Origin of the sequence: Rhodococcus sp. 06-156-4, assembly GCF_002259345.1 — a bacterium.
Classification (GTDB): domain Bacteria; phylum Actinomycetota; class Actinomycetes; order Mycobacteriales; family Mycobacteriaceae; genus Rhodococcoides; species Rhodococcoides fascians_E.
In genome coordinates this window covers 1-112,639 of record NZ_NPGB01000008.1, presented here as the reverse complement: position 1 = coordinate 112,639, position 112,639 = coordinate 1, and the positions used below count along the sequence as shown (strand labels likewise).

117 protein-coding genes and 2 pseudogenes (1 of these 119 cut by a window edge) are annotated in these 112,639 nt (G+C 64.2%); 73 read left to right on the top strand and 46 right to left on the bottom strand.

The genetic code is table 11. From position 1 onward, the window contains the following. The 4 genes from CH290_RS03705 to CH290_RS03690 all read left to right on the top strand — a co-directional run. Window positions 1-315 carry the 3' portion of an MFS transporter gene (locus CH290_RS03705; RefSeq protein WP_019663070.1) on the top strand. It extends 1,257 nt beyond the left edge of the window, so only the last 315 of its 1,572 coding nucleotides appear in the window; the start codon falls outside the window, past its left edge; the stop codon is at window positions 313-315. 66 nt (window positions 316-381) lie between these two features. Beyond that, window positions 382-819, top strand: a complete 438-nt coding sequence (locus CH290_RS03700; protein WP_019663071.1) for an OsmC family peroxiredoxin — start codon at window positions 382-384, stop codon at window positions 817-819. 219 nt (window positions 820-1,038) lie between these two features. Continuing rightward, window positions 1,039-3,381, top strand: coding sequence for a putative bifunctional diguanylate cyclase/phosphodiesterase (locus CH290_RS03695; RefSeq protein ID WP_230621056.1), 2,343 nt, complete (start codon window positions 1,039-1,041; stop codon window positions 3,379-3,381). Between the two features lie 29 nt (window positions 3,382-3,410). Then, a complete protein-coding gene (locus CH290_RS03690) occupies window positions 3,411-4,829 on the top strand; it encodes a sensor domain-containing diguanylate cyclase (RefSeq protein ID WP_019663073.1) in 1,419 nt (472 codons plus the stop codon). On the opposite strand, the gene mhuD is transcribed toward CH290_RS03690, so the two are convergent. After that, window positions 4,782-5,090, bottom strand: a complete 309-nt coding sequence (mhuD, locus tag CH290_RS03685; protein WP_019663074.1) for a mycobilin-forming heme oxygenase MhuD — start codon at window positions 5,088-5,090, stop codon at window positions 4,782-4,784. The two genes, CH290_RS03690 and mhuD, sit on opposite strands and share 48 nt — an antisense overlap. A 36-nt stretch (window positions 5,091-5,126) precedes the next feature. On the opposite strand from mhuD, the gene CH290_RS03680 reads away from it, so the two are divergent. Then, window positions 5,127-5,864, top strand: coding sequence for an alpha/beta fold hydrolase (locus CH290_RS03680; RefSeq protein ID WP_020110912.1), 738 nt, complete (start codon window positions 5,127-5,129; stop codon window positions 5,862-5,864). 5 nt (window positions 5,865-5,869) lie between these two features. Beyond that, window positions 5,870-6,676, top strand: a complete 807-nt coding sequence (locus tag CH290_RS03675; protein WP_019663076.1) for an alpha/beta fold hydrolase — start codon at window positions 5,870-5,872, stop codon at window positions 6,674-6,676. Here the strand turns inward: CH290_RS03675 and CH290_RS03670 are convergent, their stop codons facing one another. After that, window positions 6,677-7,552, bottom strand: coding sequence for an HhH-GPD family protein (locus CH290_RS03670; RefSeq protein WP_033190151.1), 876 nt, complete (start codon window positions 7,550-7,552; stop codon window positions 6,677-6,679). Window positions 7,553-7,656: 104 nt separating this feature from the next. Here CH290_RS03670 and CH290_RS03665 point away from each other — a divergent pair, with 104 nt between their 5' ends. Then, a complete protein-coding gene (locus CH290_RS03665) occupies window positions 7,657-8,280 on the top strand; it encodes a carbonic anhydrase (protein ID WP_019663078.1) in 624 nt (207 codons plus the stop codon). 77 nt (window positions 8,281-8,357) lie between these two features. After that, a complete protein-coding gene (locus CH290_RS03660; protein ID WP_020110910.1) occupies window positions 8,358-9,098 on the top strand; it encodes a hypothetical protein in 741 nt (246 codons plus the stop codon). A gap of 3 nt (window positions 9,099-9,101) precedes the next feature. Here CH290_RS03660 and disA read toward each other — a convergent pair whose 3' ends face one another. From disA to CH290_RS03645, 3 genes are all read right to left on the bottom strand, one after another. Continuing rightward, window positions 9,102-10,199 (bottom strand): DNA integrity scanning diadenylate cyclase DisA, encoded by a 1,098-nt coding sequence (gene disA, locus CH290_RS03655; protein WP_019663080.1) that lies wholly within the window; start codon window positions 10,197-10,199, stop codon window positions 9,102-9,104. A gap of 149 nt (window positions 10,200-10,348) precedes the next feature. Continuing rightward, on the bottom strand, window positions 10,349-11,758 hold the full coding sequence (gene radA / locus CH290_RS03650) for a DNA repair protein RadA (RefSeq protein ID WP_020110908.1): 1,410 nt from the start codon (window positions 11,756-11,758) through the stop codon (window positions 10,349-10,351). 44 nt (window positions 11,759-11,802) lie between these two features. Then, the gene (locus tag CH290_RS03645; protein ID WP_371828088.1) at window positions 11,803-12,465 is read right to left on the bottom strand and encodes a copper chaperone PCu(A)C domain-containing protein; all 663 of its coding nucleotides are present in this window, start codon (window positions 12,463-12,465) and stop codon (window positions 11,803-11,805) included. Between the two features lie 447 nt (window positions 12,466-12,912). Between CH290_RS03645 and carD the strand changes: the two genes are divergently transcribed. The 6 genes from carD to CH290_RS03615 are packed head-to-tail and all read left to right on the top strand — an operon-like array spanning window position 12,913 to window position 18,046. Beyond that, window positions 12,913-13,401: an RNA polymerase-binding transcription factor CarD gene (carD, locus tag CH290_RS03640; protein WP_019663083.1), complete on the top strand. Its 489-nt coding sequence runs from the start codon at window positions 12,913-12,915 to the stop codon at window positions 13,399-13,401. Between the two features lie 17 nt (window positions 13,402-13,418). After that, the gene (gene ispD, locus CH290_RS03635; RefSeq protein ID WP_019663084.1) at window positions 13,419-14,099 is read left to right on the top strand and encodes a 2-C-methyl-D-erythritol 4-phosphate cytidylyltransferase; all 681 of its coding nucleotides are present in this window, start codon (window positions 13,419-13,421) and stop codon (window positions 14,097-14,099) included. Further along, window positions 14,096-14,560: a 2-C-methyl-D-erythritol 2,4-cyclodiphosphate synthase gene (gene ispF / locus CH290_RS03630; protein ID WP_019663085.1), complete on the top strand. Its 465-nt coding sequence runs from the start codon at window positions 14,096-14,098 to the stop codon at window positions 14,558-14,560. The genes ispD and ispF overlap by 4 nt, the downstream gene beginning before the upstream one ends. Before the next feature lie 23 nt (window positions 14,561-14,583). Further along, window positions 14,584-15,999, top strand: coding sequence for a cysteine--tRNA ligase (gene cysS / locus CH290_RS03625; protein WP_026347424.1), 1,416 nt, complete (start codon window positions 14,584-14,586; stop codon window positions 15,997-15,999). Continuing rightward, window positions 15,999-16,988 carry a 23S rRNA (guanosine(2251)-2'-O)-methyltransferase RlmB gene (gene rlmB, locus CH290_RS03620; RefSeq protein ID WP_019663087.1) on the top strand — a complete coding sequence of 330 codons (990 nt, stop codon included), beginning with the start codon at window positions 15,999-16,001 and terminating at the stop codon, window positions 16,986-16,988. The genes cysS and rlmB overlap by 1 nt, the downstream gene beginning before the upstream one ends. 56 nt (window positions 16,989-17,044) lie before the next feature. After that, window positions 17,045-18,046 (top strand): iron-siderophore ABC transporter substrate-binding protein, encoded by a 1,002-nt coding sequence (locus CH290_RS03615; protein WP_026347425.1) that lies wholly within the window; start codon window positions 17,045-17,047, stop codon window positions 18,044-18,046. Window positions 18,047-18,063: 17 nt separating this feature from the next. On the opposite strand, the gene CH290_RS03610 is transcribed toward CH290_RS03615, so the two are convergent. From CH290_RS03610 to CH290_RS03585, 6 genes are all read right to left on the bottom strand, one after another. After that, on the bottom strand, window positions 18,064-18,909 hold the full coding sequence (locus CH290_RS03610) for a 5-oxoprolinase subunit C family protein (protein WP_019663089.1): 846 nt from the start codon (window positions 18,907-18,909) through the stop codon (window positions 18,064-18,066). Further along, window positions 18,906-19,508, bottom strand: a complete 603-nt coding sequence (locus tag CH290_RS03605) for a 5-oxoprolinase subunit B family protein (RefSeq protein ID WP_033190152.1) — start codon at window positions 19,506-19,508, stop codon at window positions 18,906-18,908. Before CH290_RS03605 ends, CH290_RS03610 begins: the two co-directional genes overlap by 4 nt. Next, window positions 19,508-20,266 carry a LamB/YcsF family protein gene (locus CH290_RS03600; RefSeq protein WP_019663091.1) on the bottom strand — a complete coding sequence of 253 codons (759 nt, stop codon included), beginning with the start codon at window positions 20,264-20,266 and terminating at the stop codon, window positions 19,508-19,510. Before CH290_RS03600 ends, CH290_RS03605 begins: the two co-directional genes overlap by 1 nt. A 148-nt stretch (window positions 20,267-20,414) precedes the next feature. Continuing rightward, complete coding sequence (locus CH290_RS03595; RefSeq protein ID WP_020110905.1) at window positions 20,415-21,290, bottom strand: metal ABC transporter permease; 876 nt, start codon at window positions 21,288-21,290, stop codon at window positions 20,415-20,417. Continuing rightward, complete coding sequence (locus CH290_RS03590) at window positions 21,287-22,108, bottom strand: metal ABC transporter ATP-binding protein (protein ID WP_019663093.1); 822 nt, start codon at window positions 22,106-22,108, stop codon at window positions 21,287-21,289. Before CH290_RS03590 ends, CH290_RS03595 begins: the two co-directional genes overlap by 4 nt. A gap of 38 nt (window positions 22,109-22,146) precedes the next feature. After that, the gene (locus tag CH290_RS03585) at window positions 22,147-23,154 is read right to left on the bottom strand and encodes a metal ABC transporter solute-binding protein, Zn/Mn family (protein ID WP_019663094.1); all 1,008 of its coding nucleotides are present in this window, start codon (window positions 23,152-23,154) and stop codon (window positions 22,147-22,149) included. A gap of 141 nt (window positions 23,155-23,295) precedes the next feature. Between CH290_RS03585 and CH290_RS03580 the strand changes: the two genes are divergently transcribed. Further along, window positions 23,296-24,387, top strand: a complete 1,092-nt coding sequence (locus tag CH290_RS03580; RefSeq protein WP_026347426.1) for a LacI family DNA-binding transcriptional regulator — start codon at window positions 23,296-23,298, stop codon at window positions 24,385-24,387. 13 nt (window positions 24,388-24,400) lie between these two features. On the opposite strand, the gene otsB is transcribed toward CH290_RS03580, so the two are convergent. The 3 genes from otsB to CH290_RS03565 are packed head-to-tail and all read right to left on the bottom strand — an operon-like array spanning window position 24,401 to window position 28,358. Next, a complete protein-coding gene (gene otsB, locus CH290_RS03575) occupies window positions 24,401-26,947 on the bottom strand; it encodes a trehalose-phosphatase (protein WP_019663096.1) in 2,547 nt (848 codons plus the stop codon). 51 nt (window positions 26,948-26,998) lie between these two features. Continuing rightward, window positions 26,999-27,646 carry a cholesterol catabolism transcriptional regulator KstR gene (kstR, locus tag CH290_RS03570; protein ID WP_026347427.1) on the bottom strand — a complete coding sequence of 216 codons (648 nt, stop codon included), beginning with the start codon at window positions 27,644-27,646 and terminating at the stop codon, window positions 26,999-27,001. 4 nt (window positions 27,647-27,650) lie between these two features. Next, window positions 27,651-28,358: a FadR/GntR family transcriptional regulator gene (locus CH290_RS03565; RefSeq protein WP_019663098.1), complete on the bottom strand. Its 708-nt coding sequence runs from the start codon at window positions 28,356-28,358 to the stop codon at window positions 27,651-27,653. A gap of 67 nt (window positions 28,359-28,425) precedes the next feature. Between CH290_RS03565 and CH290_RS03560 the strand changes: the two genes are divergently transcribed. The 7 genes from CH290_RS03560 to CH290_RS03530 all read left to right on the top strand — a co-directional run bounded on the left by CH290_RS03560 (window position 28,426) and on the right by CH290_RS03530 (window position 33,608). Further along, entirely contained in the window at window positions 28,426-29,298 is an 873-nt protein-coding gene (locus tag CH290_RS03560) for an alpha/beta hydrolase (RefSeq protein ID WP_020110903.1), read from the top strand. A gap of 114 nt (window positions 29,299-29,412) precedes the next feature. Continuing rightward, window positions 29,413-30,789 carry a GntP family permease gene (locus CH290_RS03555; protein WP_019663100.1) on the top strand — a complete coding sequence of 459 codons (1,377 nt, stop codon included), beginning with the start codon at window positions 29,413-29,415 and terminating at the stop codon, window positions 30,787-30,789. 1 nt (window position 30,790) lies between these two features. Then, a complete protein-coding gene (locus tag CH290_RS03550) occupies window positions 30,791-31,315 on the top strand; it encodes a gluconokinase (RefSeq protein ID WP_020110902.1) in 525 nt (174 codons plus the stop codon). Window positions 31,316-31,555: 240 nt separating this feature from the next. Further along, window positions 31,556-31,858, top strand: a complete 303-nt coding sequence (locus CH290_RS03545) for a WhiB family transcriptional regulator (RefSeq protein WP_033190153.1) — start codon at window positions 31,556-31,558, stop codon at window positions 31,856-31,858. 143 nt (window positions 31,859-32,001) lie between these two features. Further along, window positions 32,002-32,325: a hypothetical protein gene (locus CH290_RS03540; RefSeq protein WP_020110901.1), complete on the top strand. Its 324-nt coding sequence runs from the start codon at window positions 32,002-32,004 to the stop codon at window positions 32,323-32,325. Window positions 32,326-32,368: 43 nt separating this feature from the next. Beyond that, complete coding sequence (locus CH290_RS03535) at window positions 32,369-33,052, top strand: DUF2637 domain-containing protein (protein WP_094695942.1); 684 nt, start codon at window positions 32,369-32,371, stop codon at window positions 33,050-33,052. Next, window positions 33,042-33,608 (top strand): DUF427 domain-containing protein, encoded by a 567-nt coding sequence (locus CH290_RS03530; protein WP_033190154.1) that lies wholly within the window; start codon window positions 33,042-33,044, stop codon window positions 33,606-33,608. Before CH290_RS03535 ends, CH290_RS03530 begins: the two co-directional genes overlap by 11 nt. A 1-nt stretch (window position 33,609) precedes the next feature. On the opposite strand, the gene bluB is transcribed toward CH290_RS03530, so the two are convergent. After that, the gene (bluB, locus tag CH290_RS03525) at window positions 33,610-34,263 is read right to left on the bottom strand and encodes a 5,6-dimethylbenzimidazole synthase (RefSeq protein WP_033190155.1); all 654 of its coding nucleotides are present in this window, start codon (window positions 34,261-34,263) and stop codon (window positions 33,610-33,612) included. Continuing rightward, on the bottom strand, window positions 34,260-36,527 hold the full coding sequence (locus tag CH290_RS03520) for a putative bifunctional diguanylate cyclase/phosphodiesterase (protein WP_020110897.1): 2,268 nt from the start codon (window positions 36,525-36,527) through the stop codon (window positions 34,260-34,262). Before CH290_RS03520 ends, bluB begins: the two co-directional genes overlap by 4 nt. A 146-nt stretch (window positions 36,528-36,673) precedes the next feature. On the opposite strand from CH290_RS03520, the gene CH290_RS03515 reads away from it, so the two are divergent. From CH290_RS03515 to dinB, 4 genes are read left to right on the top strand one after another with little or no spacing between them, the layout of a single operon-like run. Then, entirely contained in the window at window positions 36,674-37,627 is a 954-nt protein-coding gene (locus CH290_RS03515; protein WP_230621058.1) for an ABC transporter substrate-binding protein, read from the top strand. Between the two features lie 57 nt (window positions 37,628-37,684). Further along, the gene (locus CH290_RS03510) at window positions 37,685-38,218 is read left to right on the top strand and encodes a GNAT family N-acetyltransferase (RefSeq protein ID WP_019663109.1); all 534 of its coding nucleotides are present in this window, start codon (window positions 37,685-37,687) and stop codon (window positions 38,216-38,218) included. Window positions 38,219-38,249: 31 nt separating this feature from the next. After that, window positions 38,250-40,115, top strand: coding sequence for a Na+/H+ antiporter (locus CH290_RS03505; protein ID WP_020110895.1), 1,866 nt, complete (start codon window positions 38,250-38,252; stop codon window positions 40,113-40,115). A 35-nt stretch (window positions 40,116-40,150) separates the two neighbouring features. Beyond that, on the top strand, window positions 40,151-41,359 hold the full coding sequence (gene dinB / locus CH290_RS03500; RefSeq protein WP_019663111.1) for a DNA polymerase IV: 1,209 nt from the start codon (window positions 40,151-40,153) through the stop codon (window positions 41,357-41,359). On the opposite strand, the gene CH290_RS03495 is transcribed toward dinB, so the two are convergent. Then, a complete protein-coding gene (locus CH290_RS03495) occupies window positions 41,345-42,739 on the bottom strand; it encodes a cytochrome P450 (protein ID WP_094695943.1) in 1,395 nt (464 codons plus the stop codon). The genes dinB and CH290_RS03495 overlap by 15 nt on opposite strands. 85 nt (window positions 42,740-42,824) lie before the next feature. On the opposite strand from CH290_RS03495, the gene CH290_RS03490 reads away from it, so the two are divergent. Then, complete coding sequence (locus CH290_RS03490; RefSeq protein WP_019663113.1) at window positions 42,825-43,400, top strand: TetR/AcrR family transcriptional regulator; 576 nt, start codon at window positions 42,825-42,827, stop codon at window positions 43,398-43,400. Window positions 43,401-43,430: 30 nt separating this feature from the next. After that, window positions 43,431-43,706 (top strand): DUF2277 domain-containing protein, encoded by a 276-nt coding sequence (locus CH290_RS03485; protein WP_019663114.1) that lies wholly within the window; start codon window positions 43,431-43,433, stop codon window positions 43,704-43,706. A gap of 6 nt (window positions 43,707-43,712) precedes the next feature. Here the strand turns inward: CH290_RS03485 and mraY are convergent, their stop codons facing one another. The 3 genes from mraY to CH290_RS03470 all read right to left on the bottom strand — a co-directional run bounded on the left by mraY (window position 43,713) and on the right by CH290_RS03470 (window position 46,676). Continuing rightward, entirely contained in the window at window positions 43,713-44,789 is a 1,077-nt protein-coding gene (gene mraY, locus CH290_RS03480) for a phospho-N-acetylmuramoyl-pentapeptide-transferase (RefSeq protein WP_019663115.1), read from the bottom strand. Window positions 44,790-44,844: 55 nt separating this feature from the next. Further along, window positions 44,845-45,264 carry a helix-turn-helix domain-containing protein gene (locus tag CH290_RS03475; RefSeq protein WP_019663116.1) on the bottom strand — a complete coding sequence of 140 codons (420 nt, stop codon included), beginning with the start codon at window positions 45,262-45,264 and terminating at the stop codon, window positions 44,845-44,847. A gap of 248 nt (window positions 45,265-45,512) precedes the next feature. Continuing rightward, window positions 45,513-46,676: a globin domain-containing protein gene (locus tag CH290_RS03470; protein WP_019663117.1), complete on the bottom strand. Its 1,164-nt coding sequence runs from the start codon at window positions 46,674-46,676 to the stop codon at window positions 45,513-45,515. 178 nt (window positions 46,677-46,854) lie between these two features. Here CH290_RS03470 and clpB point away from each other — a divergent pair, with 178 nt between their 5' ends. From clpB to pyrE, 6 genes are all read left to right on the top strand, one after another. After that, window positions 46,855-49,401, top strand: coding sequence for an ATP-dependent chaperone ClpB (clpB, locus tag CH290_RS03465; protein WP_020110893.1), 2,547 nt, complete (start codon window positions 46,855-46,857; stop codon window positions 49,399-49,401). Between the two features lie 124 nt (window positions 49,402-49,525). Continuing rightward, entirely contained in the window at window positions 49,526-50,422 is an 897-nt protein-coding gene (locus CH290_RS03460; RefSeq protein WP_230621059.1) for a DUF5666 domain-containing protein, read from the top strand. 53 nt (window positions 50,423-50,475) lie between these two features. Beyond that, window positions 50,476-51,411, top strand: a complete 936-nt coding sequence (locus CH290_RS03455) for a TtfA family protein (RefSeq protein ID WP_020110891.1) — start codon at window positions 50,476-50,478, stop codon at window positions 51,409-51,411. A gap of 69 nt (window positions 51,412-51,480) precedes the next feature. Beyond that, window positions 51,481-52,293, top strand: a complete 813-nt coding sequence (locus CH290_RS03450) for an SDR family NAD(P)-dependent oxidoreductase (protein WP_019663121.1) — start codon at window positions 51,481-51,483, stop codon at window positions 52,291-52,293. Between the two features lie 66 nt (window positions 52,294-52,359). Continuing rightward, window positions 52,360-52,929 carry a LemA family protein gene (locus tag CH290_RS03445; RefSeq protein ID WP_020110890.1) on the top strand — a complete coding sequence of 190 codons (570 nt, stop codon included), beginning with the start codon at window positions 52,360-52,362 and terminating at the stop codon, window positions 52,927-52,929. Between the two features lie 57 nt (window positions 52,930-52,986). Then, entirely contained in the window at window positions 52,987-53,526 is a 540-nt protein-coding gene (pyrE, locus tag CH290_RS03440) for an orotate phosphoribosyltransferase (RefSeq protein WP_019663123.1), read from the top strand. Window positions 53,527-53,597: 71 nt separating this feature from the next. Here the strand turns inward: pyrE and CH290_RS03435 are convergent, their stop codons facing one another. From CH290_RS03435 to CH290_RS03425, 3 genes are read right to left on the bottom strand one after another with little or no spacing between them, the layout of a single operon-like run. Then, window positions 53,598-53,903 carry an EthD family reductase gene (locus CH290_RS03435; protein ID WP_019663124.1) on the bottom strand — a complete coding sequence of 102 codons (306 nt, stop codon included), beginning with the start codon at window positions 53,901-53,903 and terminating at the stop codon, window positions 53,598-53,600. An 11-nt stretch (window positions 53,904-53,914) separates the two neighbouring features. Then, window positions 53,915-55,516 carry a flavin-containing monooxygenase gene (locus tag CH290_RS03430; RefSeq protein ID WP_019663125.1) on the bottom strand — a complete coding sequence of 534 codons (1,602 nt, stop codon included), beginning with the start codon at window positions 55,514-55,516 and terminating at the stop codon, window positions 53,915-53,917. Window positions 55,517-55,528: 12 nt separating this feature from the next. Then, window positions 55,529-56,458, bottom strand: a complete 930-nt coding sequence (locus CH290_RS03425) for an alpha/beta hydrolase (RefSeq protein WP_019663126.1) — start codon at window positions 56,456-56,458, stop codon at window positions 55,529-55,531. A gap of 219 nt (window positions 56,459-56,677) precedes the next feature. Between CH290_RS03425 and CH290_RS03420 the strand changes: the two genes are divergently transcribed. From CH290_RS03420 to CH290_RS03395, 6 genes and pseudogenes are all read left to right on the top strand, one after another. Further along, window positions 56,678-57,841, top strand: a complete 1,164-nt coding sequence (locus tag CH290_RS03420; RefSeq protein WP_019663127.1) for an ABC transporter substrate-binding protein — start codon at window positions 56,678-56,680, stop codon at window positions 57,839-57,841. Between the two features lie 38 nt (window positions 57,842-57,879). Next, window positions 57,880-58,770: a branched-chain amino acid ABC transporter permease gene (locus CH290_RS03415; RefSeq protein ID WP_019663128.1), complete on the top strand. Its 891-nt coding sequence runs from the start codon at window positions 57,880-57,882 to the stop codon at window positions 58,768-58,770. Then, window positions 58,767-59,699 (top strand): branched-chain amino acid ABC transporter permease, encoded by a 933-nt coding sequence (locus tag CH290_RS03410; protein WP_019663129.1) that lies wholly within the window; start codon window positions 58,767-58,769, stop codon window positions 59,697-59,699. Before CH290_RS03415 ends, CH290_RS03410 begins: the two co-directional genes overlap by 4 nt. Further along, window positions 59,696-60,523 (top strand): ABC transporter ATP-binding protein, encoded by an 828-nt coding sequence (locus tag CH290_RS03405; RefSeq protein ID WP_019663130.1) that lies wholly within the window; start codon window positions 59,696-59,698, stop codon window positions 60,521-60,523. The genes CH290_RS03410 and CH290_RS03405 overlap by 4 nt, the downstream gene beginning before the upstream one ends. Further along, a complete protein-coding gene (locus CH290_RS03400) occupies window positions 60,507-61,223 on the top strand; it encodes an ABC transporter ATP-binding protein (RefSeq protein WP_020110889.1) in 717 nt (238 codons plus the stop codon). Before CH290_RS03405 ends, CH290_RS03400 begins: the two co-directional genes overlap by 17 nt. Next, window positions 61,220-62,051, top strand: a pseudogene (locus CH290_RS03395) (mycofactocin-coupled SDR family oxidoreductase). The gene CH290_RS03400 and the pseudogene CH290_RS03395 overlap by 4 nt, the downstream one beginning before the upstream one ends. Before the next feature lie 8 nt (window positions 62,052-62,059). On the opposite strand, the gene CH290_RS30135 reads toward CH290_RS03395, so the two are convergent. From CH290_RS30135 to CH290_RS03345, 11 genes are all read right to left on the bottom strand, one after another. Next, window positions 62,060-62,224 carry a hypothetical protein gene (locus CH290_RS30135; protein WP_019663133.1) on the bottom strand — a complete coding sequence of 55 codons (165 nt, stop codon included), beginning with the start codon at window positions 62,222-62,224 and terminating at the stop codon, window positions 62,060-62,062. Beyond that, the gene (locus tag CH290_RS03390; RefSeq protein WP_033190156.1) at window positions 62,221-63,516 is read right to left on the bottom strand and encodes a phenylacetate--CoA ligase family protein; all 1,296 of its coding nucleotides are present in this window, start codon (window positions 63,514-63,516) and stop codon (window positions 62,221-62,223) included. The genes CH290_RS30135 and CH290_RS03390 overlap by 4 nt, the downstream gene beginning before the upstream one ends. Next, window positions 63,513-63,902 carry a MaoC/PaaZ C-terminal domain-containing protein gene (locus tag CH290_RS03385; RefSeq protein ID WP_019663135.1) on the bottom strand — a complete coding sequence of 130 codons (390 nt, stop codon included), beginning with the start codon at window positions 63,900-63,902 and terminating at the stop codon, window positions 63,513-63,515. Before CH290_RS03385 ends, CH290_RS03390 begins: the two co-directional genes overlap by 4 nt. Next, on the bottom strand, window positions 63,899-64,363 hold the full coding sequence (locus tag CH290_RS03380) for an FAS1-like dehydratase domain-containing protein (protein ID WP_019663136.1): 465 nt from the start codon (window positions 64,361-64,363) through the stop codon (window positions 63,899-63,901). Before CH290_RS03380 ends, CH290_RS03385 begins: the two co-directional genes overlap by 4 nt. Then, window positions 64,360-65,640 carry a TRAP transporter substrate-binding protein DctP gene (dctP, locus tag CH290_RS03375; protein WP_230621060.1) on the bottom strand — a complete coding sequence of 427 codons (1,281 nt, stop codon included), beginning with the start codon at window positions 65,638-65,640 and terminating at the stop codon, window positions 64,360-64,362. Before dctP ends, CH290_RS03380 begins: the two co-directional genes overlap by 4 nt. A 9-nt stretch (window positions 65,641-65,649) precedes the next feature. Then, entirely contained in the window at window positions 65,650-67,095 is a 1,446-nt protein-coding gene (locus CH290_RS03370; protein ID WP_020110888.1) for a TRAP transporter large permease, read from the bottom strand. Between the two features lie 32 nt (window positions 67,096-67,127). Beyond that, complete coding sequence (locus CH290_RS03365) at window positions 67,128-67,679, bottom strand: TRAP transporter small permease (RefSeq protein ID WP_019663139.1); 552 nt, start codon at window positions 67,677-67,679, stop codon at window positions 67,128-67,130. A gap of 78 nt (window positions 67,680-67,757) precedes the next feature. Next, the gene (locus tag CH290_RS03360; RefSeq protein WP_019663140.1) at window positions 67,758-68,495 is read right to left on the bottom strand and encodes an SDR family NAD(P)-dependent oxidoreductase; all 738 of its coding nucleotides are present in this window, start codon (window positions 68,493-68,495) and stop codon (window positions 67,758-67,760) included. 1 nt (window position 68,496) lies between these two features. Beyond that, complete coding sequence (locus CH290_RS03355; protein ID WP_019663141.1) at window positions 68,497-69,261, bottom strand: crotonase/enoyl-CoA hydratase family protein; 765 nt, start codon at window positions 69,259-69,261, stop codon at window positions 68,497-68,499. Next, a complete protein-coding gene (locus CH290_RS03350; RefSeq protein WP_019663142.1) occupies window positions 69,258-70,022 on the bottom strand; it encodes an SDR family NAD(P)-dependent oxidoreductase in 765 nt (254 codons plus the stop codon). Before CH290_RS03350 ends, CH290_RS03355 begins: the two co-directional genes overlap by 4 nt. A gap of 11 nt (window positions 70,023-70,033) precedes the next feature. After that, entirely contained in the window at window positions 70,034-71,188 is a 1,155-nt protein-coding gene (locus CH290_RS03345; RefSeq protein WP_027498652.1) for a thiolase family protein, read from the bottom strand. Between the two features lie 121 nt (window positions 71,189-71,309). Here CH290_RS03345 and CH290_RS03340 point away from each other — a divergent pair, with 121 nt between their 5' ends. Genes CH290_RS03340 through CH290_RS03300 form a run of 9 tightly spaced genes read left to right on the top strand, consistent with a single transcriptional unit; the run spans window position 71,310 to window position 81,229 of the window. Beyond that, complete coding sequence (locus tag CH290_RS03340; RefSeq protein WP_019663144.1) at window positions 71,310-72,500, top strand: acyl-CoA dehydrogenase family protein; 1,191 nt, start codon at window positions 71,310-71,312, stop codon at window positions 72,498-72,500. Between the two features lie 32 nt (window positions 72,501-72,532). After that, window positions 72,533-73,303 (top strand): SDR family NAD(P)-dependent oxidoreductase, encoded by a 771-nt coding sequence (locus tag CH290_RS03335; protein WP_019663145.1) that lies wholly within the window; start codon window positions 72,533-72,535, stop codon window positions 73,301-73,303. A gap of 25 nt (window positions 73,304-73,328) precedes the next feature. Then, window positions 73,329-74,354: an LLM class flavin-dependent oxidoreductase gene (locus CH290_RS03330; RefSeq protein WP_019663146.1), complete on the top strand. Its 1,026-nt coding sequence runs from the start codon at window positions 73,329-73,331 to the stop codon at window positions 74,352-74,354. Then, complete coding sequence (locus tag CH290_RS03325) at window positions 74,351-75,994, top strand: AMP-binding protein (protein WP_019663147.1); 1,644 nt, start codon at window positions 74,351-74,353, stop codon at window positions 75,992-75,994. Before CH290_RS03330 ends, CH290_RS03325 begins: the two co-directional genes overlap by 4 nt. Window positions 75,995-76,008: 14 nt before the next feature. After that, window positions 76,009-77,175 (top strand): acyl-CoA dehydrogenase family protein, encoded by a 1,167-nt coding sequence (locus tag CH290_RS03320; RefSeq protein WP_019663148.1) that lies wholly within the window; start codon window positions 76,009-76,011, stop codon window positions 77,173-77,175. A gap of 13 nt (window positions 77,176-77,188) precedes the next feature. Beyond that, complete coding sequence (locus CH290_RS03315; RefSeq protein WP_019663149.1) at window positions 77,189-78,079, top strand: HpcH/HpaI aldolase/citrate lyase family protein; 891 nt, start codon at window positions 77,189-77,191, stop codon at window positions 78,077-78,079. Further along, complete coding sequence (locus CH290_RS03310) at window positions 78,080-78,553, top strand: MaoC family dehydratase (protein ID WP_019663150.1); 474 nt, start codon at window positions 78,080-78,082, stop codon at window positions 78,551-78,553. A 1-nt stretch (window position 78,554) separates the two neighbouring features. Then, entirely contained in the window at window positions 78,555-80,027 is a 1,473-nt protein-coding gene (locus CH290_RS03305; protein ID WP_026347434.1) for an aldehyde dehydrogenase family protein, read from the top strand. Then, window positions 80,027-81,229 carry a CaiB/BaiF CoA transferase family protein gene (locus tag CH290_RS03300; protein ID WP_027498651.1) on the top strand — a complete coding sequence of 401 codons (1,203 nt, stop codon included), beginning with the start codon at window positions 80,027-80,029 and terminating at the stop codon, window positions 81,227-81,229. The genes CH290_RS03305 and CH290_RS03300 overlap by 1 nt, the downstream gene beginning before the upstream one ends. Here CH290_RS03300 and CH290_RS03295 read toward each other — a convergent pair. Continuing rightward, complete coding sequence (locus CH290_RS03295; RefSeq protein ID WP_020110884.1) at window positions 81,219-81,812, bottom strand: TetR/AcrR family transcriptional regulator; 594 nt, start codon at window positions 81,810-81,812, stop codon at window positions 81,219-81,221. The genes CH290_RS03300 and CH290_RS03295 overlap by 11 nt on opposite strands. Window positions 81,813-81,979: 167 nt before the next feature. Between CH290_RS03295 and CH290_RS03290 the strand changes: the two genes are divergently transcribed. From CH290_RS03290 to CH290_RS03255, 8 genes are read left to right on the top strand one after another with little or no spacing between them, the layout of a single operon-like run. Further along, the gene (locus tag CH290_RS03290; RefSeq protein ID WP_020110883.1) at window positions 81,980-83,212 is read left to right on the top strand and encodes a CaiB/BaiF CoA transferase family protein; all 1,233 of its coding nucleotides are present in this window, start codon (window positions 81,980-81,982) and stop codon (window positions 83,210-83,212) included. Continuing rightward, window positions 83,209-84,411: a CaiB/BaiF CoA transferase family protein gene (locus tag CH290_RS03285; RefSeq protein WP_020110882.1), complete on the top strand. Its 1,203-nt coding sequence runs from the start codon at window positions 83,209-83,211 to the stop codon at window positions 84,409-84,411. The genes CH290_RS03290 and CH290_RS03285 overlap by 4 nt, the downstream gene beginning before the upstream one ends. Then, window positions 84,408-85,007, top strand: a complete 600-nt coding sequence (locus CH290_RS03280) for an FAS1-like dehydratase domain-containing protein (protein ID WP_033190157.1) — start codon at window positions 84,408-84,410, stop codon at window positions 85,005-85,007. The genes CH290_RS03285 and CH290_RS03280 overlap by 4 nt, the downstream gene beginning before the upstream one ends. Next, entirely contained in the window at window positions 85,004-85,438 is a 435-nt protein-coding gene (locus CH290_RS03275; protein WP_020110880.1) for a hotdog family protein, read from the top strand. Before CH290_RS03280 ends, CH290_RS03275 begins: the two co-directional genes overlap by 4 nt. After that, window positions 85,435-86,589 (top strand): thiolase family protein, encoded by a 1,155-nt coding sequence (locus CH290_RS03270; protein ID WP_020110879.1) that lies wholly within the window; start codon window positions 85,435-85,437, stop codon window positions 86,587-86,589. The genes CH290_RS03275 and CH290_RS03270 overlap by 4 nt, the downstream gene beginning before the upstream one ends. Further along, window positions 86,586-86,996, top strand: coding sequence for a Zn-ribbon domain-containing OB-fold protein (locus CH290_RS03265; RefSeq protein ID WP_033190158.1), 411 nt, complete (start codon window positions 86,586-86,588; stop codon window positions 86,994-86,996). Before CH290_RS03270 ends, CH290_RS03265 begins: the two co-directional genes overlap by 4 nt. A gap of 29 nt (window positions 86,997-87,025) precedes the next feature. Beyond that, complete coding sequence (locus CH290_RS03260; protein WP_020110877.1) at window positions 87,026-88,399, top strand: MFS transporter; 1,374 nt, start codon at window positions 87,026-87,028, stop codon at window positions 88,397-88,399. Between the two features lie 3 nt (window positions 88,400-88,402). Next, a complete protein-coding gene (locus CH290_RS03255; RefSeq protein WP_020110876.1) occupies window positions 88,403-89,194 on the top strand; it encodes an SDR family NAD(P)-dependent oxidoreductase in 792 nt (263 codons plus the stop codon). A gap of 49 nt (window positions 89,195-89,243) precedes the next feature. Here CH290_RS03255 and CH290_RS03250 read toward each other — a convergent pair whose 3' ends face one another. Beyond that, a complete protein-coding gene (locus CH290_RS03250; RefSeq protein ID WP_027498649.1) occupies window positions 89,244-90,008 on the bottom strand; it encodes an SDR family NAD(P)-dependent oxidoreductase in 765 nt (254 codons plus the stop codon). A gap of 71 nt (window positions 90,009-90,079) precedes the next feature. Between CH290_RS03250 and CH290_RS03245 the strand changes: the two genes are divergently transcribed. The 8 genes from CH290_RS03245 to CH290_RS03210 all read left to right on the top strand — a co-directional run bounded on the left by CH290_RS03245 (window position 90,080) and on the right by CH290_RS03210 (window position 96,022). Continuing rightward, entirely contained in the window at window positions 90,080-91,231 is a 1,152-nt protein-coding gene (locus tag CH290_RS03245) for an acyl-CoA dehydrogenase family protein (RefSeq protein WP_080748779.1), read from the top strand. Window positions 91,232-91,392: 161 nt separating this feature from the next. After that, window positions 91,393-91,800, top strand: coding sequence for a nuclear transport factor 2 family protein (locus tag CH290_RS03240; protein WP_020110873.1), 408 nt, complete (start codon window positions 91,393-91,395; stop codon window positions 91,798-91,800). 10 nt (window positions 91,801-91,810) lie between these two features. Beyond that, the gene (locus CH290_RS03235) at window positions 91,811-93,367 is read left to right on the top strand and encodes a class I adenylate-forming enzyme family protein (protein WP_020110872.1); all 1,557 of its coding nucleotides are present in this window, start codon (window positions 91,811-91,813) and stop codon (window positions 93,365-93,367) included. After that, complete coding sequence (locus CH290_RS03230; RefSeq protein ID WP_019663166.1) at window positions 93,364-93,804, top strand: hypothetical protein; 441 nt, start codon at window positions 93,364-93,366, stop codon at window positions 93,802-93,804. The genes CH290_RS03235 and CH290_RS03230 overlap by 4 nt, the downstream gene beginning before the upstream one ends. Then, window positions 93,801-94,220, top strand: a complete 420-nt coding sequence (locus CH290_RS03225) for a MaoC family dehydratase (protein ID WP_020110871.1) — start codon at window positions 93,801-93,803, stop codon at window positions 94,218-94,220. The genes CH290_RS03230 and CH290_RS03225 overlap by 4 nt, the downstream gene beginning before the upstream one ends. Next, window positions 94,217-95,056: a mycofactocin-coupled SDR family oxidoreductase gene (locus CH290_RS03220; RefSeq protein WP_033190159.1), complete on the top strand. Its 840-nt coding sequence runs from the start codon at window positions 94,217-94,219 to the stop codon at window positions 95,054-95,056. The genes CH290_RS03225 and CH290_RS03220 overlap by 4 nt, the downstream gene beginning before the upstream one ends. A gap of 10 nt (window positions 95,057-95,066) precedes the next feature. Continuing rightward, window positions 95,067-95,522, top strand: coding sequence for a nuclear transport factor 2 family protein (locus tag CH290_RS03215; RefSeq protein WP_019663169.1), 456 nt, complete (start codon window positions 95,067-95,069; stop codon window positions 95,520-95,522). Next, a complete protein-coding gene (locus CH290_RS03210; RefSeq protein ID WP_019663170.1) occupies window positions 95,519-96,022 on the top strand; it encodes a pyridoxamine 5'-phosphate oxidase family protein in 504 nt (167 codons plus the stop codon). The genes CH290_RS03215 and CH290_RS03210 overlap by 4 nt, the downstream gene beginning before the upstream one ends. Here CH290_RS03210 and CH290_RS03205 read toward each other — a convergent pair whose 3' ends face one another. The 3 genes from CH290_RS03205 to CH290_RS03195 all read right to left on the bottom strand — a co-directional run bounded on the left by CH290_RS03205 (window position 96,023) and on the right by CH290_RS03195 (window position 98,155). Beyond that, window positions 96,023-96,538, bottom strand: a complete 516-nt coding sequence (locus CH290_RS03205; RefSeq protein WP_033190160.1) for a nuclear transport factor 2 family protein — start codon at window positions 96,536-96,538, stop codon at window positions 96,023-96,025. Window positions 96,539-96,610: 72 nt separating this feature from the next. After that, window positions 96,611-97,024 (bottom strand): nuclear transport factor 2 family protein, encoded by a 414-nt coding sequence (locus CH290_RS03200; RefSeq protein ID WP_020110868.1) that lies wholly within the window; start codon window positions 97,022-97,024, stop codon window positions 96,611-96,613. A 9-nt stretch (window positions 97,025-97,033) separates the two neighbouring features. Beyond that, window positions 97,034-98,155: an NDMA-dependent alcohol dehydrogenase gene (locus tag CH290_RS03195; RefSeq protein WP_020110867.1), complete on the bottom strand. Its 1,122-nt coding sequence runs from the start codon at window positions 98,153-98,155 to the stop codon at window positions 97,034-97,036. Between the two features lie 153 nt (window positions 98,156-98,308). On the opposite strand from CH290_RS03195, the gene CH290_RS03190 reads away from it, so the two are divergent. After that, entirely contained in the window at window positions 98,309-98,722 is a 414-nt protein-coding gene (locus tag CH290_RS03190) for an acyl-CoA thioesterase (protein WP_020110866.1), read from the top strand. Next, a complete protein-coding gene (locus CH290_RS03185; RefSeq protein ID WP_230621061.1) occupies window positions 98,719-99,987 on the top strand; it encodes an MFS transporter in 1,269 nt (422 codons plus the stop codon). Before CH290_RS03190 ends, CH290_RS03185 begins: the two co-directional genes overlap by 4 nt. Here CH290_RS03185 and CH290_RS03180 read toward each other — a convergent pair. Beyond that, complete coding sequence (locus CH290_RS03180) at window positions 99,940-100,500, bottom strand: nuclear transport factor 2 family protein (RefSeq protein ID WP_033190161.1); 561 nt, start codon at window positions 100,498-100,500, stop codon at window positions 99,940-99,942. The two genes, CH290_RS03185 and CH290_RS03180, sit on opposite strands and share 48 nt — an antisense overlap. Before the next feature lie 109 nt (window positions 100,501-100,609). Between CH290_RS03180 and CH290_RS03175 the strand changes: the two genes are divergently transcribed. Continuing rightward, complete coding sequence (locus tag CH290_RS03175) at window positions 100,610-101,761, top strand: ABC transporter substrate-binding protein (RefSeq protein ID WP_027498647.1); 1,152 nt, start codon at window positions 100,610-100,612, stop codon at window positions 101,759-101,761. A 4-nt stretch (window positions 101,762-101,765) separates the two neighbouring features. On the opposite strand, the gene CH290_RS03170 is transcribed toward CH290_RS03175, so the two are convergent. Beyond that, a complete protein-coding gene (locus tag CH290_RS03170; RefSeq protein WP_020110862.1) occupies window positions 101,766-102,530 on the bottom strand; it encodes an enoyl-CoA hydratase/isomerase family protein in 765 nt (254 codons plus the stop codon). 166 nt (window positions 102,531-102,696) lie between these two features. Here CH290_RS03170 and CH290_RS03165 point away from each other — a divergent pair, with 166 nt between their 5' ends. After that, the gene (locus tag CH290_RS03165; protein ID WP_019663179.1) at window positions 102,697-103,434 is read left to right on the top strand and encodes a FadR/GntR family transcriptional regulator; all 738 of its coding nucleotides are present in this window, start codon (window positions 102,697-102,699) and stop codon (window positions 103,432-103,434) included. Between the two features lie 78 nt (window positions 103,435-103,512). On the opposite strand, the gene CH290_RS03160 is transcribed toward CH290_RS03165, so the two are convergent. After that, window positions 103,513-103,704 (bottom strand): ferredoxin, encoded by a 192-nt coding sequence (locus tag CH290_RS03160; protein WP_019663180.1) that lies wholly within the window; start codon window positions 103,702-103,704, stop codon window positions 103,513-103,515. Window positions 103,705-103,866: 162 nt separating this feature from the next. On the opposite strand from CH290_RS03160, the gene CH290_RS03155 reads away from it, so the two are divergent. From CH290_RS03155 to CH290_RS03145, 3 genes are read left to right on the top strand one after another with little or no spacing between them, the layout of a single operon-like run. Then, window positions 103,867-105,144 (top strand): cytochrome P450, encoded by a 1,278-nt coding sequence (locus CH290_RS03155; protein ID WP_020110861.1) that lies wholly within the window; start codon window positions 103,867-103,869, stop codon window positions 105,142-105,144. Beyond that, window positions 105,144-106,298, top strand: coding sequence for an NAD(P)/FAD-dependent oxidoreductase (locus CH290_RS03150; protein WP_020110860.1), 1,155 nt, complete (start codon window positions 105,144-105,146; stop codon window positions 106,296-106,298). The genes CH290_RS03155 and CH290_RS03150 overlap by 1 nt, the downstream gene beginning before the upstream one ends. Window positions 106,299-106,330: 32 nt before the next feature. Then, entirely contained in the window at window positions 106,331-107,794 is a 1,464-nt protein-coding gene (locus CH290_RS03145) for an aldehyde dehydrogenase (RefSeq protein ID WP_019663183.1), read from the top strand. Between the two features lie 50 nt (window positions 107,795-107,844). Here CH290_RS03145 and CH290_RS03140 read toward each other — a convergent pair whose 3' ends face one another. Genes CH290_RS03140 through CH290_RS03130 form a run of 3 tightly spaced genes read right to left on the bottom strand, consistent with a single transcriptional unit; the run spans window position 107,845 to window position 110,746 of the window. After that, window positions 107,845-108,729: an SMP-30/gluconolactonase/LRE family protein gene (locus tag CH290_RS03140; RefSeq protein WP_019663184.1), complete on the bottom strand. Its 885-nt coding sequence runs from the start codon at window positions 108,727-108,729 to the stop codon at window positions 107,845-107,847. 26 nt (window positions 108,730-108,755) lie between these two features. Beyond that, complete coding sequence (locus tag CH290_RS03135; RefSeq protein ID WP_020110859.1) at window positions 108,756-109,511, bottom strand: SDR family NAD(P)-dependent oxidoreductase; 756 nt, start codon at window positions 109,509-109,511, stop codon at window positions 108,756-108,758. Continuing rightward, window positions 109,508-110,746, bottom strand: a complete 1,239-nt coding sequence (locus CH290_RS03130) for a cytochrome P450 (protein ID WP_020110858.1) — start codon at window positions 110,744-110,746, stop codon at window positions 109,508-109,510. The genes CH290_RS03135 and CH290_RS03130 overlap by 4 nt, the downstream gene beginning before the upstream one ends. A gap of 64 nt (window positions 110,747-110,810) precedes the next feature. On the opposite strand from CH290_RS03130, the gene CH290_RS03125 reads away from it, so the two are divergent. Next, the gene (locus CH290_RS03125) at window positions 110,811-112,412 is read left to right on the top strand and encodes a flavin-containing monooxygenase (protein WP_027498646.1); all 1,602 of its coding nucleotides are present in this window, start codon (window positions 110,811-110,813) and stop codon (window positions 112,410-112,412) included. Between the two features lie 61 nt (window positions 112,413-112,473). On the opposite strand, the pseudogene CH290_RS30635 reads toward CH290_RS03125, so the two are convergent. Then, window positions 112,474-112,639, bottom strand: a pseudogene (locus CH290_RS30635) (pyridine nucleotide-disulfide oxidoreductase); the annotation flags it as partial.

Sequence of the window (112,639 nt, the reverse complement as noted above, 5' to 3'; positions counted from 1 at the left end):
TATGCAGCGTCGTTGACGTCCGCGATCGCGAATTCGCCGCAGGCGAGCCAGGTCGGTACCGAGACTCAGTCGATCCTGACGAAGTCCTTTTCGTCCGCGGCCGACATGGCCGAGCGGTATCCGCAGTACGGCGATCAGATCATCGACGCCGCGAGGCAGGCGTTTCTCGACGGTGATCAACGGTCGTATGCGGCCGCGATCGCGGTGGTGGTCGTCGGAGCAGTCCTCGTGTTCTTCGCATTCCCTCGTCATGACGAGGAGAAAAGGCTTCTGGCGCACTATCATTCCCAGGACAGCAGGAGTCTGCCGGATTGAATCGCTAGCCTTCGAGTATGCGGCCCTGTCGTCCGGCCGGGCGCATGTCGAGAGGAGTCAGACGCTATGCCCACACGTACATCGCGCACTGCATGGAACGGAACTCTGGAAGCCGGTTCGGGTCAGGTGGAACTCACCAGTTCCGGCGCAGCAACGTTCGACGTCTCGTTTCCCAAGCGTGCTGCCGAGAACGCCGACGGCACCACCAGTCCGGAAGAGCTGATCGCTGCGGCGCACTCGTCGTGCTACGCGATGCAGCTGTCCGCCCTCATCGCGGAGGCAGGTGGCACGCCGCAGAGTCTCGAGGTCAAGGCCGAGGTCTCTCTCGGACCGGACGACCCAGGGTTCAAGCTGACGGGGATCGCGCTGACCGTTCGCGGTGAGGTCGACGGCCTCGACGCCGAGGGCTTCGCGAAGGCAGCGCAGGCCGCGAAGGAGACATGCCCGGTCAGCAAGGCTCTCACCGGTGTGGAGATCACCCTCGACGCAGCGCTCGAGTCCTGACGGCCGACCATCGAAGAAAACGGGCTGATCGCCCGAAATTGTGACCTGTCACTGAAGAAGTGAGGGAGGCTAGATAACCTTCCAACCGTCGTGTCTGAGATCCTGGACAAGTCGAGCAATCCGAACGGCAAACGGCATCGAATGCAGTTCGTACGCCTGACGCGATTCGAACAAACGGACACGACGGTGGTTGGGACCCGGAAAGGACTCACTCGGGGCATGAGGTGGTCGAGCTTCCTGTCGGTAGGGCTGGTGGGTACCGGCGTCTACTTGTGGCTGCCGAGCGGATTGCCCAGGATCTCGGTGTACGCGCTGATCACCGCCGCCTGCGTCGTGACGTTCGCCTGCGTCAGCAAGCACCGGAGCCTCGCCAACCGACCCACGTGGTTCTTCCTGCTGATGGGCCTCGTGGCGTGGGGCCTCGGCGATCTGATCACCGCGGTGTATCTACTGGGCGACACAACCGTGCCGATGGTCTCGCCGGCCGACGCCGCCTACCTTCTCGGGCACGCTGCGTTCATCGTCGGTGTGCTCCTGATCCACGACGACAACGGCCATCGCGTTCTCCGGTTGGAGGACGCACTGGAGGGCTCGATCGTTGCCACCGGCGTCGGGCTGGCTGCGTGGATCTTCGTCGTCGGCAGCCGCCCGGACATCTCCCTCGGGTTCGATGCGTTCTCCGAGTACTGGCCTGTGGTGGTCTACACCACCGCAGACGGCTTCGTCGTCTCGTTGCTCGTCATCCTCCTGTTGTCCAAGCGTGCACGAACATTGCCGTTCACGATGACGGCGGCGGGTTTCGTGACGTTCGCGGTGTCGGCGTGGATCAATTTCCTCGCCGTCGAGCGGTTCGAATTCCGCGACACGAGCGTGGTCAGCGCGGGATGGCTCATCGGCTACATCCTTCTGACGGCGGCGACCCTGTATCCGCCACAAAAACTCTGGACCGTGCCCGACGAGAAGCCGAGACGGGTCGTCGAACGCACTCGGCTCGCTGGGCTCAGTGCAGGCATTCTGCTGTCTCCCGTCGTGATGGGCATCGAACTCGTACGCGGCGTGCCGGTCTCCGAATGGGGCTGGGTCGTGTTCGGGTCGTCGGTTCTTGCCGTCGTACTGGTCGCGGCGCGGATGGCATGTTTCCTGGCGGCGCTGCGCCGACAGGCCGAAGCGTTGTCCATCGCCGCGGTGTCGGACCCGGTGACGGGGCTGGCCAACCGACGCCACCTCGAAGAACTTCTCGACCGCTCCCTCGCCGACGCCGGTGCCTGTGGTGTCGTCGTGTTCGTCGTCGACGTCGACCGCTTCGCGCAGATCAACGAGACCTTCGGCTATCCGGTCGGGGATCGCGTGCTCCGTGAGATCGGGCAGAGGTTGTCGGCGGCAGCGGCGAGCGATTCCGTCGTCGGGCGTCTCGGCGGTGACCAGTTCGTGGTGTCCCTGGCCGCGGACCGGTTGGTCGTCTCCACGTCGGTAGCTGCGGATCATTTTCGCAGCGCAGTCAGCGAGACCATGTTCGTCCGCGACATCAATGTGGCTCTGGACGCGACGGTCGGCGTCGTGGAGTCCTCGAAGCTTGCCGTCGTCGACGCCGAGGCCCTCCTGCAGCACGCCCACGTCGCGCTCACCTTCGCCAAGCACGGCCACGAACGCTCGTCGCTGTACAGCCCGGCTATGGACTCCGACCGCCACGATCAGATGCGACTGCTCGGGGAACTCGAAACCGCCATCCGCGAACGGCAACTGCGGGTGTTCTTCCAGCCGTGCATGGATCTGAAGACGGGCCGGATCTCGGGAGTCGAAGCACTGTTGCGGTGGCAGCATCCACGCGAGGGCCTCATTTCGCCCTGGTCGTTCCTCCCCGACGCGGAACGCTCGGGTCTGCTCCCTTCGATCACCGCCTACGTCCTCGACGATGCGCTGGAATGCTGCAGCACCCTCCGCCGAAATCGGTCGGACTTCCGCGTGTCCGTCAACCTCTCGGTCCGCAACCTGCTGGACGCCACCTTGGTGGAGAACGTGGCCACCGCCCTGCAATCCCACCGTGTCCCTGCATCGGCGGTGCAGTTCGAGGTCACCGAGACCACGGCCATGACCGACCCCCGTCGTTCCGTCGATTCGCTCGTCGCGCTCCGGGATCTGGGCGTCTCGCTCGCCATCGACGATTACGGCACCGGCTACAGCTCGTTGGCCTACCTGAGATCCTTGCCGGTCCAGACCCTGAAGATCGACAAGTCGTTCGTCACGGCCATGAACAGTCAACCGACCAATGCGTCGATCGTGCGGTCGACCATCGATCTCGGCCGGAGCCTGGGCATGACCGTCGTCGCGGAGGGCGTCGAGGACGCCAAGACTCTCGAACGCCTGCGCGCACTCGGGTGTGACGGTGCACAAGGGTTCCACATCGGTCATCCGGTCCCCGAGGAAGAACTGGAGACCTCGATCGATCGAATCGAGAGCCTCGTCGGGGCCGGCCGACCGAGCCCCGAATCGCACCCGTCACTGCCCTCGTCATCGGCTTCTCATGGTGCGAAAGCCGTCGGATCGGCAGCGAATCGAAACTGAACATCGAGGAGCCACAGGTCGCGGACTGGGTGGCAGAATTCGCCGCGATTGCCGAACGTTCGCCCGACGCGATGTACCTGCGGGGCGCGGACGGTCATGTGGCGTACGCCAATTCGGCCGCCCAGGGGCTCGTCGGGGCCGGGGCGGCCGGCATCGAGTTCAGGGAATCGCTGCGTGTCGCAGGAGATGTCGACCCAGTCCTGCGGGCACTCGGTGCAGGTGGCGTCTGGACCGGAGACAGTGTCCTGCGGCACGTGCGTTCGGGCGCCGACATCCCTGTCTGGGTATCGGCGTTCGTCGTCACGGGACGACATGCTCGCACGCCTGTCGTGGCCGTCGTCGCACGCGACCTTCGCGGACGGTTCGACGTCGAGTGCCGCCTGCGCGAAGCCGTCGCGGACGCCGCTGCCCACGCGCGTGAGCAGCGGACGGTCGCCGACCTGAGTCGAACTGCGTTGACTGCCGGTCGGTCTCGTATTCTCGCCGAGGCGACCGACGCTGCTGCGGCGCTCGCCGGGATGGACTGTGCCGTCGTCTTCGAGCCGAGCGCTCCGGATCGCTCCGAACTGTTGGCCGTGTCCTACTCCGGTCCCAGCGCCCCGCCGTCCGCAATTCCGTTGTCGCGCTTGTCGCATGCTGGACTCGCGTTGCGCTCCGACGCTCCGGTCACGTGCGCGGACCGGGACACCGAAACGAGATTCCCGACGGATTTCATGGTGGCACGAGGCGTGCGCAGCGGCGCCGCCGTGGTCATCGAAGGATCGGATGAGCCGTGGGGAGTGCTCGCGGTGTACAGCGCGGAGTCAGGGGAATTCAGCGACGGAGAGCTGGCCTACCTGCAGACGGTCGCAGGTGTGGTGTCCGCGGCGATGCGCAGGCAGGACCTGGAGACGGAACTGCGTCGTCGGATAGCGCACGATCCGTTGACCGGTCTGGCCAACAGGGTGCTGGTGCGTCAGCGCATCGCAGACGTGAGGGTCCACGGGAACCCTTGTCCGATAGCGGTTCTGGTGGTCGATCTGGACAACTTCAAGATGATCAACGACACCCTCGGTCACGCGGTGGGTGACCGGGCGCTCCAGTTCGTGGCGACTCTCCTGGCAGATGCCGTCGACCAGGGCGACATCGTGTCGCGGTTCGGCGGCGACGAGTTCGTCGTCCTGCACCTTGGACCCGATCCTGTGGGTGTGGCGATGCGCATTCTCGAGGGACTCGCAGTGTCGTTCGGAATCGACGGCTTCGACATCACCGTCGCGGCCAGCATCGGCATCGCGGTGGACGAGAACTACACCGCCGATGCCGACGACCTGTTCCGGCGCGCCGACTCGGCGATGTACACCGCGAAGAAATCACGAACGACGGGGTACGCGGTGCACGGACACTCGGACCCGCGGCACGGGTCAGCGCCCCGGAGTCACATCCAGCACGACCTCGAATTCGAGCAGTGACGCCCCCGAGGCGACCGGCTTCGCGCGTTCACCGGAATGAGCGGCCCTGGCAGGTCCCGACGCCCACTGCTGGAAGGCCTCTTCGGTCTCCCACTGCGTGACGACGAAGTAGCGGTCCTCGCCTTTGGTGGGGCGGAGAAGTTGGAAACCGAGGAAGCCGGGTGAACCCTCGACGGCACCTGCTCGTGCAGCGAAGCGCTTCTCCAGCTCGGGGCCAGCGCCCTCGGGAACCTCGATTGCGTTGATCTTGACGACAGCCATGACGCCAGATTACCTGCGCGGCTACCATCGTCCTCGATGCTGCACGACGAGGGTGGAGACGGCCCGCCGATCCTGCTGCTGCACGGGCTCATGGGCAGCTCCGGGACGTGGCGGCGCGCCCTTCCCTGGCTGCGCACCCTCGGCCACGTCCATACGTACGACGCTCCGGGCCACCGGCGTCCGCCGCCCTCGACATTGACCACCGAAGCCTTCGTCGAGGATCTGGCGGCGCATGCCGAGACGCTGGGCGGGGCGGCGGTGATCGGCCACTCGATGGGCTCCCTGCACGGATGGTGCCTGGCCGCTGCCCGTCCGGAACTGGTGACGGCCCTCGTCGTCGAGGACATCGCGCCGGACTTCCGTGGCAGGACGGCCGACGCCTGGGCCGCGATGATCAGGAACTGGCCGCAGCCGTTTCCGACGGAGGCCGCCGTCCTCGACTACTTCGGGGAGGTGGCGGGCCGATACTTCCTGGATTCGTTCACCCGACGGGAGGACGGGTGGTACCTGCACGGTGAGGTTTCGACGTTCGAGGCCATCTCGTCGGAATGGGGAAGGCGGGACTTCTGGGCGGAATGGGAAGCCGTCGACGTGCCGTCGTTGCTTCTCGAAGGTGAGTTCGGGATCACACCCGACGGGCAGATGGCGGAGATGCACGCGCGGAACCCGAAGTCCGAGTACGTGTTCGTGCCCGGCGCGGCCCATCTGATCCACGACGAGTCCCCGCAGATCTACCAGGAGGCGGTGACGAGCTTCCTGACCGCACTACGATGACGCGAATGTCGTCGGCGAAGCTCAACGGAATCGAAATCGACTACGAGGTCACGGGCTCCGGCCCCCTCGTGGTCCTGGTGATGGGAACCGGCAGCCCGGGACGAGTGTGGAAGGCGCATCAGGTGCCCGCGCTGGTGACGGCCGGTTTTCGGGTCGTCACGTTCGACAACCGGGGTGTTTCGCCGTCGTTCGAGGCCGGCCGGTCCATGATGCTCGACGACCTCGTCGCCGACACGGCCGCGCTGATCGAGCATCTCGGTGGCATGCGAGCACGCGTCGTCGGTACGTCGATGGGGGCGCGCGTCACGCAGGAACTCGCGCTCGCCCGACCCGACCTCGTCTCCCACGCCGTGATGATGGCGACGTACGGGCGGTCGTCGACGATGCAGAAGGCGTGGTCGCAGGCCGAACGCGATCTGTACGACGCCGGGATCACGCTCCCCGCGTCCTACCGTGCGGCGATGACCGCGATGAACAACTTCTCGCCCGCAACGCTGCGGAACGAGCAAGCGATCGCGGATTGGCTTGCCGTGCTGGAATTCTCGGGTGGGCAGCCGACTGCGGGCCGACGCGCACAGATCGGTCTGGAGATGCGCGCGGGCACCGAGCGGCTGACGGCGTATCGCAAGATCACCGCGAAGTCGCTGGTCATCGGATTCGCCGACGACCGATTGATCCCGGCGCACCTCAGCCGTGAAGTCGCCCAGGCAATTCCGGGAGCACGCTACGAGGAGATCCCGGACACCGGGCATTTCGGCTACCTCGAACGACCCGACGTCGTCAACAAGGTTCTGGCGGACTTCCTGCGCTGATCAGCCCTCGCCCGCCAGACAGAACAGACCGGACTCGGTCTGCTCGACCAGACCGTCGAGCAGCAGCGAATCCAGCGCCCTGTCGCGCTGACCGGGATCGGTGAGCCACACGATGTCCAACTGCGCCCGTTCCACCGGGCCGGGACTCTCCCGCAGCACGGACATCAGCTTTCCGCGCACCTGTCGATCGGTGCCGGCGAACTTCTGCACCTTCTTGGCCGGACCTGTGTACGCCGGTCTCCCCGCGTCGATCCACGAGCACTTCGGCAGCGGACACAGCAGGCAGGCCGGGTTCTTCGCCGTGCAGATCAACGCGCCGAGTTCCATCAGAGCCGCCGAGTACCGCGCCGCGCGAGCCTTCGGGCGGGGGAGCAGGGCGTCCACGTCCGCGAGATCACGCGTCGTCGACGGATTACCCGGCTCCGCCTCGCCGTGCACAGCACGGGCGACGACACGACGAACATTGGTGTCGACGACCGGAACTCGCCGACCGTAGGCGAAGCAGGCCACCGCACGCGCGGTGTACGCGCCGATACCGGGCAATCCCAGGAGAGTGTCGACGTCGTCGGGCACCACGTCACCGTGCTCGGACGCCAGGACCGACGCGCATTCGTGTAACCGCAGAGCCCGACGCGGATAGCCGAGCTTGCCCCAGGCCCGCAGAACCTCGGCCTGCGACGACGCCGCCATCTTCGACGGAACGGGCCACTTCCGAACCCACTCCTCCCAGATCGGAGCCACGCGAGAGACCGGTGTCTGCTGGAGCATGATCTCGCTCATCAGTATCTGCCAGGCAGTCACTCCGGGCCGACGCCACGGCAGATCCCGCTCCTCGGCATCGAACCAGCTCAGCAACGCTGCCGTATCGATGGGCACGTGTCCTCAACAGCCTTTCGTCCGCGCGACGGTCCGGTGGCCGTCCGGGACCGGCGAGGGAACCTGACTCGCCGGTAATCGTCGACCCATGCACAATGACTTACATGCCTGCCTCCAACCCAGCATCAGCATGGAAGTCTCTCAAAGAGGGTAACCAGCGTTTCGTCGCCGGCGCCCCCCTGCATCCCAGTCAGGGTATCGAGGACCGCACCAGACTCGCCGACGGCCAGAGCCCCCGCGCAATTCTGTTCGGTTGCGCGGACTCTCGCGTCGCCGCCGAGATCATCTTCGATCAGGGCCTCGGGGACATGTTCGTCGTGCGCACCGCCGGCCACACCGTCGACTCGTCCGTGCTCGGCTCGATCGAATACGGCGTAGCCGTGCTCGGTGCGCACCTCATCGTCGTCCTCGGACACGACAAGTGCGGCGCCGTCAGGGCCACCACGGACGCACTCGATTCCGGCGACATCCCCGGCGGCTACATCCGCGACGTCGTCGAACGCGTCACCCCGTCGGTCCTGTCGGCCAGGCGCGACGGCTACACCGACGTCGACGATTTCATGGCCCGCCACGTCGAGGAAACGGGCAACCTGCTCATGCAGCGCTCCCGAATCATCGCGGAGAAAGTCGAATCGGGTGATGCCGCCATCGTCGGATTGACCTACAAGTTGTCCGAGGGAAGTGCGCGATTGCGAGAGGTCATCGGCGACATCGGCGAGAAGCCCTGACGTAAATACCCAGGTCCGACGCGACACGCCGTATGTGCTTGCGGGATGGCTGAGCTACCGCCAATTACGGTAGTTCTGTGTTGCAACCAACCGGGCCGCTGCCTCCCGAAATCTATTGGCGTCGTCGCGCACTCGCCATCGGTGCTGCCGTCGTCGTGCTCGGTTTGATCGTGTGGTTCATCAGCTCGCTCGGTGGCGGTGAGGACGATCAGCAGACCCAACCGGCGGGCGTCGTGTCGAGCGCAAGCCCCTCGACCACGGCCCCGTCGTCGACGAGTTCTCAGCAGCAGGCGTCCGCATCGGACGGCGGCTCGGGTGGGTCCGGCGGTTCGGGAGGATCCGGTGGCTCCGGCGGCGGCGCTCCCGCGTCGTCGGGAGCCTCGGGAACCTCCGCTGCTCCCGCTGCGGATCTCCCGGTGGCCTCCAACCAGTGCGCGGATCAGAGTCTCGCGATCAAGGCGACGCCGGACAAGGCGACGTACCGAGTCGGCGAAGAGCCAGGATTCACCGTCGTCATCACCAACATCAGCTCGACGGAATGCCAACGTGACGTCGGTGCCGGTCTGCAGCAGGCTCTGGTGTTCACCCTCGACGATCAGCGAATCTGGTCCAACACCGACTGCTTCCCGGACGCCCAGTCGGACCTGCGGTCCTTCAAGCCGGGTGAGCAGGCAGGGTTCACGGTCAAGTGGTCGGGAACCAACTCGGTTCCCGGTTGCGGTGAAGAACGCGTCCCCGTCGGCGCCGGTTCCTACAAGGTGATCGCCCAGCTCGGTGAACTGCGCAGCTCGCCGGAACCGTTCAACATCACCACCTAGACGTCAGTCGAACGGCCCCGCGATGGACGATTCGGCCAGGCGCGACAGGCCTTCTCGGATGTGCCGGGCCCAGAGGCCGCCGATGCCCTCGACCGATTGCAGGTCGGCGGCGGTGGCCGCGAGAAGCCCCTGCAGAGTGCCGAAGGATGCGACCAGACGGTGGATCTGGCTGAACTGCAGACGCGGTACCCGCGTCAGTACCCGGTAGCCGCGCGGGCTCATCGGAGTGTCGAGGGCCTCGATCGTCGCGGGATAGCCGAACGCACGCGCCAACGTCGTCAGGTCGAGAAGGTCGACGTCGGTCAGCTTGTCCAGAGCGCCGAGCGCACGCTCGACCGCTGCCGTGCCCGCAGGTTCCGTGCCTGCCAGGTAGTCCCGGACGACGAGTTGACGGTCGATGTCGTTGTCGCCGAGCAGCTCCTCCAGCTGCAGCGCCAATTGCCTTCCGTCCGTGCCGAGTTCGAGAACGTTCTGTTCGATCTCCACCGACACGCGTCGCACCATCTCGAGCCGCTGCGCGACGGTCAACGCGTCCCGCAGGGTCACGAAATCCTCGATCTCGACGACCGACAGTTGCCGGGTGTTGTCGTCGAGACGCGCTTTGTAGCGTTCGAGAGTCGCGACGGCCTGGTTGGCGCGCGATTGAATCGTCGCGGAACCTTCGACGACATGCCGGATACCGGCGACGTAGACGCTGACGATGCTCATCGACTGGCTGACGGAGACGACCGGGTAGCCGGTCTGCATCGCGGTCCGTTCCGCTGCGCGGTGCCGCGTACCGGATTCCACGGTGGGGATCTTGTGGTCGGGCACCAGCTGAACGTTGGACCGCACGATCCGCTTGCCGTCGGTCGACAACACGACGGCGCCGTCCATCTTCGACAGTTCTCGCAGTCTCGTCGGGGCGAACTCGACGTCCAGCTCGAATCCGCCGTCGCAGATGGCTTCCACTTCGTCGTCGTAGCCGAGCACGATCAACCCGCCGGTACGGCCTCGCAGGATGCGCTCGAGCCCGTCACGGAGAGCAGTGCCGGGGGCAAGGCGGGCAATGGTCTCCCGGAGAACAGGGGACGTCGGCTCGCCGCGTGTCGAGTCGGTCATGCTCATCCCCTCGTCGATGTCGGCGTTCACGGATGCAGGGGTGGTGCGTGTCCTGCAGGAAAGAGGTTACGTGAGCGGGAGTGGAGCCCGCGGAATGACCCGATTATGCGGGAGTGGAGCCCGCGGAATGACCCGAATTTGCGTGCTGACTAGCGAGAGCGGGGACGGACGGAGGTCAGGGCGTCGGCGAGGTTGGTGACTGTTCTGACTTTCATTCCGGCGGGCATCGGGTCGTCGTGTGGAGGGGTGATGGCGTGGGTGAAGCCGAGGCGTGCCGCTTCGGCGAGTCTTCTGCCGAGGCCGGACACGCGGCGGATCTCGCCTGCGAGGCCGACTTCGCCCAGGATGACGAGGCCGGGATCGAGTGGCACGTTGTTGACGCCGGATGCGACGGCGGCGGCGAGGGCCAGGTCCACGGCGGGTTCGGTGGTTTTCATACCTCCGACGGTGGCGGCGTAGACCTCGCACTTGGCGATCTTGAGGCCGCAGTGTTTCTCGAGGACCGCGAGGATCATTGCGACGCGGGCGGAGTCGAGGCCGCTGACGGCCCGTCTCGGTGACGGCATGTGTGTCTCGACGACGAGTGCCTGCAGTTCGGCGAGCAGGGGGCGCTTGCCGTCCATGGTGACGGTGACCGCCGTGCCTGCGACGGATTCCGTCCGGTGGTGCAGGAACAGCCCGGATGGGTCGGAGATGCCGACGATGCCCGTCTCGCGCAGTTCGAAACAGCCGACCTCGTCGGATGCGCCGAATCTGTTCTTGACGCCTCGGATCATCCGCAGGGTGGAGTGTTTGTCGCCTTCGAAGTGGAGGACGACGTCGACGAGGTGTTCGAGGGACCTCGGTCCGGCCACCGCGCCGTCCTTCGTGACGTGACCGATGAGCAGTACCGCGACTCCGGTCGTCTTGGCGAGCGAGGTCAGTGCACTGGTGATGGCGCGTACCTGGGTGACGCCGCCGATGACTCCGTCGACGTCGGCGGCGAGCATCGTCTGCACCGAGTCGACGATGAGCAGGCTGGGCTTGACCTGCTCCACGTGCCCGAACACCGTGGCAAGGTCCGATTCGGCGGCGAGGAACACACGCTCGTGGACAGCCCCGGTGCGGTCGGCACGCAGACGTACCTGCCCGGCGGACTCCTCACCCGTGACGTACAGAGCGCGTCTGTCCTCACCCGTCCGTGCCCACCGATGGACGACCTCGAGGAGCAGCGTCGATTTTCCGACGCCCGGCTCGCCCGCGAGAAGTACGACGGATCCGGGGACCAGGCCGCCACCGAGAACCCGGTCGAACTCGCTGATGCCGGTGGAATTGGCCTGGGACGTCGTGCTGCTGATCTGGGTGATCGCGGCAGCGGGCGACGTCGGGATCATCGGCGCGAGCGTCGACCGTGTGTTCCCGGCCCCGAGGCCGGACGCGCCTGCTCGGGTGGCGACGGGTGCGAGGACCGTGGCCTCGTCCATCGAACCCCAGCTACCGCACTCCGGGCAGCGCCCCACCCATTTGGCGACGGTGTGATGGCAGGCCGAACAGCGGTAGTTGGACTTCAGTTTGGCCACGGGAGAAGACTAGAGGTGACCACCGACATCGAATGCGTCGAAGATCAGTTGTTCCCGTCCGCGCCTTCTTCGACCTCGGTCTCGACGACGCTCTGCTCGGCTTCCGCAGCTTCGCCGTGCAGCTCCGCCTCGACGGGGGACTTCTCGGAGATGTTGCGCTCGAGGACCTGACCGGCGTCGACGGGAACGAGAAGCTCCACGTCGCCCGCGTCTTCGAAGGTGAAGGTGATCGGAACGGTCAAGCCCGGACGAACTTCCTCGCCGATGCCGTTGAGCTCGACGACGATGAACTGGAGCGGAATGTCGGGGTTGGTGGCCTCGTTGTCCACGGGCGTACCGGCGCCGAGTGCAGTCAGCGGTGCGATCTCGGTTCCACCCGGCTCTTCGCCGACGGTGATCGACGACGCCGCTGTCGTGGAGATGCGCGTCAGAGTGTCTGCGTTTGCGGGGCTGTTGTTGACGGCGATGAATCCGAGCTCCACCTTGCCGCCTGCCTCGATCGAGTACTCCTCGGTCTGCGGGTAGACGACGTGGACGTTGCGCAGCGAGATGTCACCGATGTCGGCGGAGTTTCCGTTGACGGCGGACACCTGCGTCGCCGTCTGCGAGATCTGGCCTGCGCCGCACGCGGACAGTGCGAGTACACCGCCGGCTGCGAGGGCGACAACGGCTGCCAGTCGCTTTCCGGGGCGTACCGCAGGCTCCAGGCTGGTACTGGTCTTCGGGTTCGCGGTCGCAGCAATGAACGCAGTCACTTCGTCGTCCTCCAGGTGTGGCCGGTGTCGATGGCGCGGGCGAGGCGGCTGCGTCGTTCAGCCGATTCGTCGGTCCACTAGGCAGAGTAGTAGTCAGCCCGCGGCGATGGATCGCTGGGGCGCGAACACGCTGTCCGATTGCCGACTTCTCGGCGTGTCGGCGGGGTGTCGATTGCATGCTCGGAGGGGTGAGAAAGCGCTGCTCCGTGTCGTCTGCGCCACACGGAGGAGGGATGCGAATCGGGGGTCGAGACCGGAGCCCGCGGGGCGACTCGAGAGGTCGGCACTGCACGTCCAGGCGCCCATGTCAACCCCTGCCGCGTCGGCTCCGTGCCCCTGACCTGCGCCGTTGATCCGGGCGCGTGGTAAACTGGGAAAATCGAAAGGGGCACGGGACACATGATTTTCAAGGTCGGAGACACCGTCGTTTACCCCCATCACGGAGCGGCGCTGATCGAAGCGATAGAAACCCGCACCATCAAGGGTGAACCGAAAGAGTACCTAGTTCTCAAAGTAGCTCAGGGCGATCTCACCGTTCGAGTTCCTGCAGACAACGCCGAATATGTCGGCGTTCGCGACGTAGTAGGACAAGAAGGACTGGACAAGGTGTTCCAGGTTCTTCGTGCGCCGCACACCGAAGAGCCCACCAACTGGTCCCGTCGATACAAGGCGAACCTCGAGAAGCTTGCTTCGGGCGACGTCAACAAGGTTGCCGAGGTAGTTCGCGACCTCTGGCGGCGTGAGCAGGACCGTGGATTGTCCGCAGGCGAGAAGCGCATGCTGGCCAAGGCCCGTCAGATCCTCGTCGGAGAATTGGCTCTGGCCGAGGGAACCGACCAGGCCAAGGCGGACACCATGCTGGACGAAGTACTCGCCGCAGCATCCTGATCACCAGCGACACCACGGTGACAGGATCCACCTCGGGTTCCGTCGTCGCACTCGTTCCGGCGGCGGGGCAGGGCCTGCGTCTTCAGCAGGGTCTGCCCAAAGCCTTCGTGACAGTCGGTGGCACCACACTTCTTCGACGCTCGGTCGACGGCCTGATCGCATCGGGATCCGTCGACCGAATCGTCGTGATGGTGCCGGAGGAACTCGTCGAGCACACACGTGACCTGTTCGCCGACGTCACCGTCGTTGCCGGTGCAGCAGAACGAACCGACACCGTCGCCGTCGGACTGAAAGCAGCCGAGGGCGCGGACATCGTTCTCGTCCACGACGCGGCCCGCGCACTGACCCCTGCGTCGCTGATCGCGCGCGTCGTGGCGGAAGTCCGAGCCGGCCGGGGCGCCGTCGTACCCGCACTGCCGGTAGCCGACACCATCAAGACCGTCGACCTCATGGGCGCGGTTCTGGGCACCCCCGAACGCAGCGGGTTGCGCGCGATACAGACGCCGCAGGGATTCCGCGCCGACCTTCTGCACCGCGCCTACGCGGAAGTTTCGAGCATCGCCACCGACGACGCAGGCCTGGTGGAACGTCTGGGCGAAACCGTCCACACCATCGTCGGCGACGCACTTGCCTTCAAGATCACCACTCCGCACGACCTTCTTCTTGCGGAAGCCATCGTCGGGCGGGAGAACTCATGAGAGTCGGGATCGGTACCGACGTCCACCCCATCGCGAAAGGCCGACCGTGCTGGCTGGCGGGCCTCGAATTCGCCGATGCCGACGGTCTGGACGGGCACTCCGACGGTGACGTCGCATCGCACGCGCTGTGCGATGCACTGCTGTCCGCGGCTGGACTCGGTGACCTGGGTTCGGTGTTCGGCACCGGCCGCCCGGAATGGGACGGCGTCAGCGGGGCTGCGATGCTGACCGAGGTCCGACGATTGCTGACGGAGAACGGGTTCTCCATCGGTAACGCTGCCGTACAGATCATCGGCAACAGGCCCAAGATCGGCCCGCGGCGCGCGGAGGCACAGGAAGTGTTGTCCGCGGTGCTGGGGGCGCCCGTGTCGGTATCGGCGACCACCACCGACGGTTTGGGATTGACCGGCCGCGGCGAGGGAATCGCCGCCGTCGCGACCGCACTTGTCGTGAGCGAGTAAATGCACCGGTAGGATTGCTGGTCGTGACCCTTCACCTATACGACACCGAGACGAGGGCCCTGCGGGAATTCTCCCCCTTGGTCCCTGGCCATGCTTCGGTGTACCTGTGTGGGGCAACGGTTCAGGGTGAACCGCACATCGGCCACGTTCGTAGCGGCGTCGCGTTCGACGTCCTGCGTCGCTGGCTGTCGGCGCACGACTACGACGTCGCTTTCATTCGCAACGTCACCGACATCGACGACAAGATTCTGAACAAGGCACGCGACGCGGGGCGCCCGTGGTGGGAGTGGGCCGCGACGTTCGAGCGGTCCTTCACGTGGGCGTACGACAAACTGGGTGTGCTTCCGCCGTCGGCGGAACCGCGCGCGACCGGGCACATCACGCAGATGGTGGAACTGATCGAGCGACTGATCGCATCCGGTCACGCTTACGCTGCCGACGGTGACGTCTACTTCGACGTCGTCAGCTTCCCCGACTACGGCGCGCTGTCCGGCCACAAGCTCGACGACGTCCACCAGGGCGAAAGCGTCGGCGCAGGCAAGCGGGATCCTCGCGATTTCACGCTGTGGAAGGCCGCCAAACCCGGTGAGCCGTCGTGGCCGACGCCGTGGGGCCGCGGTCGCCCCGGTTGGCACCTCGAATGCTCCGCGATGTGCGAGGCGTACCTCGGATCCGATTTCGACATCCATTGCGGCGGTCTGGATCTGGTGTTCCCACACCACGAGAACGAGCGTGCCCAGAGCAAAGCCGCCGGTGACGGCTTCAGTCGGTACTGGCTGCACAACGGGTGGGTGACGATGGGCGGCGAGAAGATGTCCAAATCGCTCGGCAACGTGCTGTCGGTACCCAACGTGCTCAAAAGTGTTCGGCCGCAAGAGCTTCGGTACTACCTCGGCAGCGCGCACTACCGCTCGATGCTCGAGTACTCGGACAACGCCTTGCAGACAGCGGCGGTCACGTACCGAGGCATCGAAGGATTCGTCAAACGGACCGTCGAACGCGCGGGCGATGTTCCACTCGGGACGTGGACCGAGGACTTCGCCGCGGCACTGAACGACGACCTCGGCGTACCCAAGGCTTTGGCCGCCGTCCATGCGACGGTCAAGGCAGGCAACAGCGCCCTCGAAAGCGGCGACCTCCTGGGCGCCGTCGAGCAGGCCTCGAAAGTGCGGGCCATGCTGTCGATTCTCGGCGTGGACCCGCTCGACGCACACTGGTCGTCGGAGGCAAGCGACAACGACGCTGTCGTCGGTGCGCTCGGTGTGCTCGTCGACGCAGAGTTGCAGCGTCGCGCGCAGGCGAAGATCGACAAGGACTGGCCGACGGCGGACGCGATACGCGACCGCCTTGCCAAGGCCGGCATAGATGTGACAGATACCCCGAGCGGGCCGGAATGGACCGTCGGGGACACGAGCAGTAACGACGAAGCAGGGCAGTGATGGCAGGCAATTCCAGTAGGCGCGGCGCAGTACGCAAGTCAGGCACCAAGAAGGGGCAGGTCGCCGGATCCGGTGGCAACCGTCGCCGGGGCCTCGAAGGGCGTGGCGCGACCCCTCCGGCCGAGGCCAGGACCAAACATCCGGCGTCGCGCAGGGCGAAGCTGGCGGACAAAGCCGCCCAGAACAGCGGCGGCAGGAACGGCGGCACTCGCCAGGGTGGTGGACGCGTCGCCAGTCGCAAGAACGACGACGGTCCCGAGGTCGTTCTCGGTCGCAACCCCGTCGTCGAATGCCTCCGCGCCGGCGTCCCCGCCACAGCACTGTGGGTGGCCGTCGGAACGGACAGCGACGAACGACTGAAGGAAAGCGTTCAGCGTGCAGCCGACGCCGGCATCTCCATCCTCGAGGTGCCGCGGTCGGACCTGGACAAGCTGAGCGCCAACGGTCTGCATCAGGGTCTGGCCCTGCAGGTGCCGCCGTACCGCTACGCACACCCCGACGACCTCATCGGCAACGCTCGCGCTCAGCAGGAGCCCGCACTGCTGGTTGCCCTCGACAACATCACCGACCCGCGAAACCTCGGTGCTGTCGTCCGGTCCGTTGCCGCGTTCGGAGGCCACGGCGTCGTCATTCCGCAGCGCCGAAGTGCAAGCGTGTCCGCCGTCGCGTGGCGCACCAGCGCCGGTGCCGCCGCTCGCCTACCCGTCGCCCGCGCAACCAACCTGACGCGAACGCTCAAGGACTGGCAGACCAAGGGCGTCACCATTGTCGGCCTCGACGCCGAGGGTGACACCACGCTCGACAACTTCGACGCCAGTGGCCCCGTCGCCATCGTCGTCGGCTCCGAGGGCAAGGGCCTGTCCCGTCTCGTCCGCGAGACGTGCGATTCCATCCTGTCCATTCCGATGGCCGGACCGGTGGAGTCCTTGAACGCCTCCGTCGCGGCCGGAGTCGTGCTGGCCGACATCGCACGGCAGCGCAGGCTCTGACCACACGGCTCCGAATCAGCTGGTAGGTTAGGCACACCTTAGAGAGGGTGTGTCGAATGATGTCGAAGAAGTCACGGCTGTACGCCGGTGTCGCGACGGCCGGACTGTTGCTCGGATCGGTCGCATGTTCGTCGGAGTCCGCTCCCGATACGGCGAGCGACACCAGATCCGTCGTCCACAAGCTGGGTACCACCGAGGTACCCGTGGACCCGGAGCGCATCGTCACGGTCGGGTACTCCGATCAGGACACCCTGCTCGCGTTCGGTGAGGTCCCGGTCGGCGTCACCGACTGGTACGGCGACTATCCGGACGCGACGTGGCCGTGGGCGCAGGATGCCCTCGGCGACGCCCACCCCGAGGTGTTGAACCGGGGCCAGTTCACCGGTGCGGCCAACATCGATTTCGAGGGCATAGCGAAGCTCGAACCGGACCTGATCATGGCGCAGTACATCGACGTGAGCACCGACGCGTACGCCAGGCTTTCGGAGATCGCACCTACGGTGACGGGTTCGCCCGACTATCCGGATTTCGGTATGCCGTGGCAGGAAAGCGTGCGTCTCGTCGGCGACACGCTGGGCGAGGCCGACAGAGCTGCAGAGCTCGTCCAGAGCGTCGACGCCGAACTCGGCGAGCAGCGCGAGGCCCACCCCGAATTCGAAGGAAAGACAGTAGCGGTGGTCGAATCGGGTGAGCCCGGTTCGTTCTGGGTGCGGTCACCCAACGATCAGCGGTCCCGCCTGCTCACTTCGCTCGGATTCGTCATCCCGCAGCAGATCACGGACCTTGCAGGGGATCTCGATGCATTCGAGATCAGCACGGAACAACTCGGGATGCTCGACCTCGACGTTCTGGTGTGGAACACCGGGGGCACCGAAGGCACGAGCGACCGAATCAGAGCGACACCCACGTATCAGGTGCTGAACGTGGCCAAGGACGGACGGGACGTTTTCGTCGACGACCCCATCGTCTCCGGCGCCCTCACATGGGGCAGCGTCCTGAGTCTGCCGTTCGCGATCGACGCGCTCGTCCCAGAGTTGGCGGCTGCTGCGTCGAAGTGACGCGCAGGCCGAGGCATCTATCGAGGACCGAAGCGCACCGAGTCGCCCGGCCGTAGCTGCCCCAGCCGCGATAGGTCGGCGTCGCGCACCACGCCGATCACCGGGTAACCGCCGGTGACGGGGTGGTCGGCCAGGAAGACGACGGGTTTGCCGTCCGGAGGCACCTGTAGAGCTCCGATCACCATTCCCTCGCTGGGCAGTTCAGTGGAGTCGGTGCGCACCAGTGCGGTGGCGCTTTCGAGGCGTACGCCGACACGATCGGCGTCGGCGGTGACGGTCCATTCCTGCTCGAACAGTGCCGACGGATTGTCGAACCAGTCCGCACGTGGACCCGGCACGATCCCGATCGGCCCGGATGATGTGACTTGCGGCGCCAGTTCTGTTGCGGGCCAATCGGATACGTCGTCGCCGACCGCGAGGATGGTGCCTGCCTCGAGCGGCGGGGGTCCCAGGCCGGACATCGTGTCCGTCGACCGGCTGCCCAGAACCTTCGGGACGTCGACGCCGCCGCGCACGGCCAGATAGGTTCGAAGGCCCGACGTCGGTGTGCCCAGGCTCAATTCGTCGCCGTCGTTCAGAATCAGCGTGCACTCCATGCCGTCGGCGATGCCGCCGACCGTCACCGGGCACTCCGCACCGACGACGGCGACGACCACCTGTCCACGCGCCCGAACGCGGAGGCCACCGAAGGTCGCTTCGAGGGTTGCGGCGTCGACGGTGTTTCCGACGAGTCGATTCGCGGCGTCGTGTGCAGCCCGGTCCGCGGCGCCCGACCAACCGACGCCGATCCCGGAATGCCCGGGACGACCGCGGTCCTGGACGGTGCACAGGGGGCCCGGGGTGAGAACCTCGAGGGATTTCATCGTTGTTCGAACCGAACTGTGACGCCCGGCCGGAGCAGTGCCGGTGGATCACGTTCCACGTCCCACAGCACGGCATCGGTCCGGCCGATGAGCTGCCAACCACCCGGTGAACTGCGTGGATACACTCCGGAGAATTCACCGGCGAGCCCGACGGACCCGGCGGGCACCGTCGTACGCGGTGTTGTTCTCCGTGGCACGGTCAAGCGGTCGTCCTGACCGACGAGATAGCCGAATCCCGGTGCGAAGCCGCCGAATGCGACCGTCCACGTCTGCTCGGTGTGCGCCCGGACGACCTCGGCGACCGTCAGGCCGGTGGCCTCGGCGACGTCGCTCAGGTCCTCACCGTCGTAGGTGACGGCTACGACGACGGTGTCGGTGTCGTCCTCGACTTCCTGCGCGGACGGTTCGGTGCTGCGAACCCAGGCGAGTACGGCGTCTCGATTTCCGTTGTGCCGAACCAGAACTGTCCGTGTGGCCGGGACGAGGTCGACCACCGAGTCGATCCGCGATGCCGCCAACGACCGGTAGTTCGCCATGGCGTCGGCGAGATCTGCGTATTCGACGAGCACTGCCCGGTCTCCGGCGTAGCGGACGAACATCAGACGAACGCGGTGATGTCGATGTCGTTGTCGGACAGTATGTTCTGTACGGCCACGGCCATCTCGACGGCGCCGGGAGAGTCCCCGTGGACGCACACCGATTCCGCGTCGATCCGTACGGTCGACCCGTCGATCGCTTCGATCGTGCCCTCCTGCACCAGGCGCAGAACTCGCCTCGCCACCTCGGTGGGATCGGACAGGACCGCATCGGCTTCCCGCCGGGACACCAGTTCTCCCGACGGTGTGTAGGCGCGGTCCGCGAACGCTTCGCTCACCGTACGAAGGCCGGCCTGGCTCGCTTCCTCGAGGAACACCGAGCCGGGAAGCCCCAGAACCGGAAGCGCGGGATCGTAGGTGCGGACGGCATCGACGACGGCGCGGGCCTGCTCGCGATGGCCGACGATCGCGTTGTACAGCGCACCGTGCGGCTTGACGTACGAGACAGCGGAACCCGCGGCACGAGCGAGACCGTCCAGGGCGCCGATCTGATACAGCACGTCCGCAGTCAGGTCGGCCGGTTCCATGTCGACGAAACGCCTGCCGAAGCCCGCGAGATCGCGATACCCGACCTGAGCGCCGATACGAACTGCATTGTCGACAGCAGCCCGGCACGTCGCCAGAATCGTCGTCGGATCACCCGCGTGAAACCCGCACGCGACATTCGCGCTCGTGACGAGGGTCAGCATGGCGTCGTCGTCGCCGAGCTTCCACGTGCCGAAGCTTTCGCCGAGGTCGGAATTCAAATCGATGGAAGGCATCGTCGACGATTCTATGCGGCCCGAGGTGACCGAACGGCACATTCGCTCCGAGGTGCGCGGGCGACCCCAGTGCACACAAGTCGGGTCCGCAGGGCCGGATGTGACCCCAGGAGGCGATTCGTGTGCACTCAGGACCGGTGAAACCGGATCAGACGAGCACACGCCCCGAGTTGGACTTCCTCCGCGAACCGACGGCCCGGCAGACGAGGTAGATGACGAACGAGATGGTGGTGACGAACGTCGAGACGGGAACGCCGGGAGCGAGCGACAGCAGGATTCCGCCCACCGCTGCGGTCTCGGCGAACACGATCGACAGGATCGTCGCCTTCAACGGGCTCGCGGTGACGCGGGCAGCGGCGGCGGCGGGCGTGATCAGCAGCGACAGCACCAGGAGTGCTCCGACGATCTGGACGCCCAGAGCACAGGCAACACCGACGAGCACCGCGAACACGACCGACAGTGCGCGCACCGGGACGCCACGGGCCAGGGCGACCTCCGGGTCGGTGCTGGCGAACAGCAACGGGCGATAGACGACGGCCAACACGATCAGCACGACGACGGCGCAGATCAGCAGCAACTGCAGGCCGCTCTGCCCGACGCCGACGATCTGGCCGATGAGGAGCGAGAAGCTCGTTCCGGTTCGTCCTGGGTAGAGCCAGATGAAGAGGACCGACAATCCGAGACCGAAGGACATGATGACGCCGATGACGGAGTCGCGGTCGCGTGCCTTGGATCCCAGTAGCGCGAACATCACGGCGGCGACGACGGATCCCACGATGGCACCGAGCCCGACGGTGATGCCCACCAGCAGTGCCGCCGATGCGCCCGTCAAGGACAGTTCGCTCGAGCCGTGGACTGCGAACGCCCATTGCCTGCTGACGATGAGTGGTCCCAGTGCTCCGGCGAGGAGTCCGAGGATCGCGGCGGCGATGAGCGCTTGCTGGACGAAGTCGTATCCGAGCAGGTTGGCGGTGGAACTGAAATCGAGCATCTTGGAGAAGGCGTCGACGACTTTCTCGTTCATGAGACGTCCTCGGTCGGGGGGTGGTGCGCACCTGCGGTGCCGAGTGCGTCGATGGAGTCGCCGGTTCCGACCACGACGAGGCGTCCGCGGACTCGGAGGACCTCGACCTCGGTCCCGTAGAGCTCGGAGAGAACTTCGGTGGTCATGACCGTCGACGGCGATCCGATGCGGAACTTGCCGTCGACGATGTAAACGATTCGATCGACGAGGGGGAGGATCGGGTTGATCTCGTGGGTGACGAACAGGACGGCGGTGTCGTGCTCGCGGCGTCGGCGATCGATCAGTTCGGACACGAGGCGTTGGTTGGCAAGGTCGAGGCTGAGCAGTGGCTCGTCGCACAGCAGCACCGACGGATCGCCGACGAGTGCCTGCGCGATGCGGAGCCGTTGCTGCTCGCCACCGGACATCGTTCCGACGGGTGCTCCGGCGAACGCGTTCGCGTCGACCTGGTCGATGGCGGCCTGGACGATGCGCTTGCGCTCACGCATTCCGCGGAAGCCGAGGCCCCACCGGTGCCCGTCCCATCCGAGGCCGACGAGGTCGCGTCCGCGGAGCGGCAGGCCGTCGTCGATGCTGCGTTGCTGGGGGACGTATCCGACGCCGGACTGGCCCCGCCGGACGGGTGAGCCGCCGATGGTCGCCGTGCCCGACGTCAGCTGGTTCTGGCCTAGCAACACCTTGAGCAGGGAGGTTTTCCCCGACCCGTTGGGGCCGAGGATCGCCACGAATTCTCCTGGCTCGACCTCGAGGTCGAGGTTCTGCCACAACGTGCGGTCACCGAACGACAGCCCGGCGTCGCGCAGTTCTACAGCAGACATGGGTTACAGCTTTCCAGCACCTGGGTGGTCAGGCCCACTCAGGATGCACTGAGTGCGGCTTGCAGATCCTCGGCAGCCTTGGTCTGCCACTGGATGTACGTCTGGCCTTCCGGCAAGGTCTCGGTGACCTCGACGACAGGAATGTTCGCGGCCTCGGCCGTGGAACGGATGTCCTGGGTGACTGCGTCCTGGGTCTGGATGTTGTAGATCAGAACGTCGACGCTGTTCGAGGTGAAGAGGTCACGTGTCGCGGCGATGGACGCGGGGGACGGGTCGTTGCCCTCCTCGATGGCGTCCTTGAAGTCCTCCGGTGTGCGATCGTCGAGGCTCGACTCCTCGATCAGGTAGTGCGCGATCGGTTCGGTCTGTGCGACAGGTGCATTGGGGTGATCGGCCGCGATCTTCGCGGTCACGTCGGTGATGGCGTGGACCTGCTCGTGGAACGACTCGGCGTTCGCGGTGTACTGCGCCGCGTTGTCCGGATCCAGCTGTCCGAGCTTCTCGGCGATGGATTCTGCTGTGGCAGCGGCAACTTCGGCGTTGTACCAGACGTGCTCGTTGACCTCGCCGTGGCTGTGGCCGTGCTCGTCCTCGGTGGCAGCCTCTCCGGCGGCGGGCTCGTCCTCGTGGGTGCCCTCGCCTTCGTGACCGTGTTCTTCTCCGAGGAGGTCGAAGGCGTTGACGCTCGGGACGTTCTTGCCCTCGGAGGACAGGATGTCGTCGATGAATTCGTCGTATCCGCCGCCGTTGTAGACGACCAGGGAGGCCTCGGCGACCTTGGCTGCGTCACCGGGGGACGCCTCGTAGGAGTGGGGATCGGCCGATGGGTCCGCGATGATGGAGTCGACGGTGGCGAGGTCGCCTGCGACGGCTTCGGCGACGCTGCCCCACACGTTGGTCGACGCCACGATGGTGACGGGGCCGTCGACGGCGGTCGCGGGGGCGGAGTCGGTGGAGGCGGTGGACTGCGTGTCGGAGCTGCAGGCGCTGAGCGCGAGGGCCGCTGCACAGGACAGGCCGACGAGGGTGGTGGCGGTGCGACGCATGGGGGCACTCCTTCGGAGTGAAGAATCAGATGCAATTGGAAACGGTTACCGTTGTATTCTAGCTTCGCGCACGTCAGCGATCGAATCGGGCAAACACGGCCCGATTTTCGCTGCGACCCGGTATGCGACTAACGTCCGAGTATGTCCAGGTCGAGGGAGCCGCGTCGCCCGGCCACATTGGCGTCCATCGCCGCCGAACTGAAGGTGTCACGCACCACGGTGTCGAACGCCTACAACCGCCCCGATCAACTGTCACCTGAGCTGCGGGAACGCGTGCTGATGGCAGCCAAACGTCGCGGATACGCCGGGCCCGATCCCGTAGCACGGTCGCTGCGTACCCGGAAAGCCGGGGCTGTCGGTCTGGTTCTTACCGAGGCGCTGAGCTACTCGTTCCGCGACCCGGCCGCCATGGCGTTCCTCGCCGGCCTCGCGGAATCGTGCGAAGCCGCCGGGCAAGGCCTGCTGCTGATTCCCGCAGGCCCGGACCGAGACGACACCGCCGCCGCGGCTGTCGTCCAACAGGCAGGGGTCGACGCCTTCGTCGTCTACTCCGTCGCCGACGACGACCCCTATCTCCTGGCCGTCCGCGAACGGCACCTGCCCATCGTCATCTGCGACCAACCACGAGGCGTCCCCGAAGCCGCACTGGTCGCCATCGACGACCGCGCCGCGATGAAACTCATCGCCGACCAGGTCATCGCCCTCGGGCACAAGCACATCGCGGTGCTGTGCATGCGCCTCGGACGGGACCGACGCGACGGCGTCGTACCCCCGGTGCGGCTGGCCAACAGTCACTTCCACGTCCAGCGTGAGCGTATCGCCGGAGTCCAGGACGCGATGCGGGAAGCCGGACTCGACCCGGACGCTCTGACCGTCGTCGAACGTTTCGAGCACACACGACGGTCCGGCCACTCGGCGGCAGCCCAAGCGCTGCAAGCGAATCGAGACACCACCGCGCTGCTGTGCACCACCGACGTCCTTGCACTGGGAGCGCTGAACTTCGCGAAGGTCACCGGCATCGACGTCCCCGGCGAACTCACCGTCACCGGATTCGACGGCGTCGAGGACGCCATCCGAGAGAACGTGACGACGGTTCGTCAGGACGCCGAGGAGAAGGGTCGACGCGCAGGCACATTGCTGACGTCGACCGCGCGCTCCGGCGTCGTGACCGCCGAATTCCTGCCGACCGAATTGGTCAAGGGACGTACTGCGGGTGCTCCCCCCACCGCGTGAGCGGCGGGGGTGTTCAGCTGAGCAACGCCGCGCACCTGAGCAGTCCGAGGTGGCTGTAGGCCTGCGGGTGGTTACCCAGTGACCGCTCCGCGACGGGATCGTATTCCTCGCTGAGCAGTCCGGTGGGTCCTGCCGCGCTGACCAGCTGCGCGAACAGGGCTTCCGCTTCGGCGCGCTGCCCGACGAGCAGGTAAGCCTCGACGAGCCAGGCTGCACAGAGGTGGAACCCGCCTTCGCCGCCGGGCAAACCGTCGTCGTGGTGGTACCGGTAGACGGTCGATCCACTGCGCAGTTCGGCTTCGGTAGCGGTGACGGTTGCGGCGAACCGCGGGTCCGAGGGATCGATCAGGCCGGACAGGCCGATGTGCAGCGTGGCGGCGTCGAGGTCCGTGCCGTCGTACGCCGCGGTGTAGGACTGGACCTCGTCGTTCCACCCCTGCTCGAGAACCTCGGCGCGAATCGTCGAACGCAGTGTCTCCCAAGTTGGTTCGGCAGTGCGGCCGAAGCTCGCGGCGAGGGTCAGCGCCCGGTCCACCGTCAACCAGCCCATGACTTTCGAGTAGACGTGGTGGCGAGGATTGCCGCGGATCTCCCAGATACCGTGATCGGGTTCGGTCCACCGCCGCATCACGGCCTCCACCATGGACCGGACCAGCGACCAATCGTCCTCGGACAGGGCCTCTTTCCCTTCCAGCCCTGTCGCCTGACGCGCGTGCGCGAGCGACGAGATGAGGTCGACGATCGGCCCGAAGACGTCGAGCTGAACCTGCTGGTTCGCGGCGTTTCCGACGCGCACCGGCCGCGAGCCGGCGTACCCGGGTAGTTCGTCGATGACGGCTTCCGGTGGGAGTCCCAGACCCCAGATGGTGTACAGCGGATGCAGACGTTCCGGTCCCGGAACCGATTGCAGCACACCGTGAATCCAAGACAGGTAGCTTTCCGCCTCGGCGGTGGAACCGACGTTGACCAGCGCCGAGGCGGTGAGGGCGGCGTCGCGTAGCCAGCAGTAGCGGTAGTCCCAGTTCCTGACGCCGCCGATTTCCTCGGGCAGTGACGTGGTGGCGGCCGCCATGATGGAACCCGACTCCGCGTGAACGAGGCCGCGCAGTGTCAGGGCGGATCGCTTCATCAGATCTCGTTTGAGCGGCGGAAGAGCCAGTCCGTCGACCCACTCCTTCCAGTACGCCTCGGCCTGCCGACGTCGCTCGACCTCGGGTACTTCCGACGGTCCGAGATCCTCTGTTCCCAAACGCAATTCGAGAACGACCGGGCCGCTCGACGGATCCACCTCGGCATGAGCGGTTTGCTGGGTGCCGTCGGACACGACGTTCCACCGCACTCCGGGGCTTCGCAAGACCATCGGGTCGGCCGTGCCGTGAATGCGGAGGCCGTCGGCTTCGGGTTCGAGTTGCACTCGGACCTTGCCGAACTCGGGGCGAGGCGCAAACGTCACGACCGCCGCGGCTTTTCCGGTGATCACGCGTGTCACACACGTCTGACCGGTGGGCACGTCGTGCGGAAGGTAGTCGGTGACCTGGAGGCTCGACCACTTGGTCTGCACGGTCATCGTGCCGTCGACGTACTGCTGGCTCAGCGGTAGAGCCGTACGCGTCGGGCCGACGCTGAAATGGCCCGCTTCGTCGCCGCCGAGAAGGTGCGCGAAGACGGCAGCGGCATCGGGCTCCGGATGGCACAGCCAGGTGAGGTCCGCGTCGGGAGTCACCAGGGCGACGGCATTGGGGCTGGCCAGCATCGTCAGCCGTTCGATACGAGGCGCGTCGGCTCCCGAGAGCCACTGGCGTCGTTCCTCGAGCAAGAACGCCAAGGCCAGCGCAACCTGCTGCGTGGAGTCGATCCGGAACTCGGCCGAACTGTCGCCTGCACCGACCTTGACGCCGATGTCCGGACCGTGGAGGCGAGCGAAGGCCTTCTCGTCGGTGACGTCGTCGCCGAAGAAGACCGCTGCGGTCGCGCCTTCCTGGTGCCGGAGGATGTCCAGGGCGACGCCCTTGTCGGTGACGATGACAGCGAGTTCGATCACCGACTTGCCTTCGGTGACCTGCACTCCGTCACGGCGGGCGACGCCCTCGCGCACGGCGTTCAACGCCCGTTCCGCGTCGACGGGCTCGGCGTTGCGTACGTGCAGCGCAGCGCTCGCCGGCTTGACCTCCACTCCGACGCCGGGGAATCGGCCGGCGATCGACTCCATCTCGGCGGAGATGTCACCGAGCAGCTTCTTGGCCTTGTCGTCGATCGCGTGGATGAAACCGATGTCGAACTCACTGCCGTGGCTTCCGACGAGCTGAACTTCGGCGGGCAACCGGGACAGTGTTGCCAGGTCACGTAGTGCGCGGCCGGAGATGACCGCCGCGGTGGTACCGGCGAGCGTCGCGAGCCCGCGCATGGCGCTGACGGCCTCTGCGTGGGGAAACGCCTTCAGCGGATCGGACACGATGGGAGCCATCGTGCCGTCGTAGTCCGAGGTGACGAGGAGGCGAGGGGTCCGGGCGACGCCGATGAGAGCGCGTCGGAGTTCCAGTGGCAGTTCCAGAGCAGTCACTCGAATGAATCTATGCGATAGCCGCGGAACCGGCTCACCGGTCCCCTCACGTCACATCGACGCTTCGGCGTTTCCGAGGAGCAGGTCGACGGTCAATTCCAGCCTCATCGCAACATCGTTCGCCGACGATCGTCGCGTCAACCACGCCACCAGATTGGACAACCAGACGTCGCTGACGACACGAGCGATGTTGAGCTGCAACTGTGTCGGCTCACCGTCGCTCATCGCCTCGGCGAACATTCGGTCCATCAATCGACCCACATGATCGACCTCGGCGGCCGCGGAGGCGTCGGCCGACATGAATGCTCGGGTCATGGCTTCGGTGAGCAACGGATCACGCTGCATCGCACGTGTGATCTGACTCAGGACCAGATGCATGCGTTCCCGCGGGGTCCGGCCGGACGGGAACGTGCGTTTCGCGGCGATCTTCTCGAACTCGCGGGCAAGCGCGGACACGAGCAGGTGCACTTTCGACGGGAAATAGCGGTACAACGTTCCGACAGCCACGTCGGCACGTTCGGCGACCGCACGCATCTGCACCGCGTCGTACCCGCCCTTCGATGCCAGCGCGAGAGTCGAGTCCAGGATTCGTCGGCGACGTTCACGCTGCGCCTCGGAACCGAGGACCTCGTCCACCAGGGCGCCCGCGGATCGCGGTGACTCGTCACGGCCCTGGCCGGTGCGTCGAGCAGTGGGCATCGTGTCACTCACCCCGTGCAGTCGCGGACATCGCGGCGGCGGACTCGGTGACGATCTCGAGCATGGCCTGCTCCGCGGCGGCCGCGTCCCCGGCCTGGATCGACGACGCGACGACGCCGTGGAGACGAATCGCTTCCGGATCGGCCTGGTGCGGCATCAACGCGTGCCGTGTCCGACCGGCGAGTACCTCGACGACGATCTCCGACATCGAGCGCAACATCGGATTGCCCGACGCCGCGAGCAACGTGCGGTGAAAATCGGAGTCGTGAGCGAGATAGGCGTCGGAATTCGCGGCGCGAGAGGTGGCCGACATGCCGATCACCGCCGCGGTCAACTGGCCGCACTGCTGCGGGGTCGCACGATCAGCGGCCAGGCGAGCAGCCAAAGGCTCTATGCCGGAACGAAGTTCACTGAGAACGATCAGCTGCTTCGCGCGATCGGGGCCCGCCAGTTGCCACCGGATCACCAGCGGATCGAGTGCGTTCCACGCCGTCGACTCCTGCACGGTGATGCCTACCTTGCGTCTGACGGTCAGGAGCCCGAGCGACTCCAGCACGCGGACGACCTCGCGCACCACGGTCCGCGAGACCTCGAAGCGGGCAGCCACGTCGTCGGCGGAAATCCGGGTACCCGGGACGATCGTTCCGTCGACGATGTCGCGTCCCAGTTTCTCCAGGACGGTGACGTGCAACTGCAAGGATTCGGCTACCACTTCTCGATCGTGCCACGTGTGCGCCGGGTTCTCTTCCCGCTACTGTGACGGGCGGGAGGGATGTCCAATGACTGCAGACAGAGTCGACGTGCGTTTTCCGTCCGGGGGTATCGAGTGCGCCGCCTGGTTCTACCAGGGGGCTGCCGGTGCACCGGTGGTGGTCATGGGGCACGGCCTCGGCGGCGTCAAGGAGATGAGACTCGACGCCTTCGCGGAGAAGTTCGCGGCCCAGGGATATTCGTGCCTGGTGTTCGACTACCGGCACTTCGGCGGCAGCGACGGCGAGCCGCGTCAGCTGCTCGACATCGACGAACAGTTGGAAGACTGGGCAGCCGCCATCGCGTTCGCCCGCACCCGGGCCGAGAAGATCGTGCTCTGGGGCACGTCGTTCGGCGGCGGGCACGTGATCGTCGCGGCGGCGCGGGACGGTCACGTCGATGCGGTGATCTCCCAGTGCCCCTTCACCGACGGCATTGCATCGGCGCTTGCGACGAATCCACTGGTCGCGGTGCGTGTTACTGCTCGCGCTCTGCGCGACAAGCTCGGTTCTGCGCTCGGCCGAGCACCCCGAACGATCCCGCTCGCCGGCAAGCCGGGCGCGACGGCGCTGATGTCGTCCGAGGATGCGCTCGACGGTTACCTGGCGCTCCTTCCCAGCGGGGCGCCGTTCCGCAACGAGGTTCTCGCCAGGGTCGGGCTGGACATCCCACTGCGACGACCGGGGCGTCATGCGTCGAACGTCACGTGTCCGATCCTGTTCACGGTGTGCGAGACGGACACCGTCGCCCCGGCGAAAGCAACTCTCCGGCACGCTGCACGCGCGCCGCGCGGCGAGGTCATGAGCTATCCCGACGGGCACTTTGCCATCTACGTCGGCGACGCCTTCGAGCGCGTCGTCGCGGATCAGATCGCGTTCCTGCAGCGAGTGGTGCCCGTCTAGCTATTTGTAGTACAAATCGGCCGAGGTCTTGTCATTCGTCGTACTTTTGGGCATAGTGAGCCGAGTCACCTCCCGGGGGAGGTGCCGACCACCTCACCGAAAAGGTAAATGCCCATGCTCACGACACTTGCTCAGGCCGCCGACGGCGCCACCGCGTCGGACGCTCGACTCATCCTGTCCGCGATCGTCGGCGTCGCGGTCATCATCGGTCTCATCACCTGGCTCAAACTCCACCCGTTCGTCTCCCTGACCATCGGAGCCGTCGGAGTCGGAATCGCCGCCGAACTCGGTGCAGCCGATTCGGTCGCAGCGTTCGTCGAGGGCTTCGGATCGACGATGGGCAGCGTCGGCATCCTCATCGGCTTCGGCGCGATGTTCGGAAAACTGCTCGCCGATTCCGGCGGAGCGGACCGCGTGGTCGACACACTCGTCGGGAAATCCTCGCCCGCGCTCCTTCCGTGGACGATGGCGCTCGTCGGCGCCGTGATCGGGCTTCCGATGTTCTTCGAGATCGGCCTCGTCCTGCTGATGCCGGTGATCATCCTGGTGGCCCGGCGGTCCGGTCAGCCTCTGATTCGAATCGCCATCCCGACGCTGGCAGGACTGTCCGCGATGCACGGTCTCGTGCCGCCGCACCCGGGCCCGCTCGTCGCCGTCTCCGCGCTGGACGCCAACCTCGGACTCACGCTCGGTCTCGGAGTGATCGTCGCGATCCCGACGGTCGTCGTCGCCGGACCGCTGTTCGGCAAGCTCGCGTCCAAGTGGGTCGACGTGCCGGTTCCCGCCCTGTTCGAAACATCCGAGAACGAGGAATCGCGCCGACGCCCGACATTCGCGGCGACCCTTGCTGCGATCCTGCTGCCCGTGGTCCTCATGCTCGGCAAGGCAGCGGCCGATGTCATTGCCGCAGAATCGAGTTCACCACTGAAGGGTCTGCTCGACTTCCTCGGCACACCCGTGGTCGCGCTGGGAATCGCCGTCCTCGCCGGAATCTTCCTCCTCGGCCGCGGAGGTGGAATGGACCGGCCCGCGATCGCGAAATCCCTCGAGAGCTCACTGCCCCCGATCGCCGGAATCCTCCTGATCGTCGGCGCCGGAGGCGGTTTCAAGCAAGTACTCATCGACACCGGAATCGCCGACGTCATCGCCGACGCCATCAAATCCAGCAGCCTCCCCGTTCTCTTCCTCGCCTGGTTGGTCGCGGTACTGATTCGCGTCGCGACCGGTTCGGCAACCGTGGCCACGGTGACCGCGTCGGGAATCCTGGCTCCTGTTGCAGCAGAACTGTCCTCGACCCACGTCTCCCTGATGGTCCTGGCCATCGGCGCAGGCTCACTCTTCCTGTCGCACGTCAACGACGCCGGATTCTGGTTGGTCAAGGAATATCTGGGTACCTCCGTCGTGCAGAATCTGAAGACATGGAGCGTGATGGAGTGCGTGATCTCGGTGACAGGCCTGGCCGGTGTCCTGGCGTTGAGTGTGGTGATCTGACATGACAACGCACCCGGTACTGGTGATCATGGGCGTATCCGGATCCGGAAAGTCCACCGTCGCAGGCATTCTCGCCGGAGCACTCAAATGGGACCTGCAGGAGGGCGACGACCTGCACCCCGACGCCAACGTCGCTAAAATGGCCTCGGGCCACCCACTCACCGACGAAGACCGATGGCCGTGGCTCGAGACCATCGCGGACTGGATCCGAGCGCACACAGAAGCAGGTGAGCCAGGAATCGTCACGTGCTCGGCACTCAAACGCAGCTACCGTGACGTCCTGCGGAAAGGTTCGGAGGGCAACGTCGTCTTCGTCCACCTCGCAGGCTCCCGCGAACGCATCAGCGGCAGACTCAACGCCCGCATGAACCACTTCATGCCCAGCGGCCTCCTCGACACCCAGATGTCCACCCTCGAACCCATCGACCCCGACGAACCGGCCATCGTCATCGACGTCGGCCCACCACCCGCCGACATCGCCGCCTCCATCATCGCCGAACTCGAGACCTACCTTCGGACCGAATGAACCGTTCGGTCACTCCAAGTGACCGAACGGCACATTCGCTCACTTCAAGTGACCGAACGTCACGTTCGGTTCGGCGGAGGGCGAGGTATGAAGCAGCGGTGCTGGTTTTTAAGCATACGAATGAACGACTTTCTTGCCAAAAATATGGTGAATGCGAGAAAGTGAACTAGTTCACGACTACATCATCCGCGCGGACAGGTCACGAGCCTTGTCGCACGAGCGTCCGAAGAGGAGACACCGATGGTGAGAGGTGCGCCGTCCAGGCCGGTGGAGTTGCCGGTACCGACCGCAGATGTGTGGGAGTGGCAGTTGCACGGTCGGTGTCGTGGGTACGACTCGTCGGTGTTCTACCACCCGGAGGGGGAGCGTGGACGCGCTCGCGCGCAACGCGAGCGCAAGGCGAAGGACATCTGCTCGACGTGTCCGGTGCTCCTCCGATGCCGCACGCACGCGCTGTCGGTGAACGAACCGTACGGAGTGTGGGGCGGAATGTCCGCGCACGATCGTGCCGACTACTACCGCGCCGAAGCTCGCTTCGCCTAGCGGGTCGTTCCTGCAGGCTCCACTCCTGGTCTGATCTGGTCGTTCCTGCAGGCTCCACTCCTGGTCTGACGGGTCGTTCCTGCAGGCTCCACTCCTGGTGGCCTAGTCTCACCGACGTGGATCGAACTCCGTTGCCGCCTCGGGTGAAGGGATGGGACGTCGCCGTCTCGGTGACTGCTCTCGTGTTCACGGTGATGCTCGGCGGGGTGGCATTGCTGGGCGGGGTGTTCTCGCTGGCGTTTCTCGATCACTGCCCTCCGGAGACGTGCAGTGCCGACGGGGCGGTCACCGCCGTCGGAGCAACACTGGGGGCGGCGGGGCTCGTCGGCGTCGCGGGCCTGGTGACGACTCTCGTTCGCCTGGCTCGCGGACGCACTGCGTGGCCGTTCGCCGTCGGCACCCTCGTCGTGTGCATGCTCACCTGTATGGCGGGCGTCGTCGGATACGCAGCGGCCGTCGGAGCTTGAGGGGCGAGGCTTTCTGTCGGTGGGCAGGTGCGGATGTCGAGTCATGAACAAGGTCCTGCGGGCGACGCTGGCTAGTGCGGTCGTCATCACCACCGTCATCGGTATTGCGTCGTTCGTTCTCAGTTTCGCTGCGCTGTGGGACCTGGCGACCATGGCGGGTGTTCCACGGAGCCTGTCCTGGCTGTGGCCCGTCATCGTGGACGGCACGATTCTGCAGGCCACCATTTCGGTGATCGCTCTCGCCCAGTTCGAGGATCAACGCAGTGGTCGACGCTTCTTCTGGGCGGTGTTGGTCACGGCCGCTCTCGTCAGCATCGGGGCAAACGCCATGCACGCCTTCATTTCCGGTGCAGGCACATTGCATCCGGCGCTGTCGGCGACCATCGCCACCGTTGCGCCGGTCAGCTTGCTCGCCGCCACCCACGGCCTGGGCATTCTGGTCAGGGTGCCGTCGGGCACCGTGGTGACGGTCGACCAGATTCCCGACGCCCCCACACCCGACGCCCCCGCGCCCGAGGCCGTCGAAACCGGTGCCGGCATCGAAGACCCTCGCGAGATCACCCGGCCGACCGGACCTATCGTCGAGACCGTTCCGGACAAGCCGTCCGTTCGGCCCGCGCAACGAGTACAGCCGGAGACCACAGACGTCGATCCGCTCGTCGACGTGGACCGATGGGTTCTCGACGACGACCGCGTCGAGGATCTCTACCCGGTCGATGCGCCCTGAGCAGGCACGAGGCAGTGAGCACCGATGGACCGGCGCAGTCCGTGGCACCATCGAGAGGATGACCGACGTGACGCCGCTACAGCCAGGCCCCGGGCAGGAGTCGGTGTGGGACTACCCTCGCCCTCCGCGTCTGGAGTATTCGAACCGATTGATCACCGTCAGGTTCGGGGGAATCCTCGTCGCCGAGACCAGGGAGGCGTGGCGAGTCCTCGAAACGAGCCATCCCCCGACGTGGTACATCCCGCGCGACGACGTCGCCGCAGATGCCCTGAGGCCGTCGGCGGCACTGTCCACCCACTGCGAATGGAAGGGCGCGGCGACGTACTGGGATGTCGTCTGTGGTGACGCGGTCAGCGAAGGCGCGGCGTGGAGCTACGAGACTCCGACCGAGCAATTTCTGCCCATCACAGGGCATCTCGCGTTCTCGCCCAGTCGCTTGGAGTGCGAGGTCGACGGTGAACGCGCCACCCCGCAGGAAGGTGGGTTCTACGAAGGCTGGATCACCAGCGATGTCGTCGGCCCGTTCAAGGGGATTCCGGGCAGCTGGGGCTGGTGAACTACTGCCGCCGGAACCGCTCGTGGTGAACGGCGTCGGACAGGGGACGGCGATGGCGCCAGCCGAAGCGCTCGAGGTCGGGGACCTCCTGGAATTCGGTGACCGGTCCCACGCACAGCCACGCTATGGGCCGCACCGGGGACGGTATGTCGAGTAGTTCGGTGAGGAACTGCTCCTGGTAGAACGAGACCCAGCCGACTCCAATTCTTTCCGACACCGCTGCGAGCCAGAGGTTCTGGATGGCGAGTACCGCGGAGAACAATCCGGTGTCGTCGACGGTTGCGCGCCCGAGGATGTGTGTGCCGCCGCGCTCCGGGTCGTAGGTGACGACGACCCCTGTGCGGCTCGATTCGATTCCCTCGATGCGGATCGGGTCGAACGTCGCGCGCCTGTCCGCAGGCAGCGATTCGGCGAACGCCACTCGTTCGGCGGCAACGTGCCTCTCGAACGCGGCAAGGGTGTCCGGTGACTGCACGATCACGAAGTCCCACGGCTGAGTGTTGCCCACGCTGGGCGCATGGTGGGCGGCATCGAGAATTCGGTGCAGCATGGCGTCGTCGATGCACGTTCCGTCGAACTCGGCGCGGACGTCACGCCTCGACCGGATGGCCGTGTGAACGGACATGTGTTCCCCGGCGCCGTTGCCGAAAGTCATGATGTTTGCACCTCTCCACCGATTCTCTGTTCGAGTGCAGCGACCACCGCGGGTATGTCGGCGGCCGGCACGGGACGGCCCAGATGGAAGCCCTGAGCGTGGTCGCAGCGAAGTTCCTTCAACGCCAGGAGCGTCTGCTCGTCCTCGACCCCCTCGGCTACGACGGTGAGCCCGAGTGTCCGGGCGAGGTCGATCGTGGAACGAACGATGACCTGGTGTGCGACGACCGATGTCATGTCGGCGACGAAGACCTTGTCGATTTTCAGTTGCTGCACGGGCAGGGTCTGCAGGTACGCGAGCGAGCTGTACCCGGTGCCGTAATCGTCGATGACGAGCGTGACGCCGAGATCACGCAGCTGGTTCAGGGTTTCGATCGCCCCTGGCGGGTCCGTCATCGACGACGTCTCGGTGATCTCGATCGCGAGTGTCGACGGGTCGAGGTGCGAGGTGTCCAGTACTCGCGCAACCTGCTCGACGAGTGTGGTGTCCAACAGGTTTCGGGTCGAGATGTTGACCGACACGGTCAGGTCGATGCCGTCTTCGCTCCATGCGTGCCGTTGGGTGGCGACCTCGGTGAGCACGTAGTCGAGTAGCGGTCTGATCAGGCCGGTGCGCTCCGCCACGGGAAGGAATGCCGCGGGTTCGACGAGACCGCGTTCCGGATGGTTCCATCGCAGGAGGGCTTCGACACCGATCGCCCTCATCGTCGTCAGGTCGACCTGCACTTGATAGTAAATAGCGAGATGTCGTTGCTCGATGGCGTTTCCCAGCTCGCTGAGCAGTGACAGCTGGGCGCTGTTGTCGCGGTCCATCGAACTGTCGTACACGGCAATACGTGGCTGCACTGTTTTTGCGTATTGTGTTGCGCGATAGGCCTGTTTGGCCAATCCTTCGGTGGTGGCCGAGACGTCGGATCGAGTCCTGTTCGCCGACAGGGCAATGCCGATGCTGACTTCCACGAGCAGCGTGGCCGGGCCGACGGTAACGGGCTGATTCAGTGACGCATGCAGGCGCCCGGCGACACTGACGGCGTCCGATCGTTCGGCGTGCAGGACCACGGCGAACTCGTCGGCCCCGACTCGACCGATCACGCCGACTCGACCGATCGAAGCGCCGAGCCGAATCGCAACCGCGCGCAGCACGTCGTCACCGATACCGTGGCCGAAGGTGTCGTTGATCTCGTGGAACCGGTCGACGTCGATGATCAGGAACGCCAGTGGTGTGTCGCGGCGACTGTCGTGGGACATCCATTTCTCGACGCCGATGCGATTGGACAAGCCGGTGAGTTGGTCCGTCTCGGCGACGCTGCGCAGTGCACGCGTCTGTCGTGCCAGAAGCAGGAGCAGCTCGGACACGCGGATGAACACGAGGACGACGAGAACGGTGGCGCATGCCACGACGCCCCAGCCCCATTCCGCCACCGGTTCGCCGCGGATCAAGAGGATGGCCATGGCTGCGGGCGCGGTGAGAGTAGCGGCAGTGACGACCACGACGGTGGGGAAGCTGAACGAGGCAGCCGCTGTGTCCGCCGGGCCTCGTCGCGGTTTCGGCGACGCGAGAGTGCACACCGACGGGTGCAGAGCGGCCGTTCCGACCAGGAGGTAGAAGGCGAGATACCCGGCGTCGGTCACGCCCGTACCTATTCCGACGAACGAAGTGGAGGTCGCTTCGGCGGCGAGATCGGCTGCCAGCACGACGAGTACGGCGACGGTGAGCAGACGATAGGAGGCGCTCCGCCACTGCGGTGCGCCGACGAAGTGAACGAGCAGACCGAGCAGGTACACATCCATCGCCGGATAGGCGACGGCCAGCACTCCTTCGGCGGTGGACACGTCGACCGAATCGGGACGTACGACGAACACCCACAGCAACAGACCGAACGCGATCATCACGATGGCACTGTTGGCCACGTGACCGAGTTGGCCTCGACGCCAGCCCCGGTGGACCAGAAGGTAGAGCCCCGATGCGAGAACGGGGTATCCGGCGAGATAGATGATGTCGACGACGGTGATGGCGGGGGGCGAGTCCGCCGTCGCCAGAACGAACGCCGTCGCGTCACCCAGGGCCCAGAGTCCGCTCCCGATCGCGATCAGAATCCACCCGGACATCGATGCGGGCCGGTTCACTGCAACGCCGACGACGACTGCGGCGACGGACGCGACGGAGACGGCCACGAAGAGCGTGTTCGAGGGAGTGCCCGCCGGCATGTACAGGTACACGGCGCAGGCGACGATGCCGAACGCGGGGAACAGCCACCATTTCACCAGGGTGCGTCCTTCCCTGCGTCCTGTACCTGCGCTCGGCCGACGTGATTCACTCTAGGCGACCGGGCGCTCGTCGGTTGGCAAGACCGGCAGGCGCGAGCGGGCCGTTTTGCTAGGTAAGGCTTAGCTGGGTTAGCTTTGCTTGCGTGTTCAACAAAGCTATCGTTCGCGCCACCTCCGCTGTGGCAGTACTCGCCCTCGCCGCCGGTTGTTCGACCACTTCCGGGGACGAACCGAAATCCACCGAATCCTGGAACTACACAACCGCATTCGGCAACACCGTGACGGCGGATTCACCGCCGGACACGATCGTCGTCGACGCGTACAGTGCTGCCGCGCTATGGGACTACGGCATCCGCCCGGACGGTGTGTTCGGATTCGGACTGGCCGACGGATCCGCGCTCGGCACTGCCGAAGCCGATCGGATGACCGTCATCGGCACCGACTCGGTGTTCGACACCGAAGCAGCTGCAGCGCTGGATCCCGACGTGATCATCGGGTACGCGAAGAAGACTGCGCCGCAGTCCTGGACGTGGTGGGACGCCGCACAGGCCGAGCAGATCGCCGCTGTGGCACCGTTTCTCGGAGTCGACGTCAGTCTGTCGATCGACGAGTCGCTCGACCAGTACCGATCCATCGCCGAGGCTCTCGGCGCCGACGTCGACAGCCCCGAGATCGCGGCGGACCGTGAGGACTTCGAGGCAGCGAAGCAGCGGGTGAAGGACGCAGTGTCGGCCGAGCCGGGGCTGACGGTCATGCCCCTGAACGTCGACACCGACGGTATCTACATCGGCACCGAGAACCTCGTCGTACTGAAACTGCTGCGCGAGCTCGGTCTGACCCTCGCCGGCCCGGAAGCCGACGGCCCGTGGTCGACGGTGAGCTGGGAGAACGTGCCGCAGTACCCGGCCGACATCGTCCTCGAATACCCGGCGAGCAAACCGATCCTCGCCGACTCGGTGATCTACCGGTCTCTGCCCGCAGTAGCGGCCGGCCAGGTCCTCGACTGGGACGACAAGCGCCCCAACACCTACGCCGAGTACGCCGACTGGCTCCGGCAGCTGGCGGGGTCCATCGAGCGCGCGAACAAGCTCACCTGAACCTGCGGACGCACAATCCATGGCGTCGGCGACGAGTTCGGATTACCGTCACGGTTCGTGATCACGTTCCGACGCGTCGTCGACGCGGACTTCCCGCTGATCGGGCAGTGGCTGTCGCATCCCCACGTTGCGCGGTGGTGGAATCAGGACTCCTCCGTCGCCGCGGTGGAACGAGACTTCGGTCCCGTGGCGCGCGGCGAGGAGCCTGCGCAGGATCTGCTGGCCTTCGAGGACGGCGCGCCGTTCGCGCTGGTTCAACGCTGCAGATGGGCCGACTACCCCGAAGACCTCGCGGCGATCGCCGCGTACATCGACATGCCGCCCGAGGCCACCACGATCGACTACCTCATCGGTGAGGTGTCCGAGATCCATCGAGGCCGAGGAACGCGACTGATCGCGGCGTTCGCGGAGGACACCTTCCGGGCCTATCCCTCGTCGAACAGCATCATCGTTCCGGTCGTCGCGGGCAACCGTCAGTCGTGGCGAGCGTTGGAGAAGGCCGGGTTTCGCCGTATCGGCGAAGCGCAGCTGGACGCGGACAATCCGATCGACCCACCACTGCACTACGTGCAGCGCCTGGACCGCGTCTGACGGACGACGACGCCGGGAGCACAATCTCCTCATGGAGATTGCTGTCCTGCTCGTCGTGCTCGCGATCGGTGTCCTCGCGGTCGCGGCACTCGCCGAACGACTCGACGTCCCGGCGCCCCTGCTGCTGATTCTCGTGGGGGCTGCGGCGTCGTACGTTCCCGGAGTCCCCGAGATCCACCTCGAACCGGAGGTGGTGCTTCTCGGACTGCTGCCGCCGCTGCTGTACGCCACGGCAATTCAATCGTCGTTGGTCGACTTCAATGCCAACCGACGGTCGATCCTGCTGCTGTCGATCGTTCTGGTGATCGCGACGACCTTCGGCATCGGTGCCGTCGTACATGCACTCCTCCCCGGCATCTCGTGGCCGGCGGCGTTGGCGATCGGTGCCGTCGTCGCGCCTCCGGACGCCGTCGCAGCCACTGCGATCGGCCGCCGCATCGGACTGCCTCGTCGCGTCGTCACCATTCTCGAAGGGGAGTCCCTGCTCAACGACGCCACCGCGTTGGTCGCGCTGAGCACGGCGATCTTCGCCCTCGGACATTCGGTCCACGTCGGTCGGGTCGGACTGGACTTCCTCGTGGCCGCAGGCGGGGGCGTGGCCATCGGTCTGGTGACCTTCGTGATCGTCGCGAAACTGCGTCGGCGATTGACCAATCCTGTTCTCGACACCGCCATTTCGTTCATCGTCCCGTTCGCCGCGTACCTTCTCGCCGAGGAGGTGCACGCGTCGGGTGTGCTCGCCGTCGTCGTCGCCGGGCTTCTGCTGGGGCACAAGGCGCCCATTCTGCAGTCCGCGCAGTCTCGAATCGCCGAGCGAATCAACTGGCGAACCATCGCCTACATCCTCGAGAACGCCGTCTTCCTGTTGATCGGTCTGCAAGCGTCGTGGCTGCTCCGCGACGTCGGGACCAGTGCTCTGCCCGCGACGACGATCATTGCCGTCTGCGCCGCGACACTCGTCGGCGTCATCGCGATCCGCATGGTGTGGGTGTTCGTCGCGCGTTTCGCGCTGATTCACCCCGGCGCCGACGCGTCGACCGGTGTGGTCCCGTCGTGGCGCTACACGCTTCTGATCGGGTGGGCCGGCATGCGCGGAGTGGTGACGCTGGCCGCCGCGTTCGTGATCCCGTTGGGGACCGAGTACCGCGAAATCCTGCTGTTGATCGCATTCACCGTGGTGGCAGGAACCCTGTTCGTGCAGGGCCTCACGTTGCCGGTCCTCGCTCGTCTGTTGAAGGTGCCGTCGCCGGACCCGATGGACGACGCGTTGGCGCGGGCGACCCTGCTGCAGCAGGCGTCGAAGGCCGGGGAGAAGGCACTGGACGATCTCGAGTACGACGACCCGCACGGAGTGGAAGCCCTGGTCCGCCAACGCGTCGAGCAGCGGAATTTCTCGGCGTGGGAACGGCTGGGTACCACCGCCGAACAGGAGACCCCGAGCGAGCTGTACGCGCGGGTTCGCCTGACGATGATCGAGGCCGAGCGCGCGCGGATCCTGGAGATCAGAAGCACCGGCACCGTCCCGTCCGAGGTGGTCGGCGAGGTTCTCGCCATGCTCGACGTCGAGGAGTCGATGATCGACATCGCGGGTGAGGACCGCAGCGAGATCAAGGTGTCCAATGCGCGGCGCGTCCATCCCGGGGCGGGGTGCGAGGAACTGGACCGATACCCGGTGGCGGAGAACGTGTCCGACGGTACGTGCCATGAATGCATCCGCGAGGGGACGGAATGGGTCGCCCTTCGGCAATGCCTCGAATGCGGCAACGTCGCCTGCTGCGACTCGTCGCCCAAGCGACATGCGACGGCGCACTTCCATGCCACGACGCACCCCGTCATGGAGTCCGCCGAACCAGGCGAGAACTGGCGCTGGTGCTACATCCACCACGTCACCGCCTGAGAAAATCCGCACTTGTCGGACCGGCGTGCGAACATATGTTCGTGATCATGCATGCCGATCTCGACTCGTTCTACGCGTCGGTCGAGCAGAGGGACGACCCGCGCCTGAGAGGACGACCAGTCCTCGTGGGCGGCGGTGTCGTGCTCGCGGCAAGCTACGAGGCGAAGGCCTTCGGAGTGCGTACCCCGATGAGTGGGTCGCAGGCCAGGGCACTGTGCCGCGACGCCGTCGTCGTTCCTCCCCGGATGGACGCCTACATCGAGGCGAGCAAGGCCGTCTTCGAGATCTTCCGCGACACCACCCCGCTCGTCGAGGGGATCTCGGTGGACGAGGCGTTTCTCGACGTCACCGGTCTGGGAAAGATCCGCGGCACTCCGGTGCAGGTGGCGCAGCGGCTCAGACGCGAGGTCAAGGAGAAGGTAGGGCTGCCCATCACGGTCGGCATCGCGAGCACCAAGTTCCTCGCGAAGGTCGCCAGCGCAGTCGGCAAGCCCGACGGCCTCCTGCTCGTCGAGCCGGGACGTGAGCTCGAGTTCCTGCACCCTCTGAAGATCGAGCGGTTGTGGGGCGTGGGGAAGGTGACGGCGGAGAAGCTGCATGCCTTCGACATCGTGACCGTCGGTGACATCGCCGCGCAGTCCGAGGCATCGATCGTGTCGATTCTGGGGAAGGGCGCGGGGCATCACCTGTACTCGTTGGCCAACAACCGCGATCCCCGACGCGTGCAGACCTACCGTGGACGCAGCTCGATCGGCGCCCAGCATGCACTCGGGCGTGGTCCGACGTCACCGAAGGACGTCGAGGCCTCGCTCATCGCTCTGGTGGACCGCGTGACGCAGCGGATGCGTGCCGCCGAGCGGACCGGCCGCACGGTCGTTCTGCGGCTCCGGTTCGCGGACTTCACCAAGATCACGCGCTCGCACACACTGAACCGGGCAACAGCGGACACTCGGGACATTCTCGATGCCGCCCTCGCGTTGCTGCGTGAGGCTGCGCCTCTGATCGCCGATCAGGGCATCACGCTGGTCGGGGTGACCGTCGCGAACATCGAGCGCACGGGCGCCGAGCAGCTCGAGCTGCAGTTCGATGCGCCACCGCGCAGCGGGGTGCAGGGCGCACCGAGCGCATCGGCGTTGGACATCGCTCTCGACGGTGTGCACAGCAAATTCGGGAAGAAGGCACTGACCCGCGGGGTGTTGCTGGGCCGCGACTCCGGACTGTCCGTGCCGCTACTTCCGGATTGACACCGTCAGCCGGAAATCCTTCGGCATCAGCGTCAGCCGCTCCTCGACCTTCAGGCGATACGTCGGATCTGCCTGGAAATCGAAGTGCTGCAGCAACGTACCGAGTACGAGGACGGCCTCGTGGATCGCGAACTGTCTTCCGATGCAGGCACGTTCGCCGGTGCCCCAGGGCTTGTAGACGTGGCCCGGGCGTGAGCGCACCTCGGCCGAGACGAAGCGATCTGGATCGAACACTTCGGGGTTCTCACCCCAGACCGGGTCGCGATGCAACCCGGGAATCAGCACGAACGCCCAATCGCCCTGCTTCATCTCGTGTACACCGCCGATGACGGTGTCCTCCCGGGCTTCCCGCGCGAAGGCAGGTGCTGTCGGCCACAGCCGCGGGGTCTCGTCCAGTACTCGCCGGACGTAGCGCAGCTTGGGTACCTGCTCGAACGACGGTGCTTCACCGCCCCAGACTTCGTCGACCTCCGCGCGTGCGGCGTCCAGTACGTGCGGATTGTTCGCGAGGTAGTAGAGGGCGAACGACAATGCCCCCGAGGTGGTCTCGTGGCCTGCGATCAGAAAGGTCAGTATCTGCTGGCGAATGTTCACTTCGCTCAGCGCATTCGGGTTCCCGGAATCCCGCGCGGCGTCCAGCATGATCTCGAGCAGATCTGCATGGGCGCCCGGGTCGGAACGTTCGTCGCGGCGGGTGCGCACGATGTCGTCGAGGACCTGTTCGAGGTAACGCTGATTCGCGAGGTTGCGCCGGTCGGCTTTCTTGAAGACGAGGTTCGCCAACCAGGGGATGGGAACGATCTCGCGACGCTGATTGTGCGAGAGCACGCCGACCATCGCGTCGACGAAGGGGTGGGGTTTGCTTCGGCTGAAGGAATCGAAACCGTAGCTGAACCCGGTGCGTCCGATGGTGTCCAGCGTCAGCTTCGTCATGTCCGAGGAGACGTCGACGGAGGTCTGCGAACGCCAGTGTGCCGCAAGCTCGGACGCAACGGCGAGCATGATGTCGTGGTATCCGCGCATGGCGCTCTGAGCGAACGCGGGGCGCAGGAGGTCGTGTGCCTTCTGCCAGTTCGGTTCGTGAGAATAGGCAGTGAACAGTCCGTCACCGCCGACTGATCTGAGACCTTCGATCGCGGGGGACACGTGCTTGACGAATCTGGACTCGTCGCACAGTTCCCCCGCGAGGTCGGCGCCGGAGACGAGCACGTAGCGGCGACCGAGGACGACCCGCTCGAAGATCGGGCCGAGCCGTGCGGCGAGTGCCATCGAGTCCTGGACCGGCCTCGACGCGTGGGCGCCGACGACGTCGCCCAGGACGGGCAGGCGTCGGGGCGGGTGGGGGAGCGCTGCGCTGCGTACTCCGACGTCGACGACCATGTGCGACCTCTTCGCTCGTTACTGAACTCGGATACAACAGTGAACGTACTCGCTACTGAACTCGTGTCAAGTAGCATCCTGGGTGATGAACGGCGTTCGAAAACGACTCTCCCCTGACCTGCGGCGCGCGCAACTACTCGACATCGGGTCGAAGCTGTTCGCCGACAGGCCCTACGACGAGGTGTGGATCGAGGAGGTCGCCGACCTCGCCGGAGTATCCCGGGGCCTGATGTACCACTACTTCGCGTCGAAGCGAGATTTCTTCGCGGAGATCTTGAAGGTCGAGTCCGCGCGCATCCTCGACACGACCGCGCCGGACACGTCACTGCCGGTGGCGGATCAGGTCGCGGCCGGCCTCGACGCCTACATTCGCTACACCGTCGAGCACGAACACGGCGTCCGGGCCATCAACCGCGGTGCCATGCTGGGTGACGCGGAAATCCAGGCCATCCTCGCCGACGAACTGGAAGTGCAGCAGCAGCGGATTCTGGCCGCGCTGCCCGCCGAGATTCGCGAGGACGAGATCACCCGGACGGCACTGCGTGGTTGGGTGTCGTTCGTGCGTGCGGTCTGCATGGACTGGCTCGATCGCCGATCCATCAGCGAGGACGAGGTCAAGGCGCTGTGCCTGCGTGCACTCGACGGGCTGCTCAGGACGTGAAGACCGGCGGAAAAGTCTATCGTGGCTGGTATGTGCCGAAACATCACCACCCTGCGCGGGCTGGAACCGCACGCGACGGACGAGGAGATCGAGGCTGCGGCCCGGCAGTACGTCCGTAAGGTCAGTGGCGTTCAGAAAACGTCCGACGCCACCCGCGATGCATTCGAGCTCGCAGTTGCCGAGGTCACCGCGACCACTCACAGACTGCTCGACGCGCTTCCCGAGCGTCGCCAGCCGCCACCGACGGTTCCGCCGCTGCGTCGCCCGGAAGTTCAGGCGCGGATCGCAGCGAAAGCCGCCGGCTGATCGATATCAGCCGACCGCCGAGAGGTACTCGCTGTAGAACAGACCCATACCGAGTGCCGAGGCGATGGCTGCCATCAACCACAGCCGGATGATGACGGTGGTCTCCGGCCAACTCGCGAGCTCGAAGTGATGATGGATCGGTGCCATACGGAAGACCCGAACACCGTTGGTGCGGAAGATCGCGACCTGGATGACGACGGACGCAGCCTCGACGACGAACAACGCGCCGATCGCAACGGCGAGCAGCTCGGTCTTGGTGACCACGGACAGACCCGCGAGCAGACCGCCGAGAGCGAGCGATCCCGTGTCACCCATGAAGATCTTCGCGGGCGCGGCGTTCCACCACAGGAAGCCGATGCACGCACCGGCCGCGGCGGCACAGACGATCGCGAGATCGAGAGGATCCCGCACGTCGTAACACCCGACGCGTGGGTCGGTGCTGCAGGACTGCCGGTACTGCCAGAACGTGACGACGGTGTAGGCCCCCAGGGCCAGCGCCATCGATCCCGCGGCGAGGCCGTCGAGCCCGTCGGTCAGATTCACCGCATTCGACCAGGCCACGACCAGGACACAAATGAAGCCGACGAACAACAGGGTCGGCATGTACACGATGGCGAAGTCGCGGACATAGGACAGGTTTCGGCTGCCGGGCGTCACTGCGTTGCTGTCCGGAAAGCGAAGGACGAGAAGCGCGAACACGACCGCAGCGCCGATCTGGCCGACGTACTTGGCGCGCGCGGTGAGTCCGAGGTTCCTCTTGTTTCGCAGGCTCGTGTAGTCGTCGACGAAACCGACGATGCCGAGGGCCGTCGTCAGACCCAGGACGAGCAAGGCCGACGCCGAAGGGCCCCCGCCGTCGTATGCGATGCCGACCACGTGCGCCCCGCCGTATCCGACCCACAGCGCGACGAGGATCGCGACGCCGCCCATCGTCGGTGTTCCGCGCTTCGACTGATGGCTCGCCGGTCCTTCCAGCCGAATCTCTTGGCCGAAGCCCTGCTTCGAGAACTGCCGGATCAGCATCGGGGTGAGCAGAATCGACACCGCGAGAGCTGTTCCTCCCGCGAAGAGAATCAAGATCACCGCGTGTCATCCCCCTGATCGTCTGGCTGCAGTTACTGCCCGGTTATCGGCCGACTCAACGCGTGCTGTCCGGAGGAATCTCCGGAAGCCCCTCACTGGCACGCAATTTTTCGGCCATCGAGCTCAGTAGATTCTGTGACTCCTCGGACAGATCGAACGCACGCGCCGACAGACGCTTGAGGCCATAGCCTTCGAGCTGAGTCACCAACTCGAGGTCGTGATCGATCTTGCGCGCGTAGATGTCGTTGAAGAAGTAATCCGGCTTCACCTTGAAGAACCGGGCGAGTGCAGCAACGGTGTCGTTCGACGGATTCGTCCGCTGACCGGAACGCAGCTGCGAGATGTACGGCTTGGAGATCTGGTGGCCGTGCTCGGCGAGCGCATCGGCGACTTCTGCATTGGTGTGGGGCTTACGGCCAGGTGGATGCACCGTGTTGAACAGACTGTTCAACCGTGCCGCGAAGTCTGCAGGCATCGGGATCTACTCTCACCCTTCTCGGTATGACCGGGCCGTCTTCGACGCGGCCCGGAAACGATAACGAGTAGGTAACCACATTCCAGGCCGACTGGCTGTTTCGGCGCGACGAACGGTAGAACGTGTTGCTTTCGGATCGGACGACCGGAGAAATGCGGAGCCCGGCGCGGCCCCGCCATCGACCACGTCATTCGAACGATCGACGAGGCACGGGTTCGAGCGCAGGCCGTTTGCCAAGCGTTAACTGCTCACAGCGGATCGTGCTGCACGTGTTCCATCGGGGTGCCGACCTTCCGCAATGCGTAGAGCGTCGTCCGCACCATCGACGGCGAACCACAAATCTGGATCTGCCGGTCCGCCCACGAGCCGAACTGCGTGACGACCTTCCCGATGGACCCGTGCAGCCGATGATGCATGCCCCACGGCAGTTCCGGCGTCGGACCGGAATGCCACCACGGATTCTCGTCCTCCTCGGTCACCGGAACCACCGTCAACCACGGGTTGGACAGCGATAGCTGCCACAGGGTCTCGGCGTCGTACAGATCCCGGGGATACGTGCCCCCGACGAACAGGTGCACTCGCGGGTTGTGGCTGCGTCGAGCCATGTCCATCACCTGAGCACGGAGCGGCGCCAGGCCGGTGCCGCCTGCGATCATCAGCACGTCCTCGGCGATTCCTCGGTCGATCTGCAATCCACCCAAAGGAGGGCTGACGGCCCATCGATCGCCGACGACCGACTCGGTCACCATGGCGGGGGACACCCAACCGCCGGACACCCGCCGAACGTGAAACTCGATCTCGCCCTGCGGATTACACGGAATTGCCGGCGACAGGTACCGCCAGAGTTTGGGGCGTTGCGGAATCTGCACGCTCACGTACTGACCCGGGTAGTAGTGAATGCCCTCGTCCAGTTGGAGGCGAATGATCGCCAGATCGTCGAGCACCCGTTGATGCTCGACGATCGTGGCGCCCCAGTACGGGGGCAATTCGTCCGAGTCCGCCGCAACGGCCATGTTGTCGGTGACGAGCGCTAGCGTCCGATGCCAGGCGTCCTCGACTTCGTCCGTCCACACCTCGTTGCCGACGAAGTTGCGGAACGCCGAGATCAGGGCCGAGGCACCCGCTCGGAAGTGGGTGCCGTCGACGCCGTGCTTGCGGTGGTCTCGGCCAAGTTGCTGGAGGAACGACTCGACGCGCTCGTTCTTGTCGAGATTGTCGAAGATGTAGGCCAGCGCACGGACGAAATGGTCGCGTTGCTGGTCCATCGACGCCGGAAAGAACGCCCGGAACTCCGGATGGTCGACGAACAGCTGGGCGTAGAAGGACCGTGCGAGAAGTGCCGGACCGTTCTCAGCGGCCAGAACGGACTTGAAACCGGCACGAACCAGGGAGATCGCCCGTGCATCGAGCATCGATCAACCTCCGCCGCAGCTAGACGGTTCCAAAGTAGACCGCCCGAGGGTATCCCGATTACACACCACTGGCCACAGAAGAAAACTGAGAAAATCAGACTTGAGCGGAACAGGCTCAAGTCTTGGTACGTTGTACCCACCGACATCAAATTTTCTCCCAGCAGAAAGCAGGTGACCGGTGGACAGTTTCACCCCCACCACGAAAACGCAGGCCGCACTCAGTGCCGCTCTGCAGGCCGCATCCGCGGCCGGAAACCCGGACATCCGTCCGGCGCATTTGTTGGTGGCGTTGCTCGATCAGACCGACGGCATCGCCTCCCCCCTGTTGAAGGCTGTCGGCGTCGATCCTGCGACTGTGCGCGGTGAAGCTCGCACCCTGGTCGATCGACTCCCGTCGGCAACCGGATCGACAACGACTCCGCAACTCGGTCGCGAAGCGCTGGCGGCCATCACGGCTGCGCAGAACCTCGCTACCGAACTCGACGACGAGTACGTCTCCACCGAGCACCTCATGGTCGGACTCGCGACGGGTGACAGCGATGTCGCCAAGCTCCTGACCGGCCACGGCGCCGGACCGAACGACCTGCGCGACGCCTTCCAGACTGTCCGCGGCAGCGCGCGCGTCACCAGTGCCGATCCCGAGAGCACCTACCAGGCGCTCGAGAAGTACAGCACCGACCTGACCGCCCGGGCCCGCGAAGGTCAGCTCGATCCGGTCATCGGCCGCGACACCGAAATTCGTCGTGTCGTACAGGTACTGTCCCGCCGCACCAAGAACAACCCGGTTCTCATCGGTGAGCCCGGCGTCGGCAAGACCGCCATCGTCGAAGGTCTCGCGCAGCGCATCATCGCCGGCGACGTGCCGGAAAGCTTGCGCGGCAAGACCGTCGTCTCGCTCGACCTCGGCTCGATGGTCGCCGGTGCGAAGTATCGCGGTGAATTCGAGGAGCGGCTCAAGGCCGTGCTCGACGACATCAAGAACTCGGCCGGCCAGGTCATCACCTTCATCGACGAGCTCCACACCATCGTCGGAGCTGGCGCGACCGGTGAGTCCGCGATGGACGCGGGCAACATGATCAAACCGATGCTCGCGCGCGGTGAACTGCGGCTCGTCGGTGCGACCACGTTGGAGGAGTACCGCAAGTACATCGAGAAGGACGCAGCGCTCGAGCGTCGATTCCAGCAGGTCTACGTCGGCGAACCGTCCGTCGAGGACACCGTCGGCATCCTGCGTGGGCTCAAGGAGCGCTACGAGGTGCACCACGGTGTGCGCATCACGGACTCCGCGCTCGTCTCCGCCGCCACACTGTCCGACCGCTACATCACGTCGAGGTTCCTGCCGGACAAGGCAATCGACCTGGTCGACGAGGCCGCGTCGCGTCTCCGCATGGAGATCGACTCGCGTCCCGTCGAAATCGACGAGGTCGAACGAGCCGTCCGGCGACTCGAGATCGAGGAGATGGCGCTCGAGAAGGAGACCGACGATGCGTCGAAGGCTCGTCTCGAGAAGCTGCGCGCGGAACTGGCCGACGGCCAGGAAAAGCTCAACCAGTTGAGCACCCGCTGGCAGAACGAGAAGAACGCCATCGATTCGGTTCGCGTCCTCAAGGAAGAACTCGAGAACCTGCGCGGTGAATCCGAGCGTGCCGAACGCGACGGAGATCTGGGAAAGGCAGCCGAACTTCGGTACGGCCGCATCCCGACGCTCGAGAAGGAGCTTGCCGAGAAGACACAGGCAACTCCGGCGCAGGACGACGTCATGCTCAAGGAAGAGGTCGGTCCGGACGATGTCGCCGACGTCGTCGCAGCCTGGACCGGCATTCCTGCAGGCCGCATGCTCGAGGGTGAAACCGCGAAGCTGCTGCGGATGGAAGACGAGTTGGGCAAGCGCGTCGTCGGGCAGAAGGACGCCGTGCAAGCGGTGTCCGACGCCGTCCGTCGTGCTCGCGCCGGCGTCGCCGATCCGAACCGTCCGACGGGCTCGTTCCTGTTCCTCGGTCCGACCGGTGTCGGCAAGACCGAACTCGCGAAAGCGTTGGCGGACTTCCTGTTCGACGACGAGCGCGCCATGGTCCGCATCGACATGAGCGAGTACAGCGAGAAGCACGCCGTAGCTCGACTCGTCGGCGCGCCTCCCGGCTACGTCGGCTACGAGGCAGGCGGTCAACTCACCGAAGCCGTCCGCAGGCGTCCGTACAGTGTCATCCTGTTCGACGAGGTCGAGAAGGCTCACCCCGATGTCTTCGACATCCTGTTGGCCGTGCTCGACGAAGGCAGGCTGACCGACGGGCAGGGACGCACGGTCGACTTCAGGAACACCATCTTGATCCTGACGTCGAACCTCGGTGCCGGGGGATCGAAGGACCAGGTCATGGATGCGGTCAGGCGCGCGTTCAAACCGGAGTTCGTCAACCGCCTCGACGACGTGGTGGTGTTCGACGCCCTGTCCGAAGATCAGCTGGAATCGATCGTCGACATCCAGCTCGGCTTCCTGGCCAAGCGCCTTGCAGCACGCAGACTGACGCTCGACGTGACGTCGCCGGCGAAGCTGTGGCTGGCAGCTCGGGGCTACGACCCGCTGTACGGCGCTCGTCCGCTGCGCAGGCTGATCCAGCAGGCGATCGGCGATCAGTTGGCAAAGCTGCTGCTCGCAGGAGACGTCCGCGACGGTGACGTCGTGCCGGTGAACGTATCGGCAGACGGCGACGCACTCGTACTGGGTTAGACCGAGTATTTCGCTCCACTCTTGCGCGATATTTGCGGGATTCCGTGAATATCGCGCAAGAGTGGAGCTCTGTGCACGCCTGGACGTTCGTCACCCGCGAGGTGCCGGACGTACCCTCGGTGTCATGAGTTATCCGGACGATCAGCGCGCGAGAGTGGAGCCCGCGGAAGGACCCCACGACCGGCCGTGGGAAGACGGCACCGCGAATCCGCCTCCGGATCGTCCCGAACCCGATTACGTCGCCGACGGCTGGCAAGCATATCCGGACACCCAGCCGTACCCGGATTCCCAGCCGTACCCGGATTCCCAGCCCTATCAGCAGGCACAGCCCTATCAGCAGGCACAGCCCTATCAGCAGGCACAGCCCTATCCACAGGCGCAGCCCTACCAGGACCAGCCGACGCAGCAGTACGGATATCCCCAGCAGTACTCGCCGCAGCAGCAGTACCCAGCCCAGCAGCCCAACCCGACCCAGGTGTTTCCGGCGTACGACCCGAGGCAACACCAGGCTCCGCCCGAGTACGGCGAGTATCAGGCTCCGCCCGAGCCGAAGGGGCCGCGGCGGTGGATGTTCGCGCTGGTCGCCCTGGCCGCACTGGCGGTCGTCGTGCTGGCAGGAATTCTCGTGTTGACCAATCAACGATCCGACACCGAAGACGTCGCGGTTCGGCCACCGACCAGCCTGGCCCCGATCCCCACGCTCCCGCCGAGCCAGGCGCCCCTCGCGCCACCGTCGGCTCCCGGTGGACTCGTCCCGGGAGGTATCCCGGAAATTCTGGGGAACTCCGGCGCGGCGATCGGAAACATCACCGCCATCGACGGTCCGACTCTGACGATCCAGGGCATCGACGGCGCCCCCGTCACGGTTCTCGTCACCCCGCAGACGCAGGTCCTGTCCCTGTCCGGCTTCGACGCCTCCTCGCTGAAGGTCGGGTCGCTCGTCGTCGTGAACGGCAGCCCCATGGAGAACGGTGCCATCACGGCGGACATCATCGTGGAAACCCCCGACCTGGGCGGGTGAGCCATCACGAGGCCGAACCGCTGGACGCTATAAGCTGACCCTCGATGACGGCTATGTGGTTCGGACTTGCAGCGATCGCCCTCCTGGGTGCGGTCGCCCTTCTGTACATCGACCGTTCGCGCCGGGACCAGGTAGGCCGGGTACGGCAGATGTGGGCCAAGGCGCAGGGATACACGTACGAGGCGTCCGACGACGACATCGTGTTGCAGTTCCGGCGTGCTGCACTCGCCAAGCCCGAGCAGACCACTGCGGTGGACCTCGTGAGCGGAGTTCGACGTGGCGAGAAGTTCGTACTGTTCGACGTCGAGGAGACGTCGACGATCGTTGCAGTCCAACGACCCGTCGGATCCGACGTGGACATCGACCTTCGGTTGAAGTCGACGCCGCCTCCGCGCGACTCGGATATGGAGCTGCTCGGGTCTATCGGCCCCCGTGTCGTGTTCGCGACGAACGTCGAAGTGGCGCGCCGCGTGTGCGATCAACGCATGGCTGCGTTCACCGAATCCGTTCCGGCCGGCCTGAACCTGCTGTGGAGCGAGAACGACTGGACACTCGGATCGTTGCCGCTCGGCAGCACCGGACGCGACTGGGACGCCGCCATCGACGCAGTGGCGCGACTGTCCGGGATGCTGCACGTACTCCCGCCCGTCAACAACCGACGTCCATCCGGTCCCGCTCGAACCAGCCCTCCGCAGCGCAGTCGACCCGAAACCACCGTCGGGCGCCAGAGCCCAGAACCCAGGCAGAACCCAGAAGCTAGGCAGAGCCCAGCGCCCAGGCAGAGCCCAGCACCCAGGCAGAGCTCCGAGCCTCGTCGGAGCCCGGAACCCCGCCAGAATCCGGAACCCCGGCAGGCGCGCCCCGAGGTGCGGCGTCCCGAGCCCAGGCCGCCGCTGCGTTCCGGTCCCGTCATCCAACCGTCCGGACCCCGGCCACCGAGCCGTCCGACACCCATCACTCGCGACTCGGACCGCCGCCGCCAGGACTGATCCGCAGGACCGGACATTCGGCGGTGTGGGACTCCACAACACGTCGATCGCACCGTAGCCTTCAGTTTCATGACCGCCGAACCGATCGAACCAGCGTCCCCCCTCACCGTGCGCCCGGTTGCCCTCGTCACCGGACCGACGTCCGGTCTCGGCGCAGGATTCGCCACTCACCTCGCTGCTCGCGGCTACGACCTCGTGCTCGTTGCCAGGAACGAGGTGGGGCTGCGTTCGCTCGCGGACGACCTGCGCGTCCGCTTCGGAGCCGACTCGGAGATCATCCCGGCGGATCTGGCCACCCAGGCGGGACGGGACGTCGTCGCCGAGCGGCTGAGCCGGGGCGTCGAATTTCTCGTCAACAACGCAGGTTTCGGAACTTCGGGTGAGTTCTGGACAGCGGAACCCGAGCTGCTGCAGGCGCAGCTCGACGTCAACGTCACCGCGGTGATGCAGTTGACCCGAGCAGCGCTGCCGTCGATGGTTGCTGCCGCGAAAGGCACCGTGGTCAACGTGGCGAGTGTTGCGGGCATTCTGTCCGGCCGCGGATCGACGTACTCGGCGTCCAAGGCGTACGTCATCTCGTTCTCCGAAGGACTGTCCGGTGGCCTCGCCGGCACGGGTGTCCAGGTGCAGGCACTGTGCCCCGGGTTCGTGCGCACCGAGTTCCACCAGCGCGCGGGCATCGAGATGTCCAGCATCCCGAAGTTCATGTGGCTGAACGTGGAACAGGTCGTGCGTGAATCCATGCGTGATCTGGGCAAGGGCAAAGTCATCAGTGTGCCGGGCGCGCAGTACAAGGTCCTGACGGCGCTCGGCACCAAGGTCCCCAAGAGTGCTGTGCGGAAGCTGACGAATCTGGTCGGTCGAGGTCGCGGCCGAACCTAGGCGACTTCGGCGCGTATGGGCGAGCCTCCGAGCGCGATTCGAGTATCACCGTTAAATTCAGACCTTGTGACTGTTTTCGTGATCGTGGCGATCCTCGTACTTGCAGTTCTCGCCTACGCGGCGAGCGTCGAGCGTCGGGTGCGGCGTTATCGGTCGAACACGGCCGCGAGCAGGCAGCTGGTGACCGTGGAGCTCGAGCGTCGCTACGTTCAGCTGGATCCGTTCATCGCGGCCGTCGAATCGTCCGGCCTGGACCAGGATCTGGTTCGTCAGCTCGTCGGCGCGAGGTCGTGGTCCAAGGCGGTACGAGACAAGAACCTCGGTCTACAGGCACAGGCAGCCGCCGAGAACGCGCTGTCGGCGGCGGTGCACGCAGTGCTGTCCGAGTCCGACACCCACCCCAAGTTGCGATCCAACTGGGCTTTCCAAGGCCCCGCCGGCGACCTGGAAACAACGGAGAAGCGCATCGCCGGCGCAGTGCGCGTCTACAACGACAATGCGTACGCGTTGGCGCAGCTGCGTAGTTCGTTCGCGACCAAGCCCATGGCCACGGTACTGAAGGTTGTTCCGCCCGAGCCGTTCGTCGAGCACGTCGACCTCGTCGCCGACGAAAAGCCGGAGGACGTGCCCGCCTGAGCCTGTGGGATTCCGGCCGGTAGATTCATCGACTGAATCGACCGAAGGGAACCTCACATGGCCGACAGTGCCCAGCGTGCCGAACTGGCCGAGCTGGTTCGTGAACTGGCCGTAGTCCACGGCAAGGTGACGTTGTCATCCGGCAAGGAAGCCGACTACTACGTCGACCTCAGACGCGCAACGCTGCATCACCGCGCGAGCGCGTTGATCGGAACGCTGATGCGCGAATTGGTGGCCGACTGGGACTTCGACTCCGTCGGCGGCCTGACGATGGGAGCCGATCCCGTCGCGCTGTCCATCGTCCACGCGGAAGGCCGCCCGATCGACGGATTCGTCGTGCGCAAGGCCGCCAAGGCCCACGGCATGCAGAGGCAGATCGAAGGACCCGACATCGTCGGCAAGCGGGTGTTGGTCGTGGAGGACACGACCACGACCGGGAACTCACCGCTGACTGCGGTGAAGGCGCTCCGCGACGCGGGAGCAGTCGTCGTCGGAGTTGCGACGGTAGTCGACCGGGCAACCGGAGCCGACGACGTCATCGCTGCCGAGGGGCTCGAATACCGCTCGCTGCTCGGCTTGGCCGATCTGGGTCTGTAGCGGCTTCGCCGCTGGTGGTGTGGTTAGGCGCCCCAGGGGGCACCCAACCACACCACCAGGCGCGGAGCGCCTCAGGCCACCTCGACCTCATGCATATCCATGACGAAGCCCGCTCCGGCGAAGTTGGGCATGTCGTCGGCACCGGCCTTGCCCTCCTCGGATCCGAGGGCTGCAATGGCGTCGTCCTTGGACGGGAAGTTCAGGTTGCCGACGACGAAGTGTGCAGGCTGGGATCCGTCCAGTGTTTCTGACACACCCCACTCGAACGAGATGATGCCGGGCATCTTCGCGGTCAGTGGCGCATGCACGCTTCGGTAGTGTGCCAAGAACGCATCGGGGTTCTCGGGGTGGTTGTAGGCGATGCTGATGCGAAACATTCGAGCTCCTTCTAGTGGGTGATCGTGAAGCCTTCGTAACCCTTGGATGCGACGTCGTCGCAGATGTCGCGGTAGACGTTGAGTCCGCCGACGTAGGACATGATCATGCGAGGTTTGCCTGGGATGTTGGCGCCGGTGTACCAGGAGTTGCCCTCGGGGTAAAGCGTGGTGTCGGCGAGTTCGATTGCTTGCGTGGTCCATTCCTTTGCTGCGGTCTCGTCGGCCTCGAATGTCCTGGCGCCGATCGACTCCAGATGTGCGACGGTGTCCGCTGTCCACTCGACGTGCTGTTCGATGGCGCAGACCACGTTGGTCAACACGTTGGGGCTACCGGGGCCGGTCAAGGTGAACAGATTGGGGAACTCGTCGACGGCGATACCCAGATATGTGGTGGGACCGTCGGTCCACTTGTCCTGCAGTGACTTCCCGTTGCGTCCACGGATGTCGATCTTCAGCAGGGGGCCGGTGATGGCGTCGAAACCGGTGGCGAAGACTATGACGTCGAGCGGGTATTCGTCGTGGGCGGTCTTCAACCCGGTCGGAGTCAATCCTTCGATCGGCGCATCCTTCACGCTCACGAGCGATACGTTGTCGCGATTATAGGTCTGAAAGTAGTTGGTATCGAGTGTGATTCGCTTGGCCCCCAAGGGATGCTCGCGAGGTGAGAGTGCCTCGGCAAGTTCAGGGTCCTCGACGACGGATCGGATCTTGCCGCGGAAGAACTCGGCGATGGTGTCGTTGGCCTGCCGATTGCTGAGCAGGTCCGGGTAGGCAGCGATGAGATCGATGGCCCGATGGCGACTCCATCGTTCCTCGAACACCGCCAATCGCTCTTCCTCGGAGTGGTCGAATGTGTTGACTGACAATGTGTCCACGGGCTGGCCGCCCCCGGACGCCTTCGATGCGACCTTGAAGTTCTCGATGTCGGCTCGAAAGGACTGCTTCTCGTCCTCGGTCAATGGGCGATTGCCGCAGTCGAGGCTGAAGGCAGGTGTGCGCTGGAAAACCGTCAGATGTTCGGCCTGCTCGGCGATCTTCGGGATCACCTGAACACCAGAAGATCCGGTGCCGATGACGCCGACCCGTTTGCCGGTGAAGTCGAACCCGTCGCGCGGCCACGCGCTGGTATGGATCGTCTCGCCCTCGTAGGCGTCGAGACCCGCGAAGTCGGGTGTCGATGACGTCGAGAGGCATCCCGCGGCGGTGATCAGGTACTTGGCGGTGACGTATTCACCGGTGTCGGTGCCGACCGTCCACCGTAACGCCTCCTCGTCCCAGACCGCTGATTCGACACGTACTCCGAAACGAAAGTGCTTCTTGACATCGAGTTTCTCGGCGACGAAGTCGATGTAACGCAGGATCTCCGGCTGAGCAGGATAGCGTTCTGTCCACTCCCACTCGTCGATGATGTCCTGGGAGAACGTGAACGCGTATTCCATGCTGATGCAGTCGCATCGTGCGCCGGGATACGTGTTCCAGAACCACGTACCACCGACGGTTTCTGCGGCCTCGTATCCACGGACCGACAGGCCGAGAGACTCGAGCTTGTGCGTCATGTAGACGCCGGAGAAGCCGGCGCCGATGACGACGGCATCGAAATCGCTTGTGCTCACGGAACACTCCTTTCAGGCGACAACGGATGTGAGATGGGCGCGAACGGATTCGCCGACGTACGCGATACCGGCGTCGGCTCCGGGGAGGATGTTGACGAACTGGAAGAAGCCATGCATCTGTCCGTCGAACACTCTCACCTCCACGGGTACGCCCGCGGCGGTGAGTTTCTCGGCATAGGCTTGACCTTCGTCGCGTAGAACATCGTGTTCGGCCAGCAACACCACTGCTGGTGCCACTCCTGACAGGTCCTCTGCGTGCAAGGGTGACACGTCCCAGTTGCGGCGTACTCCGGCATCGGGTGTGTAGAGATCCCAGAACCAGATCATCGACGTCTTGTCGAGCATCAACTGGTTGGCGGGGTCGGCGTACGAGCTGTTGTCGAAATCGTGGTCGGTGACGGGGTAGACCAACACCTGTAGCGAGACGGCCGGGCCGTTCTCTCGCACTGCTCGCTGCGCGACGACGGCTGCAAGGTTGCCGCCGGAACTGTCGCCGCCGACCAGTAGCGGCAACGCAGAATCGGAGCGAGAAGCGGTCCACTGCAGAACATCCCATGCGTCGTCGGCTGCAGTCGGGTAGATGTTTTCGGGAGCGAGTCGGTAGTCGGGAAGCACTACGGTGCACCCGGTCTCGACCGCGAGGCGTCTGGCAAGTGTGTCGAACTGATCCGGTGTGCCGACGACCCAGCCACCGCCATGGAAGTAGACGAACACCCCGCGTGGGCTGTCGTCAGGTGTCAGGACGCGAACCGGAATTGCATGTCCATCCGCCGCCTCCACCGTCAGGTTCTCGACCGACGCCATCTCGGGCCCTGGACCGTAGAGGTCGATGAATGTGTCGTTCATCGAGCGGACCTCGTCGGGGGTCATCTCGTGGAGCGCTTTACCGCCTCCTTCGGCGGCTTGGGCGAGGAACGCGGCGGTGGCGTCGTCGAGTGCCATGACAGGACTCCTTCGGAGTGTTCTAATTACGGACGGCATCCGTTCAGGTGATACACCTCACTCTAAACGCTGATAATCATTCGCCGCAACCATCTGTTGTCACGGCTTTTTCTGCTGCGACTTTGTCCTCAAATGTGATCTGGACAACTGGACGTTTTGGTTCTACTGTGACAGCGATCACGAGTTCATGCGCATCATTGCCATGAAATAGGAGGAGCCATGAAGTTCACCACGGGTCCCGGCAGGCTGGTCCTGTTCGGGCTGACCGGAGCCATGCTGTCGATGGCAGCATGTAGTGGGTCAGGCCCATCCGGTGCAACAGCCTCGGGGGAGATGCCCGCCGAGATCACCGTGCTCTCCACGACGGACAAGACCGGAACGCTCGCGTACGTCGGAGGTTCCCAGCTCGAAGGTATCGAACTCGCCGTCCAAGAGATCAACGAGCAGAAGTTCCTCGGCGACTCCACGCTGAAGCTCGACAGTCGCGACACCGCAGGCGACGCCCAGACAGCCGCGAGTCAGGTGACCGAAGGGATCGCGAACCCGAACGTCGCCGCCATCCTCGGCACCGTGTCCGGTGCGCAGTCCGTGGCGGTGGCGCCGATAGCAGAGTCGTCGAAGACTCCTGTCGTGTTCACCCAGTCCGGTAGTGCCGGTGTCGTCATCGGCGACTACACGTTCCGATCGACCGCACCCCAGGAGACATACTTCCCCAAGGCGATCGATCATCTGAAGACCCTCGGCGCCAAGCGAATCAGCGTGCTCTACAACGCAGGCCAGCCGACACTGGCGGAGATCGCCGAGAATCAACTCCCCGCGTTGCAGGAGAGTGAGGATCTCGAGATCCTCTCGAGCACCAGCGTGCAGTCGACCACCCAGGACTTCGCGTCGACCATCACCAAGATCGTCGGCGAAAAGCCGGATGCCGTGGTGTTCCTCCTCGTCGGTGCGCAGAATTCCACCGCGATGTCGCAGCTGCGCCAAGCAGGCTTCGACGGCCCAGCCGTCGGAAATCCCGCCGCAGGCGCCGGAAACCTCGCGCCCGCAGGGCCTGCAGGCGCGGGAATGTTCTGGGCGACGGACTTCAACTACCTTCAGACCGCACCGTCTTCGGTCTCCTTCGTCGAGGCTTACAGCGCCAAATACGGCAAGAACCCGCTCAACTACGCAGCCGAAGGCTACGACGCGGCATGGATGATCGCCAGGGCCATCAAGGAATCGGGCGGCGCCTCGCGTGAGGACATCAAGAACGGTCTCGACGCCGTGGCCACGGCCGGATTCGACGGCGCCGTCGGACCGGTGACGTTCGAAGGCAACGACCAGCGAGTGGCGGGAGTTGTCGTCGAGTGGGACGGGACCGCAGAAGGGTTGCTGGCGGAATGACGGTCACCGAACGTTCACGGAAGAGGTGATCTGAAACCATGGGCCAGACACTCATCGATGCGGCGATACTCGGATCGATCTACGTACTGTTCTGTCTCGGCATGTCCCTCGTGTGGGGCACCGTCGGCATCCTCAACTTCGCGCACGGCGCGATCTTCATGTTCGCGGGGTTCGTCGGATACCTGGTGGTCAAGGACCAACAGCTGCCGATGATCGGCGTCATTGCGGTGTCGGTGTTCGTGGGTGCGTTGTTGTCCACAGCCATCGAAGTGCTTGCTTTCCAACCGATTCTGCGGAGGGCAAAGACTCATCGGATCGCAGAGCTGCAAATTCTGATCGGCGGCATCGGCGTTGCTGCCATCCCGCTCGCGATCGCCCAGTACGTCACCAAGTCCGAACCGTTCGGATTCTCCAACAGTTCGTATGCAGTGAAGGTGTTCTCGCTCTTCGGTCTTCGCATCTCGAACACCGGTTTGATCATCGTGCTGTCCGCCGTGATTCTCACGGTCGGGATGGCGATATGGCTGCGCAAGTCCATGGCAGGACTTGCGCTCCGTGCCATCGGTGTCGATGCCGAAACGGCAGCGTTGATGGGAGTCGACCGTCGAAAGCTCTCCCTGTCCACAATGGCCTTTGCCGGTGGTCTTGCCGGTCTCGCGGGCGCCTTGCTCACGTTCAATCTCGGCGCCATCACTCCGGAAAGCGGTGAGACACTGCTGATCAAGGCATTTGCGGTCATCATCCTCGGTGGCGTCGGGAGCACGGCCGGTGTCGCTGCCGGCGCCTACATTCTGGCGTTGTCGGAGACTCTGGTGTTGCGATTCACCGGTGGTGGCTGGGTCGACGCCGTGTGCTTCGGCATGATCTTCCTCGTCCTGCTGCTTCGCCCGCAGGGTCTCTTCGGCCGCAAGGAGGTGCGAAGGGTATGAGTCAGTTCTATTTCACGCATATCGTTCTGTTCCAGAGCACGTTCACCGTTCTTCTTCTGGCTCTGAGCATCCAGGTCCAGCTTCGCATGGGCGTGTTCTCGTTCGCAGGCGCCGGGTTCTACGGTCTCGGTTCCTACGGCGCCGCGATCTTCGTGATCCGGTACGGGTTCAGCTCGTTCGCCGCGATTGCTGCCATCATGATCGTCTGCGGAGTGATCGGGTTTCTGCTGGCATTGCTGGTTCAGCGTCTCAACGGTCTCTACCTGGCGATGGCCACGGTCTCCTTCGATCTGATCATCACGGTCGTCGCGCACAACGGTGGCTCGCTCACCGGCGCGTCGGTCGGACTGTTCGGCGCACTGGCGTTCCCTCAGTTGACCATCGGGCACATCATCGCGATCACGGTGCTCGTCGTCGCGCTTCTGGCGCTGAGCGAACGAGGTCGTCTCGGTCGTAGAATCGACGCGGTCCGTGAAGATCCGGAATTGGCCGCATCCATGGGTGTCAACGTTTCTCGCTATCGAATCAGCTCCTTCGTGATCAGTGGATTGATCGGCGCACTTGGTGGCGCGATCAACGTATTACTGCGCACGACCGTGGCGCCGGAGAGCATCGGATTCCCCTTGGTGGTTCTCGGGTTGACGATCATCATCGTCGGCGGCGGGCGCTCGTGGCTCGGCATCGTCCTCGGCGCGATCATCTTCACATGGCTGCCGTACTACCTCGAGATCGTCGGGCAGTACCAGGCCATCGTCTACGGCATCATCGTCGCGATCGCTGCCGTCTACGTACCGGGCGGGATCTACGGAACCGCCCTTGATCTGGTTCGGAAGTCCAAGGCCAAAAGACTCGCAGGGGTTGCTCGTAAGAAGGAACCCGACGACACGGTCGAGGAACTCGCTCTAGCCGAGATAGGGGATAAACCGTGACTACCGACGCAGTGTCACGAGAGACTGTCGCTCGCCACGCCACAACCGAGGTGGTGCTCGGAATAGACGACGTCGCAGTCCACTACGGCGGCATCAAGGCTGTCGACGGTATTTCCTTCGACATCACCCGAGGAAAGATATTCGGCATCCTCGGACCGAACGGATCCGGCAAGAGCACCCTGTTGGCGGCGATCACTCGATTGACGCCCCTGACACGCGGTGCCTTGACGTTCGAAGGCGAACCGTTTGCGAAGGTGTCTTCGCAGAAGGTCGCCAAGCTCGGCATTGCCCGCACATTTCAGACGGTACGACTACTGCCGGACCTGACCGTTCGCGAGAACGTCGCTCTGGGGGCGGACCTCGGCTCCGAGGAAGGTGGCCTTCGCGAGTTGTTGCTCGGGCGCAAGGCCTTGCTGAAGCGCTCGAAAGATGCGGTCGCGGAGGCGCTGGAGCGGACTGGGCTCTCGGGCTTGGAGGACATCAGGCCAGGGGAGCTGTCCTATGGGTTGCAGCGCCGGGTGGAGATCGCCCGCGCAATTGCCATGTCGCCCACACTTCTTCTGCTCGATGAGCCGACAGCGGGCATGAACAAGACCGAACGCGAGGATGTATCGGAGCTGTTGAAGAAGTTGCGCGAAGAAGGCCTGACGCAACTTCTCGTCGAACACGACGTGCAGATGATGGTCGATACCTGCGACACGCTGATCGCAATGAATTTCGGCGTACTGATCGCGCAAGGGAAGCCGCAGGACGTCGTGCGCGAACCAAGTGTCCAGGAAGCATATCTCGGGAAGCGAGGAGCGCAGGATGCTCGTAGTCAGTGATCTCCACGTCCAGTACGGCAAGGTCAGCGCGGTCACGAACATCGGCCTGACGGTCGAACCCGGCCGAATTACGCTGGTTCTCGGGGCGAACGGAGCAGGTAAGAGTACGACGCTGCGAACCATCGCCGGCTTGGTGGAACCGATGTCGGGCACCATCGTTCTCGATGATGTTTCCCTCGTCGGACTCAAGGCCCACAAAGTGGTGCGACGCGGGATCTCACTCGTACCGGAGGGTCGTCAAGTCTTCGCGTCGTTGTCCGTGGCGGAGAACCTGCGTATCGGTGGATACACCTCGACCAGGGAGAAGCGCGAGAAGAACACCGAACTCGCGTATGAACTGTTTCCGATTCTTCGTGAGCGAAAGGACGGGCCTGCAGGACTGTTGAGCGGTGGTGAGCAGCAGATGCTTGCCTTCGGACGTGGACTGATGTCCGATCCGAAGTACATCATGATGGACGAGCCGTCGATGGGTCTTGCGCCCGCCGTGGTCGACACCGTCATGGCAAGTGTCCGCGAGATCGCCGACCGCGGGCTCGGTGTGCTGATGGTCGAGCAGAACGCCGAAGCGGGGCTCAGGGTTGCCGACGATGTCGTCGTGGTCAATCGTGGCGACTCCGTGTACTCCGGTGGTGCCGAGGAAGCCCGCTCGCACTCCTCGGTGGTGCTGGCGTTCCTGGGTGAAGCGGCTTTGGGCGCATGAGCAGGTTCAGCGGCAAAGTAGTCCTCATCACCGGTGCTGCCCGCGGACAAGGTCGTAACCACGCACTGCGTTTCGCCGCCGAAGGCGCCGACATCATCGCAGTGGACGCATGCGAGGACGTCGACACCGTCGGATACGACCTTGCGACGGAGGACGACCTGGCGGAGACGGTGCGGGGCGGTCGAGAAGCTCGACCGTCGGATCGTGGCGTCGAAGACGAATGTCCGCGACCTCGAGGCGCTACGTGCAGCCGTCGATTCCGCAGTAGGCGAACTCGGCCGACTCGACGTAGTGGTAGCCAATGCGGGAATTGCGGGTAGCGGTGTGACGCACGAGTTGTCCGCCGAGAATTGGCACAACATGATCGACACCAACCTGACCGGCGTGTGGAACACGACGACGGTCGCCACTCCGCACATCCTGAAAGGCGGCGAGGGCGGTTCGATGGTGCTCATCAGCTCCGTCGCGGGAACGAAAGGTCTGCCGTACAACGCCCATTACACCGCAGCCAAGCACGGTGTCCTCGGGTTGATGAAGAGCCTCGCGAACGAGCTCGGCCCGCAGAACATCCGTGTCAACACGGTGAACCCGACCAACGTCGAGACTCGGATGCTGTTGAACGACGCGATCTACAGGCTGTTCCTTCCCGACGAGGAAGCACCCACTCGGGAACAGGTGGTTCCGCTCCTGCACGACATGCACGTACTCGACATTCCGTATGTCGAGCCGGACGATGTCAGCAACGCGGTGCTCTTCCTGGCGGGCGACGAATCACGCTACGTAACCGGTATTTCCATCCCCGTCGATGCGGGAGTCCTCATCAAATAGTGGCAGAGTCAGGGTTGTGCGCCCAGTTCCCAAGTGAACTCGTCGACCAGCGCGTCGATTCGTTCGCAGAACTGGATAAGCAACGGTGATTCTGGAAGTTCGGCCACCAACTGCGTTACGGCGTCGAGATGAGCCCGGGCACGGCCCAATTCTTGCTCGATCGAGTCGGTCATCGCACTGCCCTTCGGTCGGTCCAGCGTCGGGACTTGAAGTGCTGTTCGTCCAGTGTCCCGGTGGGTAGCACAGAGATCGACATCGAGATTCCGACAGTGCGCTTGATCGTCTCCGCGATATCCGCCATCAGGTTCGGGTCGACGTCGGCAGCCGCGTCGATCTCCAGCTGCAAGTCGACGGACTCGCTGCCGTTATCGGCAGTGTGAACAATCGCTCTGTAGTCGAGTACGGGCACACGGAGCACCGCCGCATCCACAGCGCTCGGCCAGATATTCATACCCCTGATCTTGATCATGTCGTCGATGCGACCGATCGATCCCGCCTCGAACTCCGGAAAGAAGCCGTCGCGCAGCAACCGGATGCTGTCGCCCATCCCGAACCGTATGCTCGGCAACCCGCGGGTCCGAAGGGTCGTGACCACTATCTCGCCGCGCTCACCAGGAGCTACGGCGACCCCGTCTGGATTGAGCACCTCGATGAGACAACGGTGTCCGATGCCGTGGAGGACGCCGCGTCCGTGTTCCTCGATCGCACCGGTTTTGGTCGCCATCACCACTCCGAGGGTCTGAGTTGCACCCCACCCTTCGTGGACTGTGGCGCTCCAGAACTCCTGCATCGACTCCGCCCACTCGATCCCGTAAGGCTCACCGGAGAGAAAGATTGCTCGTAGCGCAGAACCAGAGCGCTTCGGCTCGATCCCGAGACGCTTGGCCTCGGCTGTCATGCGGTGTAGGTAGGAGGGCGTGATGGACATGCCGGCGCAGCCGAAACGTTGCAGCATGTCGATGCGCTCGGCCGTTGATCCCGTGAATGCGTTGGTCGGAACGAGACCGGCAGCGAGAGCGGATGCCTGGAAGTACGGCCCGGCCATGGTCTGCGAGTACGGAATGGTGAGCATGATCTTCTCGCCTGCGGCAAGACCGGCCCAGAAGTACTGATAGGCGCCGCCGGTACCCAGAGCGGCGAGGTCGTGTGCCGTTCGAGGATGTACCTCCCTGCCCACCCCGCTGGTCCCGCTGGTCAGGTGTAATTGGCGAACGTCGTCCCGCACAGTGCCAGGATGCAGTTTCTGGTAGCGGAGATAGTCGGCCTTGCGGGCAACCGGGATGTGAAGGGCGAAGGACCGCTGGTCGACTACGGAATCGACATCGACGGCATGGTCTCCGTAGAACCATCGGTGGAAGGGGGACTCGTCCCGGGCGAGCCGGAGCGCACGGACCAGTGCAGTGTCGCGGAAGCGGGTCGCCGTGAGGCCGCTCATCGATTCGGTCAGCGCATTCGCGGTAGTCATCTCATACCATCCCGGACCATGATTGCCGTTGCAGTGGCAGCTCGGCGGTCGTTGTCCTGCAGCAGAATCAGGTCGACGGTTACCGATGTATCGGACTCGTCGGTGATGACGCCGCGTACGACGGCATCCTGGCCGGTAAGCACGAAATCGTGCAGGGCGATGGCCCGCAACGATTCGAGCGAGGCGCGCGTACCAGCCCACTCGCCGACGCACCGTTCGAACATCGCGAGCACAAACATGACGTCTGCGTAGGCGCCAGGCGCACCGCCGGCCCGTGCAGCCTCGTGGTCGATGTGTGCCGGAGCGAAATCTCGACTGGCAGCGGCAGACATCACGAGCCGTTGGAACGTCAGAGGCAGCCGGATCTCCGGTAGAGGTGCGTTCATCGTCGGGACTCGAACGGGAAGTACCGATAGACGCTGCACCGCTCGCGTGCGATAACAGTGCCATCCTGGCGTAGGAAGGTCAGCTCGAAATCCACGAAGCTGCCGTCGCCCACACTTGTTCGTTTCGGCGTCACGCCAGTGACCCGGTATTCGGTAGTGATCACGTCTCCGGGCCGCAGTGGGTGAAAGTACTCGAATTCCATCCTGTTGGTGACGGATTCGGCAGCGGGCACGCCGCACGCATCCCAGGGCAACGGAGGGAGGGCGCCGTCGCTCAATGACGGGTCTCCTGGCGTCCAGTACGCAGGCATGGAGAACGAGGACAGCATTGCCCATGGAGCGATGGGGTCGACTGGGTCGACGAAGCGTGGGTCGGCCATCTCGTGCGCCTCGACGAACCGTCGGATCGCCTCGCGAGTCACCGGCTCCGCGCCGACGGTGATGGCAACAGGATTGTTCATGCTTCCGTGTCCGGCGAGGTCGGGCGGTGGTCGAGTAGAACCTCGTCGAACACGGCGTCGACGTAGGGCCCGAGATCGATGGCGTCGGTGTCGTAGAAGTCGGCGAACTCCGGGTAGGTCATCGTCTCGTCGTAACCGAGATCTCGGACGAGGGTGCTCCACCGCGAGGCGGTTGCGGCCCATTCGGTCATCGAGGTGGCTGCGTCTTCCAGCGCTGGGGACTGTTTCAGCAGTTCGAGTTGTTGGTTGTTGACGCTCTGTAGTCGCTCTCGTGCATCCGGTGCGAATTCGGTGATTGTTCCGCCTGCGTCCTGGATGTCGTGCACTCCCTGCACCATCGCGTCCCACGAGGTGCGGATATTGGTTTCGAGGAAGACGTCGAGTCGATCGAACAGCAATTGCTGAACGAGCAGCGGCATGCTGTCCCAACGGTTCTGGTTGAGCGCTACGGACCCGAAGGTCAAAGCGAAGCCAGCGGACGGATCGATGATCACTTCCGGTGTCAGACCGAGGTACCCGCCCAGCACTGCGTTCTGCACCGAGGTCGCGGTGCAGTCGACCACGCCGCGTTGCAGGCTTTCGTACAGCTCCGAATACGACGCACTCACCGGTATGGCGCCCAACCCGCTGATCTGTGCGCCTTGAGTCCGGCCTGCAGCGGAAATCTGACGTCCTCGTAGTTGGTCGAGGGTCTGCGCCTCCTCGGCGCACAGTAGCGCCATGCCGCCCCCGTTGTACGACGGCATCAACAGATGCATGTCGTTGTCCGCGAATTCCTGCGCGACTTCTTCTGTTGCGTACGCAGACTCGAGCAACCACGCGTGCGATTGCAGAATGCCTGCGATAGGAGACATATCGCCGAGGAAGGACGCGTTGATCAACGTGTTGACCGCCGGATACTCGGCTGGTTGGTTGGCGACAGCGAAGCCGTCGATGTCCGTTCGTCCGTCGCCCAGTGCGTCGTCGATCTCACTGGCACCTGCGATGGCGTTGGCGTAGAAGATATCGAAGGTCACCTTCCCGCCCGACCACTCGGTGACCGCGTCGTAGTAGATCTCCATCTTGTCGCTGACGAACGAGCCCTGAGGTCCGGGGGTCTGTGCGTACAGGTGAACAGGTTCGACATCGTCGAAGGCGGCCCGGTACTGGTCCAGGGTGGCGCCGTACTCGATGCCGGGTCCACCACTGTTCGATTCGGTCGTTGTGGTGCAGGAGGTCGCCACGACCACGGTCGCGGCAATGACCATGCAGGACAGTGCTTTGGGGAAACCGAACACGTTCAACCTTTATCCACCCATCTGGCTTGGAAGAAACGTTGCGACTTGCGGGAACGCGATCAGCAGGACGACGAAGACGAGCGCGATCGGCATCACCCATGCAACGCTGGCGAATACGTCGCGCAGACTGATCTTGTTGCCGAGGTTCACTTCTGGGTCCTGCGCTACGCCGTGAATGATGTAGGACAGGATGCCGACGGGCGGAGTGATGACGGCGAGCTCGCCCATGAAGACGACGAAGACACCGAACCACAGCAGCGAGATGTCGAGGTAAGCGAGCGTAGGGATGAGCAGTGGTACCGTCAGGAGCATCATCGCGAGGGCGTCGAGGAACATCCCCATCACGAGGTAGACCACGGTCATCAACGCGAGGAACTGCCACGCCGTCAAGCCAAGGTTGGTTGTCCAATCGGTGAACCCGGTCGTCAATCCGGTCAAGGGAAGCATTCTGGACAATGCGGTTGCGCCGAGAAGCATCAGGAAGATCGATCCGGTGCTTGCTACGGCACTCACAGCAGCCTCGCTGACTGCGGCAAATGGGCGGTCGCGGCGACGTGCGAACAGTGCGACGAACAGCGCAACCATCGCCGCAGCGCCGCCGGCCTCGGTAGCGGTGAAAACGCCGGAGAACATGCCAACCACGACCACCAGCACGAGGACCGGAACCGGCCACACCGAAACGAGTGCACGCCACTTGGCACCCGTGGATTCCGGAGCGACGTCCACCTTCTCCGGTGTCTTCGGTTTGACAATCGATGCCGCGATCATCAGCGCGATGCTGAACAAGACCGCCACTGCCACACCGGGGCCGACTCCGGCCAAGAGTTGCTCTCCAACAGGGACTTCCGCGATCCCGGCGAACACGACAAGAGTGATCGAGGGTGGTATGAGCTGGCCGGGCAGTCCGGCGGCCATGACGGATCCGATGGCCAGACGCTTGTCGTAACCCGCTCGGAGCATCTCGGGGATGCCGATACGTGCCAACGCATAGGTAGTCCCGACTGTCGAACCGCTGACCGAGGCGAGCCCAGCTCCCGCGAGGTTGGTGCCGACTGCCAGGCCGCCGGGCATCCACCCCAGCCAAGTCCGTGCGACATCGTAGAGCTTCTCGGTCACTCCGGATCGCCACAGCAGCAGACCCATGAATACGAACATCGGAACGACACTCAACGTCCATTGTGCAACATTGTGATACGGCAATTTGCTGACGGTGCTGGTGACGACACCGAAGTCGCGCAGTGCCCACATTCCCATCAGCGCGGACACCAAAAGCGCGAAACCGATGTGCATCCGCAGGAAGATCAGGCTCAGTAGCAGGACGATCGACAGGACGCCGATGGTCTCCTTCGATCCGCCGAGGAACGTACCGACGGTGGACCCGACGGCTGCCGCGACGAATACTGCAAGGGTGATGCTTCCGCTCGGGAATCGGCCTGCTCGAACTCGACCGGGCATTGGTTTGGAGGGTTCGCGCGTGGCTACGGCGGTCATCGTGCCTTCTCTGTGTCGGCCGCGTGGTCGGATTCGGGAGAGACAGCAAAAGAGGATCCGGAATCGTCGATGTCTTCGTCGTGTAATTGTTTCCATCCGAGACGTACGTACTGTACGGCGAAGAGTGCGAACGTGATCGGGACGAGGTACGTCAGTGGCCACGCTGCGATATCGGTCAGTCCGGCCGTCAGCTCGATGTCGCGATTGTGTTGCGCATGATCGAACGAGTAGGCGACGGTAACCAGGCAGACCGCTGCGCACACGATGCTCGAGCCTGCGGCAACGTACCGCTTGGCGGCCGCAGGGAACCGTGTGTAGAACATATCGGCCCACACGTGTTCGCCGCGATGCATCGCGATCACGAAGCCCAGTAGGACGACCAAGGGCATGTACCAGTACTGGACTCGTTCGAGGGTGCCGGTTATGGGCTCCCCGAACACAGTGCGAGAGAACGCGTTTGCGACGGTATGCACCATCATGGCGAGGAGCCCTACGACCGCAGGTATCTCGACCAGCGTGAACAGGCGATTGCCTACAGGATTCGTCAAAACAGGTGCTCCGCTCGAAAGAGTGTGATGCAAACAACTCTATCTATACGAATGATGCGAAGCAATAGAATCGGACATTCAGTACTGGCCCGATGCGCCACCATCGACGGAGATGGCCGACCCTGTGAGGAACGGGACATCTTCTCGGAGAAGGAAAACTGCTGTGCGCGCGACTTCTTCGGCACTGGCCATACCGCGACCACCGACACCCTGGGCCGGGATCGCTTGACCGTCGCGAGCGAGAAGTGCCCTGAACTTACCGATGATGGGTGTGTCGGTCGAACCAGGACAGATACAGTTCACAGCTATCCCGTGCTCGCGTACCTCGGCCGCAGCAGTTCTCGTCAGCCCGAGAATTGCGTGTTTCGCGGCAACGTAATCCGCGCGCTTGGCTGCTCCTTGCAGGCTCGCGATGGATCCTGTGTTGACGATCTGCCCCTTGCCCGTCGTGATCATGTGTGGAAGAACATACTTCAGTCCGTAGAACATGCTGTTCAGGTTGACCGACATCGTGGTCGACCACTCGGCCGGAGACATGTCCACGATCGCTCGGTTGACTCCTGCTATCCCGGCATTGTTGAAGAACTGATCCGGAATGCCGAGTGTGTCGACCGCAGCGGCTACGTAGTCCTCGACCTCAGCGGGATTCGAGACGTCAGCTCGGTGCGCGACGACGGTGCCGGCCGACATCCGACTGGTCTCTTCGGCGCCGGCGAGATCGATGTCGACGGCGAGTACCTGCGTACCTGCCTGCGCGAGTTCGAGACATACAGCTCTGCCTATCCCGCTTCCGGCGCCGGTGACGATCGCAACCACCTCAGCGCCCCTTCCAGACCGGAGTCCGTTTCTCCTTGAACGCCGACGCCCCCTCGCGGGCGTCTTCCGAGCTTCTGACCGGCTCGTAGATCTTCCACATCTCCGCGAATTGCTCGTCGTTGGACCAGTCGCGGGCCTTGGTGATGATCTCTTTGGTCGCCCGCACGGCCATCGGGCCGTTCTTCGCGATCTTCTTCGCCAGCTCCAACGCGACCTCCAGCGCCTCTCCCGCTGGGGTGAGCCGGTTGATCAGGCCGGCGTCCTTGGCTTCCTGCGCACTGATGAAGTCACCGGTGAGGCACCACTCGACGGCCAACGCGCGCGGGACCCGGTCGGGCAGCCGGAGCAATCCGCCACCACCGGCGAGCAACCCGCGCTTGACTTCGGGGAGTCCGAACACTGCCGTCTCGGACGCCACCACCAGATCACAGGCAAGCACAATCTCGAATCCGCCCGCGATGGCGTGGCCCTCGACAGCGGCGATCAGCGGTTTCGCCGGGGGAGTCTCGGCGACGCCCGCGAATCCCCGCCCCGGAATCGACGGCTTCTCACCGGCAAGGAAGGCCTTCAAATCCATTCCGGTGCAAAAACTTTTGCCCTCGCCGGCAATGACACCCGCGACGAGGTCGTCGCGGGCATCCAGTTCGTCCATGGCGTCGGCGATGGCCTGCGCAGTGGCAGTGTTGATCGCGTTGCGGACCTCGGGACGGGTGATCGTGACGACCTGTACACCCTCGATCTGCTCGACCCTGACCAGAGCACTCATCGTGGCTGCATCCGGATCGCGCCGTCGAGCCGAATGACCTCACCGTTGATCATGGCGTTGTCGACGATGTGCAATGCAAGCTTGGCGTATTCGTCGGCGTCACCCAACCGGGCCGGGTGTGGAATCTGGGCGGCCAAGCCGTCGCGAATTTCCTGCGAGAATCGGGACAGAATCGGTGTGTCGAAGATTCCAGGAGCAATGCTGTTGACGCGAATCAGCTTTCGCGACAGATCGCGAGCTGCAACCAAGGTCATACCTACAACACCCGCTTTGGCCGACGCATACGGAATCTGGCCGATCTGACCTTCCCACGCTGCGACGGATGCCGTCATGATGACGACGCCACGCTCACCGTCGACCGGTTCGTTGCGGACCATGCGAGCGGCCGCGAGCCGGAGAACATTGAAGCTGCCGATCAGGTTCGTCTGGATCAGCGAGGTATAGAGCTCCAGAGAGCCCGGTGTGCCGTCCTTTTCGACGACGCGGACGGTTCCGCCGCGACCCGCGCAGTGCACAACGGACCGAATGGGAGCCCGCGCTTCGGCGAGATCCAACGCCGCATCGACGGCGTCGGGATCGGCGACGTCGGCGGGACCGAACTGCACGAAGTCGCCGAGCTCCTGCGCCACGTCCTTGCCGGCGGACTGCGGCAGATCGACGATGACAGTGTTGACGCCTGCGGCGACGAACCGCTTGACCGTCGCGAGTCCGAGGCCGGACGCCCCGCCCGTGACGACCGCGGAAGAATTGGTGAGATCCATGAACCGACTCCTTACTTCAGTATCTCGATGATGGTTGCGTTGGCCATTCCGCCTGCTTCACACATGGTCTGCAATCCGTAACGGCCACCGGTACGTTCGAGGTGATTGATCAACGTGGTCATGATGCGGGCGCCCGACGCACCCAATGGATGCCCTAGTGCAATGGCGCCACCGACGGGATTCAGCACGTCCTGATCGACGCCGAGTTCCTTCGCCCATGCCAGCGGTACCGAGGCAAATGCTTCGTTGACCTCGAAAGCGGAGATGTCGGCCAGCGTCAAACCCGCCATTTTCAACACCTTTTCGGTCGCCGGGATCGGGCCGGTGAGCATCAGTAGAGGATCGTCGCCGATCACCGCGGAGGCGACGATTCTGGCCCGGGGCCGCAGACCCAACTGCGAGGCCCGCTCCTCGCTCATCACCAACAGGGCCGCCGCACCATCGGTGATCTGCGACGCGTTCCCGGCGGTGACGGTCCAGTCGAGGTCAGGGAACTGCGCTCGACGCTCGTCGGTGCCGAACACGGCTTTCAGTCCGCCGAGCTTCTCGGCCGTTGTGCCCGTTCGGATGGTTTCGTCGGCGACGAGGCCACCGACCGGCACGATCTCGCCGGCAAAGTCCGCCTCCGAGGCTCGTGCGTGGGAGCGAGCGGAGTATTCGTCGAGTTCCGACCTGGAGATTCCCCACTTCTGTGCGACGAGTTCCGCGGCGACTCCCTGCGGCACCAGCACTGGGAACCGCTCTCGAACACCCTCGCCGAACGGATCGGCGTCGCCGCGTGCACTGCCCATGGGGACCCGGCTCATCGATTCGACCCCGCCTGCGATCGCGATCTCGTACGCACCGGCCACGACGCCGTGGACGGCGAAATCCAGTGCCTGCTGGCCGGAGCCGCATTTGCGTTCGACCGTCACCGACGGCACGTGGGCCGGGAAACCCGCGGACAGCACAGCCTGACGGCCTGGCGTTCCAGACTGCTCACCGTTGCCGCCGACGCAGCCGATGATGACGTCGTCCAGCAAGCCCGCGTCGAGCGAGGATCTGTCCGCCAACTGCCTCAATACCTGACCGAGAAGGTCGGCGGGGTGAAGGTGTGACAGTCCACCTCCGATTTTGCCCTTGCCCATGGGCGAACGTACGGCGTCGACGATGACTGCTCGTGTCATGAAAACCCTCCTGAAGCAGGTTTCTGGAAAGCTCGCGAACTATTCATGATTATGTTTAGCATGAACCTAGTGGCCGACGAGTGAGATCTTGTACCGTAGGTCACACCGGATTAGTATAATCATGAGCATGAAAGAGGTGGCCATGTCTGCCAGCACACTCACCGACGACGAGCGCGCCATCAAAGAGGTGGCCGCCAAGGTCGCCTCTGAGCGGTACGCCCCCAAGGCTGCGCAGTGGGATGCGGAGAGAACTGCGTTCCCGCTCGAAGAACGCAAATTCCTCGGATCGCTCGGCTTCCTCGGGATCGCCCTTCCCGAGCGTTTCGGCGGAGGAGGTGCGCCGCTTCAACAGGCGCTCAACGTCATCGAGGAGTTCGCCTACCACTGCAGGCCCGCCGCATTCCAGATCTTCGAGGCGAACACCGGCCCAGCCCAGGTGATCGCCCGGATCGGAACCGAGGAGCAGCGAGAGCGGTTCCTGCCTGGAATCATCGCCGGCGACCTGACGATGGCCGTGGCGATCTCCGAACCCGACGCGGGCTCTGCTGCCACGGATCTGACCACCAAAGCAACGGTAGACGGCGACACGGTTCGAGTCAGCGGAAACAAGCGCTGGATCTCCAATGGCTCCGAGGCCGACGTCTACCTCGTCTATTCGCGCATGAGCGATGCCCAGGGCGCGAAGGGGATCGGCGCTGTTCTCGTCGAAGCCAATCGCGAGGGTGTCAGCTACGGCGCACGCGAAAAGCTCATGGGCTTCCGCGGGATCCCGTCGGCCGACATCTACTTCGACGATGTCGCCGTTCCGAAGGAGAACATCGTCGTCGAACCCGGTGGCTTCCGCACGCTCTTCACCGCGTTCTCGATCGAGCGACTCGGCAATTCGACGATGAGCCTTGCGCTTGGTCAGGCGGCGCTCGACCAGTCGATCCGCTACGTCCAGGAGCGAACGCAGTTCGGCAAGCCGTTGATCGAGTTCCAGGCCGTACAGATGACGATCGCGGACATGGCGCTTCAGGTCGATGCCGCCAGGCTGCTGCTGCAGCGCGCAGCTGCATCGGTGATCGACGGGGAACAGCTCCCCAACTCGCTGCACGTCTCCCTTGCCAAGTGCACCGCTAACGAGATGGCCAAGAAGGTCACCGACCTGGCGATGCAGCTTCACGGCGGCAACGGTTACACCGAGGAGTTCGGCATCGAGCGCATGCACCGTGACGCGCACGGCTGGGCGCTCGCCGGCGGGACGCCGACCATGCAGAGAACCCGAATAGTTTCCGAATTACTGGGACGTTCGTTCGACCAACGCGCTTGAATAACGAAGTAACTTGAGAAGGAGTACAAGAAATGCAGCGATATGAAGGCCGCATCGCCGCCGTCATCGGCGGAGGATCCGGCATGGGCCGTGCCATCAGCCATCGTCTCGCCTCGGAAGGCGCGTTCGTCTACGTCACCGACCTCAGTGAGGAAGCCGCGCGCAAGGTTGCCGCGGAGATCGAGGCCGAGGGCGGTCGGGCGACGGCCGTGACGGTCGACGCGACGAACAACGACGACCTGAAGTCGCTCTTTGCCAAGATCGACGCCGAGAAGGGTGTACTTCATGCGCTGCACGCCCAGGTCGGCATGCCGGGTCCGGGTGGGCTCGAGGTCGACGATGCGACGTGGGACAAGAACATCGACGTCAACGTCAAGAGCGCCTACTACTCCACGACGCTCGGGTTCGAACTACTCAAGAAGGCGGGCGGCAAGGGCTCGGTGACGCTGACCTCGTCGACGTCGGCGCTCATCGGTTCGCCGTTCAGTCCCATCTATTCGATGACGAAGGGTGCGCTCGTACCGTTCGGTCGCGCTCTCGCACTCAACGGCGCCAAGGATGGAATCCGCGTCAACGTCATCTGCCCCGGGCAGGTCAAGACGCCGATGCTCGCTCAGTTCTTCGGACGCGAGCCAGGATCCGACGTCTCTGCTCTCACCGCTGACTTCGTCGCGACTATCCCACTCGGCCGCGGCGCCGAGCCCGAGGAGATCGCGTCGGTCATCGCATTCCTCAACAGCGACGACGCCAGCTACATCACCGGCGTCACCATCCCCGTCGACGGCGGCCTCACCGCGCAATAAGCGCGCCAGATCAGAAGGGACTCTCATGGTTCAGGTCGGCTTACTGCTCAGCGACGTGCCGAAGTCGGTGACGCCGGCGCAGCAGTTCAAGGACATCCTCCGCATCGTCGAGACCGCGGAGGACAACGGTTTCAACTACATCGCCATCGGTCAGCACTTCCTCTACGGCGATCTTCGCTGGCTCCAGCCGGTGCCGCTGCTCGCTCGCCTTGCCGCGCACGTCGCGCCGACGACCAAGCTCGTCACGCAGATCATGATCGCACCGCTGTATCACCCGGTCATGCTCGCCGAGGAGATCGCGACTCTCGACGTCGTCACCGAGGGCAGGTTGATCTTCGGTGCCGGATTGGGCTACCGCCCCGAGGAATTCGACTACCTTCAGGTTCCGTACAAGGAGCGAGCCGGGCGGTTCGACGAATCCCTCCAAGTGATGAAGCAGCTGTGGACCCAGGACGAGGTCACCTTCGAGGGCAAGTACTTCCAGCTCGACGGTGTCAAGCCGCACTTGCATCCGGTCCAGCAGCCGCACGTTCCGATCTGGATCGGCGCTCACGCCATGGGCGGTGTGCGCCGAGCAGGAAAGTACGGCGACGCCTACGCCGTGCCGCCCGAGACCCCGAAGCACGAGGTCGAGGAGCGCTACCGCGTCGTGAAAGATCTGTTCGAGGCACGCGGCAAGGAATTCGGCCTTCAGCCGCTTCGCCGCAACGTCCTCGTAGCGGACAGCAAGGAAGAGGCGATGGTCGAGTACGCCCGTGTCGCTCAGGGCCGGTATCTCACCTACGCCGCCAAGGGTCTCGACGTCATGGCGGGCCGCGACCTGGCGAACCAGTTCGCCGAGTCGGTGTCCGACCACGTCATCGTCGGAACTCCGGACGACGTCGTCGGCAAGCTCACCGACCTCGTGACCACCCTCCCGGTCGATCCACTGCTTCTGCGCCCCCAGTGGCCGACGATGGACGGCGACGAGACCATCGCCGCGATCGAGCGCCTGGGCAAGGATGTCGTTCCGTCGATGCTGGCCCTCGAACCGTTCCGGGATTTCAAGTGAGCCAGACATACACCGATCTGCACCCCAATTTCACAGACCCCGAGGGGTGGACGCTCAGCAACGTTCTGCGGACCCACGCCGCAGCCACGCCCGACGCCACCTTCCTGGTGACGCCCGAGGAGAAGCTGGAGTTCACCTACTCCGAGATTCTCGGCTCCGCAGAACGTATCGCCGGCTCATGGCATGCCGCAGGCGCGCAGCAGGGTGACCGCGTCGTCATCATGGCGATGAATTCCTCCCGGCTGGTGCGTAGTTGGTTCGCTGCCGCCGTCGGCGGAACCGTCGAAGTGCCGATCAACACCAACTACGAAGGCGAATTCCTCCGCCACCAGATCGTCACGGTCGGAGCCCGCTGGGCCGTCATCGACGACACGTTCGCCGAGCGCTTCGTCGCCATCGCCGAGCACAGCCGCGGCATCGAGGAGTTCTGGGTCATCGACACCGGAACCGCGGACAAGGCGATCGCCCTGCTGCGCGAGCACGGTTGGCAGGCCGAAGCCTGGGACGAGCTGGAGAAAGGTACGCCCGTCACCGTTCCTGCGCCGCGGGCGCAGGACCTCGGGGCGATCTTCTTCACCTCGGGCACCACGGGGCCGTCCAAGGGTGTCGCGATGCCGCACTCGCAGCTGTACTTCTTCGCGCAGGAAGTCGTCTCGCTCACGCGGCTCACTCCCTCGGATCGCTACATGACGACGACGCCGCTATTCCACGGCAACGCCCAGTTCATGGCCGTCTATCCAGCGCTCGTGGCGGGCGCCAGTGCCGTGGTGCACCCCAAGTTCAGTGCAAGTCGATGGATCGACATGGTCCGTGACTCCGGTGTCACCGTCACCAATTTCGTCGGCGTCATGATGGACTTCGCGTGGAAACAGGCGCCACGGGAGAACGATCGCGACAACCGGTTGCGCGCCGTGTACGCAGCCCCGATCGCGGACACCGTCGTCGAGCAGTTCAAAGATCGTTACGGCATAGAGGCTTTCGTCAACGCATTCGGTCTCACCGAGACGTGCGCGCCGATCCTCACTCCGTACGGCGAGAAGATCCCGCCCGGCGCGGCAGGCAAGGTGGCGTCGGACTGGTTCGACATCAGGCTTGTCGACCCCGAGACCGACCGCGAAGTACCCGTCGGCGAGGTCGGAGAGCTCGTCGTACGCCCGGTCCAGCCGTGGACCTGCAGCATGGGCTACTACGGCATGCCGGAGAAGACCCTCGAAGCGTGGCGCAATCTCTGGTTCCACACCGGTGACGCACTGCGGAAGGACGAGGACGGCTGGTTCTACTTCGTCGACCGCTACAAGGACGCGCTGCGTAGGCGCGGGGAGAACATCAGCTCCTACGAGGTCGAACAGGCCGTACTGGCACACCCGGCGGTCGTCGAATGCGCTGTCATCGGGGTACCCGCCGACGTCGAGGCCGGCGAGGACGAGGTGCTCGCTGCCGTGGTCGTCAGCGAAAAGGCCGATCCTGCCGAGATTCTCGATTGGTGCAAAGGACGAATCCCGGCCTTCGCCACACCTCGCTACGTCCGTTTCCTGGACGCACTTCCCAAGACACCGTCCGAGAAGGTCCGCAAGGCAGTACTGCGCGACGAGGGCGTCACCGCCGACACGTTCGATCGCACTGCGGTGCCGGTCGCATAGCGCAGGAGATACACATGGACTACTCTTCCGACCCCACGCACGACGACATCCGCGCCGCGGTCAAGACGCTCTGCAAGGCGTTCCCCGACGACTACTGGATGGAGCACGACGACAGCCACGAATTTCCGTGGGACTTCTACAACGCTGTGGCCGAGGGCGGTTGGCTCGGCCTGACGGTCCCCGAGGAATACGGCGGCGGGGGACTCGGTGTCACCGAGGCCGCGATCGTCGAACGTGAGATCTCGGCATCCGGAGCAGGTATGGGCGGTTGCAGCGCCGTGCACATCGGCATCTTCGGATTCGAGCCGATCATCCACCACGGTAGCGAGGCGATGAAGAAGAAGTACCTTCCTCGCGTCGTCACCGGCGAGCTGCACACCTCGTTCGCCGTCACCGAGCCCGATGCAGGCACCGACACCACCAACATCAAGACCTTCGCGAAAAAGGTCGACGGTGGATTCGAAGTGTCGGGCAAGAAGGTCTGGATCACGAAGGCGCAGGAAGCGGAGAAGATGCTGCTGCTGTGCCGAACGAGTCCGCGTATCGACGGTGAGAAGCGCACCGCGGGAATGACGTTGCTGTTCGCCGACATGGACCGCAGCAAAGTACAGATCCGCCCGATTCCGAAGATGGGACGCAACGCCGTCGACACCAACGAACTGTTCATCGACGAGCTGTTCGTCGCGGACGAGGATGTCGTCGGCGAGGTCGGTCATGGGTTCCGCACCATCCTGGGCGGTCTGAATGCCGAGCGCGTGATCTCGGCCAATGCCGCCCTCGGCATCGGTGAGGCGGCGCTGCGCCGCGGCACCCAGTACGCGAAGGAACGCGAAGTGTTCGGCCGGCCCATCGGAAAGAACCAGGGCATCGCATTCCAACTCGCCGAAGCGCGCATCCGACTCGACGCTGCGACCGCTGTGGTCGACAAGGCCGCGTGGATGGTCGACGCCGGTCTGCCGTGCGGCCGAGAAGCAAACGCCGCCAAGTACTTGTGCGCCGAGGCAGGCTTCTTCGCCGCCGACGCAGCGCTTCAGGTGCACGGCGGATTCGGGTTCGGCAAGGAGTTCCACGTGGAACGGTACTTCCGCGAATCCCGTCTGATGCGGATCGCGCCGATCAGCCAGGAAATGGTCCTCAACTACACCGCCGAGCACGTTCTCGGTTTGCCGCGCAGCTACTGAGAGGACTTCTGACATGCAGCCGTATCGTTCGATCCTGTTCGTTCCCGGTCACCGGCCGCGGTGGGTGGACAAGGCCGTCGCGTCCGGCGCCGACTGCGTCGTACTCGACCTGGAGGACTCGGTGCCCCTGGCGGAGAAAGAGGCTGCGCGCGGCACCGTCGCAGAATCCATCGCACGAGTGCGCGAGACCAATCCCGATGTGGGACTGTTCGTTCGAGTGAACCCGCTCGCGACTCGGCTCACCGGCGCCGATCTGGAAGCCGTCGTCGTCCCCGGGCTGACCGGAGTGTTCGCGCCGAAGATCGAAAAGGCCGTCGACGTGCTGCAGTACGACACGTTGCTCGACCACTTCGAGGCACGCAACGGTGTCGACGGCCTCGAGTACATCGTGCCGGTCGAGACCGTGAAGGCGATCCACAACTCCCTCGAGGTAGCGACGGCATCGCCGCGCGTGGGCGCGATGATCGGCCCGTCGGCCGAGCACGCCGATATCGCCCGCGAGGTGGGATACGAATGGACGCCCGAGGGGCTCGAAACCCTCTATCTGCGTAGCCGGGTTCTCCTCGCGTGCCGAGAAGCGAAGATCCACGCGCTGACCGGATTGTGGGAGGACCTTGAAAATCTCGATGGTCTTCGGGAATTCGCGGTCAAAGGTCGTCAGCTCGGATTCCGCGGCATGATCGCGATCCACCCGTCGCACGTCGAGACCGTCAACGATGTGTTCAGCCCGTCCGAGCAGGACATCGAGTTCTACCGAGGGTTGGCCGAAGCATACGAAAAGGCAGAGGTGCAGGGGACCGGTGCACTGCGGTACCGAGGTCTGCACATCGACAAGGCGCACTACGACAAAGCAGTTCAGTGGCTGGAGCGCGCCGAAGCGATCACCAAGAGAGGCGAGAAGTAAATGCGAGGCTTGTATTTCGAAGAGTTCGAGGTCGGTAAGCACTACAAGCATGCGATGACCCGCACTGTGACCGAGATGGACAACGTCATGTTCACCTCGCTGACGATGAACATTCAGCCGCTACACCTCGATGCGGAGTTCTGCAAGGGCACGATTCACGGTCAGCGACTGTTCAACAGTCTCTTCACCGTTGCGTTGATCGGTGCGTTCCACGTACCCGAACTGACCATGGGAACCACCCTCGGCAATCTCGGCTACGAGAAGATCACCTTTCCCAATCCGGTGTTTCACGGTGACACTCTGCGTGCCGAGACCACCATCAAGAACAAGCGCGAATCCAAGAGCCGCGACGACTCCGGCATCGTGTGGTTCGAGCACATCGGCTACAACCAGCGCGACGAGATCGTCTGCGTACTCGAGCGCGTCGGCTTGATGGCCAAGCTGCCTGCAGAACTACAGAAAGAAGGTGCGTGAGATGACTGCCGTGGCGGAGATAGATCAGACGTGGGTACCGGACACCAGGACTCTGCTGATCGGCGATACCGATGCCCAGCCGCAGGGTGAGACGTGGAACGTCTACAACCCCGCCACCGAAGAGGTCATCGCGACCGTCGGGGGAGCGTCGAGCAGCCAGGTCGATGACGCAGTCGCCGCAGCGCGGAGGGCATTTCCGGCGTGGTCCGCACTGAGTGGAGAAGAGCGCTCGAAGCACATCCACCGCTTCGCCGACGCGCTGGAGAAGGCCGCGGACCGGTTGCTACCCTCGATCGTCAACGAGGTGGGGTGCCCGGTGTCGCTGGCCTCGTACCTGCAGGTGAAGATGGCCGTCGACGAGCACCTGCGCTGGGCCGCCGAGGCTGCGAAGACCGATCGTACGATCCATCTCGGCGAATACGACAAGCCGGTTCCGACGATGAGCGACGTGGTCCACCAGCCCGTCGGCGTGGTCGCCGCCATCACCGGATACAACTATCCGCTCAATCTCGCGATCTTCAAGTTCGGCGCCGCGCTGGCGGCGGGCTGCACCGTCGTGCTGCTTCCGTCGCCGCGAACCCCGCTCACCACCCTGTTCCTCGGCGACCTCATCAAGGAATCCGGCCTGCCGCCGGGCGTCATGAACGTCATCATCGGCGGTGCCGATGTGGGACAACAACTCTCGTCGCATCGTGGCGTGGATCGCGTCTCGTTCACCGGGTCCGACGGCGTCGGCGCGAAGATCATGGAGCAGGCGTCGGCCAACCTGACGGGTGTGACGCTCGAACTCGGCGGCAAGTCCCCGAACATCGTGCTCGAGGGTGTCGACGTCAAGAAGATCGCGGTCGAGATGCACCTTCGCTGGGCACGTAACGGCGGCCAGGGATGTGCAGCGCTCGCACGGCTTCTCGTGCACGACAGCGTGTACGACGAGTTCCTGGAAGCCGGCGCATCGGCGTTCGATCAGATGGTCGTCGGCGACCCATGGGATCCCGCGACGAACATCGGACCGATGATCCGGCCCGACCATCAGGCCCGCGTCAACGGTTTCATCGACGGATCGGTCGCCGAGGGCGGCACGAAGCTGCTCCAAGTCACCAAGCCGCTGCCGGAGAAGGGATGGTTCGTCAATCCGGTTCTGCTGGGCGGACTTCCGCACAGCGCACGGGCAGTGCAACAGGAGATCTTCGGACCCGTCGCGGTGATCGTGCCGTTCAAGAACACCGAGGAAGCGATCCGTCTCGCCAACGACACCGACTACGGTCTCGCGGCGAACGTCTGGTGCGACGATCCGATCGAGGCCAGGCGGGTCGCGGAGCAGGTCCGGGCCGGAACGGTGTGGATCAACGGAGGTGGCTCGATGCGCCCCGACGCACCGTTCGGCGGTTACGGCAAGTCCGGAGTCGGCCGTGAGCTCGGCGAGTGGGGCATGAAGGAATACCTCGAGGTCAAGCACATCCAGTGGAGGATCTGATGGGCGCCACCGGTCCGCTCGCGGGCATCAAGGTCGTCGAGCTCGGCACGATGTACGCCGCGCCGACGGCAGGGCGCATGCTGCGTGACTTCGGCGCGGAGGTCATCAAGGTCGAGGACCCAGCCTCGGGTGACTATGCACGGCAGTGGATTCCGCAGAAGAAGGGCTTGTCTCTCGGGTTCTCGCGGCTCAACGCAGGAAAGCGGTCGGTGGGAATCGATCTGCGCGATGCCGAAGGTCGTGCGCTGGTCAAGCGTCTCATTGCCGGCGCCGACGTAGTCATCGAGTCGTTCAGGCCAGGGCGTCTCGAATCGTGGGGACTCGGCTTCGAGGAACTGTCGAAGGACAACCCCGGGCTCGTTCTGGCTCGCGTGTCCGGCTTCGGCCAGACCGGGCCGAACCGCCTGCTGCCGGGATTCGGCACCGTCGCCGAGACGGCCAGTGGATTCGCCAACGTCAACGGTTGGCCGGACTCGCCTCCCACCTCGCCGCCGTTCGGTTTCGCCGACTCCATCGCGGGCCTGTCCGCAGCGATGGGCGTGGCGATGTCGTTGTTCAAGCGGGAAAAGACCGGTCTCGGTGAGGAAGTCGATGTCGCGCTGTACGAGCCGCTGATGTTCATCGTCGGAGACATGTTCCTGAAGTACACCGCGACGGGCGAGATTCAGCAGCGCATCGGTAATTCGACCGGAGCCGCGTCACCTCGCGGCATCTACGAGGCGGCCGACGGGAAGTTCCTGTCCATCGCCGCGTCCAATCAGGCTATCGCCAAGCGATTGTTCGCGGCGATGGGCAAAGCGGAGGTCATCGACGATCCTCGCTACGCGACCAATGCCGATCGCCTGCGGAACAACGACGACGTGCAGCAGATGGTCATCGACTGGTGCAAGAGCATGCCGCGCACCGAGGTGCTCGAGGTGCTCGAGAAGTTCGAGGTGGTGAGCGCACCGGTCAACGACGCATCGGACGTGGTGGAGGATCCGCATTTCCTGGAACGCACGTTGGTGGAGATCACGGGCAACGACGTACTCGGCAAAGTTCTGATGCCGGGTCCGGTCCTGCACATGAAGAGCTACGACGGTCCGGTGTACGACGGGGTGCCTGGGGTCGGGGAGCACACAGCCGAGATTCTTACGGCGGAGTTGTCCTTGAGTGCAGTTGAACTCAGCGACCTCGCCACGCGCGGGATCGTCAGCGCGTAGTTCGCAGTACATGGTCGACCAAGGTGCGGGCGTACTCTTCGGAGTGCGCCCGCACTGCGTCGTCCAGCTTCTTCGGTGTGCTGAGGGTGTGCAGAATGATTGCGCCGAGCAAGGTTTCGAGCAGCAGCGTCACCGAGGTGCCGGCGGGGAGCTGACCGCGGGCGATGGCTTTGCGGACCATCTCGCGTGCGGCGAGGGTTTGCGAGTCGCGGAAGAGCGCGAATTGGTCGGTGACGCCGGGGATGGAATCCCCCTCGATGGCCATGCGAAAAATCGCTCGTCCTGCTCCGCCGAGGTAGAGCCGCATGGTCTGGCGTGCGAGTTCGAGGAGGTCGGCTTTGATGTCACCGGAATCCTGAGTGGCGACGACGGTGATGCGGTCCTCGATGGCGTCCTGCAGCAGGGTGTTCTTGTTCGGCCACCGAAGGTAGATCGACGCCTTTCCGACGGAGGCCTGACGCGCGACGGCTTCGATGGAGAACTTGGCCCATCCCTGGGTTCCGAAGATGTCGACGGCGGCATCGAACACGCGTCGTTCCAGGTCGGGGTCGCGTGGGCGCCCCGTCTTGGAGGTGTCCGGCACAGCCGTCTCCTTCTCGTTCGAAAGATTTGTGACCTGAACCACTGAAAACCATTGATTCGTGTCAGGGGAGAGTGTACTTTCCTAGTTACGGACGAAGAACGTTCAGAAACGTTCCGCCTTCCTGCTGATTCGGAAGGTGTTCTCCCTTTTCATGATTGGTGGGCGCAATGGCGCTGTTGGAGCGGTACCGCGTGCTCGACTTCACTGATGAGCGTGGCTTGCTCGCAGGCCGAATGCTTGCCGATCTCGGAGCCGACGTGGTCCAGGTCGAGCCGCTCGGTGGATCCTCGGCGCGGACAGCCGAGCCACTCGGACCTCGTGGATCGTATTTCTGGGACACCTATGCGGCCAACAAGCGCGGCATCGCGATCGACTTCGAGGATCCAGCGGGACTCCATGACTTGATCGCTCAGGCCGACGTCGTGATCGAATCGGCCGGACCCAGCGTGATGGACAGCCTGGGGCTCGGATTCGAAAAGTTGCACACCCTGTACCCGCGCCTGGTCTACGTCTCGATTTCGGCGTTCGGATCCACCGGGCCGAAGGCGCGATACGCGGCCAGTGACCTCGTGGTCTGGGCTGCGGGAGGACCGCTCGACCCGCATCGGGAGGCAGATCGGCCACCGGTCAGGATCTCGATTCCGCAGGCTTTTCTCCATGCCGCCGCCGATGCCGCCGACGGCGCATTGTTCGCGTTGCTGGCACGGACACGCACCGGTCGCGGTCAGCATGTCGATGTCTCCGCGCAGGCATGTCTCGGAACAGCGACGCTGGGAAGGGTTCTCGCCCACACCGCAGGTGATGTAGCCCCGGAGTGGGAAAAACTCGTAGATGGTCCGGTGAAGAAGATCGATCAGTCCGGTAGCGGTTCCGGTACCGATCCCGCCAAGAAGAAATGGCGCTGCGCCGACGGTCTCATCGAATTCCATCTCACTGTCGGACGCGCCTCCGGTGCGTTCACCACCGCGTTCTTCGGGTGGATGGCGTCGGAGAATTCGGACTACGAGCGATTCGCGTCGATCGATTGGCGCGAAATTCCGGACATGGTGGCACGCGGGGAATTCGACGACGCTCGATTCGACGAGGCCCGCGGCGCCGTCGCCGAGTTCTTGGCCGGCAAGACGAAGAACGCTGTGCTGGAAGCGGCACGCGAACACCGTCTGCTGTGCGTGCCGATCTACGACACCGGGGACGTTGCTGCGAGCCCACAACTCGACGCACGGAGCTTCTACTCGACCGTCGTCGACGATGCAGGTCGCGAGATCAGGATGCCCGGTGCGTTTGCGAAGGTCGCCGGCGAGCCTCTCGAAGTACGCACACCCGCACCGTCGTTGGGACAACACACCGAGGAAGTTCTCACCGACTGGGTAGGCACGCGCGTCATGGAGAACGCGTCATGAGCAAGCCACTCGACGGAGTGAAGGTCCTCGACATGTCCTGGGTGGTAGCCGGCCCACTCGTCGGGCGAGCCCTTGCCGACGCAGGCGCAACCGTCGTGCGCGTGGAATCCGGCACCAAGGTCGAGACCGCGCGCCTGATGCCTCCCTTCGAGGGTGGTGTTGCAGGACATGAGAATTCGGCGCTGTACGGAAATGTGAATGCAGGCAAACTCGGTGTGTCGTTGGATCTTCGGCTCCCGGCCGCACGTGCCGTCGCCAGATCTCTTGCCGACTGGGCCGACATCGTCCTCGAGTCGTACGCACCCGGGCGAATGAAGAAGTGGGGGCTCGACTACGAGAGCCTGAGCGCGACGAATCCGGGCCTGATCATGGTGAGCAGTTCCATCAACGGACAGGACGGGCCCTACAGCGGCCTCGCCGGTTACGGAAATGTCGGTGCCGCCCTGTCGGGATTCCAATCTGCGGTGGGATGGGAGGATCGGCTTCCGCTCGGACCGTTCGGCCCGTACACCGACTACGTGGCTCCGCGGTTCGGCCTGGCGGCGTTGCTCGCTGCCCTGCTCGAGCGTGAGCAGAGCGGCGTCGGTGCGTACATCGACATCTCGCAGGTCGAGTGCGGTGCCTTCCTGCAATCGCCCTATCTGGCCCAGTATTCGGCCGAGGGAACGGTCGTCGCGCGGCGTGGCAACAGCGACGCAGCGTTCGCTCCCAACGGCGTCTACCCCTGCGTCGACGGACGGTTCGTGGCCATCACCGTCGGCGACGACGACCAGTGGCGGATGCTCGCCACGGTCATGAATCTTCCCGACGCCTCAACCAATTTCCGCACGCTCGACGTCCGACTGCGGCACAGCGACGAACTCGACGATCTCGTTGCTGGATGGACCGTGCGGCATCGTTCGCAGGACCTCGAAGATCTTCTGCAACGCGTCGGTATTGCCGCACACGTCTCGGCCGACAGCCAGGCTTTCTGCGAGGACCCACAGCTGAGACACCGAGGGCATCTGGTAGAACTCGACCACCCTCTGCACGGACGAGTGACGATCGAAGGCCCTAGGTACCAGCTCAGCGACACGCCATTGTCCGTCGACCGAGCGGCCCCGGTGTGCGGCCAGGACAACACATACGTACTCGGTGACATCCTCGGCCTCACCGCCGAGCAGATCGAAACATTGGAAAGTGAAGGTGCACTGACATGACGACAGAACTGACGGACGTCAGGCCGTCCTGGGTGGCGGACTGGGACGAACTCGTCGTCCGGGTAGGCGAGGACTTCTCCGACGGCAGTATTCGCTGGGGCGGTGATCCGGTCGAGTCCGGAACTGTCCGCCGGTATCTTGAACCGCTCGAGCTCGACAGTGCTATTCACTACGACGAGGATGCTGCCCGCGGCGCTGGGTTCGACGGTGTGATTGCGCCGTCCACTGGCCTGCTGTCCTGGGCGATCGCAGCGATGCGCAACCCCGGTGAGGAGACGCTGTACGGCAGTGCCGATCGCGACGCGCAGCCGACGCGAAGCCCGATCAACAACGAAGACCCGTATCCAGGACCGGAGACGAGTGGGTTCCTCACGGCCAGCATGGAACTCGACTTCGTCAGACCGGTCCTGCTCGGCGAACGACTCGGAAACCGAGGTCGACGACTGATCTCGTGCAGTCCCAAGCAGACCTCGCTGGGCCGAGGGGCGTTCCTGTCCTGGGAGAACGACATCGTCAGCGACCGCGGCGACGTCGTCGCGCGAGTACGCAACGTCGTCTACGCCTACAACCCCGTGACCGAGGACTCCGAATCATGAGATTTTTCGAAGACGTCACCGAGGGCGAGCAGCTCCCGGTGCCCGAATACCCGCTGTCGATGTACCGACTCGTGATGGCGGCGGGGTCGAACCGCGACTTCAACTCAATCCACCACAACTCCGAGTACGCCAAGGATTCCGGCGCACCCGAGGCCTACGCCAACGTGCTGTTCCTGATGGGCATGTGGGAGCGGGCAGTTCGCGACTGGGCAGGACCGACCGGTGTCATCGGATCGGTGAAGGGCTTCGCAATGAAGAAGTTCAACCTCGTCGGTACCACCACGACCGTGCACGGCACCGTCGTCGGCAAGGAGATTCGAGGCGACAAAGGCATCGTGGCGGTCGAACTGGTCAGCCGTAACGAAGGCGTCGTCACGGTTGGACCCGGAACGATGGAAATCGAACTGCCTCTCCAGAAAGCTCTGGTATGAAAGCCTCGATCGCCGGTCTCGGTGTGACCGAGATGGGCCGGATCTATGGCAAGACGGCGACGAACTTCGGCGCCGACGCGGTCCGTCGGGCAGCGGCCGATGCGCACCTCGAGCTGAGCGAGATCGACGGTCTTCTCATCAGCGGCGGAGTCACTGGCGAACTCGGCTTGCCGCTCGCGCAAGAACTCGGTCTCGAAGACCTGTCGCTGCTGTCGGTGATGCAGTCCTACGGCTCGACCGCCGGAGCGATGGTTCAGTTCGCGGCATCGGCCATCGAATCCGGACAGGCCACCGCGGTGGCCTGTGTATTCGCGGACGCGCCGTTGAAAGAGCGCGTCGCGACCGGGGCGTCCTATGCACAGGCCAACTCGGGCGGGGTCGGTTGGGAAGGGATTCTTGGATCAACCGGTGTCAACAGTGCCAACTCGCTGTACGCACTGGCAGCCAACCGGCACATGCAGACCTACGGCACCACCTCCGAGCAGCTCGGGTCGGTGGCCGTCGCGCAGCGGGCCTGGGCTGCATTGAATCCTCTTGCGCAGATGCGTGATCCGATCACCCTCGCCGACCACCAGGATTCGCGGATGATCAGCTCACCGTTCCATCTGCTGGACTGCTGCCTCGTCTCCAACGGCGGCGTCGCCGTCATCGTGACGAGCGCCGAGCGCGCCAGAGATCTGGCGCAGCCACCCGTCGACATTCTCGCGTCGGCACAGTCGCATCCCGGGCACTACATGCGCCGCAACGACGACTTCGGATTGGTGAGCGGAGCAGCACAATCCGGGCCGAAGGCGTTCGCTGCCGCTGGGCTCTCTCCAACGGACATCGACCTGGTCGAACTCTACGACTGCTATACCTACACGCTGCTGATCTCGCTGGAGGACTACGGGTTCTGCGACAAGGGGTCCGGCGGCGACTTCGTCGGGACGCCAGGTCTTCTCGGACCGGGCGGCTCGCTGAAGGTCAATACCGGCGGCGGACAGCTGTCGTCGTATTACATGTGGGGAATGACTCCGCTGTCCGAAGCAGTCATCCAGCTTCGCGGGCAGGCGGGGGAGCGTCAGGTCGACAAGCACGACACAGCGCTCGTCTCCGGCAACGGCGGCGTCCTCGATCACCATTCCACCCTTCTGTTGGGAGCCGGCCGATGACTGCAATCCTGTCCATCCCGCTTGCGCCTGTCCGCCGTGACGCCCAGACTGCCGACTTCTTCGACGGCACTGCGCGCGGCGAGTTCCTGTTGCGCGAGAAGATCGGCACCGGAGAACTTCTCGCGCCACAGACCGCAGTTCCGGACGACGCCGACTACCGCTGGACACCTGCCAGCGGCCGCGGCCGAATCATCTCGTGGACCACCGTGTACGGCCGCAATGCCGAAGGCACCGTTGTTCCACAGCACATTCTTGCCGTCGTCGAACTCGACGAAGGCCCCTGGTGGTGGACCCGTCTGGTCGTAGAAGATCGCGAACCTGTGACCGGCGCGTCCGTCCACGCCGAATTCCACAAATCCGGCGATGCCGACGAGTACGAATACGTGCCCGTCTTCGTACTCGACTGAACCCCTTACCTTTCGGAATGGAACCAACGATGGACGTTTCGACCGCGATCAAGACATCGCCGATCTCCCGCTACCAGTACAAAGTGTTGGCCGCCTGTCTGCTGGTCATCACCATCGACGGATTCGACGTGTTCGTGATGGGATTCGTGCTCCCACACCTACCCGACGGATTCTTCGACAGCACCGCCGAGAAAGGCTACCTTCTCAGCGCGGGCCTGGCCGGCATGGCGGCAGGATCGATATTCCTTGCACCCCTTGCCGACAGGATCGGACGTCGACGCCTCATCCTGTGGGGCCTCGTCCTCAACCTGATCGGCCTGGCTGCGTCGGCGATGTCGCCGAACGTCGAGGCACTCATCGCCGCCCGCTTCCTCACCGGCATCGGTATCGGCGGAATGGCCGCCAGCCTCATCGTACTGGTCCAGGAGTTGTCACCGGAGAAGCGCCGAAACACCATCATGGGTGTGTACTCGATCGGCTTCCCACTCGGCAGCCTCGTCGGCGGCGGAATCGGAGCGCTGCTCGTGGCTGCCTTCGACGGCGCATGGCAGGTCATGTTCATCTTCGGCGCTGTTATCACTGCCGGGGCAGTCGCGGTCACATTGGCCATGATTCCCGAGTCGATCGACTTCCTGATCAGCAAGAACACACCGGAAGCCGACGCCGAGATCCACCGCTTCATCGTCAAACTGAACAACCCCGCCATCGACCCGAACGCCCGACCCGCAGTAGCCCCCGTCGTCGAGGACAACACCTCGGTTCGCGGCTTGTTCGCGAACGGCATGTACTACCGGACGCTGCTGACGTGGCTGATGTACTCGTGCTTGATGTCGGCGTTCTACTTCGCGAACACCTGGACCCCGCAGTTGGTGAAAGAGTCCAGTGGTAGCGCAGAACTCGGAACCACCGCCGGCCTGATCCTCAGCCTCGGCGGACTCGTCGGAGCACTGGTGTTCGGTGTGTGGACATTGAAGATCTCTGCGGGCCGGTTGCTGTGGACGGCAATGGCGATTGCCGCAGTCTCTATCCTTGCGTTCGCGGCGTTCTTCGGCCACCCGGGGATTGCCATTGCGCTCACCGTCGCGGTGGGACTGTTCACCTATATCGCGATCACCGCGGCTGCTGCTGTCGTCCCTCCGCTGTACCCCGTTCGGGCACGCTCGACCGCCATCGGGTGGATGCTGGGTATCGGCCGGTTGTTCTCCATCTCGGCGCCGATCGCCGTCGGCTACGCGCTGGCAGTGTTCGCTCCGCAGACGCTGTACTACTTCGCCGCAGTTCCGATGGTGGTCGGTGCATTGGCAACTTACGCACTGTGGAAGCACACCCGCGACGAAACTGCGCCGATGGACATGGTGGCGGAGCCGGTGACTGGTTACCCACCACTCGTGAAGGAAGGCTGACACATGCGAGACAAGCGCGTATTGGTGACGGGCGGTGGCTCGGGAATCGGCCGGGCCATCGCCGTCGAGGCCGCTGCCCAAGGGGCCGAGACTGTGATCGTCGCGGATATCTCTCCCGAGCTTCTGGCCGAGACCGAGACGCTGATCGCAGCGGCTGGTGCCAAGAGCGTCGCGCTGCGGGTGGACGTGTCCGACGGTGCACAGGTCCGGCAGATGATCGACGACGCCGTTTCCGCGGCCGGCGGGCTGGACACGCTCGTCAACAACGTGGGCGTCATCGACACCGGTTTCGTGTCGGGGGAGCAGGCCAACATCGTCGACCTCCCCGAGGACGTGTGGGACTCGGTCATGAACATCAACGTCAAATCTATGTGGTTGGCAACGAAATACGCTGCGCCGTATCTGCGCGCGTCCGATCGAGGGCCATCCATCGTCAACGCAGCCTCGGTGTCCGGGATGATGGGGTACAAGACGCCTGCGTACTCCGTCAGCAAGGCCGCGGTGATCCAGCTGACCCGCACAACGGCGATCTCACTGGCGAACGAGGTCCGGTGCAACAGCTTCTCGCCGGGCAGCTTTCGAACCACGATGGCGCAGAAGCATATCGACGCAGCCGAAGACCCGGTTGTGCAGGAACGCTTCATGAGCGGCGCACACCTGATCCCGCGACTCGGCGATCCCGTCGAGGTCGCCCGGGTTGCGTGCTTCCTCGCCTCGGACGCGGCGTCGTTCATGACGGGCACCAATGTCCCCGTCGACGGCGGCACCATGGCCTGGCGGGGTCTGCGGTCCTAGGTAGTGCAGCTCGAGCGGCGGAGCCGCCCCGAACACACTGGGAGCCGCCCTACATCCCGCCGTCCACGGTGATGATGGACCCCGTGGTGTAGCTGGAGGCATCGCTGGCGAGATACAAGGCGGCCCCGACGATTTCGTTGGGGTCGCCTCCGCGTTTGGCTGCGAAGGTCTCTGCGCGCTTGCTGAAAGCCTCCATGTCCCAGGCGTTGGAGACGTCGGTGAGGAAGGTGCCCGCCATGATCGCGTTCGTGCGCACGGTGGGCCCGAAGGTCTTGGCCAGTCCGACGGTGATGGCGTTCAGGCCGGCCTTCGCGGCAGCGTACGGCAGCACATCCGGCCGTGGCTTGGTCGACGCCGCACTCGAGATGTTGATGATGGATCCTCCGTCGCCCTGCGCCATTCTGGTTCCGATCAGGGCTGCGAGGCGGAATGGACCTTTCAAGTTCACGCCGAGGACCTTGTCGAAGAGTGTCTCGGAGATCGAGTCCACCGAGTCGTACAGCGGCGACATGCCTGCGTTGTTGATCAGCACATCAACCTTGCCGAAGTGCTCGTAGGACGTGTCGACCAGCTCGTCGAGTGCGTCCCATTTCCCGACGTGGGCGGCGATCGGGAATGCCCGACGCCCGGTCGCGTCCTCGATCTCCTTGGCCGTCACCTGGCACGACTCGAAATCGCGACTCGCGATGATGACGTCAGCACCTGCCTGGGCCAGCCCGAACGCCATTGCTTTGCCGAGGCCTCGGCTGCCGCCGGTGATCAGGGCGACGCGGCCCGAGAGGTCGAAACGAGAGGGGGCGTCGAACTGGGGCATCGTTTTCTCCTGGATCTGGACCGCTGTAGGCAATTCCTTAGTATGGTAATCATAGATTGACGAATGGAGACATGGTGTCAGAATCAGCGGGACTGTTCGAGCTCCCAAGTAAGTATGTCGAACTCCAGGTAGAAGCGCGGGCGCTTGCAGAGTCTGTCCGCGATATTGCAGAACGGGCCGACGAGTCGGACAGCATCGATGTGGACGTGCGCAAGCGTCTGCAGGCCACTGGTCTCGCAGGGGTGACGGTGCCGAAGCAGTTCGGAGGCCGGTTCGAGAAGGTCGATTCGCTCGCGGTGACCGTCGTACGCGAGCGTCTCGCTGCCGAATGCGCACACCTCGACTCCCTCTTCGCGATGCAGGGCATCGGCAGCTACGGCCTGTCGGTCGGCGGCACGCCCGCGATGCAGGAGCACTGGCTGCCGCGGGTGGCCAACCTCGATGCCATCGCCGCGCTCGGACTCACCGAGCCGCACGTCGGATCGGACCTCAAGGCGCTGACGACGTCGATCGAGGAAGTCGACGGCCAGCTCGTGGTCAACGGGCACAAGTCCTTCATCACCAACGGCGGAGACGCGGACTTCTACAGCATTCTCGGTCGTGAGGGCGACGGGTACTCGTTGGTGCTGATTCCGGCCGATGCAGCGGGAGTCACCACCGAGCGTCCGCATCAGATCATTGCGCCGCACGTGCTCTCCGACGTGATCTTGAACGACGTTCGTGTGCCGCTCGATCATCGCATCGGCGAACCGGGCAAGGGTTTCTCGCTCGTGCTCGCTACGCTCGCCACGTTCCGTGTGTCGGTCGCGGGCGCAGCCGTAGGCCTGGCCGATGCGGCGCTGAAAGAGGCTGTACGCCATGCAAACAATCGTGAACAGTTCGGCGTCAGTCTGTCCAGGCTCGGCTCGGTGCCCGAGCATCTGGCGACGTGCTGGACCGATATCGAGATGGCACGCTCGCTGACGTACCGAGCCGCCGCGGCGTCGGCGCGCGACGCCAGGGCGAATCTGCACCTGTCCTCGATGGCCAAGGTTGCGGCCACCGAGGTGGCCGGCCGAGTGGTCGATCGCGCCGTTCAGGTGATGGGCCGTTACGGCATCACCCGCGGCAGCGTCATCGAACGCTTGTACCGGGAAGCTCGTCCGATGCGGATCTACGAGGGCTCTACCGAAGTGATTCTGGATTCGCTTGCCAAACAATTGATCAAGGGCGATTTGCTGTAGTACCAGCCCGGTGCGCCCGTCCGAGAATGCTCCGTACTCGGGCGGGCACAGGCATGTCCACAATCCTACGCATGTCACGAAATCGCCCTTGACGCAACGTGATTGATGATTATGATTGGCCTTGATGTGACCACCGTCACGACCATCTCGAGGAGCCCGCCATGTCGTCCCGTTCAGGTATCGAGAACACTCTCAGCCGCTATGCGCTCGGCTACGACGATCATCATCCGGAGATGATCGAAGCGTCGTTCACCAAGGATGCCGTTCTGACGATGAAGATCGCCGATGGCGACCTCATCGGGCCGTTCGACGGACTCGACGCGATCATGGAGCTGATGAACGGCTCGGCGCATTCGCAGTCGGATCAGCGCCGCCATCTGACAACGAACATTCTGATCGACGATATCGATGCCACGCACGCGAAAGTCGTTGCCTATCTGGTGATCATCTCGGTGGCCGAAGGGAAACTGACCGTTCTGTCCAGCGGCAAGTACGAGGACGAGTTCACCGAAGTCGACGGAACCTGGTTGATCTCCAAGCGTCACATCGCACTCGACCTCCCGTACTGAAGGCACTGACATGCTGAATCAGGGATTGATCCCCGCGAAGTGGGCTGCGCTGACGCCGAACCGTCAGGCCGTGTTCGACGTCCCGAACGATCGTCGCATCACCTTCTCCGAACTGGACGAACGTGTCCGACGGCTTGCCAACGGACTGCGAGGCTTGGGCCTGAACAAAGGCGATCGCGTCGCAGTCCTGACCCGCAACAGTGTCGAGTTTCAGGAGCTGTACTTCGCTGCCGGACGGGCAGGACTGGTTCTGCAGCCACTGAATTGGCGTCTCGGGATCAAGCAGCTCATCGGATTGATTTCCGATGCGGCGCCGAAAGTGATCATCACCGCCGCGGAATGGTCCGAGACCAAGCGGGAGCTGCAACGCTCGGTGAACGTCGACAACTGGCTCGAGTTCGGCGCCGACTCCGACGGTTCCTACGACGAACTTCTCGCTCGCTCGAGCGCGGCCGAACCCATCTGGACGCCGTCGATCGGCGGCGACGATCCGTTCTTCATCCTCTACACGGGCGGGACCACCGGCGAATCCAAAGGTGCGATCCACACGCACACCAGTGCCGCCAACGGGATGCTCAATCAGACTGTGGCAGAACGCGTCGTGCCCACCGATGTGTACATGCTCACCGGCCAGATGTACCACATTCCCGTTGTTCTCTCGATGAACTACATGAAGCACGGTTGTCCGGTGGTGCTGGTCAACTTCGAAGCGCAGCAAGCACTCGAGATCATCGAGGCCGAGAAGGTCTCTGCATTCCTTGGCATCACCACGATGCTCAACTGGATGATGGCCGTCCCGAACTTCGCGTCCTACGACTTGAGCAGCCTCCGCAACATCCAATACGGTGGCGGGCCCATGCCGTCGACCATCGTGCGTGCGGCACTCGAGTCGTTCCCCTGCACGCTGATTCAGGGATACGGGCAGACCGAGGGCACGACGATGTCATTCCTGTCCCAGGAAGATCACCTCGCCGCGGTCAAGGGTCACGATGTGCATCGTCTGAAGTCCTGCGGCCGCGAAGGTTTCGTCACCACCATTCGCATCGTCGATGCTTTCGGTGAGGAAGTCCCACGGGACGGCAAGACCCCCGGTGAGATCGTCGTCCGATCGGAATCGAACATGATCGGCTACCTCAATCGGCCGGAACTGACCAAGGACACGCTGCGCGACGGATGGATGTGGACCGGCGACATAGCCACCTGGGACGAGGATCGCTACATCTACATTGTCGACCGAGCCAAGGACATGATCATCTCCGGCGGCGAGAACATCTTCAGCGTTCAGGTCGAAGAAGCTATCGGCGCACACCCGTCCGTGCTCGAATGCGCTGTGATCGGTATCCCCGACGACGAATGGGGTGAGGCCGTCAAAGCCGTCGTCGTGCTCAAACCTGGAACGACGGCCACCGAACAGGACATCATCGACGTAGCCAAGAAGAACCTGGCGTCGTACCAGAAGCCGCGGTCGGTGGACTTCGTCTCGGCGCTGCCCAAGGCGCCTACCGGCAAGATCATGAAACGCGACTTGCGGGCACCCTACTGGGAGGCGGCGGGCCGCAGCGTATGACCGAGGACGAACTGACGGCCCTCGTCGGAACCCGAATGCCGGGCGGTACCAGGACGTTGGAGAACTGGTGGGTCACCCTGGTGCTCGACGCCATGGACTGCGCGCCGGACGACGGGGCCTCGCATCCTACGTTCGTGTTCCTCGTCGCTACCGGATCGATGGGCTGGACGTGGAACGAACTGTTCGACGTCTTCGCCGCAACCGAAGCAGACGGTCCGATGTTCGGCGAGACCGATACGACTGTCCGCACCCCGTTGAAGACAGGGGAGTCCTACACGGTCCGTGGCGAAATCGTCTCGGCGGCGCGCAAGACAGGTAAGAAGACAGGAGTGTTCGACATCGTCGGCTACCGCTTGGACGTGCTCGACGCGCAGGCCGAGCTCGTCGCGTCGACGACCAACTCCATCGTCTTCCCGCGCCGAGGGGAGGTCACGTGAGTATCGAAGTGGGTCAGTCTATCCCGGGCCGCATCATCGAGAGCGTCGATCCGGAGAAGATGAAGCTTCTGTCGGCGCTGATGCGTGACCCCAACCCGATTCATTTCGATCGCGCGGCCGTCGCCGAGCTGGGCATGGGTGACAAGACCGTCAACCAAGGCCCGAGCAACATGGCGTACGTGCTGTCGATGCTCGGCCAGTGGGCCGGGGGCTCCGATCGCATCACTCACTATCGATTCCGATTCCTGGGCAACGTGTTCGAGGGCGACAGGCTCGAGGCATCGGGCAGCGTGACGGCGGTGGCCGAAAGGCCCGACGGACTGCAAGTCGACTGTTCACTGTCCCTGACCGTCATGGGCGGCGCCGAGGTCCTTACCGGAACCGGCACCGTACTACTACCGAAGGACTCCGTATGACCGGAAGGCTCGAAGGTAAAGTAGCATTCATCACCGGCGCGGCACGCGGCCAAGGGCGCTCGCATGCAGTCAGATTGGCGCAGGAAGGCGCCGACATCATCGCCGTGGACATCTGCGAGAACATCGATACGGTCACCCCGTTCTACCCACTTGCCACCGAGGATGAACTGGCCGAGACGGCTGCGCAGGTCGAGGCCCTCGATCGTCGCATCTTCGCCCGTCGAGCCGATGTCCGCGACCTCGATCAGTTGCAGGCAGTGTTCGACGAGGGTGTCGCGGAGTTGGGGCGCGTCGACATCGTTGTCGCCAACGCGGGGATCGCGACGTACGGGTTGTCCTGGGAACTGACATCGCAGCAGTGGAAGGACATGATCGACGTCAATCTCACCGGTGTCTTTCACACCGCCAAGGTCGCCATTCCTTCGCTGATCGAAGCCGGAAACGGCGGATCCATCGTGTTCACCAGCTCGATCGGCGGGCTCAAAGGCATTCAGCACGTAGCCCATTACGTTGCTGCGAAGCACGGCATCGTCGGATTGATGCGGACGATGGCCAACGAGCTCGGTCAGTACAAGATTCGCGTCAACACCGTGCATCCCACCAACGTCGACACCATCATGATCCAGAACCCGGGGACGTACTCGATGTTCGCGCCGGGAGATCCGGAGCCGACCCAGGACAAGGCCATGGCTGGGTTCATGTCTCTCAACACCCTGCCGGTGCCGTGGATCGACCCTGTCGATATCAGCAATGCCGTGCTCTATCTCTCCAGTGACGAAGGCAGATACGTCACCGGTGTCACTCTGCCCGTGGATGCGGGCGCATACGTCAAGTGAAAGGACCATCATGACAACATCTCTCGTCGACCAAGACCTCGCCTACCGCGCGCAGACGACGTTGACGGCCTATGCCTGGGCAGCCGACTCCGGTGATCTCGATACACTGCGCGATCTGGCGGTCGAGGACATAGCCGTCACACAGACCACCCAGGAGAAGCGCGGGATAGAGAACTTCCTCGACATCTACCGTGCGTTCGCGGCGTCCGAGACCGAGGTGTCACGCCACGTCGTCACCAACACTCTGGTGACGGTAGAGGACGACGGCGTCCGCATCGACGCCTACTTCGAGGCGACCTTGTTCGACCCAGGCAGCACGTCCCGGATCTTCGGTCGCTACTCCGACTCGTTGGTCGAGGTCGACGGAGATCTCAAGATCAAGCACAAGCGAATCTTCGTCGACAGAGTCATGGCGCTGCCGACGTCGACCGCAGCGTTCGTGCCGTACGGGTCCTCCGACTCGTGAGTCGGGTGGGAATCGACGACAACGAGAATCTTTCGTCGGTGCGCGCATCGATCGAGGGGCGCTCGGAGTTGATCGCGACCCAGACCGAGTGCACCTTCGCGTTCACCACCGAAGCAGGCTGGCCCGCGGGCGTCGTCATGAGTTACCTGTTCACCAGGGACAGGTTCTGGTTGACGGCGGCCGCAGGCCGGGCGCACGTTCGCGCAGCGGTGCGCGACTCTCGCGTGAGCTTGGTGATCTCCAATGCCGGCACGTCGTTGCCGGGCCGCCGGATGGTCTCGATTCGAGGCAGGGCCACTGTGCACGAGGACGCTGCGGTGAAAGCATGGTTCTATCCGGAATTCTCGCGGCATCTCGCGCCAGGAGATCCCGACGCCTTCGCGCGACTGCTGGACAGCCCTGAGCGCGTCGTTCTCGAAGTCGAGCCTGTTCGCATCGCCGTCAGCCACGATTCGACGAAGATGCCCGGTGACGGGCGAGGTGGTCGAACCAGTTCTTGATCAGGGGCGGTAGGTGCTCCAGGTGGGCGCGGACTCGGGATAATCCGCTTCGGCGTACCGAGTTTGCGGCCACCTGATCCGCTTGTTCGTGCGGAAGCTCGCACTCATGGCTTCGAACGGCACCGCATACATGAAGGTGACCTCGCGGTGCTGGAATCGCCACTCACCCTCCAGGACGTATCGGTCCGCGTAGCGAAAAGCAGTCAGCATCAACGTGTCTCGCACGGCGAGTTCGGCGTGTCCGGTCATTCGGCCCGTTGCAGTGGTTGGGCTCTCGACGGTGATGAGGTGAATCTCCGGAGTGTGCAGCATGGTGGTGTAGCGGTCCATGCTGCCGATGTAGAACTCTCGGAGCTCGTCGTGGCCACGCAGCGTACTGCCGGCCACTGCGAATGTGGCGTCGGGCGTGTACATCCCGAGGACCGCATCGATGTCGTGGTCGTCCACCGCCATCGAGTAGGCGCCTGCCAGGTCGCGGATCGCGTCCTTGGCGATCAGTACGTCGAGTCGGTCCATGAGTCTCCTTCCCACGCCCGTCAGCGGCGTGTGTACGCAGCTCTCGCACACACGCCGCTGATCGAGAAGCTGTCAGGCCTCGAACCCCTCCATCTGAGGCGGGGTGAGGGGCGAGATGACGCGGGAGGCGATTTTCCACCCGTCGTCGGTGCGGACGTACGTGTCCTCGTTCAGCGCAATCGCTTTGAACGCCCCACCGCCGTTGGTGTGGCCCTCGGAGAACACGTAGTTGGTACCGTGCGCGGCGGTATCGGAATCGAAGTGCACGATGTGGTTGGTGATGATGTGGAACTGATCCTTCACTTGCTCGGCATCGCGCTCGAAGAAGTCGAGGATTGCCTCGTGCCCTTCGTACTTCGCCAGGCCCACCGGCGTCGCATCCCACACGGCGTCGACGGCGAACGCACTCAGAGCCAGTTTGGGATCGAACTTGTCCAATCCCAACGCGTAGGTATGTGTTGCGGAAATGATCTCACTGACACTCATTCGAGCCTCCTACTCGTCGTACATGATGACGCCGCGGATGTTCTTGCCGTCGCGCATGTCCTGGATGGCCTCGTTGATCTGTTCGAGCTTGTAGGTCTTGGTGACCAGCTCGTCGAGCATGAATTCGCCGCGGCGGTACATGTCGGCGATCAACGGGATGTCGCGGCGGGCCGTCGTGGTTCCGTACAACGTGCCTTGCAGGCGCTTTCCGGACATCGCGAAGGTGAACAGATCGAATGGCACGTCGCGCTGGGTGACCGGGGCCGCAGAGGTGAGCACCAGGGTGCCGCCGCGTCGCGTCATTTCCTGTGCTGGGTTGAGGAGGTGACCGTAGGCGATGTCGACGGTGATGAGCACCTTGTCTGCGCCCTGGCCGTTGGAGAGCGTGTCGACGAGTTCCTTGGCCTGATCCAGGTTTTCGACGGTGTGCGTTGCACCGAAGAGCTTCGCCTGGTCGCGCTTGTACTCGACGGGATCGACGGCGACGATGTTCTTCGCGCCCTTGTGGCGAGCGCCCTGGACGGCGTTCATGCCGACGCCGCCGGTACCGATGACGACGACGGTTTCACCGAGAGCAACCTCGGCCGCGTAGACGGAGGATCCCCAGCCGGTGGGGACACCGCAGCCGATCAACGCAGCCTTGTCGAGGGGAATGTCCTTCCCGATCTTCACGCACGAATCGATGTTGACGACGACGTACGGCGAGAAGGTTCCGAGGAACGAGAAGGGTCCGACGCCCTGACCGCGAGCATGCACGCGATGGGTTCCGTCGGGTGCGAAGCCGGCGAGCACCCCTGCGCCCATCTCGCACATGTTCGAGCGGCCGATGGTGCACATCTGACAGTGCCCGCACGACGGAAGAAACGACAGCACGACGTGGTCGCCGACCTCGAAGCCGGTGACGTCGGGACCGAGCTCCTCGATGACACCTGCACCCTCGTGACCACCGATGATGGGTGCCCAGTCGAGCGGGATGTCGCCGGTGTCGACGTGGTCGTCGCTGTGGCAGATTCCCGAGGCTGCGAGCTTGATGCGCACTTCACGGCTCTTGGGCGGATCGATCTCGATCTCTTCCACACTCCAGCCCGACCGCGTGCCGGGCTCCCAGATCAAGGCTCCGATGGTTTTCACTTCATGCTCCTTCGATGAGACCGAACGATGCTGTCCACGTGCGGCGTTCGATTGATGCGCACCTTTACATGTGACTCCTGTCACCATAACCATGATAATGATTAGTGTAAAGGGTGGGATGTTAGAAAGTGAGTACAGAAAGAGGTGCCGCAGATGGTCGACCATCCGACTAGCCAGACCTTCACACTCGCCTACGGAGACTGCGATGCCATCGGTATCTCGTACTTCGCGATGAACTACCCCTGGATGGAACGCACCTACAGCGTGTGGCTGCATTCCTACGGTCTCGACAGCCACACGATGATGGATGCCATCGGGGTCGGTACGGTCGGATTCGGTTCCGAGTGCACCTATCTCACGTCGTGCCGTGTGTTCGACGAGATCGATTGCGGCATGGAACTCGATCACCTCGGGACCACGTCCTACATCGTCGGATTCCCGTTCACGCGCGTCGGCGAGCGCGTCGCCTACGGCAAGATCAAGTACGCCGTGCGAGGACCCGACGGACTCAAAGCTCCGATTCCCGACGCCCTGCGCGACGCGCTCTCCTCTCTCGGCCGTCCGTGACGGCACAGACCGGAGCCGATATCGCAGGTGTTGCCCACCGGCGGCGAATGCTGGGCGCCGCGACAGCAACAGCGTTTGCTGCACTCGTCGTCGGATCGAACGTGCCCGGGCCGCTGCTTCCGATGTATGCAGACCGGATGGCACTCTCGACGTTCACGGTGTCTGCGCTGTTCGCCACCTATCTCGTGGCATTGGTCGTGACGTTCACCGTGATGGCACGCACGCATCTCACTCGCTATGCGTGGCTGCTGTTGCCGGGGTCCGTGGCCGGCGGGATCGTCGCCGATGTCGCACTGATGATGGGCGGCGATTCCGTCGTCGCACTCTTCGTCGGCAGGTATCTGACCGGCACGTGTGTCGGGGTGGCCACGGGTGCGGCTGCAACCATCGCCGTAGCGGCGCGTGGTGAGAAGGGACGCACCATCGCGGCCTCGGGGGCAATATTCGGGTCGTTCGTCGGTCTGATCCTCGGAGCTGTCACAGCCGAGTACCTTCCGGGCCCGACGACGACTGTCTACGTGATCCACACGGGCCTGCTCGTGACGGTGGTGGCCGTTCTTGTCTTCGCTCTCTATCGCGCGCGAGACATCCTGCGCGCTGCTCTCGTCGAACCTGAATCTGTCGATGCCGAGGCGTTCGACACCGAGCGCGACACCCGCGCTCGCGCCGCGGGTTACGGAATCGGCCTCGCTGGATGGGCGATCGGCGGAATCGCCGTCGGAATCTTGCCGACGGCTGTTCGTGAGCAGACGGAAAGTTCGTCGCTGATCGTCGGCGCCCTCGCACCGGTTGTGTTGCTGTCGATCGCGTGGCTCTCGCCCTTCGTCTTCACCGCTCTACGGACGGCGCTGCGGCCGATCCAGTCGTTGATTCTCATCGCTGCCGGGGCCATCCTGTGCGCGGCCGGGGTGCTCTCGTCGAGCTTGATTCTCGTTCTGGCCGGCTGTGTCTGCTGGGGGCTCGGGCAAGGGTTCGCGTACGCATGCGGGCTCCGGATCTTGACGCGCGGCGCATCTGCCGTCGAGCAGGGGCGTATCGCCTCACGATTCGCCTCGTTCTGTTACGGGTTGACTGCCGTGCTGGCGCTGGTCACCGGTGCGGTGTCGACTGCATGGGGGAGCGCGACGGGGATGGCAACGGCAGGAGTGGTTTTCGTGGTGCTGTGTTCAGTTGTTGCTCTGCTCGGCCACCGCCGATGGGAAGCACCCGCCGAGCCGCTAGGACCAGAACTGCTCCAACCAGGAAGCGTCACCCGCGTGCAGTGACTCCGGCCAGTCCGCCGGCCGCCGATCTCCGTAGGCGCGCATGCTGTTCGGATCACCGAGCCCGTCCGAGTACTCGCTCGTGGGTAGGTAGTACATGTAGGACATCAACCGATCCTGAATCCTCCAGGTGCCGTCGACGCGTCGGTAGAGGTCGCGATATCGCAACGCTGTCACCATGGGTACGTCGTTGCGCACCAACTCCGCATGGCCGACGGCAATCCCGACGGCGCGGTCGTGATCACCGTCGTCGAATCGGATCACATGGCCGTGTGTGACGTGATTCGTCGGCCCGAGCGCGTCGAATCTGCCCTGAAAGACGTCGACGATGGCGTCGATGCCCGACGCCGAGAACACACCGTCGGCGGACCGCATGGTCGCATCGGCGGTGAACAGGGCTCTGATCCCGGCGGCGTTCCGTTCGTCCATGGCGAGGCAGTAGAGAATAGGGAGTTCGCCGATGGCAGTGCGTGATTCGATTCGCTCGAGGCGTGTTTCGACGTCGGAGGTGGGCATCGCGCTGATCTTCTTCCGATTCCGGTATTTCCTGGACAGGACGTCACGGACGACCCATCATGAACTCCATCCATTATATGCGCATGATTACCAGGAAATGAGAGCAACGATGAAAAGGTTTGCTGTCCCGGCGTTGGCCGCGGCTGCGGTACTCGGCATCGCCGGATGTAGCGGCGGAAGCGGCGGAAGCACCGCGTCGGGGGAAATGCCGTCGGAAATCACGCTTTTCTCCGTCACGGACAAGACCGGAACGTTGTCCTATGCCGGGTCCAACCAACTCAAGGGAATCGAGCTGGCGATCGATGAGATCAACGACCAGAAGTACCTGGGGGAGTCGACGGTCAAGCTGGAAAGCCGCGACACCGCAGGAGAAGCGCAGACCGCCGCGAGTCAGGTCACCGAAGCGACCGTAAATCCCAATGTCGCCGCGATCCTCGGCACAGTGACCAGCGCGCAGTCGATCGCCATCGCGCCTCTTGCGCAAGCGGCCAAGGTGCCCATCGTGTTCACCCAGTCCGGCAGCGAAGGCACACTCGTCGGCGAATACACCTACCGTGCAACCGCTCCCATGGCGACCTACTACGACCAGGCGGGTGAGTACCTCCAGCAGGAGGGCGTGAAGACCCTCGGCATTCTGTACAACAGCGCCAACCCGACCTTGACGCAGTTGTCGGAGAAGACCATTCCGGAGATGGCCGACCGGTTCGGCTACACCGTGGCGTCGACGTCCTCGGTGCAGAACACCACCCAGGATTTCACTGCTCCGATCGCGAAGATCCTCGCCGACAACCCCGACGGGATCGCGATCATGATGAACGGCGCCCAGAACGCCACCGCGGTCTCGCAATTGCGTCAAGCCGGTTACGACGGAACTCTGGTCACGCACACTGGTTCCGGTGCAGGTAATCTCACGCCCGCGGGGCCGGCAGGCGCGGGCATGACCTGGCCCACCGATTTCACCTACCACGGCACCAATCCCGCGACGCAGGAGTTCGTCGCCGCCTACCGCGCCAAGTACAACGGCGAGAACCCGAACAACTATGCAGCCGAGGGGTACGACGCTGCGTGGATGATCGCCCACGCCATCGAGAAGTCCGGTGGTGCGTCGCGCGAGGACATCCAGAACGGTTTGCAGCAGGTCGTGGCCGAGGGCTTCACCGGCGCAGAAGGTGACGTCACCTTCGAGGGCAACGACATGCGAGTCAAAGGCGCGGTCGTGCAGTGGAACGGCACCGAGGAAGTTCTGCTGTCCGAGAAGTAGCCGTTCACTCCGGGTCCGGGAAGACGGCCTTCCTCTTCTGAAGGAAGGCCGTCGCACCCTCGATCATGTCAGGGCTGCCGACCGCCTGGTTGAGCATGCCGAGTCCTGTCGAGAACGAGTCGCGTGCTGCGTTCCACCACACGTTGGAGCTGATCTTGGTGATCTCGAGGTAGCGGGGACTCAACGCAGAAATCTCGTCGCACCATCCCCGGACCGTCTCCTCCAGCTTGTCGTCGTCGACCACCTCGTTGACCAGACCCAGATCCAACGCCTGCTGTGCGGAATAGCGTCGGCAGAGCATGGCCATCTCCTTGGCGCGCTTCTCGCCGATCTGAACGCCCATCACGTTGGTGGCTCCGGTGACCGGGGAGCTTCCGACGCGCGGGCCGGTCTGGCCGAAGGTTGCCGAGCGGGCAGCAACAGCCAGGTCGCACGCGACGATCAGCTCGTTCCCACCGCCTGCGGCGGCGCCGTTGACGGCGGCGATCACCGGCCGTGGGCAGTTGCGGATGGAGTCGAACAGACGCAACGAGCCCCGGTACAGCCTGCGCATCTCCTTCGGCGTCGGCTCGCTGAGCTTGGCCAATGACCCGCCCGCGCAGAAGCTGCCTCCCGATCCGGTGATGACGACCGAGCGATAGCCGGAGGCGTCGTCGAGTGCGTCGGCAATCGCGGCCGACATCTCGGGGTCGAATGCATTGCGCCGCTCGGGCCTGTTGAGGCGGATCCAGAGCGTGGCCGGTGTACTTTCGATGATTACGTCAGGCATGAACGTTCCTGTTCGTCGGCGTGGGGGTTGAAGAAGTTGTAAAGCGGGGAACTGCGGTTTTGTGGTCGAAGACCAGCTCGGGCTTTATTGTTATAATCAATCGCCTTGATTTACGGGGCGTCCGCGGGCAGCGTTGTCGTCCGCGCGAAGCTGGGAGGACACACTCATGACCGTGACCAATCGCGCTCCCAAGGCGGCGATGGTGATCGCTCAACAGATCATCCGTGACACGCTGCGCCAGGGCCTCACCGTCGGCAATCTTCTTCCGCCCGAGAAGGCGATGCTCGAGAAGTATCAGATCGGCCGAGGAACGCTGCGTGAGGCGCTTCGCCTGCTCGAGTTTCAGGGAGTCATTGCGCTCAAGCCGGGACCCAAAGGTGGTCCGGTCCTGCTCGACCCCGACGCCTCGCATTTGGCCAGCACCGTCATCCTGCTCATGCAGCTCAAGAACGCGCCGTTCAAGGCCATCGCCGAAGCGCGCGTGGCGATGGAGCCGATGATCAGTAGGTTGGCCGCCGAACGCATCACCGACGAGTCTCTTGGCCAGCTCAACGGCACCATCGAAGCGATGCGCGATTCCCTCGACGATCAGTACATCTTCCTCGAGGCCAACAAGCAGTTCCACGACATCATCGCCTGGTCGTCGGGTAATCCGCTGTTCGGCTACCTCGTGGACTCGCTGCTCGGGATCATGGACGGCACGATCATCGGCATCGACTATCCGGCGCCTCGTCGCGCCGCGATCCTGACAGCTCATCAATCGATCTACGACTCTCTCCTCGCGCACGATCCAGGCCTCTCGCAGGACCGGATGGCGCAGCACATCAACGAGTACGTTCGGTACGCCGAGCGGAAGTTCCCCGACGTCATGGGCTCGGTCATTCAGTGGGATCGGGCTCTGTAACGCTGCTGGTGGCCTGTGCTGGCGGGTATGGTCGGGCCGCCAGGAGAGCGCCCGACCATCCCCGCTGCTGCACTGCGCTCAACCGACAGTGATGGCCCGCTCCGGGCAGCTGTCCGCGCCTGCCCTGGCCTCCCCGAGGTGGTCGGGTTCTTGCCCTTCGGGCAGCACGTAGGCATGTCCGTCCTCGTCGCGCAGGGCGAAGACCTGCGGTGACGTCATTTGGCACAGGCCGTGCCCCTGGCACTGGAACTCGTCGACCGATACGTTCACGACTCCTCCTTCGAAGCGCTCTTTGTTTACAGCCACTCCAGTGACTTGAACTATAAGCTGGTCACCGTTGTGATGTTGACAACATTGTAATCTAGTATAACCATTATCAGAACAAGGCCCGAATGGTTGCGCCAGATTTCGCTTGCAGGAGGAAACACAGACATGACGGAAAGCGGCCGTTGCCCGGTCATCCACTTCGACCACAACTCGCAGGAACACTCCGCTGACCCTGTCGGCTCCTACCGCAAGCTCAGGAACGCGGAGAAGCGCGGTTGGTCCGAAGCGCACGGCGGCTACTGGGTTCTCTCCGATTACGACGCTGTCTTCGACGCGTCTCGCGACGACGACACGTTCTCCTCGGCGCGTAACGAATACGGCGGCGAGGGCTTGTCGGTGGTCATTCCCAAAACGCCCATGCACTTTCACATCCCGATCGAGTTGGATCCGCCGGAGTTTCGTAAGTACCGCAAGATCGTCAACCCCATCACTTCTCCAGCTGCCGTCGAAAAGATGAAGGATCTGGTCGAGCACCACACCACCGCCTTCATCGACAGCGTCATCGAGGCGGGCGAATGCGACTTCACCTCCGTCATCGGCGTTCCGGCCATCGTCACGGTCGACTGGCTCGGCCTCGGCATCGAAGACTGGAAGACCTACGCGGCCGCGCACCACGAGGCTCTCGCTGGGGTACCGGGAACTCCGCACTACGAGCATGCGATGAAAGTCGACTTCCCGTATCTGTCTGCCAAGATGCGCTCGGTCATTGCCGATCGACGCGAGAACCCGACCGACGATGTCATCAGCTATCTCGTGCAGCAGGAGGTCGACGGCCGCGTCCTCGACGACTTCGAGGTGTTCGCGATGGTCGAGCTGTTGGTCGCGGGCGGCACGGGAACGACGGCCTCACTGGTCAGCCAGACCCTCGTCTGGCTTGCCGACCATACCGACGTACGGAAGCGGCTCATCGACGACCCGTCGCTCATGGACCACGCCGTCGAAGAATTCCTCCGGTTCTTCTCGCCGACGCAGGCGCTCGCCCGCACGGTCACCGACGACGTCGAATTCAAGGGATGCCCGATGAAGAAGGGCGACCGTGTGCTTCTGTCCTGGGCGTCGGCGAACCGCGACGAAGAGCTGTTCGAGAACCCCGACGAGATCGACATCGACCGCTGGCCCAACCGCCACACCGCATTCGGAATCGGGGTGCATCGATGCTCCGGTTCGCACCTCGGTCGTCTGATGGCCAAGACGCTGTTGACGCAGATCCTCGACCGTATGCCGGATTACACGATCGAGCGCGACAAGCTGGAGCGTTACCCGCACCAGGGCACCAACATGGGCTGGCAGCGGATTCCGGCGCACTTCACACCCGGAAAACGAATCCTGGCCGACGGCGAGGCGCTCGCCGCCGCCACCGCACCCGCAGCCCCGATGTACTGATGAAAGTTGTCATCGTCGGGGGCGGTCTCGCCGGAGCACGGTCCTGTGAAACGTTGCGTGCGCGCGGTTTCGAAGGGGAGATCGTGCTTCTTGCTGCCGAGAAGCACCTACCGTACGACCGTCCCCCTCTCACCAAGGCTGCGTTGAAGGGCGAGCTGAACACACAGTTGCGCACCGACTACGACGACTTGAACGTCGATGTCCGTATCGGTAGCGCCGCAACAGGACTCGACACTTCGGCCAGGCAGGTCCACACAGCAGGCGGGCCGATCGAGTACGACGCCTTGATCATTGCGACGGGCGCCGCACCCATCCGCGTGCCTGGTAGCGATCGGCAGACGGCCGTGCGCACCGTCGACGATTCCCATGCGCTCCGCGAGAAGCTCGTTCCCGGAGCGAAAATCGTTCTCGTCGGCGCAAGTTGGATCGGCGCGGAGGTCGCGACGGCGGCTCTTGCTGCCGGCGCCGAGGTAACCTGCATCGAGTATGGTCCCGCGCCGCTCGGGAATGCACTGGGTGAGGAAGTCGGCAAGCGATTCGTCGACTGGTGGTCGGAGGTGGACCTGCGTCTCGGGGTCGGCGTTCGCGAAGTCACCGACACCGGCGTCACGCTGACCACCGGCGAGGAGATTCCAGCCGATGTCGTCGTCGCCGGAGTCGGCGTCAGGCCGGATGTGGCGTGGTTGGAAGGATCGGGACTCGACATCGATCGCGGGGTCGTCGTCGACGAGAACCTGCGAACGTCCGATCCCCACGTATTCGCAGTCGGTGACGTCGCGGTGCGCTGGTCTCCACGTTCGAGCACGTCTTTGCTCGTCGAGCATTGGGACGACGCAAGAACCGGTCCCGACGCGATCGCCCAGACCCTGACGGGCGGCGAACCCGTCGCTCACGATCCGGTCCCGTACTTCTGGAGTGATCAATTCGGTCACAAGCTCCAGTACGTCGGTCACCACGCAGCCACCGACACAGTCGTCGTTCGTGACGGCGTGGACGGGAGATGGGCAGCGGCGTGGATCGACGACACAGGGCTGCTCACAGCACATCTCAGTATCGACACGCCAAAGCTCATGATCGGCGCACGCGCTGCTATTTCCGCAGGCGCACGGCCCGATGCAACGGCGCTTCGCGATATCGACCGACCGCTCAGCTAAATCCGTTCGGCAACAACAGGAGTGATGTACCGATGACCGCTACAGTCCCCACCGCCACGACCCTGAAGAGCTACGACAAACTGTTCATCGGTGGAAAGTGGGTGGAGCCGTCCAGCGACAAGGTGATCGACGTCGTCTCCCCGATCACCGAGGAACTGCTCGCGACGGTCCCCGAAGCGCAGCCCGCCGACATCGACAAGGCCGTCGCTGCCGCACGGAAAGCGTTCGACGAAGGCCCATGGCCGCGTCTCACCGCCGCCGAACGGGCGAAGTACCTCATCCGCATCCAAGAAGAGGTGGAGAAACGATTCGACGCCATGGCAACCGCGTTCACCGCCGAGATCGGCGCACCCGCGGGCGCGAGCGTCGCATTCCACAACAACGCCCTCAAGATGTGGGGTGACGCCTCCACCCTCCACGAACGATTCGAATTCGAGGAAGAGCGCAGCTGGCCCGAAGGCCACGGCAAACTCGTCCGCGAGCCGATCGGCGTCGTTGCAACGATCATCCCGTGGAACGGCCCGGTCGCCACGGCCTCGCTGAAGATCGCGCCTGCTCTCGCTGCCGGTTGTACGGTCGTGCTCAAGCCTGCACCCGAAGGTCCGGTCAGTACCATGCTGCTCGCCGAGGCACTCGAAGCAGCAGGTCTGCCCGAGGGCGTCATCTCGCTGCTACCGGGCGGCCGCGAGACCGGCGAGTACCTGGTGCGGCACAAAGACGTCGACAAGATTTCGTTCACCGGATCGACCATCGCCGGACGAAAGATCATGAGCATCTGCGGCGAGCGCATCGCACGGGTCACCCTGGAACTGGGTGGAAAGTCTGCCGGCATCATCGCCGACGACATCGCTCTCGACAAGGTGTTCCCCGGCCTTGCGTTCGCAGGTATCGGCCACAGCGGGCAGGTCTGCGCTGCCATCACCCGCATCGTCGTCCCGCGTCACCGTCAGGACGAGGTGGTGGAGACCATCAAGACGATCTTCGAGTCGGTGTCCGTCGGCGACCCACGTGAGGACAGCACCGTCATCGGACCACTCGCCGCCGAGCGACAGCGCACCCGCGTGCTCGACTACATCGAGGTCGGCAAGGCCGAAGGTGCCAGGCTCGTGACCGGTGGTGGACGCCCGGCCGGACTGGACAAGGGCTGGTACGTCGAGCCGACGCTGTTCGCCGACGTCACCAACGACATGCGCATTGCGCAGGAGGAAATCTTCGGTCCGGTCGTCGTGGTGATCCCGTTCGACGATGTCGAGGAGGCCGTCGCCATCGCCAACGATTCCGATTACGGACTCTCCGGAGCCGTCTACGCCGAGGACGCCGCGCTCGCGGAAAGCGTTGCCCGACGCGTCCGCACCGGACAGATCTCGATCAACGGCTGGGACATGTGCGTCACGCAGCCGTTCGGTGGATACAAGCAGTCCGGTTTGGGGCGCGAAGGCAATGTCGAAGGCTTGAGTTCGTTCCTCGAGACCAAGCTGATTCAGTTCGCGAACTAGCCTGCCCCACGAAAAGGGCCCCTCTCTCGAGAGGGGCCCTTTTCTCAGGATTACGCCGGTACGTCGACTCTGACCGAAAGTAGGCTCGCATCTCGGGTGTCCTGGCGTGCATGCTCCGAGGAGGACGGTGCAGCACACGCGAACAGCGTCCGTCCGTCCTGCCCGCCGAGCATGCAGGCGAAAACACCTGTCGGGAAGACTTTCTCTTCGACGATCTCCCCGCCTTCCATGACACGAATCAACTTCTGATGGAGGGCATCGGCAACCCAGATTGCACCTTCGGAGTCGAGCCCGATGCCGTCCGGTGCGACCTGTGCTGCGCGCATCGCGTCCTTGACCGTGGTGCGGGGAACCTCGGCGCCGAACGCCGCCCAGGTGCGCCGGTTCGACAAGCCACCATCGTCGGCGATGTCGAAGGCGGTCAACCGGTTGCCCATGGACTCGGCGACGACCAGGGTTCGGTCCTTCGTGATGACGGATCCGTTGGGGAACAGCAGATCTCCGGCCGCGATGTCGGCGTCTCCATTGGGAGCCACATGGATGAGTACTGCAGATTCGACGTACGACCTGCTGCGAAACTCGAATCCGAACGTGCTGATGTAGGCATGCCCGCGTTCGTCGACGACCATGTCGTTCAACTTGCCGGTGGCAAGGTGGGCCACGTCGGCGTGGGTGACGAGGCTGCCATCGTTCTCGCGTCGTAGCACGAGCCCATCGACCATCGAGACGATCAGCAGACGGCCGTCGGGTAGCCAGCCGAGACCGGAGGGGCGGTCGGTCAGGGTCGCCTCGACGCGAACATCACCCTCGTCACCGATCGAAAGTACCTCGTGAGCATAGAGATCCGAGATCCAGATTCGTCCGTCGTGCCAGCGCGGGCATTCCAGGAATGCCCGGTCGGTGACGATGGTGCTGATGTCGGTAGTGCTGGTCATTGTTCCAATCCTTTTCGTGTCGATCTCTATGGTGTCAAGAATCCGCCGTCGACGGCGATGGTTTGTCCGGTGACGAACGAGGCTGCGTCCGAGCACAGCCACAGTGAGGTTCGAGCGACCTCGTCCGGGGCTCCGAGCCGGCCCAGCGGCGTGCGAGTCTTGGTGTCGGACTCAGCGGTTTCCCCGCGTCGTGCGCGCGCCTGCCGCAGCATCGGAGTGTCGATCGGACCAGGACAGACCGTGTTGACGCGGATTCCGGCAGAGGCGTACTCGAGTGCCGCGGTGTTGCTCAGGCCAACTACGGCGTGCTTGGTTGCGGTGTACCCTGGTGAACCTGCCAGCGCTCGAAGCGATCTGACCGAACCGATATTGACGATGGAACCACCGCGATCGGCGTCGAGCATTGCTCTGATCTGGAACTTCATGCACAGCAGGACCGAGGTGAGATTGACCGTCAGCATTCGGGCGAACTCGGCCTCGTCGACATCGACGATGCAATGACGATCGGGAGCGATGGCTGCATTGTTGACGGCGAAATCGAGGCGGCCGAAGCTGCTGATGGTGGCGTCGACCATATTGTGAATCTGCCCGGAGTCGGCGACGTCTACCTGTACGAACTCGGCTCGTGCACCGAGTGCTTCGATCTCGGCAACCGTAGTCTTCCCAGCAGTCTCATCGAGGTCGGCGGCGACGACATCTGCGCCTTCCCTCGCGAAGGCGAGGGCCGTTGCGTTGCCCATCCCGGCGCCTGCACCGGTGACCAGTGCGGTTCTACCCTTCACGCGGATACCGAGCGACGAACGCCTGGCGTGAACGTTGCTGGGAGCGAACGGAAGCCCACGTTGACGCCCTGCCTGATGTAGCGCTGCATCTTGGACTCGTCGATGGCGAAGTCCGGCATCCGTTCGAGGATCTGGCCGATGAGTGAACGCGCCATGGCCCGGCCGAGATGGGAACCGGCGCAACGATGTACTCCCACCCCGAAGGCCGTGTGACGGTTGGGCCAGCGCTCGATGTCCAGCTCGTCGGGATTCTCGAAGCCGGCGGCCTCGTCGCGGTTCGCCGACGCCCAGGACAACAGAACTCGGTCGCCCTCACGCATCGGGCATCCCTTGAACTCGATGTCCTGAGTGACGGTACGGGCCAGGGCCTGAGTGGGCGAGAAGTACCGAAGAAACTCCTCGACCGCATGGTCCAGCAGGGATGGATCGTCGATCAGCTTCTGCCGAGCGTCGTGATGTTGATGCAGCCAGACGAGAGCCTGGCTGACCAACGATGCGGTCGTTCCGACACCGCCGGAGATGAGCAACTCGACGATGGAGAAGACCTCGTCGTCGGTGATGGGACGGTCGTCGATCGACTGCTGAACGAGGAAGCTGATGGCGTCGTCGGTCGGGTTCTCGCGGCGAGCTGCGATGATCTCTCGCATCTGCGCGGAACACGCAGGAAGGTCCACCTCCACTGCCTGCTTGAACTCCGCGCTGTCCTGGGGAGATGCAAGAGTTGCTCGGTGCGCGGAGGAGTACCGGCGCCACTCGTCGGTGGGGATACCAAGCCAGTCGATCGTGACGATCGACGGCACCCCGATGATGTCCGAGAAGTCGCACTCGCCCGCTTCGATCACTTCGTCGATGAACCAGGTCGTGTAGTGCGCGATCATGTCCGTCATCCGGCCGACGGCCGCGGGCGCGGTGATCAGATTGACGATCTTTCGATACTTCCGGAACTCCGGCGGATCGAGCTCGATCGGGATGTGCTGATGCATAGGGGTCTTGGGGATGACCACCGACAGTCCGTCGCCACCGGAGGGGGTTCTGCGCGAGGTGAAGATGTCGTCGTCGCGAGCGGCCTCGAAGACTGCGTCGTATCCGGCGAGAACCCAGTAGCCTCCGTTGGCCTCACTCCATGCGACGTCGTGCTTGGATCGAAACTCTCGGTACGAGCCGATCGGGTCTGCGGAGTGCTCGGGTGAATTGTGATCGAAATGGGCTATTGGGCAACGTGACTGATCTGCCATGGGTGCTCCCTCCGCGTGATTGTGACCGTTGACACAACCAGGCTACCCCAATACCGTGCTAATCATGCGCACTAATAGAGAAGATTCGTTCGACGCGGTGATCGTCGGAGCAGGGTTCTCCGGCCTCTACCTGCTGTGGAAGCTCAGAGGCCAAGGCCTGAACGTCCATCTCTTCGAAGCGGGCGAGGACGTAGGAGGAACGTGGTTCTGGAACCGGTATCCAGGTGCGCGATGCGACGTCGAGAGCGTCGACTACTCGTTCTCGTTCGATGAAGAATTACAGCAGGAGTGGCGATGGAAGGAGCGCTACCCTGCGCAACCCGAGATCCTCGAATACCTACAGCACGTTGCAGATCGATTCGATCTCCGACGCGACATCTCGCTGCACACGCGAGTGCAGTCGTCGCAGTACGACGAGGACACGCGGACCTGGGCGGTACACGCCGACGGGGCTGAGGTCACGACGCAATTTCTGATCATGGCAACTGGGTGTCTGTCGGTTCCTCAGACGCCGAACATTGCTGGGCTTGAAAGCTTTGCGGGCAAGACCTACCACACTGGAGACTGGCCCAAGGAGGGGGTCGATTTCACCGACAAGCGCGTCGCGGTGATCGGCACGGGGTCGTCGGGCATTCAGCTCATTCCCGAGGTCGCGAAGGTAGCCGAACACCTGACCGTGCTGCAACGTACGGCGAGTTTCTCGGTGCCGGCGCTCAACGGGCCACTCGACCCCGAGTTCGAGCGCGAGGTGAAGGCGAACTATCCCGAGCGTAGGCGTCGGGCGCGGGCGTCGTCGGCCGGTGTCGAGCGCGGAGACAACGAGCAGAACGCGCTGGATGTGGCCCACGAAGATCGAGTGAAAGAGTTCGACGGGCGATGGGGCAAGGGTGGCTTTGCTTTACTGGGTGCATATCAGGATCTGATGCTGACCGACGAGGCGAACGACACGGTCGCCGACTACGTTCGCGACAAGATCCGGGCGACGGTCGAGGATCCCGATACTGCCGAATCGTTGATCCCGCGGGGATACCCGCTCGGCGCCAAGCGGATCTGCGTCGACACGAACTATTTCGAAACGTACAACCGAGACAATGTCACCCTGGTGGACCTACGGAAATCTCCACTGGAATCGATCACTCCCACGGGAGCGCGTACCGGAGATGCGGACCATGAGTTCGACGTACTCTGCCTCGCAACCGGATTCGACGCCATGACCGGTGCTCTCGACCGCATCGATATCACCGGCGTCGGCGGCGAGAGGCTGAAGAACAAGTGGCAGCACGGACCGACCACTTACCTGGGGCTCGGCGTCGCAGGCTTCCCCAACCTGCTTCTCATCGCGGGATCGGGCAGTCCGTCCGTGTTGGCCAACATGGTCACCGCCATCGAGCAACACGTCGAATGGACAGCGGAACTACTGGGGTACATGAGCTCTCACGGATACGACACCATCGAGCCCACCCCTGAGGCCGAGGAAGGCTGGGTGGCGCACGTCAACGAGATGGCGTCGTACACGGTGTTTCCAAAGGCCGCCTCGTGGTACATGGGTGCCAACATTCCGGGCAAACCGCAAATTTTCATGCCGTACGTCGGAGGGTGTGTCGAATACGAGAAGAAGTGCAACGAGGTCGCCGAGAAAGGCTACTCAGGGTTCGTTCTTCGTTGATGTGCCCGTGAGTGGCTCTACACAAGTGCTGTGCAGAACTACCCACGGGAACGCAACGTGCTCATTCCTTCGACGCGGCGACCATCTCTTCACGTTCGACGACTTTGACGCGTTCGCGGCCTTCGGGTTCGCCGAGGGAGCGTTCGTGGGCGTCGAGGCGGTACCAGCCGTCCCAGGTGGTGAAGGGAACCTTCTTGTCTTCGAGGAACGTGGTGACCGCGTCGAGA

Coding starts and splice junctions, on each gene's coding strand:
- CH290_RS03385 (WP_019663135.1), bottom strand. CDS start 63,902: ATGAACGCACCTCTACCGGAGATCCGGCTGCCTCTGACGTTCCAACGG.
- CH290_RS03590 (WP_019663093.1), bottom strand. CDS start 22,108: ATGTCTGCTGTAGAACTGCGCGACGCCGGGCTGTCGTTCGGTGACCGC.
- CH290_RS03505 (WP_020110895.1), top strand. CDS start 38,250: ATGGAGATTGCTGTCCTGCTCGTCGTGCTCGCGATCGGTGTCCTCGCG.
- CH290_RS03425 (WP_019663126.1), bottom strand. CDS start 56,458: ATGGCACTCGACGACGCCACCGCCGCGTTCCTCGCCCAAGCCGCCGAA.
- CH290_RS03190 (WP_020110866.1), top strand. CDS start 98,309: ATGGTCGACCATCCGACTAGCCAGACCTTCACACTCGCCTACGGAGAC.
- CH290_RS03155 (WP_020110861.1), top strand. CDS start 103,867: ATGACGGAAAGCGGCCGTTGCCCGGTCATCCACTTCGACCACAACTCG.
- CH290_RS03535 (WP_094695942.1), top strand. CDS start 32,369: ATGAACAAGGTCCTGCGGGCGACGCTGGCTAGTGCGGTCGTCATCACC.
- CH290_RS03280 (WP_033190157.1), top strand. CDS start 84,408: ATGACGACAGAACTGACGGACGTCAGGCCGTCCTGGGTGGCGGACTGG.
- CH290_RS03270 (WP_020110879.1), top strand. CDS start 85,435: ATGAAAGCCTCGATCGCCGGTCTCGGTGTGACCGAGATGGGCCGGATC.
- CH290_RS03315 (WP_019663149.1), top strand. CDS start 77,189: ATGCAGCCGTATCGTTCGATCCTGTTCGTTCCCGGTCACCGGCCGCGG.
- carD (WP_019663083.1), top strand. CDS start 12,913: ATGATTTTCAAGGTCGGAGACACCGTCGTTTACCCCCATCACGGAGCG.
- CH290_RS03330 (WP_019663146.1), top strand. CDS start 73,329: ATGGTTCAGGTCGGCTTACTGCTCAGCGACGTGCCGAAGTCGGTGACG.
- CH290_RS03305 (WP_026347434.1), top strand. CDS start 78,555: ATGACTGCCGTGGCGGAGATAGATCAGACGTGGGTACCGGACACCAGG.
- CH290_RS03390 (WP_033190156.1), bottom strand. CDS start 63,516: ATGACTACCGCGAATGCGCTGACCGAATCGATGAGCGGCCTCACGGCG.
- CH290_RS03485 (WP_019663114.1), top strand. CDS start 43,431: ATGTGCCGAAACATCACCACCCTGCGCGGGCTGGAACCGCACGCGACG.
- CH290_RS03435 (WP_019663124.1), bottom strand. CDS start 53,903: ATGTTTCGCATCAGCATCGCCTACAACCACCCCGAGAACCCCGATGCG.
- CH290_RS03300 (WP_027498651.1), top strand. CDS start 80,027: ATGGGCGCCACCGGTCCGCTCGCGGGCATCAAGGTCGTCGAGCTCGGC.
- CH290_RS03615 (WP_026347425.1), top strand. CDS start 17,045: ATGATGTCGAAGAAGTCACGGCTGTACGCCGGTGTCGCGACGGCCGGA.
- CH290_RS03310 (WP_019663150.1), top strand. CDS start 78,080: ATGCGAGGCTTGTATTTCGAAGAGTTCGAGGTCGGTAAGCACTACAAG.
- CH290_RS03380 (WP_019663136.1), bottom strand. CDS start 64,363: ATGAACAATCCTGTTGCCATCACCGTCGGCGCGGAGCCGGTGACTCGC.
- CH290_RS03370 (WP_020110888.1), bottom strand. CDS start 67,095: ATGCCCGGTCGAGTTCGAGCAGGCCGATTCCCGAGCGGAAGCATCACC.
- pyrE (WP_019663123.1), top strand. CDS start 52,987: ATGGCCGACAGTGCCCAGCGTGCCGAACTGGCCGAGCTGGTTCGTGAA.
- CH290_RS03260 (WP_020110877.1), top strand. CDS start 87,026: ATGGACGTTTCGACCGCGATCAAGACATCGCCGATCTCCCGCTACCAG.
- CH290_RS03530 (WP_033190154.1), top strand. CDS start 33,042: ATGCGCCCTGAGCAGGCACGAGGCAGTGAGCACCGATGGACCGGCGCA.
- CH290_RS03275 (WP_020110880.1), top strand. CDS start 85,004: ATGAGATTTTTCGAAGACGTCACCGAGGGCGAGCAGCTCCCGGTGCCC.
- CH290_RS03320 (WP_019663148.1), top strand. CDS start 76,009: ATGGACTACTCTTCCGACCCCACGCACGACGACATCCGCGCCGCGGTC.
- CH290_RS03495 (WP_094695943.1), bottom strand. CDS start 42,739: ATGGTCGTCGACGTCGGAGTACGCAGCGCAGCGCTCCCCCACCCGCCC.
- CH290_RS03605 (WP_033190152.1), bottom strand. CDS start 19,508: ATGTTCGTCCGCTACGCCGGAGACCGGGCAGTGCTCGTCGAATACGCA.
- CH290_RS03400 (WP_020110889.1), top strand. CDS start 60,507: ATGCTCGTAGTCAGTGATCTCCACGTCCAGTACGGCAAGGTCAGCGCG.
- CH290_RS03415 (WP_019663128.1), top strand. CDS start 57,880: ATGGGCCAGACACTCATCGATGCGGCGATACTCGGATCGATCTACGTA.
- CH290_RS03545 (WP_033190153.1), top strand. CDS start 31,556: ATGGTGAGAGGTGCGCCGTCCAGGCCGGTGGAGTTGCCGGTACCGACC.
- CH290_RS03600 (WP_019663091.1), bottom strand. CDS start 20,266: ATGCCTTCCATCGATTTGAATTCCGACCTCGGCGAAAGCTTCGGCACG.
- CH290_RS03285 (WP_020110882.1), top strand. CDS start 83,209: ATGAGCAAGCCACTCGACGGAGTGAAGGTCCTCGACATGTCCTGGGTG.
- CH290_RS03205 (WP_033190160.1), bottom strand. CDS start 96,538: ATGGACCGACTCGACGTACTGATCGCCAAGGACGCGATCCGCGACCTG.
- CH290_RS03235 (WP_020110872.1), top strand. CDS start 91,811: ATGCTGAATCAGGGATTGATCCCCGCGAAGTGGGCTGCGCTGACGCCG.
- CH290_RS03450 (WP_019663121.1), top strand. CDS start 51,481: ATGACCGCCGAACCGATCGAACCAGCGTCCCCCCTCACCGTGCGCCCG.
- CH290_RS03290 (WP_020110883.1), top strand. CDS start 81,980: ATGGCGCTGTTGGAGCGGTACCGCGTGCTCGACTTCACTGATGAGCGT.
- CH290_RS03165 (WP_019663179.1), top strand. CDS start 102,697: ATGACCGTGACCAATCGCGCTCCCAAGGCGGCGATGGTGATCGCTCAA.
- CH290_RS03240 (WP_020110873.1), top strand. CDS start 91,393: ATGTCGTCCCGTTCAGGTATCGAGAACACTCTCAGCCGCTATGCGCTC.
- CH290_RS03550 (WP_020110902.1), top strand. CDS start 30,791: ATGACAACGCACCCGGTACTGGTGATCATGGGCGTATCCGGATCCGGA.
- CH290_RS03345 (WP_027498652.1), bottom strand. CDS start 71,188: ATGACACGAGCAGTCATCGTCGACGCCGTACGTTCGCCCATGGGCAAG.
- CH290_RS03265 (WP_033190158.1), top strand. CDS start 86,586: ATGACTGCAATCCTGTCCATCCCGCTTGCGCCTGTCCGCCGTGACGCC.
- CH290_RS03560 (WP_020110903.1), top strand. CDS start 28,426: ATGACTGCAGACAGAGTCGACGTGCGTTTTCCGTCCGGGGGTATCGAG.
- CH290_RS03250 (WP_027498649.1), bottom strand. CDS start 90,008: ATGCCCCAGTTCGACGCCCCCTCTCGTTTCGACCTCTCGGGCCGCGTC.
- CH290_RS03410 (WP_019663129.1), top strand. CDS start 58,767: ATGAGTCAGTTCTATTTCACGCATATCGTTCTGTTCCAGAGCACGTTC.
- CH290_RS03460 (WP_230621059.1), top strand. CDS start 49,526: ATGAGTTATCCGGACGATCAGCGCGCGAGAGTGGAGCCCGCGGAAGGA.
- CH290_RS03215 (WP_019663169.1), top strand. CDS start 95,067: ATGACAACATCTCTCGTCGACCAAGACCTCGCCTACCGCGCGCAGACG.
- rlmB (WP_019663087.1), top strand. CDS start 15,999: ATGGCAGGCAATTCCAGTAGGCGCGGCGCAGTACGCAAGTCAGGCACC.
- CH290_RS03470 (WP_019663117.1), bottom strand. CDS start 46,676: ATGCTCGATGCACGGGCGATCTCCCTGGTTCGTGCCGGTTTCAAGTCC.
- CH290_RS03230 (WP_019663166.1), top strand. CDS start 93,364: ATGACCGAGGACGAACTGACGGCCCTCGTCGGAACCCGAATGCCGGGC.
- CH290_RS03455 (WP_020110891.1), top strand. CDS start 50,476: ATGTGGTTCGGACTTGCAGCGATCGCCCTCCTGGGTGCGGTCGCCCTT.
- CH290_RS03200 (WP_020110868.1), bottom strand. CDS start 97,024: ATGAGTGTCAGTGAGATCATTTCCGCAACACATACCTACGCGTTGGGA.
- CH290_RS03130 (WP_020110858.1), bottom strand. CDS start 110,746: ATGGCAGATCAGTCACGTTGCCCAATAGCCCATTTCGATCACAATTCA.
- CH290_RS03475 (WP_019663116.1), bottom strand. CDS start 45,264: ATGCCTGCAGACTTCGCGGCACGGTTGAACAGTCTGTTCAACACGGTG.
- CH290_RS03595 (WP_020110905.1), bottom strand. CDS start 21,290: ATGAACGAGAAAGTCGTCGACGCCTTCTCCAAGATGCTCGATTTCAGT.
- CH290_RS03585 (WP_019663094.1), bottom strand. CDS start 23,154: ATGCGTCGCACCGCCACCACCCTCGTCGGCCTGTCCTGTGCAGCGGCC.
- dinB (WP_019663111.1), top strand. CDS start 40,151: ATGTTCGTGATCATGCATGCCGATCTCGACTCGTTCTACGCGTCGGTC.
- CH290_RS03610 (WP_019663089.1), bottom strand. CDS start 18,909: ATGAAATCCCTCGAGGTTCTCACCCCGGGCCCCCTGTGCACCGTCCAG.
- CH290_RS03255 (WP_020110876.1), top strand. CDS start 88,403: ATGCGAGACAAGCGCGTATTGGTGACGGGCGGTGGCTCGGGAATCGGC.
- bluB (WP_033190155.1), bottom strand. CDS start 34,263: ATGACTTTCGGCAACGGCGCCGGGGAACACATGTCCGTTCACACGGCC.
- CH290_RS03700 (WP_019663071.1), top strand. CDS start 382: ATGCCCACACGTACATCGCGCACTGCATGGAACGGAACTCTGGAAGCC.
- CH290_RS03580 (WP_026347426.1), top strand. CDS start 23,296: ATGTCCAGGTCGAGGGAGCCGCGTCGCCCGGCCACATTGGCGTCCATC.
- CH290_RS03180 (WP_033190161.1), bottom strand. CDS start 100,500: ATGCCCACCTCCGACGTCGAAACACGCCTCGAGCGAATCGAATCACGC.
- CH290_RS03340 (WP_019663144.1), top strand. CDS start 71,310: ATGAGCATGAAAGAGGTGGCCATGTCTGCCAGCACACTCACCGACGAC.
- CH290_RS03175 (WP_027498647.1), top strand. CDS start 100,610: ATGAAAAGGTTTGCTGTCCCGGCGTTGGCCGCGGCTGCGGTACTCGGC.
- CH290_RS03665 (WP_019663078.1), top strand. CDS start 7,657: ATGCCTGCCTCCAACCCAGCATCAGCATGGAAGTCTCTCAAAGAGGGT.
- CH290_RS03245 (WP_080748779.1), top strand. CDS start 90,080: ATGGTGTCAGAATCAGCGGGACTGTTCGAGCTCCCAAGTAAGTATGTC.
- CH290_RS03335 (WP_019663145.1), top strand. CDS start 72,533: ATGCAGCGATATGAAGGCCGCATCGCCGCCGTCATCGGCGGAGGATCC.
- disA (WP_019663080.1), bottom strand. CDS start 10,199: ATGACCGACTCGACACGCGGCGAGCCGACGTCCCCTGTTCTCCGGGAG.
- CH290_RS03680 (WP_020110912.1), top strand. CDS start 5,127: ATGCTGCACGACGAGGGTGGAGACGGCCCGCCGATCCTGCTGCTGCAC.
- CH290_RS03220 (WP_033190159.1), top strand. CDS start 94,217: ATGACCGGAAGGCTCGAAGGTAAAGTAGCATTCATCACCGGCGCGGCA.
- CH290_RS03170 (WP_020110862.1), bottom strand. CDS start 102,530: ATGCCTGACGTAATCATCGAAAGTACACCGGCCACGCTCTGGATCCGC.
- ispF (WP_019663085.1), top strand. CDS start 14,096: ATGAGAGTCGGGATCGGTACCGACGTCCACCCCATCGCGAAAGGCCGA.
- CH290_RS03350 (WP_019663142.1), bottom strand. CDS start 70,022: ATGGATCTCACCAATTCTTCCGCGGTCGTCACGGGCGGGGCGTCCGGC.
- CH290_RS30135 (WP_019663133.1), bottom strand. CDS start 62,224: ATGACCGACTCGATCGAGCAAGAATTGGGCCGTGCCCGGGCTCATCTC.
- mhuD (WP_019663074.1), bottom strand. CDS start 5,090: ATGGCTGTCGTCAAGATCAACGCAATCGAGGTTCCCGAGGGCGCTGGC.
- CH290_RS03145 (WP_019663183.1), top strand. CDS start 106,331: ATGACCGCTACAGTCCCCACCGCCACGACCCTGAAGAGCTACGACAAA.
- CH290_RS03355 (WP_019663141.1), bottom strand. CDS start 69,261: ATGAGTGCTCTGGTCAGGGTCGAGCAGATCGAGGGTGTACAGGTCGTC.
- CH290_RS03675 (WP_019663076.1), top strand. CDS start 5,870: ATGTCGTCGGCGAAGCTCAACGGAATCGAAATCGACTACGAGGTCACG.
- CH290_RS03150 (WP_020110860.1), top strand. CDS start 105,144: ATGAAAGTTGTCATCGTCGGGGGCGGTCTCGCCGGAGCACGGTCCTGT.
- CH290_RS03140 (WP_019663184.1), bottom strand. CDS start 108,729: ATGACCAGCACTACCGACATCAGCACCATCGTCACCGACCGGGCATTC.
- CH290_RS03125 (WP_027498646.1), top strand. CDS start 110,811: ATGCGCACTAATAGAGAAGATTCGTTCGACGCGGTGATCGTCGGAGCA.
- kstR (WP_026347427.1), bottom strand. CDS start 27,646: ATGCCCACTGCTCGACGCACCGGCCAGGGCCGTGACGAGTCACCGCGA.
- CH290_RS03420 (WP_019663127.1), top strand. CDS start 56,678: ATGAAGTTCACCACGGGTCCCGGCAGGCTGGTCCTGTTCGGGCTGACC.
- CH290_RS03695 (WP_230621056.1), top strand. CDS start 1,039: ATGAGGTGGTCGAGCTTCCTGTCGGTAGGGCTGGTGGGTACCGGCGTC.
- CH290_RS03490 (WP_019663113.1), top strand. CDS start 42,825: ATGAACGGCGTTCGAAAACGACTCTCCCCTGACCTGCGGCGCGCGCAA.
- CH290_RS03555 (WP_019663100.1), top strand. CDS start 29,413: ATGCTCACGACACTTGCTCAGGCCGCCGACGGCGCCACCGCGTCGGAC.